At 68.2% G+C, this 114,354-nt stretch carries 97 protein-coding genes, 1 tRNA gene, 2 pseudogenes and 1 riboswitch (2 of these 101 running past the window's edge); of the genes and pseudogenes, 56 read left to right on the forward strand and 44 right to left on the reverse strand.

Going from position 1 to position 114,354, the window contains the following annotated elements; all coding sequences use genetic code 11:
- The 10 genes in view from EJO66_RS06245 to EJO66_RS06290 are tightly spaced (at most 45 nt apart) and all read right to left on the reverse strand, a layout consistent with a single transcriptional unit that may run on beyond the window.
- Positions 1–189: the 5' end (the start) of a hypothetical protein gene (locus EJO66_RS06245; protein WP_124958154.1), read on the reverse strand. 1,134 nt of this gene lie to the left of the window's left edge; only the first 189 of its 1,323 coding nucleotides appear in the window; it begins with the start codon at positions 187–189; the stop codon falls past the left edge of the window.
- 45 nt (positions 190–234) lie between these two features.
- On the reverse strand, positions 235–1,215 hold the full coding sequence (locus tag EJO66_RS06250) for a GDP-L-fucose synthase family protein (RefSeq protein WP_124958153.1): 981 nt from the start codon (positions 1,213–1,215) through the stop codon (positions 235–237).
- A gap of 35 nt (positions 1,216–1,250) precedes the next feature.
- Complete coding sequence (locus tag EJO66_RS06255) at positions 1,251–1,913, reverse strand: sugar transferase (RefSeq protein WP_124958152.1); 663 nt, start codon at positions 1,911–1,913, stop codon at positions 1,251–1,253.
- The gene (locus EJO66_RS06260) at positions 1,910–4,207 is read right to left on the reverse strand and encodes a polysaccharide biosynthesis tyrosine autokinase (RefSeq protein WP_125964769.1); all 2,298 of its coding nucleotides are present in this window, start codon (positions 4,205–4,207) and stop codon (positions 1,910–1,912) included. Before EJO66_RS06260 ends, EJO66_RS06255 begins: the two co-directional genes overlap by 4 nt.
- A gap of 44 nt (positions 4,208–4,251) precedes the next feature.
- Positions 4,252–5,433: a polysaccharide biosynthesis/export family protein gene (locus tag EJO66_RS06265; protein WP_124958150.1), complete on the reverse strand. Its 1,182-nt coding sequence runs from the start codon at positions 5,431–5,433 to the stop codon at positions 4,252–4,254.
- A 31-nt stretch (positions 5,434–5,464) separates the two neighbouring features.
- Positions 5,465–6,352 (reverse strand): alpha/beta hydrolase family protein, encoded by an 888-nt coding sequence (locus tag EJO66_RS06270; protein WP_125964770.1) that lies wholly within the window; start codon positions 6,350–6,352, stop codon positions 5,465–5,467.
- A 43-nt stretch (positions 6,353–6,395) separates the two neighbouring features.
- On the reverse strand, positions 6,396–7,214 hold the full coding sequence (locus EJO66_RS06275) for a serine aminopeptidase domain-containing protein (RefSeq protein ID WP_124958148.1): 819 nt from the start codon (positions 7,212–7,214) through the stop codon (positions 6,396–6,398).
- Positions 7,211–7,972 (reverse strand): 4'-phosphopantetheinyl transferase family protein, encoded by a 762-nt coding sequence (locus tag EJO66_RS06280; protein WP_124958147.1) that lies wholly within the window; start codon positions 7,970–7,972, stop codon positions 7,211–7,213. Before EJO66_RS06280 ends, EJO66_RS06275 begins: the two co-directional genes overlap by 4 nt.
- Before the next feature lie 6 nt (positions 7,973–7,978).
- The gene (locus EJO66_RS06285) at positions 7,979–12,985 is read right to left on the reverse strand and encodes a non-ribosomal peptide synthetase (protein WP_124958146.1); all 5,007 of its coding nucleotides are present in this window, start codon (positions 12,983–12,985) and stop codon (positions 7,979–7,981) included.
- Entirely contained in the window at positions 12,982–20,328 is a 7,347-nt protein-coding gene (locus EJO66_RS06290) for a polyketide synthase (RefSeq protein WP_124958145.1), read from the reverse strand. The genes EJO66_RS06285 and EJO66_RS06290 overlap by 4 nt, the downstream gene beginning before the upstream one ends.
- Positions 20,329–21,189: 861 nt before the next feature.
- On the opposite strand from EJO66_RS06290, the gene EJO66_RS06295 reads away from it, so the two are divergent.
- Both EJO66_RS06295 and EJO66_RS06300 read left to right on the forward strand, forming a co-directional pair.
- Entirely contained in the window at positions 21,190–21,963 is a 774-nt protein-coding gene (locus EJO66_RS06295; RefSeq protein WP_124958144.1) for a TIGR04325 family methyltransferase, read from the forward strand.
- A 223-nt stretch (positions 21,964–22,186) separates the two neighbouring features.
- Positions 22,187–22,444: a hypothetical protein gene (locus EJO66_RS06300; RefSeq protein WP_124958143.1), complete on the forward strand. Its 258-nt coding sequence runs from the start codon at positions 22,187–22,189 to the stop codon at positions 22,442–22,444.
- A gap of 34 nt (positions 22,445–22,478) precedes the next feature.
- Here EJO66_RS06300 and EJO66_RS06305 read toward each other — a convergent pair.
- Positions 22,479–22,552, reverse strand: a tRNA-Gly gene (locus tag EJO66_RS06305).
- Positions 22,553–22,670: 118 nt separating this feature from the next.
- On the opposite strand from EJO66_RS06305, the gene EJO66_RS06310 reads away from it, so the two are divergent.
- Positions 22,671–23,138 (forward strand): hypothetical protein, encoded by a 468-nt coding sequence (locus tag EJO66_RS06310; protein ID WP_124958142.1) that lies wholly within the window; start codon positions 22,671–22,673, stop codon positions 23,136–23,138.
- A gap of 68 nt (positions 23,139–23,206) precedes the next feature.
- Here EJO66_RS06310 and EJO66_RS06315 read toward each other — a convergent pair whose 3' ends face one another.
- Positions 23,207–24,028: a ferritin-like domain-containing protein gene (locus EJO66_RS06315; protein WP_124958141.1), complete on the reverse strand. Its 822-nt coding sequence runs from the start codon at positions 24,026–24,028 to the stop codon at positions 23,207–23,209.
- Between the two features lie 231 nt (positions 24,029–24,259).
- Here EJO66_RS06315 and alaS point away from each other — a divergent pair, with 231 nt between their 5' ends.
- The 20 genes from alaS to EJO66_RS06415 all read left to right on the forward strand — a co-directional run bounded on the left by alaS (position 24,260) and on the right by EJO66_RS06415 (position 44,424).
- Entirely contained in the window at positions 24,260–26,884 is a 2,625-nt protein-coding gene (alaS, locus tag EJO66_RS06320) for an alanine--tRNA ligase (RefSeq protein ID WP_124958140.1), read from the forward strand.
- On the forward strand, positions 26,884–27,915 hold the full coding sequence (locus EJO66_RS06325; RefSeq protein ID WP_124958139.1) for a 2-dehydropantoate 2-reductase: 1,032 nt from the start codon (positions 26,884–26,886) through the stop codon (positions 27,913–27,915). The genes alaS and EJO66_RS06325 overlap by 1 nt, the downstream gene beginning before the upstream one ends.
- A gap of 57 nt (positions 27,916–27,972) precedes the next feature.
- Positions 27,973–29,229 (forward strand): D-amino acid dehydrogenase, encoded by a 1,257-nt coding sequence (locus tag EJO66_RS06330; RefSeq protein WP_124958138.1) that lies wholly within the window; start codon positions 27,973–27,975, stop codon positions 29,227–29,229.
- Positions 29,230–29,414: 185 nt separating this feature from the next.
- Positions 29,415–30,398 (forward strand): Bug family tripartite tricarboxylate transporter substrate binding protein, encoded by a 984-nt coding sequence (locus EJO66_RS06335; protein ID WP_124958137.1) that lies wholly within the window; start codon positions 29,415–29,417, stop codon positions 30,396–30,398.
- A 6-nt stretch (positions 30,399–30,404) separates the two neighbouring features.
- Complete coding sequence (locus EJO66_RS06340) at positions 30,405–31,220, forward strand: SDR family oxidoreductase (protein ID WP_124958136.1); 816 nt, start codon at positions 30,405–30,407, stop codon at positions 31,218–31,220.
- A 32-nt stretch (positions 31,221–31,252) separates the two neighbouring features.
- The gene (locus tag EJO66_RS06345; RefSeq protein ID WP_012748269.1) at positions 31,253–31,801 is read left to right on the forward strand and encodes a cupin domain-containing protein; all 549 of its coding nucleotides are present in this window, start codon (positions 31,253–31,255) and stop codon (positions 31,799–31,801) included.
- A gap of 14 nt (positions 31,802–31,815) precedes the next feature.
- Positions 31,816–32,691, forward strand: coding sequence for an alpha/beta fold hydrolase (locus EJO66_RS06350; RefSeq protein WP_125964771.1), 876 nt, complete (start codon positions 31,816–31,818; stop codon positions 32,689–32,691).
- A gap of 44 nt (positions 32,692–32,735) precedes the next feature.
- Positions 32,736–33,572, forward strand: a complete 837-nt coding sequence (locus EJO66_RS06355) for an IclR family transcriptional regulator (protein ID WP_124958134.1) — start codon at positions 32,736–32,738, stop codon at positions 33,570–33,572.
- Between the two features lie 8 nt (positions 33,573–33,580).
- Positions 33,581–34,417, forward strand: coding sequence for an SDR family oxidoreductase (locus EJO66_RS06360; RefSeq protein WP_125964772.1), 837 nt, complete (start codon positions 33,581–33,583; stop codon positions 34,415–34,417).
- Entirely contained in the window at positions 34,410–36,122 is a 1,713-nt protein-coding gene (locus EJO66_RS06365; RefSeq protein ID WP_125964773.1) for a thiamine pyrophosphate-binding protein, read from the forward strand. The genes EJO66_RS06360 and EJO66_RS06365 overlap by 8 nt, the downstream gene beginning before the upstream one ends.
- Before the next feature lie 5 nt (positions 36,123–36,127).
- Positions 36,128–36,922 (forward strand): aspartate dehydrogenase, encoded by a 795-nt coding sequence (locus EJO66_RS06370; RefSeq protein ID WP_399281404.1) that lies wholly within the window; start codon positions 36,128–36,130, stop codon positions 36,920–36,922.
- 10 nt (positions 36,923–36,932) lie between these two features.
- Positions 36,933–38,411, forward strand: a complete 1,479-nt coding sequence (locus tag EJO66_RS06375) for an aldehyde dehydrogenase (protein WP_124958131.1) — start codon at positions 36,933–36,935, stop codon at positions 38,409–38,411.
- The gene (locus EJO66_RS06380; RefSeq protein WP_125964774.1) at positions 38,408–39,379 is read left to right on the forward strand and encodes a VOC family protein; all 972 of its coding nucleotides are present in this window, start codon (positions 38,408–38,410) and stop codon (positions 39,377–39,379) included. The genes EJO66_RS06375 and EJO66_RS06380 overlap by 4 nt, the downstream gene beginning before the upstream one ends.
- A gap of 17 nt (positions 39,380–39,396) precedes the next feature.
- Positions 39,397–40,389, forward strand: coding sequence for a Bug family tripartite tricarboxylate transporter substrate binding protein (locus EJO66_RS06385; RefSeq protein ID WP_125964775.1), 993 nt, complete (start codon positions 39,397–39,399; stop codon positions 40,387–40,389).
- 71 nt (positions 40,390–40,460) lie between these two features.
- Positions 40,461–40,682: a recombinase-like helix-turn-helix domain-containing protein gene (locus EJO66_RS06390; RefSeq protein WP_012748259.1), complete on the forward strand. Its 222-nt coding sequence runs from the start codon at positions 40,461–40,463 to the stop codon at positions 40,680–40,682.
- Positions 40,683–40,695: 13 nt separating this feature from the next.
- Positions 40,696–41,745, forward strand: a complete 1,050-nt coding sequence (locus EJO66_RS06395; protein WP_124958128.1) for an aromatic ring-hydroxylating oxygenase subunit alpha — start codon at positions 40,696–40,698, stop codon at positions 41,743–41,745.
- Between the two features lie 18 nt (positions 41,746–41,763).
- On the forward strand, positions 41,764–42,732 hold the full coding sequence (locus EJO66_RS06400) for a PDR/VanB family oxidoreductase (RefSeq protein WP_125964776.1): 969 nt from the start codon (positions 41,764–41,766) through the stop codon (positions 42,730–42,732).
- Positions 42,733–42,771: 39 nt separating this feature from the next.
- Positions 42,772–43,878: a porin gene (locus tag EJO66_RS06405; RefSeq protein ID WP_124958126.1), complete on the forward strand. Its 1,107-nt coding sequence runs from the start codon at positions 42,772–42,774 to the stop codon at positions 43,876–43,878.
- 108 nt (positions 43,879–43,986) lie between these two features.
- Positions 43,987–44,184: a hypothetical protein gene (locus EJO66_RS06410; RefSeq protein ID WP_125964777.1), complete on the forward strand. Its 198-nt coding sequence runs from the start codon at positions 43,987–43,989 to the stop codon at positions 44,182–44,184.
- Between the two features lie 12 nt (positions 44,185–44,196).
- On the forward strand, positions 44,197–44,424 hold the full coding sequence (locus EJO66_RS06415; protein WP_240648519.1) for a hypothetical protein: 228 nt from the start codon (positions 44,197–44,199) through the stop codon (positions 44,422–44,424).
- Positions 44,425–44,567: 143 nt separating this feature from the next.
- On the opposite strand, the gene EJO66_RS06420 is transcribed toward EJO66_RS06415, so the two are convergent.
- The gene (locus EJO66_RS06420; protein WP_124958124.1) at positions 44,568–45,323 is read right to left on the reverse strand and encodes a transporter substrate-binding domain-containing protein; all 756 of its coding nucleotides are present in this window, start codon (positions 45,321–45,323) and stop codon (positions 44,568–44,570) included.
- Between the two features lie 70 nt (positions 45,324–45,393).
- Complete coding sequence (locus EJO66_RS06425) at positions 45,394–46,212, reverse strand: substrate-binding domain-containing protein (RefSeq protein ID WP_125964778.1); 819 nt, start codon at positions 46,210–46,212, stop codon at positions 45,394–45,396.
- Between the two features lie 137 nt (positions 46,213–46,349).
- Between EJO66_RS06425 and EJO66_RS06430 the strand changes: the two genes are divergently transcribed.
- Both EJO66_RS06430 and EJO66_RS06435 read left to right on the forward strand, forming a co-directional pair.
- Complete coding sequence (locus EJO66_RS06430) at positions 46,350–47,123, forward strand: helix-turn-helix transcriptional regulator (RefSeq protein ID WP_125964779.1); 774 nt, start codon at positions 46,350–46,352, stop codon at positions 47,121–47,123.
- Positions 47,124–47,161: 38 nt separating this feature from the next.
- The gene (locus EJO66_RS06435; protein ID WP_125964780.1) at positions 47,162–48,073 is read left to right on the forward strand and encodes a DMT family transporter; all 912 of its coding nucleotides are present in this window, start codon (positions 47,162–47,164) and stop codon (positions 48,071–48,073) included.
- On the opposite strand, the gene EJO66_RS06440 is transcribed toward EJO66_RS06435, so the two are convergent.
- Positions 48,059–48,343 (reverse strand): DUF1488 family protein, encoded by a 285-nt coding sequence (locus EJO66_RS06440; RefSeq protein WP_021007795.1) that lies wholly within the window; start codon positions 48,341–48,343, stop codon positions 48,059–48,061. The two genes, EJO66_RS06435 and EJO66_RS06440, sit on opposite strands and share 15 nt — an antisense overlap.
- Positions 48,344–48,675: 332 nt before the next feature.
- Between EJO66_RS06440 and EJO66_RS06445 the strand changes: the two genes are divergently transcribed.
- Complete coding sequence (locus EJO66_RS06445) at positions 48,676–49,110, forward strand: hypothetical protein (protein ID WP_125964781.1); 435 nt, start codon at positions 48,676–48,678, stop codon at positions 49,108–49,110.
- Between the two features lie 38 nt (positions 49,111–49,148).
- On the opposite strand, the gene EJO66_RS06450 is transcribed toward EJO66_RS06445, so the two are convergent.
- Together EJO66_RS06450 and EJO66_RS06455 are read right to left on the reverse strand one after the other, a co-directional pair.
- Complete coding sequence (locus EJO66_RS06450) at positions 49,149–50,057, reverse strand: response regulator transcription factor (RefSeq protein ID WP_124958118.1); 909 nt, start codon at positions 50,055–50,057, stop codon at positions 49,149–49,151.
- Complete coding sequence (locus EJO66_RS06455; protein ID WP_240648520.1) at positions 50,035–53,421, reverse strand: hybrid sensor histidine kinase/response regulator; 3,387 nt, start codon at positions 53,419–53,421, stop codon at positions 50,035–50,037. The genes EJO66_RS06450 and EJO66_RS06455 overlap by 23 nt, the downstream gene beginning before the upstream one ends.
- 254 nt (positions 53,422–53,675) lie before the next feature.
- Between EJO66_RS06455 and urtA the strand changes: the two genes are divergently transcribed.
- From urtA to EJO66_RS06500, 9 genes are all read left to right on the forward strand, one after another.
- A complete protein-coding gene (gene urtA, locus EJO66_RS06460; protein WP_124958116.1) occupies positions 53,676–54,944 on the forward strand; it encodes an urea ABC transporter substrate-binding protein in 1,269 nt (422 codons plus the stop codon).
- Between the two features lie 143 nt (positions 54,945–55,087).
- Positions 55,088–56,002: an urea ABC transporter permease subunit UrtB gene (gene urtB / locus EJO66_RS06465; RefSeq protein ID WP_125964783.1), complete on the forward strand. Its 915-nt coding sequence runs from the start codon at positions 55,088–55,090 to the stop codon at positions 56,000–56,002.
- 34 nt (positions 56,003–56,036) lie between these two features.
- A complete protein-coding gene (urtC, locus tag EJO66_RS06470) occupies positions 56,037–57,230 on the forward strand; it encodes an urea ABC transporter permease subunit UrtC (protein WP_124958310.1) in 1,194 nt (397 codons plus the stop codon).
- A 22-nt stretch (positions 57,231–57,252) separates the two neighbouring features.
- A complete protein-coding gene (urtD, locus tag EJO66_RS06475; RefSeq protein ID WP_124958114.1) occupies positions 57,253–57,996 on the forward strand; it encodes an urea ABC transporter ATP-binding protein UrtD in 744 nt (247 codons plus the stop codon).
- 119 nt (positions 57,997–58,115) lie between these two features.
- A complete protein-coding gene (urtE, locus tag EJO66_RS06480) occupies positions 58,116–58,805 on the forward strand; it encodes an urea ABC transporter ATP-binding subunit UrtE (RefSeq protein ID WP_124958309.1) in 690 nt (229 codons plus the stop codon).
- Between the two features lie 40 nt (positions 58,806–58,845).
- Positions 58,846–60,078, forward strand: coding sequence for a formamidase (fmdA, locus tag EJO66_RS06485; RefSeq protein ID WP_124958113.1), 1,233 nt, complete (start codon positions 58,846–58,848; stop codon positions 60,076–60,078).
- An 11-nt stretch (positions 60,079–60,089) separates the two neighbouring features.
- The gene (locus tag EJO66_RS06490) at positions 60,090–60,437 is read left to right on the forward strand and encodes an FmdB family zinc ribbon protein (protein WP_124958112.1); all 348 of its coding nucleotides are present in this window, start codon (positions 60,090–60,092) and stop codon (positions 60,435–60,437) included.
- 148 nt (positions 60,438–60,585) lie between these two features.
- Positions 60,586–60,936, forward strand: a complete 351-nt coding sequence (locus EJO66_RS06495) for a hypothetical protein (RefSeq protein ID WP_021007782.1) — start codon at positions 60,586–60,588, stop codon at positions 60,934–60,936.
- A 182-nt stretch (positions 60,937–61,118) separates the two neighbouring features.
- Positions 61,119–62,039 carry a MurR/RpiR family transcriptional regulator gene (locus EJO66_RS06500; RefSeq protein ID WP_185738287.1) on the forward strand — a complete coding sequence of 307 codons (921 nt, stop codon included), beginning with the start codon at positions 61,119–61,121 and terminating at the stop codon, positions 62,037–62,039.
- Here the strand turns inward: EJO66_RS06500 and EJO66_RS06505 are convergent.
- Positions 61,976–62,857: an HAD-IIA family hydrolase gene (locus EJO66_RS06505; RefSeq protein WP_164547776.1), complete on the reverse strand. Its 882-nt coding sequence runs from the start codon at positions 62,855–62,857 to the stop codon at positions 61,976–61,978. The two genes, EJO66_RS06500 and EJO66_RS06505, sit on opposite strands and share 64 nt — an antisense overlap.
- 183 nt (positions 62,858–63,040) lie before the next feature.
- On the opposite strand from EJO66_RS06505, the gene EJO66_RS06510 reads away from it, so the two are divergent.
- The 6 genes from EJO66_RS06510 to EJO66_RS06535 all read left to right on the forward strand — a co-directional run bounded on the left by EJO66_RS06510 (position 63,041) and on the right by EJO66_RS06535 (position 70,153).
- A complete protein-coding gene (locus EJO66_RS06510; protein WP_124958110.1) occupies positions 63,041–63,976 on the forward strand; it encodes a phosphate/phosphite/phosphonate ABC transporter substrate-binding protein in 936 nt (311 codons plus the stop codon).
- An 8-nt stretch (positions 63,977–63,984) separates the two neighbouring features.
- Positions 63,985–64,806, forward strand: coding sequence for a phosphonate ABC transporter ATP-binding protein (gene phnC, locus EJO66_RS06515; protein WP_164547777.1), 822 nt, complete (start codon positions 63,985–63,987; stop codon positions 64,804–64,806).
- On the forward strand, positions 64,803–65,810 hold the full coding sequence (gene phnE, locus EJO66_RS06520) for a phosphonate ABC transporter, permease protein PhnE (protein WP_124958109.1): 1,008 nt from the start codon (positions 64,803–64,805) through the stop codon (positions 65,808–65,810). Before phnC ends, phnE begins: the two co-directional genes overlap by 4 nt.
- A gap of 133 nt (positions 65,811–65,943) precedes the next feature.
- Positions 65,944–66,147: a hypothetical protein gene (locus tag EJO66_RS06525; RefSeq protein ID WP_124958108.1), complete on the forward strand. Its 204-nt coding sequence runs from the start codon at positions 65,944–65,946 to the stop codon at positions 66,145–66,147.
- A 53-nt stretch (positions 66,148–66,200) separates the two neighbouring features.
- Entirely contained in the window at positions 66,201–68,450 is a 2,250-nt protein-coding gene (locus EJO66_RS06530; protein WP_124958107.1) for a phosphocholine-specific phospholipase C, read from the forward strand.
- 5 nt (positions 68,451–68,455) lie between these two features.
- On the forward strand, positions 68,456–70,153 hold the full coding sequence (locus EJO66_RS06535; protein WP_124958106.1) for a YadA family autotransporter adhesin: 1,698 nt from the start codon (positions 68,456–68,458) through the stop codon (positions 70,151–70,153).
- Between the two features lie 34 nt (positions 70,154–70,187).
- On the opposite strand, the gene EJO66_RS06540 is transcribed toward EJO66_RS06535, so the two are convergent.
- The 7 genes from EJO66_RS06540 to EJO66_RS06570 form a co-directional block, all read right to left on the reverse strand.
- Entirely contained in the window at positions 70,188–72,467 is a 2,280-nt protein-coding gene (locus tag EJO66_RS06540) for a glycoside hydrolase family 3 N-terminal domain-containing protein (RefSeq protein ID WP_124958105.1), read from the reverse strand.
- 161 nt (positions 72,468–72,628) lie between these two features.
- A complete protein-coding gene (tcuB, locus tag EJO66_RS06545) occupies positions 72,629–73,855 on the reverse strand; it encodes a tricarballylate utilization 4Fe-4S protein TcuB (protein WP_125964784.1) in 1,227 nt (408 codons plus the stop codon).
- On the reverse strand, positions 73,839–75,269 hold the full coding sequence (gene tcuA, locus EJO66_RS06550; protein WP_124958103.1) for an FAD-dependent tricarballylate dehydrogenase TcuA: 1,431 nt from the start codon (positions 75,267–75,269) through the stop codon (positions 73,839–73,841). Before tcuA ends, tcuB begins: the two co-directional genes overlap by 17 nt.
- Before the next feature lie 77 nt (positions 75,270–75,346).
- A complete protein-coding gene (locus tag EJO66_RS06555; protein ID WP_124958102.1) occupies positions 75,347–76,273 on the reverse strand; it encodes a LysR family transcriptional regulator in 927 nt (308 codons plus the stop codon).
- Between the two features lie 7 nt (positions 76,274–76,280).
- Positions 76,281–77,159: a bile acid:sodium symporter family protein gene (locus EJO66_RS06560; RefSeq protein ID WP_124958101.1), complete on the reverse strand. Its 879-nt coding sequence runs from the start codon at positions 77,157–77,159 to the stop codon at positions 76,281–76,283.
- Positions 77,160–77,256: 97 nt separating this feature from the next.
- Entirely contained in the window at positions 77,257–78,024 is a 768-nt protein-coding gene (locus EJO66_RS06565; protein WP_124958100.1) for a class II aldolase/adducin family protein, read from the reverse strand.
- Positions 78,025–78,047: 23 nt separating this feature from the next.
- Positions 78,048–78,638 carry an HD domain-containing protein gene (locus EJO66_RS06570; RefSeq protein ID WP_124958099.1) on the reverse strand — a complete coding sequence of 197 codons (591 nt, stop codon included), beginning with the start codon at positions 78,636–78,638 and terminating at the stop codon, positions 78,048–78,050.
- A gap of 100 nt (positions 78,639–78,738) precedes the next feature.
- On the opposite strand from EJO66_RS06570, the gene EJO66_RS06575 reads away from it, so the two are divergent.
- Positions 78,739–79,458, forward strand: coding sequence for a Crp/Fnr family transcriptional regulator (locus EJO66_RS06575; protein WP_124958098.1), 720 nt, complete (start codon positions 78,739–78,741; stop codon positions 79,456–79,458).
- A 4-nt stretch (positions 79,459–79,462) separates the two neighbouring features.
- Here EJO66_RS06575 and EJO66_RS06580 read toward each other — a convergent pair whose 3' ends face one another.
- From EJO66_RS06580 to EJO66_RS06600, 5 genes are all read right to left on the reverse strand, one after another.
- Positions 79,463–80,626, reverse strand: a complete 1,164-nt coding sequence (locus EJO66_RS06580; protein WP_124958097.1) for an ABC transporter substrate-binding protein — start codon at positions 80,624–80,626, stop codon at positions 79,463–79,465.
- Between the two features lie 104 nt (positions 80,627–80,730).
- Positions 80,731–81,483, reverse strand: coding sequence for a tRNA (guanosine(46)-N7)-methyltransferase TrmB (gene trmB / locus EJO66_RS06585; RefSeq protein WP_124958096.1), 753 nt, complete (start codon positions 81,481–81,483; stop codon positions 80,731–80,733).
- The gene (gluQRS, locus tag EJO66_RS06590; RefSeq protein ID WP_124958095.1) at positions 81,483–82,406 is read right to left on the reverse strand and encodes a tRNA glutamyl-Q(34) synthetase GluQRS; all 924 of its coding nucleotides are present in this window, start codon (positions 82,404–82,406) and stop codon (positions 81,483–81,485) included. Before gluQRS ends, trmB begins: the two co-directional genes overlap by 1 nt.
- 7 nt (positions 82,407–82,413) lie before the next feature.
- Positions 82,414–83,496, reverse strand: coding sequence for an NAD(P)/FAD-dependent oxidoreductase (locus EJO66_RS06595; RefSeq protein WP_124958094.1), 1,083 nt, complete (start codon positions 83,494–83,496; stop codon positions 82,414–82,416).
- A gap of 96 nt (positions 83,497–83,592) precedes the next feature.
- The gene (locus EJO66_RS06600) at positions 83,593–84,546 is read right to left on the reverse strand and encodes a LysR family transcriptional regulator (RefSeq protein WP_124958093.1); all 954 of its coding nucleotides are present in this window, start codon (positions 84,544–84,546) and stop codon (positions 83,593–83,595) included.
- 176 nt (positions 84,547–84,722) lie between these two features.
- On the opposite strand from EJO66_RS06600, the gene EJO66_RS06605 reads away from it, so the two are divergent.
- From EJO66_RS06605 to EJO66_RS06620, 4 genes are all read left to right on the forward strand, one after another.
- On the forward strand, positions 84,723–85,424 hold the full coding sequence (locus EJO66_RS06605; RefSeq protein ID WP_125964785.1) for a pirin family protein: 702 nt from the start codon (positions 84,723–84,725) through the stop codon (positions 85,422–85,424).
- A gap of 68 nt (positions 85,425–85,492) precedes the next feature.
- Positions 85,493–85,915 (forward strand): DoxX family protein, encoded by a 423-nt coding sequence (locus tag EJO66_RS06610; protein WP_124958091.1) that lies wholly within the window; start codon positions 85,493–85,495, stop codon positions 85,913–85,915.
- Between the two features lie 31 nt (positions 85,916–85,946).
- Positions 85,947–86,498 carry a flavodoxin family protein gene (locus tag EJO66_RS06615; protein ID WP_124958090.1) on the forward strand — a complete coding sequence of 184 codons (552 nt, stop codon included), beginning with the start codon at positions 85,947–85,949 and terminating at the stop codon, positions 86,496–86,498.
- A gap of 23 nt (positions 86,499–86,521) precedes the next feature.
- Positions 86,522–87,445 carry a pirin family protein gene (locus tag EJO66_RS06620; protein WP_124958089.1) on the forward strand — a complete coding sequence of 308 codons (924 nt, stop codon included), beginning with the start codon at positions 86,522–86,524 and terminating at the stop codon, positions 87,443–87,445.
- A gap of 31 nt (positions 87,446–87,476) precedes the next feature.
- On the opposite strand, the gene EJO66_RS06625 is transcribed toward EJO66_RS06620, so the two are convergent.
- Complete coding sequence (locus tag EJO66_RS06625) at positions 87,477–88,268, reverse strand: sulfurtransferase (RefSeq protein WP_124958088.1); 792 nt, start codon at positions 88,266–88,268, stop codon at positions 87,477–87,479.
- A 61-nt stretch (positions 88,269–88,329) separates the two neighbouring features.
- Between EJO66_RS06625 and dnaE the strand changes: the two genes are divergently transcribed.
- Complete coding sequence (gene dnaE / locus EJO66_RS06630; protein ID WP_124958087.1) at positions 88,330–91,848, forward strand: DNA polymerase III subunit alpha; 3,519 nt, start codon at positions 88,330–88,332, stop codon at positions 91,846–91,848.
- 45 nt (positions 91,849–91,893) lie between these two features.
- Here the strand turns inward: dnaE and EJO66_RS06635 are convergent, their stop codons facing one another.
- Genes EJO66_RS06635 through ribD form a run of 10 tightly spaced genes read right to left on the reverse strand, consistent with a single transcriptional unit; the run spans position 91,894 to position 99,665 of the window.
- The gene (locus EJO66_RS06635; RefSeq protein ID WP_124958086.1) at positions 91,894–92,820 is read right to left on the reverse strand and encodes an energy transducer TonB; all 927 of its coding nucleotides are present in this window, start codon (positions 92,818–92,820) and stop codon (positions 91,894–91,896) included.
- A 3-nt stretch (positions 92,821–92,823) separates the two neighbouring features.
- Positions 92,824–93,261, reverse strand: coding sequence for an ExbD/TolR family protein (locus tag EJO66_RS06640; RefSeq protein WP_124958085.1), 438 nt, complete (start codon positions 93,259–93,261; stop codon positions 92,824–92,826).
- A gap of 16 nt (positions 93,262–93,277) precedes the next feature.
- Positions 93,278–94,000, reverse strand: a complete 723-nt coding sequence (gene tolQ, locus EJO66_RS06645; RefSeq protein WP_012748214.1) for a protein TolQ — start codon at positions 93,998–94,000, stop codon at positions 93,278–93,280.
- Complete coding sequence (locus tag EJO66_RS06650) at positions 93,997–94,455, reverse strand: YbgC/FadM family acyl-CoA thioesterase (protein ID WP_124958084.1); 459 nt, start codon at positions 94,453–94,455, stop codon at positions 93,997–93,999. The genes tolQ and EJO66_RS06650 overlap by 4 nt, the downstream gene beginning before the upstream one ends.
- The gene (locus EJO66_RS06655; RefSeq protein WP_124958083.1) at positions 94,452–95,648 is read right to left on the reverse strand and encodes a pyridoxal phosphate-dependent aminotransferase; all 1,197 of its coding nucleotides are present in this window, start codon (positions 95,646–95,648) and stop codon (positions 94,452–94,454) included. The genes EJO66_RS06650 and EJO66_RS06655 overlap by 4 nt, the downstream gene beginning before the upstream one ends.
- Positions 95,645–96,193 carry a transcription antitermination factor NusB gene (nusB, locus tag EJO66_RS06660; RefSeq protein WP_124958082.1) on the reverse strand — a complete coding sequence of 183 codons (549 nt, stop codon included), beginning with the start codon at positions 96,191–96,193 and terminating at the stop codon, positions 95,645–95,647. The genes EJO66_RS06655 and nusB overlap by 4 nt, the downstream gene beginning before the upstream one ends.
- Positions 96,190–96,660: a 6,7-dimethyl-8-ribityllumazine synthase gene (gene ribH, locus EJO66_RS06665; RefSeq protein ID WP_125964786.1), complete on the reverse strand. Its 471-nt coding sequence runs from the start codon at positions 96,658–96,660 to the stop codon at positions 96,190–96,192. The genes nusB and ribH overlap by 4 nt, the downstream gene beginning before the upstream one ends.
- A gap of 5 nt (positions 96,661–96,665) precedes the next feature.
- Entirely contained in the window at positions 96,666–97,820 is a 1,155-nt protein-coding gene (gene ribBA, locus EJO66_RS06670) for a bifunctional 3,4-dihydroxy-2-butanone-4-phosphate synthase/GTP cyclohydrolase II (RefSeq protein WP_124958080.1), read from the reverse strand.
- Positions 97,817–98,482 carry a riboflavin synthase gene (locus EJO66_RS06675; RefSeq protein WP_124958079.1) on the reverse strand — a complete coding sequence of 222 codons (666 nt, stop codon included), beginning with the start codon at positions 98,480–98,482 and terminating at the stop codon, positions 97,817–97,819. Before EJO66_RS06675 ends, ribBA begins: the two co-directional genes overlap by 4 nt.
- 55 nt (positions 98,483–98,537) lie before the next feature.
- Positions 98,538–99,665 carry a bifunctional diaminohydroxyphosphoribosylaminopyrimidine deaminase/5-amino-6-(5-phosphoribosylamino)uracil reductase RibD gene (ribD, locus tag EJO66_RS06680; protein ID WP_124958078.1) on the reverse strand — a complete coding sequence of 376 codons (1,128 nt, stop codon included), beginning with the start codon at positions 99,663–99,665 and terminating at the stop codon, positions 98,538–98,540.
- Between ribD and EJO66_RS06685 the strand changes: the two genes are divergently transcribed.
- The 7 genes and pseudogenes from EJO66_RS06685 to EJO66_RS06715 form a co-directional block, all read left to right on the forward strand.
- Entirely contained in the window at positions 99,659–100,372 is a 714-nt protein-coding gene (locus tag EJO66_RS06685) for a GspH/FimT family pseudopilin (protein ID WP_240648521.1), read from the forward strand. The genes ribD and EJO66_RS06685 overlap by 7 nt on opposite strands.
- A gap of 15 nt (positions 100,373–100,387) precedes the next feature.
- Positions 100,388–100,927, forward strand: a complete 540-nt coding sequence (pilV, locus tag EJO66_RS06690; protein WP_240648522.1) for a type IV pilus modification protein PilV — start codon at positions 100,388–100,390, stop codon at positions 100,925–100,927.
- Positions 100,924–101,727, forward strand: coding sequence for a PilW family protein (locus tag EJO66_RS06695; protein ID WP_124958077.1), 804 nt, complete (start codon positions 100,924–100,926; stop codon positions 101,725–101,727). The genes pilV and EJO66_RS06695 overlap by 4 nt, the downstream gene beginning before the upstream one ends.
- Positions 101,724–102,488 (forward strand): pilus assembly PilX family protein, encoded by a 765-nt coding sequence (locus tag EJO66_RS06700; RefSeq protein WP_223262229.1) that lies wholly within the window; start codon positions 101,724–101,726, stop codon positions 102,486–102,488. Before EJO66_RS06695 ends, EJO66_RS06700 begins: the two co-directional genes overlap by 4 nt.
- Positions 102,489–102,508: 20 nt before the next feature.
- Positions 102,509–105,880, forward strand: coding sequence for a pilus assembly protein (locus EJO66_RS06705; protein ID WP_223262228.1), 3,372 nt, complete (start codon positions 102,509–102,511; stop codon positions 105,878–105,880).
- A gap of 23 nt (positions 105,881–105,903) precedes the next feature.
- A pseudogene (locus EJO66_RS06710) lies at positions 105,904–106,122 on the forward strand (type IV pilin protein); the annotation flags it as partial.
- Positions 106,123–106,275: 153 nt separating this feature from the next.
- Positions 106,276–106,512 (forward strand): annotated as a pseudogene (locus tag EJO66_RS06715) (type IV pilin protein); the annotation flags it as partial.
- A 12-nt stretch (positions 106,513–106,524) separates the two neighbouring features.
- Here the strand turns inward: EJO66_RS06715 and nrdR are convergent.
- The 3 genes from nrdR to EJO66_RS06730 form a co-directional block, all read right to left on the reverse strand.
- Positions 106,525–106,968, reverse strand: a complete 444-nt coding sequence (nrdR, locus tag EJO66_RS06720; RefSeq protein ID WP_012748200.1) for a transcriptional regulator NrdR — start codon at positions 106,966–106,968, stop codon at positions 106,525–106,527.
- Between the two features lie 19 nt (positions 106,969–106,987).
- A complete protein-coding gene (gene glyA / locus EJO66_RS06725) occupies positions 106,988–108,232 on the reverse strand; it encodes a serine hydroxymethyltransferase (RefSeq protein WP_124958076.1) in 1,245 nt (414 codons plus the stop codon).
- A gap of 41 nt (positions 108,233–108,273) precedes the next feature.
- Positions 108,274–108,400: riboswitch (ZMP/ZTP riboswitch) on the reverse strand.
- A gap of 17 nt (positions 108,401–108,417) precedes the next feature.
- On the reverse strand, positions 108,418–109,275 hold the full coding sequence (locus EJO66_RS06730; RefSeq protein ID WP_125964787.1) for a lytic transglycosylase domain-containing protein: 858 nt from the start codon (positions 109,273–109,275) through the stop codon (positions 108,418–108,420).
- Positions 109,276–109,852: 577 nt separating this feature from the next.
- Here EJO66_RS06730 and EJO66_RS06735 point away from each other — a divergent pair.
- Both EJO66_RS06735 and EJO66_RS06740 read left to right on the forward strand, forming a co-directional pair.
- Positions 109,853–113,674 (forward strand): DUF748 domain-containing protein, encoded by a 3,822-nt coding sequence (locus EJO66_RS06735; RefSeq protein ID WP_124958074.1) that lies wholly within the window; start codon positions 109,853–109,855, stop codon positions 113,672–113,674.
- A gap of 129 nt (positions 113,675–113,803) precedes the next feature.
- Positions 113,804–114,354, forward strand: the 5' portion of a protein-coding gene (locus EJO66_RS06740) for a DUF349 domain-containing protein (RefSeq protein WP_240648529.1). Its footprint extends 2,401 nt past the window's final position; 551 of the gene's 2,952 nt are visible here — the first part of the coding sequence; its start codon is at positions 113,804–113,806; its stop codon lies beyond the right edge, outside the window.

Here is a 114,354-nt window from a genome sequence, read left to right on the forward strand (position 1 = left end):
CGGCGCCAGCGAGAAGTAGGTCAGGATCGTGGCGTAGTGGATCAGCAGGAAGACGCTGGCCCCCGGCGCGCGGAGCATCGACAGCTGGACCAGCGACAGCGCGCACACCACCGCATAGCCCCAGGCCGGCTCGAGCGAGCCGCACAGGAAGGCGATGGCGATGCCCGACCAGAAGGAAAGCGCTCTCATGGGAGGCCTTGTGCTTGTTGTTGCGTGCGGGGAGCCGGCGCGGGCTCAGGCGTGCGCCAGTTCCTGGGCGGCGGGCTGCAGCGACATCTGGTAGTCCGCATAGGTGCGGCGCAGGCCCTCGGCCAGCGAGACCGTGGGATGCCACCCGATGGCGGCCGCGCACGACACGTCGAGCAGCTTGCGGGGCGCGCCGTCCGGCCGCGAGGGATCGAAGCGGATGCGGCCGCGGTAGCCCACGACCTCGCCGACCAGTCGCGCCAACTCGGCGATCGACTGGTCCTCGCCCATGCCCAGGTTGATGTGGGCGCACATCGGCGTGGTGTGCTGCTCGTAGCCCGCGCGGCTCAGGCCCATCACGGTGGTGCAGCCTTCGGCCATGTCGTCGACGTAGAGGAACTCGCGCTTGGCCTGGCCCGTGCCCCAGATCAGCACCTCGGGCGCATTGGTGGTCTTGGCAAGATGGAAGCGGCGGATCAGCGCCGGCACCACGTGGCTGTTCTCGGCGTGGTAGTTGTCCCCGGGGCCGTACAGGTTGCACGGCATCACGCTGCGGTAGTCGATGCCGTGCGAGGCGCCGTACTGGCGGTTGTAGCTCTCGCACAGCTTGATGCCGGCGATCTTGGCGATGGCGTAGGGCTCGTTGGTCGGCTCGAGCTGGCCGCCCAGCAGCGCGTCCTCGCGGATAGGCTGCTCGGTCAGCCGCGGATAGATGCAGCTGGAGCCGAGGAACAGCAGGCGCTTGACGTTCGCAAGGAAGGCCTGGTGCGTGACATTGGCGGCAATCAGCAGGTTCTGGTAGATGAACTCCGCCGGATAGGTCATGTTGGCGTGGATGCCGCCGACCTTCGCTGCCGCCAGGTACACCTGGTCGACGCGCTCGGTGGCGAAGAAACGGCGAACGGCCTCCTGGTCGAGCAGATCGAGTTCCTCGTGGCTGCGCGTGACGACCTCGTGCCCGAGGCTGCCCAGACGCTTCACGAGAGACTGCCCCACCATGCCGCGATGACCAGCAACATAGATACGCATATGTTCTTTCGGTTAAAGGTTGAGGGTCGTTGTGCCTAGCGCGAGCCGCGTGCTCCGGCCACCACGAGAAAGGTCTTCAGCAGGATCGCGATGTCCTGGCGGATCGAAAGGGTGGCGACGTAGTCCGCATCCATCGCCGCGCGGCGCCGGTAGCTGATCTCGTTGCGCCCGCTCACCTGCCACAGCCCGGTGATGCCGGGCCGCACGGCGCAGTAGCTGCTCCAATAGACGCCGTACAGCTCCTTCTGGGCAAACATGCAGGGCCTCGGGCCGACCACGCTCATGTCGCCCTTGAGCACGTTCCAGAACTGGGGCAGCTCGTCCAGGCTGTACTTGCGCAACACCGCGCCGAAGCGCGTGATGCGCGGATCGCGGTCGAGCTTCTGGTACATCTCCCATTGCCGCCGGGCCGCCTCGTTGCCGCGCAGGTAGCGTTCCAGCACGGCATCGGCATCGGGCACCATGGTGCGGAACTTGTAGAAGCTGAAGACGCGCCCGTCCCGGCCGTAGCGCGGCTGCTTGTAGATGCCCGGCTTGCCGGAAGTCATCAGCACCCCAAGCCAGACCAGCGCGAACGCCCATCCGAGCAGAAGGAAGAAGCCGCCTGCCAGCAGCACGTCCACGACCCGCTTGGTGCCCATCAGCAGCCGTGAATTGCCAGGCGAATGGACGGCGGCATTCGATGGCAGCGTGTTCATGATGCGGCGCCCGCACGGGCAGGTTGCGGAAGCTCGGCAACCGCGCTCGGGTATTCGTGCACCCGCGGCTGATAGCCGCCATAGCGGTAGGCCAGGTTGCCGTAGTAGCGCCGGCTGGTGTCCATCGCGTTCAGCACGACGCCCTGGAACTGCGCGCCGGCATGCCGCAGCTGGTTCGCGCTTTCCGACAGGTCGCCCAGCTCGTTGTCGCCGGCGCGTGCCACCATCAGCAGCGTGCCCATGCAGGGCGCCATCTCGGCCGTCTCCGAGGCGAGCAGCATCGGCGGCGTGTCCACGATCACCACGTCGTAGCGTTCCGAGGCCTTTTCGAGAACCTCGGCAAAGGCGTCGCTCGTCAGGAGCGCGCTCGGGTCCGTGGGCAGCGACCCGGTGGTCATCACGTCCAGGTGCCCGAGCACGCCCGTGTGGACGGCGTTCTGGAATTCGATGGAGCCGTGGATCAGTTCCGACAGGCCGCCGCGGCGCTTCAGCCCGAACATGGCCGCCACGCTGCTGCGCCGCAGATCGGCGTCGATCAGCAGCACGCGGCGGCCGGTCGAGGCCAGCACGGCCGCGAGATTGGCCGACACGAAGGTCTTGCCCGCGCCCGGCGTGGCGCTGGAGATCATGACCCGGTTGTTTGCTGCCTTGGGCATGGCGAACTTCAGCGCGGTGCGCAGCCGCCGCAATCCCTCCAGCGCCGGGTCGTCCGGATGCTGCGCCGCCAGCAGGTGCACGCCGGGCCTGCCGTGGCGAATGGCGCGGTCGAGCAGCGGCTGGTGCGCGCTGAGCGCCACGGTGCTGTAGACGTCCATGCCCGTGTGGGTCTCGATCTCGGCCGGGCTGGCGATGGTCTTGCGCCACGACCTGCGCAGGAACGCCGAGCCCGCCCCGAACGAAAGGCCTGCGATCAGCGCAATGCCCATGACGATCACCGGCTTGGGCCGGATCGGCTTTTCCGGAAGCAGCGCCTGGTCGAGCACGCGCACGTTGCCGATGCGCCCCTCCTTGGCGAGCCGCATCTGCAGCGAGCTGTTGAGCAGCGATACGTACAGGTCGGTGTTGACCTTGATGTCCCGCTGCATGCGCAGCGAGTTCTGCTGCAGCATGGGCATGCGGCGGATGCGCTGCTCCACGCCACCGAGGGCTCTCCTGAGCGAGGCGATCTGTGCGTCGATGGTCATCACGCTCGGGTCCCTGGACGTGAAGCGCTCGGAGAGTTCGATGCGCTTTTGCGTGGCATCGAACAGCTTCGTCTGCAGCTCCAGGTTCTGCGACAGCGCATTGCGCGCCTCGTCGTCCAGGCTGATGGTTCCGTTCTGGTTGCGGTACTGGTTGTAGATTTCCTCGGACTGCTCCAGCTGCAGCTTGAGCTTGGGCAGCTCGGAGCCCAGGAAGTTGAGGGCGCGCTGTGCCTGCGCCGTCTTCTGGTCGATGTTCACGCGCACGTAGAGCCGCGCGGCTTCATTGAGCAGGTTGGACAGCTGCGTCCGGTTGCCGTCGCGCCAGCTCACTTCCACGACCGACGACTGCTTGCCCTTCTCGATCACGCGCAGCTCGCGCTGCAGCTCGAGCAGCACGAGCTGCTTGGACTCGCGCACCAGCTCGAAGGCCGCGCCGGGCCGGCCCGCGATCGAGCCCACCAGCAGATGGATCGGGCCGAGCGGGGTCTGCGCATCCAGCGGCACGCCGACGGAGCCAGCCATCGGCTTGTCCAGCTTGGGGTGGGTCAGCGTGTAGCTGCCGTTGGCGCCCGCGGTCAGCAGGAAGCGCTTGCCTTCGAGATCCGCCGGCACGTCCATTTGCGCGACCACGATCTGTTCGTTGCCGCTCACGTAGCCCGACAGGCCCGCGAAGCCCGGCTCGGAGAGCGTCTTGGCGCGCCGCGCCAGCCAGGCGCCGACGATCGGCACGTACAGCGGCTGCGCCTCGATGTAGAGCTTGGTGTTCTCGATCGCCTGGTCGAGCACCAGGCGCGACTTGAGGATCTCGGCCTCGCCCGCGGTCGGCGTCTTGGCGTTGAGCGCGTTGCTCGCGGAGTCGCCGACCAGCGTGCCGCCCGAGCGGTCCGGGTCCTCGACCTGGATCAGCACGTTGGCCTCGTACACGCGCGGACCGAGCATGGCGTAGGCCGCGCCCAGCAGCAGCGCGACGGCGGTGATGCCCGCGATCTTCCATCGGCTGTCCAGCAGCAGGTCGACATGCTCCCTGAGCCTGGAAGGAGGAGGGGTGTCGGAAGCCGCGGCATCCGGGGCCGAGGGAGCAGGAAGTGCAGGTTGCCAGTGCGCATTCATGAGGATCACCTTTGTGTGTTGCCTGGGCGGGTGGAGGCGCGGCTTCAGCGGCGGCTGGTGGTGCCGCCGAGGTTCACGACCTGCGCGGCGGGAAGGATCAGGCTGATCACCCGGTTCCAGCGCGCCAGCGGCACGGGGTCGACGTAGACCACATCGCGCGGCTGAAGCTCGAAGCGGTCGGCAAGGGCCAGCGCCACCGGGTTCTTCGCGTCGAGGTGGAACACCTCGGGCACGTCGCCGCTCGAATTGCGCACCACGTAGATCTGGTCGGTCGAGGCGGTCTGCAGCGCCGGTCCGCCCGCATCGCCCAGCGCCTCGTTCAGGCTCAGCCGGCCGTCGCGCATCGGCAGTGCGGTGGGGCGCTGGATCTCGCCCATCACGTAGATGCGGCTGTCGTCGCGGCTGCCCACGTTCACGATGTCGCCGTTCTGCAGCGGGATGCGGGTGGGGTCCAGCCCCAGGCGCCGAAGCAGCGGCAGGTCGATCACCATCGTGCGTTCCGCGCGCGTGAGGGACACGCGGGAACGGTCGCCGGCCGGGGTGATGCTGCCGGCGCGGTTGATGGCCTCGGCCAGCGTCATCGGCACGTCGGTGAAGATCTGCAGGCCGGGCGTGCGGACCTCGCCTTCCACATAGACGCGCCGGCTGCGGAACGACTGGATCCTGACGCTCACGAGCGGATCCTTGACGAAGGGCTTGATCTTGCCCGAGATCATTTCGGCGGCGGACCTCTCCGTCATGCCTTCGATCTTGGTGCGGCCGATGTAGGGAAAGCTGATCTCGCCATCGCCATCGACGATGAAGCCGGGCGCGACGCTCACTCCCGTCGGATCCGACTGCTGCGAGATGACCGCGCCCGCATTGGGCATCAGCTCGGGATGGCGATAGACCACGATGCCGATCACGTCGCCCGGGGCGATCGTGTAGGCCGGCGCCTTGCCGAACAGCTGCCGCACATCGGCCGGCAGCGCGGCGGGGTTGCGCGTTGCCATCGTGCGGATCAGTTCGGGCGTGATGGAGACGATCTTCGGTTGGCCCCGCGCGTCGCCGCCGCTCGAGCGGTAGGCGCCCCAGTTGCCGCTGTCGGGCGGACCGAACCCCGGAACCCCGCAGCCGGCCAGGCACAGCGGCAGCAGCAGCAGCGCCGCCGATCGGATGCGTGTCCGGGCGCGGGCGGGAACGGCGCGGGCGATGCGCAAGGAACTGGCCGGATCGAGGTGTGCCATGGGGTGTGTCCTTTCTTCCTGGGGAATCGGTTCACTGCGGGACGTAGGCGCCGTGCTCGGGGCGCTCCACGACGGGTGCGAGCGGGCTCGGGCTGGTGCTGGGGCTGCGGCGTTCCGGGCCGGCGCCGATGGCGCAGGCGGCCACCCAGCCGCCGACGGAGCGCAGGAACAGCTGCTGTCCCCGCACCGTGCACAGCGTGTGGTCGGCATCGCGCATGAATTCGTACTGCACGGCCTGCGCGAACGGCTCGCTGCGGAACGGGCCGAGCTGGTCGCGGTCGTGGTCGCAGACATGCAGCGAGCCCGAATAGAGCAGCTGCACCGCCACCTTGCGTTCGACCAGGCGCCGCATGGTGGCGCCGAACCAGACCGCGTTGACCTCGGGCGGCTTGCGTTCCGCGAAGAAGCCGGGCAGCGGCTTGGTCGAATGGCTGGGCAGCAGGTGGCGCTGCAGCCAGCGCTTGGCCTTGCCCGCGAACGACGGATGCGCAGGCGCTGCCAGCGCCCGCCGCAGCGTGCGTTCCCAGCGCGAGCGCCGGTCCGGAAAGGCGAAGCCGTCGAACAGCGAGAGCGCCACCACGCGCGTGTCCGTCGCGGCCGTGGTCATGGCGTGCTCCACGCCCGAGCACATGCCCACGATCGCGAACTTGCGGATGCCCAGCATGCTCTCGAGAAGATCCATGCCGGCGCGCAGGTCGCGCACCGCGCGGGCCTGCAGGTCGGACGATGCATCGGACGCGTCGCTGTCCCCCAGGCCGCCGAGGTCGAAGCGCAGGCTGGCCACGCCGCGCGCGGCCAGCACATGCGCCAGCTTCACGTTGATGCGGCGCGGCCCGACCCGGTGGTTGGCGCCCATGTTGAGCATCAGGCAGGCGACGTCGGCCGGCGCCCGGTACATGGGAATGGTGATCATGCCCATCAGTGCGTCTCCCGGTCCGAACCGGACGGGGCATTGCGTCATGTCATTCATGGAGGGCACCCTGCAAGCGGTTGAGCGCGTCGGCGGGAACCATGGCGCTGTTGGGATAGGGATCGGCAGTCCAGTCGAGCCGGTGCTGGAAATAGGCGAGCCGCACCGGCATGTGGCGCGACTGCTGCTCGGCCGCCCATTGCGCGGTGTGCTGGTCGTCGGGCGAGGTCAGCACCAGCGTGTCGTGCAGGGCGGTGAGCGGCAGCGATTCGGGCGCCAGCGCGCCGAGCTGCGTGCGCAGCGCGGGCGACAGCAGGGTGCCCAGCGCTTCCTCGGGCAGCGCATCGGGGTCGTGCGCCAGGTTGCGGCGCCAGGCCAGGTCCGGAATGCAGAAGGTCGTGTCGATGGCCACCACATGCTGCTCGCGCAAGAGGCGCGCATAGCGCCGGCCGTCGATCACCGGCTCCCACAGCACGAGCCGCGCCGGGTCGCAGCGTCCGTTGCGCGCCGCCAGCACGGCCAGGGTGGCGCCGAGCCGCGCACCGACCCAGACGATGCGGCTTCCCGGGGCCCTGCGGCGCAGTTCCTCGTGGGCCGAGCACAGGTCGCGGCGCCAGCCGTCGAGCTCCCCTTCGCTTTCATCGCCGGGCGAGTCGCCCGCGCCGTGGAAGTCGAAGCGCAGCGTGGCAACGCCCGAGCGCGCGAGGCGCTCGGCCAGCACCTTGAAGAAGCGGTGGGTCCGCAGGCCCTCCTGGCCGAAGGGCGGGCACACCAGCACCGCGGTACTGCCGGGCCGCCCGTCGCCGGCGGCATGGAATACGCCGAAGATCTGGCGCGATGCCGGTCCGAACATGAAGGGGTGCGCGTTCATTGCGGCACCCTTGGCGCTGCGCGCCTTTCCGCCGAGCGGGAGCGGGCGCAGGTCTGCGCCGCGAAACCCGGCACGCTGGCGCGAACGTGCGTCTGCCGCCATTCGGCAATGGCTCCCACGCTGTCCACGCGCAGCGGCGCGGGCTGCAGCACGAGCCACAGGATCCGGCCGGCCACAGGCACTTCCACGCTCCGGCAGTCCGGCTCCAGCCCGACCTCGAAGCGCTCCGTCGGCACGATCAGCCCGAGGCCGATGGCCTTGAGGCAGGCTTCCTTGCGCGTCCAGCAGGTCAGGAAGGCATGCTCGCGCTCGGCGGCGGGCAGCGCCAGCAGCGCTTCGTTCTCGCTGTCCGTGAAATGCTGCGCGGCAAGCGCGAGTGCATCGGGCACCGGCCGCAGCAGTTCGACGTCGGCCCCCAGCGGGCCGCGTTCGCCGATGGCGAGCAGTCCCAGCCCCAGGCTGTGGCTCAGCGAGAACCGCACCCGCGGCCAGCCCGACAGCGAAGGCTTGCCAAACGCGCTGCGGGTGAAGCGCAGCGCCTCGGGGCTCTCGCCGGTGTGCGCAGCCAGCGCGCAGCGCAGCGCGACATGCGCCGCCACGAAGCGCTGCCGGTCGGCCGCGAACCGGAACTGTGCGGCGCGCTCATGCTCCTCGTCGCTGAGGAGCCGCTCCGCCTCGGGGCCGGGGCCGACGTCCAGTTCGAGATACTGGCAGACCGGCGCATCGACGGAAGTCAGGGAAAAAGCTGCGGAGCCCATGACGTATCACTCCTTGCGCAGCCAGTTGCCGAAGGTGCGGCTCAGCAGGCCGTCGCTGCGCGCCGCGCCCTTCAGGTTGCCGAGCGGCAGCTTTCCGAGATCCGAGAGCTCGGCGTCCTCTGCGGCCTGGTGGGCGGAGGAGGCGATCTGCCCGAGGTTCTCGAACAGGTAGCGGCGCGAATGCACGTGGTAGCCCAGCGTCTTCTCGGCCTGCTGGATCGCACGCAGCACGAGCAGCGAATCTCCGCCCAGGTCGAAGAAGTTGTCGCTCGAGCGGATGTCGTTGACATCGATGCCGATCACCGAGGCCCAGATCTGCGCGAGCTGCGCGTGCTCGGGGTTCAGGATGGTGTCTTCCTGCGCCTTGCCCGCACCGGCCGGCGCATCCACCGGCGCCGCAACCCTGAGCGGATCGACGGCGGCGAGCCGGCGCAGGTAGACGGCGCTCGCGGAGCCTTCTTCGCTCGCGAGCTCGGCCAGCGAGGCCTCGGGACGATCGGCCACTTTCTGCAGCAGTTCGAGATAGCGGTCGCGCAAGTGCGCTCCGGTCTCGCGCAGGTAGATGTCCGCGTTGTAGATCAGCGCGCCTTCCAGCCCGTGCGGCTTGTCCATCAGCCACACGCCGATGTCGTCGGTGGCGCCGCGCTGCATCAGGTGCAGCTGCCGGGTCTGCAGGCTGCCGAGCCGGCGCGCACGGTCGCGCGCGTCCTGGAACGAGAACATCGACTGGTAGGGCCCGACCGCCCGGACGCGTGCGCCCAGCGCGGGCTCCGCCATCAGGCGCTCGAACGGCACCTGCTGGTAGTTCATGAGCGAGAGCAGCTCGCGCTTCACGTAGCGCATGAACTCCGAGAGCGGCTGTTCCAGGCCGACCTGCAGCGACACCGGCAGCACGTTGTTGAAGAAGCCCATCACGTCCTCGGTCTCGGGCTGCTGCCGGCCCCGCACCGGGTTGGCGATGACGATGGTCTCGGACCCGATGATGCTGCCCATGGCAAACGCATACACGCCGAAGGTCAGCATGCTGAGCGTCACGTCCATGTCGCGCGCCACCTTGCGCAGCTGCTGCGTGGTGGCAAGGTCGACGCGGATCCAGTGGGCGCCGCCCTGGCCGCTCTTGCCCGCGCGCCGCGGCATGTCGGTGTTGGGCAGGCGCGGCATCGGCGCGCTCGCGAAGCGCTTGAGCCAGAAGTCGAGCTGGTCCTGGAACGACGGCTCCTTCATCCAGTTGGCCAGCCACTCGGCATAGTCGCCCTGCGTGGTGGCGATGGGCGCCAGCGCGTGCGGCCGGCCGCGCTCCGCCGCGTCGTAGATGGCGGATAGTTCGCGCTGGAGCAGGTCGAAGGACCAGCCGTCCCAGATCAGGTGGTGGGGCACGAAGACGAACACATGCTCGTGCAGGTCGAGCTGGAACACGGCGGCATGCAGCATCGGCGCGCGGTGGATGTCGATCGGCCGGTCGGCGAGCTCCTGCATGCGTTCGGCCAGCTCGGCCTCGCGCTGGTCGGCCGGCAGGTCGCGCAGGTCGATGAAGGGCAGCGAGAAATCCACCGACTCCGCGATCAGCTGGGCCGGCTGGCCCGTGTGCGGATCGGTGCCCATGCGGGTGCGCATGGCGGGCTGGCGGCGGATGATTTCCCTGAATGCGGCCTCGAAGCGCTCCGCATCGAAGACGCCGGTCAGGCGCTGGGCCGCGGGCGCGTTGTAGACCGAGCGGCCCGGGTGCAGGTCTTCCATGAAGCGGATGCGCTCCTGCGCGGGCGTGAGCGGCGCCGTCTTGCGATCGATGCGGCAGGGCAGCGGTGCCTGCGCGCCTGCGCCCGCGTTCTGCAGGCCCTCGACCACGGCGGCCAGCTTCTCGGCCGTGGGCGCCTCGAACAGCGAGCGCAGCGGCAGCGTGATCTGGAACTCGCGGCTCAGGAGCGTGGTCAGGCGCGAGGCCAGCAGCGAATGGCCGCCCATGGTGAAGAAGTCGTCGCGCATGTCCAGGCCCGGCAGGCTCAGCACCTTTTCCATGGTGGCGAGCACCTTGCGTTCGCATTCGGTGCGCGGGCCGGCGCCGCGCCGCGCCTCGTCGCGCGACACCGCCTGCGGCGCGGGCAGCGAGATGCGGTCGACCTTGCCGTTGGGCAGCGTGGGCAGCGCGTTCAGCGCCACCACGTGCTGCGGCAGCATGAAGGCCGGCAGGTGCTCGCGCAGGTGGGCCATCAGCGCGTTGAGCTCGAAGTCGACGCCGGGCGTCAGCGCAAGGTAGGCCACCAGCCGGACATCGCCGGGGCTGTCTTCGCGCGCCACCACCACGCAGCGCGACACGCCGGCCACCTCGCAGCAGCGCGCCTCGATCTCGCCGGGTTCGATGCGGTAGCCCCGCACCTTGAGCTGGAAGTCGAGCCGGCCCAGGTGTTCGATGAGCCCGTCGTTGCGCCAGCGGCCGCGGTCGCCGGTGCGGTACACGGTTTTTGCGCTGCCGAAGATGCGCGCGGCAACGAAGCGCTCGGCCGTGAGTTCGGGGCGGTCGATGTAGCCGAGCGCCAGGCCTTCGCCCGCGATGCAGATCTCGCCCGGCACGCCGATCGGGCAGGGCTGCAGGTCGCCATCGAGGATCCAGATCTCGGTGTTGTCGACCGGGTGCCCGATCGACACGCCGCGCGATGCGACGACGTCGGGGCGCACGAGCCAGGCCGTGGAATACACCGTGGTCTCCGTCGGCCCGTATCCGTTCCAGAGCTCGTCCAGGCGCTCGCACAGCGCGAGCGCCAGGCTGGGCCGCAGCGGCTCGCCGCCGATCCAGCCGCGAAAGCCCGGGGCGCCCGGCCACTGGGCGTCGAGCAGCATCTGCCACATGCCCGGCGTGGCCTGCAGGAAGGTGATCCGTTCTTCCTGGAGCAGCCGGCACAGGCGGATGCCGTCCATGGCCAGTTCGCGCTGCACCATCACGATCTCGGTCCCGGTCGACAGCGGCAGCAGCAGGTCCGGCACCGCCATGTCGAAGGAGAGCGTCGTCACCGCGGCGATCCGGTCGCTTGCGGTCATGCCCGATTTGCGCTGCATCCATTGCAGCAGGTTGGCCACCGACCGGTGCCGCGCGCACACGCCCTTGGGCAGGCCGGTCGAGCCCGAGGTGTAGATCACATAGGCGCCGTCGTCGGGGCCGGCGTCGTCCGCGCCGGGTGGCAAGGGTTCGCCGCTGTCCTGCTGCCAGGCGGTGTCGCGGTCGATCTCGAACACCTGTGCGCCCGCTTCGCCGCGCCAGTTGCGCGGGGCGGCCGCAATGTCCGACGAGGTCAGCAGCAGGCAGAGCCCGGCGTCCCTGGCGTAGTGTTCGAGCCGCGCCTGCGGAAACGCCGGGTCGAGCGGCACGTAGGCGGCGCCGGCCTTGAGCACGGCCAGGAGCCCGGTGATCATCTCGATGCTGCGCTCCAGGCACAGCCCCACGCGCTCGCCGCGGCGAACGCCGCGCGCGCGCAGTGCCCGCGCCAGCCGGTTGGAATGCGCATCGAGCTCGGCATAGCTGCAGACCCGCGCACCGTCGCGCACCGCGGGGCGCTCGGGCTGCATCGGCACGCGCGCCCGGAAGCGGGCCAGCGCATGCGGCGCGCCATCCAGCTCGGTGGCCGGCGGCTGCAGTGCGACCAGGGCCTGCGCGGCCTCGGCTGACAGCACCTCGAGCCGGCCGATCGGCTCGCCGGGGTTGCGCGCGGCCGAGCGCAGCACGCACTCGTAGATGTCCAGCCAGCGCTGCACGCTGGCCTCGTCGAACAGGTCGGTGTTGTACTGCGCCTCGATCTGCAGGCCGCCGTCGAGCGGGCGGAGGTTCAGGAAGAGTTCGAAGTTCTCGTACTGGCGCGCGATCGTGTCCTGCGCGACCTCGAGGCCCGGGAAGGCCTGCGCGCTGCTCGCAACGTCGGGGTCGACGTTGAACGCCACGCTCACCAGCGGCAGCCGGCTCGGGTCGCGCTGCAGCGACAGCTTGCCCAGCAGCGCGCCGTAGGTCAGTGCCTGGTGCTCGAAGGCGTCGAGCACGGCGGTGCTGCATTCGCTCATCAGGGCGTCGAAGCGCAGCTGCCCATGCGCGGCAATGCGCAGCGGCAGCAGGTTCACGCAGTGGCCGACCAGGCCGGGCATGTCGCGCGCGACCTGGCCCGATGCCGGAATGCCCACCACGATGTCGTCCTGCCCCGTGATGCGGTGCAGCGTGGCGACGAAGCCGCTGAACAGGCCTGCGAACAGGCTGGCGCCGGTCTTCGCGCTGACGGAGCGCAGGGCGCTCACGAGCCGGCGGTCGAGCAGGCGTTCGGTGCGCAGCGAATGGAAGGTGCGCGTGGCCGGGCGTGGATGGTCCACCGGCAGCTCGAGCACGGGCAGGGTGCCGCCGGCGAAGCGTTCCAGCCAGTAGTCCACATGCGGCTGCATGTCGGGATGCGCGGCTTCGGCGGCTTCCTGCGCGGCAAAGTCCGCATAAGTGGGCGCGGCCTTCAGCGGCTGCCCGCTGGCGGTCTGCTCGGCATAGAAATGGCCGAGCTGCTCGGTGATGACCATCCAGGACCAGCCGTCGCACACCACGTGGTGGGCCGACATGACGAGTTCATGCTCGGCCTCGCCCAGCCTGCAGAGCACCGCCCGGAACAGCGGGCCATGCTCCAGCGCGAAGGGCGTGCACACCGCGTCGTCGTGCACGGCCTTCAGCGCCTGCTCGCGGGCTTCGGGCAGGAGGCCGCTGAGGTCCTGCTGCTCCAGCAGGCCTTCGCCGGGCCGGCCGACCAGCATGCAGCTGCCGTCCGGCGCGATGGTGGCGCGCAGTGCCTGGTGGCGCTCGACCAGCCGGGCCACGGCACGTGCCATGGCGCCGGTGTCCAGCGGACCGCGCAGGCGCAGCAGCACCGATTCGTTGTAGGCCAGCGAGGCGTCGGTGCTCATCGTCGCGCCGAGCCAGATCTCGCGCTGCGATTCGGTTGTCGGAATGACGCATTCGATGAGACCGCCGGTGGCGGCGGGGCGGAGAACGGCGTTCATGCTGCGGCCTTTCCATTGATGAGAGGGGTGGGGCTGGAGGCGTCGGGCACGTACCAGAAGGGCTGGCCGTCGACGTCGCGGGCGAGGACGGAGCCGTCTTCCTCGCAGCGCTTGCGGTAGTCGAAACCCGTGACCACCGTCGCGCGGCGCGGCAGGAAGCCCGATTCCTGCATCTCGGCCACCGACTCCTTGAAGACGCGCTGGATGGTGGCGATGTCCTCGGCGCTGTGCGCACTGGTGAGGAAGCAGGGGAAGTTGTCCAGGATGTGCACGCCGCGGCTGCGCATCATGGCGAACAGCAGGTCCTGCAGCGGATGCTCCTCGAGCCAGCTCACGCGCCAGAGCGAGGCGAACTGGCGGATCGCGATCGGCGCACCCACCTCCACGCACCAGGCGGTCAGTTCGTCGGCCATGGCGGCGGTGCTGCCCGTGAGGCCGGCCTGCAGCGACGGACCGGCTTCCTTCAGGTGCGTGAGCGAGGCCTTGGCGGCGGCCAGCGCGAGCGGGTGCCGCACGAAGGTGCCGGCGAAGTAGGTCACGCCGACGCCCGGGATCGAGTCGTCGCCGTACTGCCAGGCGCCGCCGTCGAGCGCGTCCATGAAGGCGCGCTTGCCGGCGATCACGCCCACCGGAAAGCCGCCGCCGATCACCTTGCCGTAGGTGGCGAGGTCGGCGCGCACGCCGAACAGTTCCTGCGCGCCGCCAAGGCCGACGCGAAAGCCCGTGATGACCTCGTCGAAGATGAAGCAGGTGCCGCTCTTCTCGGTGATGGCGCGCACTTCCTGCAGGAACTCGCGCGGCTGGAAGTCGGGCCGGCGGCTTTGCACCGGCTCGGCCAGCACGGCGGCCAGGTCGTCGGCGTTGTCGCGGATGAAGGCCAGCGCCTCCGCGGTGCCGTAGTCCAGCACGCGGATGTCGCCGAACATGCCGCTCATCACGCCCGGCGCGGCCGACAGGCCCTTGCCGCCCTTGCCGGCGCGCACCAGCACCTCGTCGAAGGTGCCGTGGTAGGAGCCGGTGAACACCACCACGGTGCTGCGCCCGGTGACCGTGCGCGCGATGCGCAGCGCGGCCATCACGGCTTCGGAGCCGGTGTTGCACAGCGCCGCGCGGTCGCAGCCCGTGAGCTCGCAGATGAGGGCGGTGACGTCGGCCGCCAGCGGATGCTGCGGCCCGATCTCGTAGCCCGCGTCGAGCTGCTTGCGCACCGCTTCCTGCACGAAGTCGGGCTGCCAGCCGAACATGTTCATACCGAAGCCGTTGAGCGCATCGACGTACTCGTTGCCGTCCAGGTCCCAGAGCTTCGAGCCCTTGGAGCGCTCGATGACGATCTGGTAGGTGATCTCCTTGGTCAGCGGCCGGAAGCCGTTGACCACGCGCGGGTCGGCCATGTGCGGGCGGTTGGCCTGGGTGAACTGCTTGCTCTTTTGCGTGCGCTCCACGTAGCGCCGCGTGAAGGCGGCCAGCCGGGCCTTCTGCCGGCCGCTCGGTTCGGCGGTGCGCTGGGTATGGATGCGCGCGATGGCGCCGAAGGCCTTGGTGACGTCGTAGCGCTGCGGCTCCCTGGCGGGGGCGGGTTCGTCGGCGGGGGGCTGCGCCGCCACGGCCACGATGCCTGCGGCGGTGGGCATGGCTGGCATGGCAGGCGCAGAGGGCAGCGCGTCCATGCCCGCGCCCGACAGCAGCGCGAGCTGGCGCCGCATCAGTTCCATCTGCTGCGCGACCAGCTGCACGATCGGTCCGCTGCCGATCTCGGTGCCCGCGGCCGGTGCGTTCACTGCCGGCAGGAACGCTGCCGGCGGCTGCACGGCCGCCGCCTGCACCGGCGCCGCCACGGGCAGCGGGACCGCAGCCGTGGATGCGGGTGCAGATGCGGCCGCAACCACGGGCTCGGGCGGCAGGCTCTCGCGCAGGAACGCGGAAAGGGTGTCGAAGCTGCGGTAGTTCTCCATGAGCTGTCGAAAGCTCAGGTTCACCTTGAAGCGCTTCTTGATCTGCGTGGCGACCTGCGTCAGCGTGAGCGAATCCAGGCCCAGCTCGCCGAAGGCGGCGTGTCCCTCGGCCTGCATCATGTCCATGCCGGAGATGTCCTCGAACAGGGATCGCAGCCGCGCGTCCATGGATTCGGTGGGCGCAGGAAAGGCAGGGGACGCGGGAGATGGAAGTGGCGGGGGCACTGCAGCTGTCACGGTCGACTCCAGGAAGGTGGGTGGAACGAAGAGCGCGGGCGTGGGTGGGGCAACGGGCAGCAGGGCCGGCGGCGAAACCGGCAAGGGGATGGCCGGGCTCGCCGCGGCCGCTGCGATGTCGACCCAGAAACGCTTGCGTTCGAAGGGGTAGGTGGGCAGGCGCACGCGCTGTGCGCCGGTGCGAACGGAAAGGCGCGACAGCTCCACGTCCGCGCCGCATGTCCAGAGGCGGGCCAGTGCCAGGCGCAGCGTGCGGGCCTCGTCGGCCGGCTCGCCGTGCAGCAGCGGCATCACTTCGGCCGCGCCGTGCTGGCGCACCAGCGTGGCCAGCGTGTTGCGGGGGCCCACCTCGATGAAGAGCGGGCGCACCGCCTGCGCCATGGCGCTGCGCACGGCGGGCGAGAACTGGACGGTGCTGCGCAGGTGGCGTGCCCAGTAGGCGGGGCTGGTGGCCTCGGCATCCTCGATCAGGCGGCCCGTGAGCGTCGAGAAGATCGGCACCGTCGGCGGGTGCAGCGCCACTTCGCCGACCAGCGCCTCGAAGGGCGCGACGGCGGCATCCATCATGGAGGAATGGAAGGCGTGCGAGGTCTGCAGCTGGCGGCTCGCAATGTCTTCTTCCTGCAGCGAGGCGCGCAGCGATTCGATCGCGTCGAACGGGCCGGCCACCACGCAGGCGGTGGGTCCGTTGTCCGCGGCCAGCGAGAGCAGCGGGCCGAGCCGGGCCGAGAGTTCGGCCGCGCCCAGGCGTACCGACAGCATCGCGCCCGCGGGCTGCGCCTGCATGAGCGCGCCGCGGCGGGCCACCAGCCGGGCCGCGTCTTCCAGCCGCATCACGCCGGCGATCACCGCGGCAACGAACTCGCCCACGCTGTGGCCGATGAGCGCATGCGGCCGCACGCCCAGCGAGAGCAGCCGGCGCGCCAGCGCGTACTCGATGGCGAAGATGGCGGGCTGCGTGACGGCGGTGGGCAGCAGCGCCTGCGGGTCGTCGCCGAACATGCGCTCGCGCAGGTCGAAGTCAACCGCGCTGCCGAAGGCCTTCAGGCAGGTGTCGAAGGCGGCCGCGAACACCGGATCGTTGGCGTGCAGGATCTTGCCCATGCCGGTGTACTGCGCACCCTGGCCCGGGAACATCAGCACCGGCTGCGGCGCGCGCGCATCGACGCGGCCGCTGGCGCGCCACGGGCTGTCGCCCGCGCGCAGTGCGGCCACGGCCTGCGCCGCATCGCCGGCCACCACCGCGCGGCGGAAGGCATGCGCCTTGCGGCCCACGCTCAGCGTATACGCGACGTCGGCCAGCGGCACGCCGGGCGTGGCGTCGAGGTGCGCGGCCAGCTGCTCCGTGGCCGCGGCCAGCGCGGCTTCCGAGCGGGCCGAGATCGGCAGCACCTGCGGCCCCGCGGCGCTGGCCGTGGCGGGGCGCGCGGGTGCTTCCTCGAGGATGACGTGCGCGTTGGTGCCGCCCACGCCGAAGGCGCTCACGCCGGCGCGCCGCGGCTGGCCGGTGCGCGGCCAGGCCTGCAGGCTGCCGCTCACGTAGAAGGGCGTGCGCGCGAAGTCGATCGCCGGGTTCGGCGCGCTGAAGTGCGCGGTCGGCGGAATCGCCTCGTGGTGCAGCGAGAGCGCCGCCTTGATGAGGCCGGCGGCTCCCGCGGCGGTCACCATGTGGCCCACGTTGCTCTTGAGCGAGCCGAGCGTGCAGTAGCCGAGCGCGCCGGTGTGCTCGGCATAGGCGCAGGTCAGCGCCTCGACCTCGACCGGGTCGCCCATCGGCGTGGCGGTGCCGTGGGCCTCGACGTAGGAGATGCTGCGCGCGTCCACGTTGGCCGCCGCCAGCGCCGCGCGGATCACCGCGGCCTGGCCGTCCACGCTGGGCGCGGTGAAGCTGGCCTTGGTGCCGCCGTCGTTGTTGACGCAGGCGCTGCGCAGCACCGCGTAGATGGTGTCGCCGTCGGCCTGCGCATCGGCCAGGCGCTTGAGCAGCACCACTGCGGCGCCGTCGCTGAAGACCGTGCCCTGCGCCTGTGCGTCGAAGCTGCGCGTGTGCCCGTCGGGCGAGAGCATCGAGCCTTCCTGGTACAGGTAGCCGCTGCGCGGCGGGCAGGTGACGGAGGCGCCACCGGCCAGCGCCATGTAGCACTGGCCGGTGCGCAGCGCATGGAAGGCATGGGCCACGGCCACCAGCGAGGTCGAGCAGGCGGTATGGATGCTCACCGCCGGCCCCGTCAGGTTGAGCCGGTTGGCCACGCGCGTGGTGATGTAGTCCTTCTCGTTGGCCAGCATCACCTGGAACTCGCCCACCGCTTCGACGAGGTCGGGCCGGGTGGCGACATGGCGCTGGAAGTAGCTGGCGTTGTACATGCCGGCATACACGCCGACCGGGCCGGGCGCGGCATCAGGCACGTAGCCCGCGCGCTCCAGGCATTCCCAGCAGATCTCCAGGAACACGCGCTGCTGCGGGTCCATCAGCGCGGCGTCCTTCGGGCCGATGCCGAAGAAGGCGGCGTCGAAGTTCTCGATGCCCTCGATCACGCCGCGAGCCCGCACGTAGGCCGGGTCCTTGCGCAGCGCTTCGCTCACGCCGGCATCGAGCGTGTCGTCGTCGAAGAAGCTGATGGTGTCGCGGCCGGCAACGAGGTTCTCCCAGAACTGCTCGACATCGGCCGCGCCCGGAAAGCGGCCCGCGGTGGCGATCAGCGCAATGGCTTCCGACATGTGGGCGTCGGGCTCGGCGAGCGGCTGCTGCTCCCGCGCCGTGCGCGGCGCGGCGGCGGGCGCGGGCGCCGCGTCGGCAGCGGTCTCCAGCTCGGCCGCGATGGCGCTCGGCGTCGGATGGCGGAAGAACAGATTGGTCGACAGCGGCTGCGCGCTGTCCTGCTGCAGTTCGGCCAGCACCTGCAGCACGCGCAGCGAGTCGCCGCCCAGGTCGAAGAAGTTGTCGTTGCGCCCCACCTTCTCGATGTGCAGCGCGCGGGCGAAGGCTTCGCACACGCGCTGCTCGGCGGCGCCGCGCGCTTCCTCGAAGGGCTGCGCGAGATCGGGCCGCTCGGCCGCCGGTTCGGGCAGCGCGCGGCGGTCGAGCTTGCCGTTGGGCGTGACCGGCAGCTGCGCGAGCCAGACCTGCGCGGAGGGCAGCAGCGCCGCGGGCAGGCGCGCGGCCAGGTGCGCGCGCAGCGCATCCCACGAGAGCCTGTGCGAGCGCGCGACGAGGTAGGCCACCAGGCGCAGCTGCCCATCGGCGTCGGGCCGCGCATCGACGGCGCAGGCCTGGATCGCGGGGTGCGAGAGGATGGCCGTCTCGACCTCGCCGGTCTCGATGCGGTGGCCGTGGATCTTGACCTGGCCGTCGCGCCGTCCGATGAACTCGAGCGTGCCGTCGGGCAGCCAGCGCGCCAGGTCGCCGGTGCGGTAGAGGCGCTCGCCGGGCGCGCCGAACGGATCGGGCACGAAGCGTTCTTCGGTCAACCGGGGCTGCCGCAGGTAGCCGCGCGCGAGCCCATGCCCGCCGATGCACAGCTCGCCCACCAGGCCGCTCGGCAGCAGGTCCATCGAGGGGCTCAGCACGCGCAGCACGGTGTCCTTGATGGGCCGCCCGATCGGTACCGAGCGCAGCTCGGCGGACAGCGCGGCTGGAATGCGGTGGGTGGCCGCGAAGGTGGTGCATTCGGTCGGCCCGTAGCCGTTGCTGAGCGCAAGCGCCGGAAGCGCGGCCAGTGCGCGCCGCACGTGCGGCACCGAGAGCGCTTCGCCGCCGGTGATGAGATGCCGCAGGCCCGAAAGGTGCGCCGGGTCGTCGTCGATCACCGCGTTGAACAGCGCCGCCGTGAGCCAGGCGGTGTGCACCTGGTGGCGCGCGATGGTGCGGGCCAGGCCGGTGCCCGTAGGCACGCGCTCGCCATGCACCACGCAGCAGCCGCCGTTGAGCAGCGGTCCCCAGATCTCGAAGGTGGCGGCATCGAAGGCCAGCGGCGCGGCATGCAGTACGCCGCGGCCCGGCGCCAGATCCGCATAGTCGACGCCGACGGCCAGGCGCAGGATCGCGCGGTGGCAGATCTCGATGCCCTTGGGCGTGCCCGTGGAGCCCGAGGTGTACATCACGTACGCCACCGATTCGCCGTCGATGGCGGGAGCGCTCCAGGGCGCGGGTTCGGTGTCCTCGGCTTCGTCGAGCAGCAGCAGCGCACGGGAAGCGGGCACCAGGTGGCGCAGCGCCGAGGTGCTGACCACCCGTTGCGCGTCCGCCTGCTCGAGCATGAAGGCGATGCGCTCGGGCGGGAAATCCGTCGGCACCGGCACATAGGCCGCGCCCGCCTTGAGGATGCCCAGTTGCGCCACCACGGCCTCGATCGACCTGTCGAGCACCATCCCCACGTTGTCGCCCGCACGCACGCCCAGGTGCTGCAGGCGGTGCGCAAGCTGGCCGGACTGGCGCTCGAGTTCGCCGTAGCTCATCTGCGCATCGCCCTGCGCGAGCGCGATGGCGTCGGGCGTGGCCGCGGCTTGGCGGGCGAACATCCCCACCACGGTGAGGCTCCGGTCAAGGGAAGCGGGCGCCGTGTTCCATTCGGCGAGCTGGTGCTCGCGGTCGGCGAGGGGCAGGGTGCGGATCTCGCCGAGGGGGCAATCGGGCCGGTCGAGCAGATCGGCGGCGGTGTCGGCAATGGCCGTGAGCAGCTGCTGCACCGATGCCGCGTCCAGCAGGCTTGCTGCCGCACTGGCGTGAAGGCGCGGCGCGTCCGATGCGGTGGTGCTCAGCCAGAGAAGGAGAGGGGCCAGGGCGCTGTCGGCCCCGGGGTCGCCGCGCAGCCAGAGAACTTTCGGCGATGGCTCCGGAGAGTCTGCGGCTGCTGCCTGGCGCCGTTCCTGGTCGAGCGAGGCCAGCCAGGTGTGGGCCGATTGGGCCGGATCCGGCTGCTGTTCGCCGAGCCAGCGCGCCTGGAGCAGCAGCCACGCGGCCGCGAAGGGGGTGTCGGGCAGCTGGCCGGTGGCGCCGAGCCATTGCGTCCAGCGCTGCGTGCCCTGCTCCCCGAGTGCCACCGAGCCCTGGGCCCGTTCGTCCGGGCGATCCGAATCGGGGCGCGAAACGAACAGATCACCCAACGAAAGTCGGGGGGGCGCGGATTGCGCCGGATCGGCTAATTGAATTTTCATAGAGAAAATAAAAAAAGTGATGCATGCAATGGGTGTGCGTTCAGAAATTGGCAATTAAGCCAATTAAATAGTTAGTACGTTAGTTTGTATTTCGGGGCAATCCTAGAGGCTTTGTCGGGCACGGTGTTGATCAAAGTTTGTCGGGTTACATTTCTGAATCGTTCGTTACATGTTCGTACTACCTCATATCGCTCGAATAGGGTAGCCAGCGGTCATTAGCACCGGCTTTCCTTGATTCGCCCGATCTGCGGGAGGGGCGTTTGCCAGGAAGGCATTGACCCAGGGAACTCACTGTAGGAATTGCGCTGCGGTCGCGCATGAGCAATGCGCCCCCTCCGAAGGGAGACAAGCGCCCCCGATGGCACCGCTTGCGACCATGACAAAGCGCCTGCCGAAAACATGGCAAACCGCTGCTGCGCAAGCCGAATACATCTGCAAAATGGGGAGACGGGGTAGAGGCGAGACAGGGGAGTGCCGGCTGCCCGGCATTCCCTGCGCTGGATACCGCAGCGCGTCGGCCAGAGGCAGATTTGGCGGGCTGCGAAGCGCAATGGATGTAATCGCTACTCGCGCAGGGCAAGGTAGCTATTAATTGCCTTGGCTTTGGGTGAATATGAAGATATTCACGGGGAGGACGCCGGAATTGTGTAACTCCGGGGTGGCCGGCCGACTCGTTGATTGACGGGATTCGGGCCGGGGATTTTGTGAATTTAATAAATCAATCGAATTTGTGGCATTCTGATGGCAATTCGAAGCCTGAAGGTCCGCGGCAAATCCGAAAAGCGCCGGTTCTTGCCGAAAGTTCATCCGCGCGGCACCCGGATCTTGGGGTTCGCATTCAGCCAAAGAGGAAACCAGCTCATGCTTCCCAACCTGCTGCCCTTGCGTCATCGCGTCGAAGCCTATCGGCGCAAGTTCCTGGTCAACGAAACCGAGAACCTCTTCATGGGCTCGTTCGAGAGCTTTGCCGCCGCCGAGGCCGGCGCGCCGGAGTCGAAGGCCGTTGGCTACAGCAACGCCAAGGCGGCAGGCGAGCTCTACACCCACCAGATCTACTTCTACGACTACCCCGGCCTTTTCTGGCTCGGGAGATCGTTCGACGAGGGCATGCGGCGCGTGTTCGACCTCGGCGGCCATGTGGGCATCAAGTACTACGCATTCCGCCGCGTCCTGCCTTACCCCGACGGCCTGCGCTGGACGGTCTGCGACGTGCCCGGGGTGGTGCAATCAGGGAAGGAACTGGCCGTGCAGCGCGACGCCACCGCGCAGCTGGACTTCACCACCGACTACCAGGACGCGAGCGGCTGCGACGTGCTCTATGCCTCGGGCAGCCTGCAGTATTTGCCGCAGCGCATCGCCGAGATTCTTGCAACGCTCGCCGTGAAGCCGAAGCGCATCGTGCTGAACACGACGGCCGTGCACCCCGAACGCACCATCTACACGATCAACAGTATTGGCATCGCGTTCTGCCCCTACCGCATCCAGCATGTCGAGGAACTGTGGGCCGAGCTCAGGGACGCCGGCTACAAGCGCCGCGATGCCTGGCGCAACGAAGGCAAGCCCATCGAGGTGCCGTTCGTCGAGGGCGGCGACAAGCCCTACTACGCGGGCTGCTGCTTCGATCTGGCGGGATAGTGGGTACCTAGGTACCATCTGGCACTCGGCCCCGTGGTTGCGCCAGCCTCGGGCGGCCCGAATTCCCAGCCCTTCGTCAGGAGGGTTTTCCTGTTTCAAGTTGGCGTCTTTGCTACATCGTGGCTGGCTTGCGTCCGACAAGCCGACGCGGCAGGGAAATACTTTTTTCGAATCTCACGCCAAGGAACATTTGCGGCAACAACTACGTGATCGAGGGATCCGCATGCCCCTGACTTTCCTGATGAGCCTTCAACACGCCTCGCTGCCCAAGAGAGTGGTGATTCCCGAAGACGTTCGGCACGTGTCGATCCTCAAGGCAACGGGTCTGATCGAAGCAGAAATAGCCCCGGCGCTGGACGGCTCCGGCAAATACAAGAACGCACGCAACGCCACCGTGACGCGCATCACCAAGGAGGGTATGGCCGAGATCAACAGGATGCGGACGGAGGAGAGCCGGTCGAAGCTTGCGCGGCGGCTGTGAGCGGCGTGCAGGCCGCGCAGGGGTGCGGGGCTTGTGGAGCGGGTGAAGGGAATCGAACCCTCGTATGAAGCTTGGGAAGCTGCCGTTCTACCATTGAACTACACCCGCAGCAGGCGCGGATTCTACCGTCAGTCCGGATGCCCGAACCGGACGCCAATGCAGCGGCCGCACGCGGCAACGGCCGCCGAAAGCTAGCTTCGAAAAACCGAAGGCTCATCCTGCCCCCTTGCCGCTGCAAGGCACTTGCCGCTTCGCGGGAGCGCTGCTCCAGTTCCTTCCACAGCCGCAGGTACGCGACGGTGGCGGGCACAAGCTCCGGCGCAACGGGGACGAGGGTGGTGCCCATATCGATCTCGTCCGCATGCGCGGACTGTTCCTCGGCCCAGACCGGCTCGGGCAGCACGTCCCCGGCATGGGCCTCTTCGCCGATGCCGGCGGCAAACCAGCGGTAGGTGTTCCTGCGTTTGCCGACGCGGCCCGTGGTTCGCACGAACAGGTAGCCTGCTGTCGCGTTTCCCGATTCATCGACCGGTATGCCGGCTGCCCGAAGCGCCTCGACCCTCTCGTCGACGCTCAAGTAGAAGGACAACTGCAACGTGACTGTTGCGTTGTGAATGACCTGATGGACCATTTCTCCGCTCACATTGGTGGATTGGCAAAGGGCGAAGCTTCCCTTTCCCGGCCCCGCAAGTGAAGACATGAAGGAGTTCAAAAGTGTGAATTTCTCCGCGAATTGCAAAAAAGTTTGCAATCCCGAACCCGTCAGCGCAGGAAGAGGTGCTCCATGAACTGCCTGATGGGGTACTGCACCACGGCCTGCACGCCGGCCGGCAGTTCCAGCGGCCGCATCAGCATCTTGAGCGTGGCGCCCGGGCTCAGGTGGGTGCGCACGGTGCTGTTCATGCGTGCGCTCAGCTGCTGGATGTAGGCGGTGTCGGCGGCCCGCTCGGGGGTGCGGGCGCGCACCACGTGGCGGATGGCGCAGTCGGCGTCCTCGCTCTTGAGTTCCAGCGTGCGCCGGCCGATGGTGCCCAGCACGCGGAAGCGGCCCAGCCCTTCCTCTTGCCGGTAGCGGCGAAAAAAGCGGTAGAAGTGCTTGTAGTGGCTGACCTCGTCGGCCGCGATGCGGCTCGCCAGGTCGCGCAGCACCGGTTCGGCCGTGCTGCGCGCCAGCGCCCGGTAGTAGCTGGCGGTGCCGGTCTCGATGACACAGCGCGCGGTCAGCTCGAGCCCGCGCGTCGGCGCGAGCAGCTCCACCTTGCAGTAGGTGGCGTATTCCTCCAGGAAGCCGCGGTAGGCGCCTTCCCAGTCGAATTCGGGCCAGACGTGGGACACGTAGGCGCGCAACGCCCTGCCATGCTGCAGTTCCTCGGCTTCCCATCGGTCGGTGAGCCAGGCGGTGACCTCGTCGTCGCCGCGGAAGAAGTCGACCAGGTTCTGGGTGTACAGGTCGGAGCCGCTTTCGATGAATGAGGCGCAGGCCACGAGGTAGAAGAGATTTTCGTCCCGGCGGACCTCCGCCCGCGCGATGCGGGAGAAATCCAGGTCCTCGATCTTCCAGTGTGCCGCCTCTTGGCCTGCCATGCATGCTCCTTGATTCACGTTGAAATGAATGGGACGAAGCCGGGCGCATTTGGTTCTGCGCGCTAATTCCCATATTAGCTTTGGCACCGCTCCCGCCGGGCGCGCGGCCCGGTAGCCAAACCTATAATCGATTGTTCAAGCAAATCAAGCAGTCAGGTCGGTTCGCCGCAGTGGTTTCGACGAGAGGGTCGCCATCGCCAGGCCGCCCTCGACAGAAGACGAAATCCAAAGATGAGCCAGCCCACAATCACGGTCGCGGACATCCGCAAGACCTTTCTCGATTTCTTCGCTTCCAAGGGCCACACGGTGGTGGCCTCCAGCTCGCTGGTGCCGGGCAACGACCCCACGCTCATGTTCACCAACTCGGGCATGGTGCAGTTCAAGGACGTGTTCCTGGGCGAAGACAAGCGCCCCTACGTGCGCGCCGCCTCGGTCCAGGCCTGCCTGCGCGCCGGCGGCAAGCACAACGACCTGGAGAACGTGGGCTACACCGCGCGCCACCACACCTTCTTCGAGATGCTGGGCAACTGGAGCTTCGGCGACTACTTCAAGCGCGAATCGCTCACCTGGGCCTTCGAACTGCTGACCCAGGTCTACAAGCTGCCGGCAGAAAAGCTCTGGGCCACGGTCTACATCGAGGACGACGAGGCCTACGACATCTGGACCAAGGAGATCGGCCTGCCGCCCGAGCGCGTGGTGCGCATCGGCGACAACAAGGGCGGGCGCTACATGTCCGACAACTTCTGGATGATGGCCGACACGGGCCCCTGCGGCCCGTGCTCCGAGATCTTCTACGACCACGGCCCCGAGATCCCCGGCGGCCCGCCCGGCAGCCCCGACGAAGACGGCGACCGCTACATCGAGATCTGGAACAACGTGTTCATGCAGTTCGACATGCAGCCCGACGGCTCGGTCAGGAAGCTGCCCGCGCCCTGCGTCGATACCGGCATGGGCCTGGAGCGCCTGGCCGCGATCCTGCAGCACGTGCACAGCAACTACGAGATCGACATCTTCGATGCGCTCATCCAGGCCGCCGCGCGCGAAACCGGCGAGAAGGACCTGGGCAACAACTCGCTCAAGGTGATTGCCGACCACATCCGCGCCACCTCGTTCCTGGTGGCCGACGGTGTCATTCCGTCGAACGAAGGCCGCGGCTACGTGCAGCGCCGCATCGTGCGCCGCGCCATTCGCCACGGCTACAAGCTGGGCCAGAAGAAGCCCTTCTTCCACAAGCTGGTGCCCGACCTCGTGAAGCTCATGGGCGAGGCCTACCCCAAGCTGGTGGCCGACGAGAAGCGCATCACCGAAACGCTCAAGGCCGAGGAAGAACGCTTCTTCGAGACGCTGGCCAACGGCATGGAAATCCTCGACGCGGCCCTGGCCGGCGACGCGAAGACGCTGCCGGGCGAAGTCGCCTTCAAGCTGCACGATACCTACGGCTTCCCGCTGGACCTGTCGGCCGACGTGTGCCGCGAGCGCGGCGTGAGCGTCGACGAGGCCGGCTTCAATGCCGCCATGGAAAAGCAGAAGGCGGCAGGCCGCGCCGCCGGCAAGTTCAAGATGGACCGCAACGTCGAATACGGCGGCGCGGGCAACGTCTTCACGGGCTACGAACACCTCGAGGAAACGGCCAAGGTCGTGGCGCTGTACTTCGAAGGCGCGGCCGTGCAGCAACTGAAGGAAGGCCAGCCCGGCATCGTGGTGCTCGACACCACGCCCTTCTATTCGGAGAGCGGCGGGCAGGTCGGCGACCAGGGCGTGCTGGTGGCCGAGGGCGTGCAGTTCGGCGTGGACGACACGCAGAAGATCAAGGCCGACGTGTTCGGCCACCACGGCACGCAGACGCAGGGCACGCTCAAGGTGGGCGACACGGTCAAGGCCGCGGTCGACACCGCGCGCCGCGCCGCCACCATGCGCAACCACTCGGTCACGCACCTGATGCACAAGGCCCTGCGCGAAGTGCTGGGCACGCACGTGCAGCAGAAGGGCTCGCTGGTCGATGCCGACAAGACGCGCTTCGACTTCGCGCACAACGCGGCCGTCACGCACGACCAGATCCTGGAGATCGAGAAGCGCGTGAACGCCGAGATCCTGGCCAACACCGAGACGCATGCGCGCGTGATGGACATGGAGTCGGCCCAGAAGACCGGCGCCATGATGCTGTTCGGCGAGAAGTACGGCGAGAGCGTGCGCGTGCTCGACATCGGCTCCAGCCGCGAGCTCTGCGGCGGCACCCACGTGGGCCGCACGGGCGACATCGGCCTGTTCAAGATCGTGAACGAAGGCGGCGTGGCCGCCGGCGTGCGCCGCATCGAAGCCGTCACGGGCGCCAATGCGCTCGGCTACCTGCAGGAGCTCGAAGCCACGGTGCAGAGCGTGGCCGCCACGCTCAAGTCGCCGGCGGGCGAGCTGCAGGGCCGGCTCACGCAGGTGCTGGAGCAGGTGAGGGCGCTGGAGCGCGAGGTGGGTTCGCTCAAGGGCAAGCTCGCATCGTCCAAGGGCGACGAGCTCCTGGCGCAGGCGGTCGACGTCAACGGGATCAAGGTGCTGGCGGCCAAGCTCGATGGCGCCGACGCCAAGACGCTGCGCGAGACCATGGACAAGCTCAAGGACAAGCTCAAGACGGCCGTGGTCGTGCTGGCCGCGGTCGACGGCGCCAAGGTGCAGGTGGCTGCGGGCGTCACGAGCGACACGGTCGGCAAGGTCAAGGCCGGCGAACTGGTCAACTTTGTCGCGCAGCAGGTGGGCGGCAAGGGCGGCGGCAAGGCCGACATGGCCATGGCCGGCGGCACCGATGCCGCAGGCCTGCCGGCGGCGCTCCAATCGGTGCAAGCCTGGGTGGCGGAACGCACCTGATGGCCCGAGCCGAGGTGCCCGACCGGCCTCCCGGCGAAGTGCTGGTGATGGGGGCGGGCACCATCGGCTGCTTCGTGGGCGGCAGCCTGGCGGCGGCCGGTGTGCCGGTGACTTTCGTCGGCCGCCCGCGCGTGCTGCAGGGCCTTGCGGAGCACGGCCTGGCGCTCAGCGACCTGGAAGGCGGCATGCATCGCCTGCCGGCCGCGAGCCTTCGGCTGAGCGAACAGGTGCCCGTCGGCGCGATGCCAGCCCTGGTGCTGCTGTGCGTGAAGAGCGGTGCCACAGCCGCCGCCGCCGCCGAGCTCGCCTTTGCGCTGCCCGCGGGCACGCTGGTCCTCTCGCTGCAGAACGGCATTTCAAATTGCGCCGCGGCGTCGCGCGTGGGGCCCACGCTCCAGGTGCTGCCGGGCATGGTGCCCTACAACGTGGCCGAGATTGGGCCCGGTGCCTTCCACCGCGGAACGGCCGGCCGGCTGGCGGCGCAGGACGATGCGGCGCTGCGGCCCTGGCTGCCGGTCTTCGCGCGGGCCGGCGTGCCGCTCGACCTTTTCCCTGACCTGCTGCCCGTGCAATGGGGCAAGCTGCTGCTCAACCTCAACAACCCGGTCAATGCGCTCTCGGGGCTGCCGCTGCGCGACGAGCTGCTGCAGCGCGGCTACCGGCGCTGCTTTGCGGCGCTGATCGACGAGGCGCTCGGCGTGCTGGGCAGTGCCGGCATCGCGCCCGCGCAGGTGGCCGCGGTGCCGGCGCAGCGGCTGTCGGCCGTGCTGCGGCTGCCCGACTGGCTGTTTCGCCTCGTCGCGGCGCGCATGCTGCGCATCGATGCCAAGGCCCGCTCGAGCATGGCCGACGACCTGGCGCTCGGGCGGCGCACCGAGATCGATGCGCTCAGCGGCGAAGTCGTGCGGCTCGCGCAGGACCAGGACCTGGAGGCGCCGCGCAACGCAAGGATGTTCGCGCTGCTCGAGGAGTGGCCCGCGCAGCCCCGGCGCTGGACGGCACGGCAATTGCAAGACGCGCTGGGCCTGTAGCGCGGACGCTGTACCCTCTCGGGCCATGGGGCGTGTGGCTTTCAAGGGGGTGTTCTCATGCAGGTTCTGATCCTCGGCAGCGGTGTCATCGGCACCTCGGTGGCGTACTACCTGGCGCGTGCCGGCCACGACGTGACGGTGCTCGAGCGCCAGCCCGCGCCCGCGCTCGAAACGAGCTTCGGCAACGCGGGCGAGGTGTCGCCGGGATATTCCGCGCCCTGGGCCGGGCCCGGCGTGCCGATCAAGGCCATCAAGTGGATGCTCATGCAGCACAGCCCGCTGGTGATCAAGCCCATGCTCGATCCGGCCATGTGGCGCTGGGGCCTGTCGATGCTGTGCAATTGCACCCAGGCGCGCTATGAACTCAACAAGGGCCGCATGGTCCGGCTTGCCGAATACAGCCGCGACTGCCTGAAGGCGCTGCGCGCCGACACCGGCATACGCTACGACGAGCGTGCGCTCGGCACCCTGCAGCTTTTCCGGACCCAGAAGCAGCTCGACGGCATCGCCAAGGACGTGGAAGTGCTCGAGGCCTCCGGCGTGCCCTACCAGGTGCTCGACCGCGAAGGCTGCGTGCAGTACGAGCCGGCGCTCGCGGCCGTCAGGAACAAGTTCGTCGGCGGGCTGCGCCTGCCGGGCGACGAGACCGGCGACTGCTTCAAGTTCACGCAGGCGCTGGCCGTGCTGGCCGAGGCGGCCGGCGCGAAGTTCCGCTTCGGCGTGGCCATCCAGGCCATCGAGCACGATGCCGGCGGCGTCACGGCCGTGAGCACCGATGCCGGCCGCTTCACGGCAGACCGCTACGTGGTGGCGCTCGGCAGCTACTCGCCGGCCATGGTCAGGCCGCTGGGCATCGACCTGCCGGTGTACCCGGTCAAGGGCTTCTCGATCACCGTGCCCATCTCCGACGCCAGCGGCGCGCCCGAATCCACCGTGATGGACGAGACCTTCAAGGTGGCCGTCACGCGCCTTGGCGAGCGCATCCGCGTGGGCGGCACCGCGCAGCTCTCGGGCTTCGACCTGCGGCTCGATGCAAAGCGGCGCGACACGCTCGAGCATGTCGTGACCGATCTCTTTCCGAAGGGCGGCGACGTGCGCGACGCCTCCTTCTGGACCGGCCTGCGCCCCATGACGCCCGACGGCACCCCGGTGATCGGCGCCACGCGCATTCCCAACCTGCTGCTGAGCACCGGCCACGGCACGCTCGGCTGGACCATGGCGGCCGGCACCGGCCGCGTGATGGCCGACCTGATCGATGGCCGAAGCCCCGCCATCGACATGGAAGGGCTGACGGTGGCGCGCTACGGCGCGTGAGCCGAGCAGCCGGACAACCTGCCTGAGAACCACCGCCGCCCGTACGGCGGCCTGCGGCTGCGCGCGCCGAATCTAAGGGTTTGTACTTAGATTGACGAAGCCATTCGTACTCGGTATTCTTCGTTTCGTTCCATTAATAAATCATTGTTTCATTAGTGAAACAAACAGATCCACCCACGAACGCCATGCCATCCACACGCCGACAAGCCATTGCAGCCGCCGTCGCACTGGGCGCCGCCTGCGCCACCGGGCTCGCCCGGGCCGACAGCTATCCGAGCAAGCCGATCACGCTGGTCGTCGCCTATCCGGCCGGCGGCGACACCGACGCGCTGGCGCGGCTCTTCGCCGAGAAGCTGTCGGCGCGCGTGGGCCAGCCCGTGGTGGTCGACAACCGCCCCGGCGCCAGCGGCATCATCGGCAGCGCCTATGTCTCGAAGGCGCAGCCCGACGGCTACACGCTGCTGCTTTCCCCCAGCACCTTCTCGATCGCGCAACTGGTGCTCAAGACGGGCGGCAGCTCGAGCTACGACGTGCTGAACGGCTTCACGCCGATCGTGCAGACCGGCAGCCAGCCGCTCTTCCTGGTGGCGAGCGGCGCCAGCAGCATGGCGAGCGCGAAGGACCTGGTGGCCGCGGCCAAGGGCGGCAAGCCGCTGACCTATGCGAGCCCGGGCAGCGGCTCGCCGATGCACATCCTGGGCGAGATGTTCAACCGCGCCGCGGGCGTGAGCCTCGCGCACGTGCCCTACAAGGGCGTGGCGCCAGCGGTCAACGACGTGCTGGGCGGCCACGTGCCCGCCACCTTCATCACGCTGGGCCCGGTGGCGCCGCACCTGGCCAACGGCAAGATGCTGCCGCTCGCGGTGGCCTCGCGCGAGCGCTCGGCCCTTGCACCGAAGGTGCCGACGCTGCAGGAGCTCGGCTACAAGGACGTGGAGGTGACGGCCTGGAACGGCCTCTGGGGCCCGCGCAACCTGCCGCTCGAAACCGTGAAGACGCTCAACGCGCACTTCAACGAGATCCTCAAGATGCCGGACGTCGTCTCGCGCATGGCCGTTCTCGGCACCACGCCGGTGGGCGGCGGTGCCGACGTGCTCGGCAAGACCAACGCCGCGGACTTCGAGCGCTTTGGCAAGGTCATCAAGGACATCGGCATCCAGGCCGACTGAAAAAGCATGACCGAACTCAAGGCCCTTCCCGATCCCTCGAGCCTGCAGGCCCTGCTGGCCGAACTGCCCGCCAACCTGCTGGCGGGCCGCCGCATCCTCGTGACCGGCGGTGCGCGCGGGCTGGGGCTTGCGTTTGCGCAGTGCATCGCCGCAGCCGGCGCGCAGGTGGTGCTGGCCGACATCCTCGGCGAGCTGGCCGGGAGCGAAGCCAAGGCGCTGCGCGATGCCGGCCACCAGGCGCATGCGCTTGAAGTCGACCTGTCGCAGCCGGCCTCGATCGAAGCCTGCGCGGCCGAGGCGCTTCGCCTGCTCGGCGGGCTCGACGGCCTCGTCAACAACGCCGCCATCACCAACTCGGGCGGACGCGATGCGCACCAGCTCGACGTCGACACCTGGGACCGCGTGATGAACGTCAACGTGCGCGGCACCTGGCTCATGGGCCGGGCCTGCCGGCCCGCGCTCGCGGCCAGCGGGCGCGGCGCGGTGGTCAACCTCGCGTCCGACACGGCGCTGTGGGGCGCGCCCAACCTGCTGGCCTATGCGTCGAGCAAAGGCGCCGTCATTTCCATGACGCGCTCGCTGGCGCGCGAGTGGGGCGGCGACAACATCACCGTCAACGCCGTGGCGCCCGGCCTCACGCTGGTGGAAGCCACCGAGTACGTGCCGATGGCGCGCCACCAGAAGTACCTCGAAGGCCGCGCCATTCCGCGCGAGCAGCAGGCCGCCGACGTCTGCGGCGCCACGCTGTACCTGCTTTCCGGCCTTGCACGCTTCGTGACGGGCCAGCTGCTGGCCGTCAACGGCGGCTTTGCGATGCACTGAATCAATTTTTTCCGACGAATGGAGTGAACACGATGAGCGATTTGTCCGAACAGCAGAAGATCACCGATACCGCAGGCAGCACGCTGGCACAGCCCGAGGGCAGCAGCCTCGCCGAGTGGATGAACAGCCGCATCGCGCGCTACGAGACCCGCAAGTACGACTGGGATGCGCTCAAGTTCCAGGCCGACCTCGACCCCAAGTTCCGCCGCGCGCAGATGCGCTACGTGGGCACCGGCGGCACCGGCGTTGCGAAGGACGTCAACACCGTGCCGGCCGAGCACTTCACCTTCTCCACCATGGTGATCCCGGCCGGGCATGAAGGCCCGCCGCACCTTCACACCGACGTGGAAGAAGTGTTCTTCCTGATCCGCGGCAAGCTCAAGGTGGTGATCGAAAAAGACGGCGAGCGCTTTGAAACCATCATGACCGACCGCGACCTGATCTCGGTGCCGCCCGGCGTGTACCGCGAAGAAATCAACATCGGCGACGAAGACGCGCTGATGTGCGTGATGCTCGGCGCGAAGAAGCCCGTGACGCCGACCTATCCGGCCGATCACCCGCTCGCGAAGATCAAGCGCTGAAGAAGAAGCAAGCCATGAACGACGCCATCGCCACCAACGCGCAAACTGCCTTGCCCGCTTCCGAGCTGGCGCTGCTGGAGGCCCGCTTTCCGGCGCGCGCCGTGCCGGTGAGCGGCGGCGCCGTGGTGTCGGTGCGCGAGCGCGGCGCGGGCCCGGCCATCGTCTGCCTGCACGGCATCGGCTCGGGTGCGGCCTCGTGGCTCAGCCTTGCCTTGCAGCTCGCGCCGCAGGCCCGCGTGATCGCGTGGGATGCGCCGGGTTATGGCGCATCGACGCCGCTCGCACCCGCGGCGCCTTCCGCGGCCGACCATGTGCAGCGGCTTCGCGGCCTGCTCGATGCGCTCGACATCCAGTCCTGCGTGCTGGTCGGCCATTCGCTCGGTGCGATCACGGCGGGCTGCGCCGCGCGCAAGGATTCGGCGCTGGCTTCGCGCATCCGGCGCCTCGTGCTCATCAGCCCCGCGGCCGGCTATGGTGCCCCGCAGCGCGAGGAAGCCCGCCGCAAGGTGCGCGCCGAGCGGCTTGCCACGCTCGACGAACTCGGCGTCGCCGGCATGGCCGCGAAGCGCGCGGGCCGGCTCGTGTCCGCCGGCGCCAGCGAACTCGCGCGCCAGTGGGTGCAATGGAACATGGCGCGGCTGAACGACGGCGGCTACCGCCAGGCCGTCGAGCTGCTGTGCAACGCCGACCTGCTGGCCGACCTGCCGCCCGCCATGCCGGTGCGCGTGGCCTGCGGCGCGCTCGATGCCGTCACCACGCCCGAGGCCTGCGCCGAAGTCGCGCGCCGGTGCGGCGTGCCGCTCGAATCGATTGCCGATGCCGGCCACGCGAGCTACGTGGAGCAGCCGCAGGCCGTTGCTGCGCTGCTGCGCGAAGTGCTGGCCGCCTGATAGAAGACACACGACAAGACAACCAACGGGAAGAACGAACAACCATGGCCACCAACGACAACGAGACAATGGAAGAGGGCGGTGAGCGCTACAACGTGCCGGCGCTCGAACGCGGCCTGCGCGTGCTGTGCGAGTTCAGCCGCGAGAGCCGCACGCTCTCCGCGCCCGAGCTGGCGCGCCGCCTCGACCTGCCGCGCTCGACCGTGTTCCGGCTTCTCACCACGCTGGAGAACATGGGTTTTCTCGAGCGCGCCGAAGGCGGGCGCGACTACCGCCTGGGCCTGGCCGTGCTGCGCCTGGGCTTCGAATACCTGGCTTCGCTGGAGCTCACGCAGCTGGGCGCACCGCTGCTCAACCGCCTGTGCGACGAGCTGCGCACGCCCTGCAACCTGGTGGTGCGCGACGGCCGCTCCATCGTCTATGTGGCCAAGGTGGCGCCGCCCACGCCGTTCGCGAGCTCGGTCACCGTGGGCACGCGCCTGCCGGCCCATGCCACGGTGCTGGGCCGCGTGCTGCTCGAAGACCTCACGCTGCCGCAATTGCGCGCGCTCTATCCGGAAGACAGGCTCGAGACCTTCTCGCCCAGCACACCCAAGACCGTGAGCGAGCTGTTCGACATGGTGCAGGCCGACCGCTCGCGCGGCTATGTGCTGGGTGAAGGCTTCTTCGAATCGAACATCTCCAGCATCGCGGCGCCGGTGCGCGACCACAGCGGCCACATCGTGGCGGCGCTGGGCGCCACCATCACCTCGGGCCACATCGAGGAGAACCGCATGGACGAGATGGTGCAGCGCGTGCGCGCCACCGCCGAAGAAATTTCGGGCCTCTTGAACTACTCGCCCGCCCGTGCGCAAAAGGTGGTGCCGCTTCGCAGCGCATGAACCGCGCCATGACACAGCCATCTTCTTCTTCCTTCTTTGCCGCCGACGCGCTGGCGGGCCGCGTGGCCGTGGTCACGGGCGGTTCCTCGGGCATCGGGCTGGCCACGGTCGAGCTGCTGCTCGAATGCGGCGCCGCGGTGGCGCTGTGCGGCCGCAATGCCGGGCGACTCGACAGCGCGGTTGCGGGCCTGCGCGAGAAGCACCCCGGCGCGCGGCTCTTCGCGCAGCCCTGCGACGTGCTCGACGGCCCCTCGGTGCGCGCCTTTGCGGCCGCCAGCGAGGCCGCGCTCGGCCCGGCCTCGATGCTGGTCAACAACGCGGGGCAGGGGCGGGTTTCCACCTTCGCCGATACCGACGATGCGGCCTGGACCGAAGAGCTCAACCTGAAATTCTTCTCGGTCATCAACCCGACGCGCGCCTTCCTGCCGCAGCTCGCGGCGCAGCGCATGGTGCACGGCGACGCCGCCATCGTCTGCGCCAACTCGCTGCTCGCGCGCCAGCCCGAGCCGCACATGGTCGCCACCTCGGCCGCGCGCGCCGGCCTGCTGAACCTCGTGCGCTCGATGGCCACCGAGTTCGCGCCGCAGGGCGTGCGCGTGAACGGCATCCTGATCGGCCTGGTCGAGTCAGGCCAGTGGCGCCGCCGCTTCGAGGCGCGCGAAGACCAGTCGCAGGACTGGGCTGCATGGAGCGGCCAGCTTGCGCAGAACAAGCACATCCCGCTGGGCCGCCTGGGGCTTCCGACCGAAGCCGCGCGCGCCATTCTTTTTCTTGCTTCACCGCTCGCGTCGTACACGACGGGCAGCCACATCGATATTTCCGGAGGCCTTTCGCGCCATGCATGAATCCAACAACAACACGGTCACGGTCGGCGCAGTCGTCGCGGCCTTTCTCGAACAGTGCGGCGTCAAGGCGGCCTTCGGCGTGATCTCGATCCACAACATGCCGATCCTCGATGCCTTCGCGCAGCGCGGCGCGATCCGCTTCGTGCCCGCGCGCGGCGAGGCCGGGGCCGGCAATATGGCCGACGCCTATGCGCGTTCGACGGCGAGCCTGGGCGTATGCCTCACGAGCACCGGCCCTGCAGCCGGCAACATCGCGGGCAGCATGGTCGAGGCGCTGACGGCCGGCGCGCCGCTCCTGCACATCACCGGGCAGATCGAGACGCCGTACCTTGACAAGGGCATGTCGTACATCCACGAAGCGCCCGACCAGCTCACCATGCTCAAGGCGGTGTCGAAGGCTGCCCTGCGCGTGCGCAGCGTGGAGACCGTGCTCGGCACGCTCAAGCGCGCGGTGCAGCTCGCATTGACGGCGCCGACCGGCCCGGTGAGCGTGGAGATCCCGATCGACATCCAGTCCGCGCTCACGACCATGCCGGCCGACCTGTCGCCGCTGCCGATCGAGCGGCCCGTGCCTTCGGCGGCCTCGCTCGACGCGCTGGCCGCTCGCCTTGCGGCCGCCAGGCGCCCGATGCTGTGGGTCGGCGGCGGCGCGCGCCATGCGGGCGCTGCGATCCGGCGGCTGCAGAAGCTCGGCTTCGGCGTGGTCACCACCACGCAGGGCCGTGGCACGGTGCCCGAAGACGATGCGGGTTCGCTCGGCTCGTACAACATCCACAAGCCGGTCGAGGCGCTCTACCAGCGCTGCGACGCGATGCTGGTCATCGGCTCGCGGCTGCGCGGCAACGAAACGCTCAAGTACGAACTGAAGCTGCCGCGTCCGCTGCTGCGCATCGATGCCGACGCCGCCGCCGAAGGCCGCGGCTACGCCACCGACCTGTTCGTCTGTGGCGATTCCGCGCTGGCGCTCGAAGGCCTGGCCGACCGCCTCGAAACCGCGAAGTACAGCGCCGACCCGGCGCTGCTTGCCGAGCTGCGCGCCGCGCACACGCAGGCCGTGGCCTCGCTGACCGACGGCCTCGGCCCCTACGCCGCGCTCGTGAAGGAGCTGCAGGCTGCAGCCGGCCGCAGCTTCAACTGGGTGCGCGACGTGACCGTGTCGAACAGCACCTGGGGCAACCGCGAGCTGCGCATCTTCGAGCCCAGCGCGGGCGTGCATGCCACGGGCGGCGGCATCGGCCAGGGCATGCCGATGGCCATCGGCGCGGCCATTGGCGCGGCCGAGACGGGCTCCGGCCGCAAGACCTTCTGCCTGGCCGGCGACGGCGGCTTCATCCTGAACCTCGGCGAGCTTGCCACCGCAGTGCAGGAGCAGGCCGACATGGTCATCGTGCTCATGAACGACAAGGGCTACGGCGTCATCAAGAACATCCAGGACGCGCAGTATGGCGGCCGGCGCTGCTATGCCGACCTGCACACCCCCGACTACGCGATGCTGTGCGCATCGCTCGCCCTGCCGCACGCCCGCGTGCAGCGCATGGACGAGCTCAAGGCGAAGCTCGGCGAGGCGCTGGCGAAGAAGGGGCCGTTCCTGCTCGAGATCGACATGCTGTCGATCGGCGAATTCAAGAGCACCTTCGCCGGCCCGCCGACCAACACCGTGACCCAGATACCGGCGCTTGGCAAGGCCGCCGCGTCGGTGGCGTGAGGGGCATGACCATGCTGCGCGTTGCACTCATCGGCTGTGGTGCCATCGGCACCTCGGTGCTCGAATTGCTCAAGGGCGATACCACGCTGGCGGTGGTGGCCATCGTCGTGCCTGAAGAAGGCGTGGCTGCCGCGCAGAAGGTTGCGCCCGGCGTGCAGGTCTCGAGCAGCGTGCCGGCTTCGGGCATCGACCTCGTGGTCGAGACGGCCGGCCATGCGGCCATCGAGGAGCATGTGCTGCCGGCGCTCGCGCGCGGCATGCCGTGCATCGTCGCCTCGGTGGGCGCGCTGTCGGCTACGGGACTCGCCGAAAGCCTCGAAGCCGCTGCCACTGCCGGCCGCACCCAGGTGCAGCTGATCGCGGGCGCCATCGGTGCCATCGATGCGCTGGCCGCTGCGCGCATCGGCGGGCTCGACAGCGTGCGCTACACCGGCCGCAAGCCTCCGCAGGCCTGGAAGGGCACGCCGGCCGAGCAGGGCCGCGACCTCGACGCGCTGACGCGGCAGACCGTGATCTTCGAAGGCAGCGCACGCGAGGCAGCGCAGCTCTATCCCAAGAACGCCAACGTTGCGGCGACCGTGTCGCTCGCGGGGCTGGGGCTCGACAAGACGCTGGTGCGGCTCATTGCCGATCCGGCCATTGCCGACAACGTGCACACGGTCGAGGCCGAGGGCGCCTTCGGCAGCTTCGAGCTGACCATGCGCAACAAGCCGCTCGCGGCCAATCCCAAGACCTCCGCGCTCACCGTGTACAGCGCGGTGCGCGCGCTGCGCAACCGGGCCGCGGCGCTCGCCATCTGAGCCATTTCCCATGATTTCTTCCGAACTTCTTCCGATCTGCATCGCCGGCGAATGGCGCCTGGGCGGCGGCGACGTGTACGAGAGCCTCTATCCCGCCACGGGCGAGCCGATCGCGCGCCTCAGGGCCGCGAGCCTGGCCGACGTCGAGGAAGCCATCACGCGTGCCGACCATGCGTTTCGCACCAGCGGCTGGGCCCAGCGCCTGCCGCACGAGCGCGCCGCGGTGCTGCACCGCGTGGCGCAGCTGATCCGAGAAGAGAGCGAGTCGCTCGCGCAAAAGCAGCGCCTGGATAACGGCAAGCCGATCAACGAAACGCGCAACCTCGTGGCCAGCGCGGCCGGCACTTTCCAGTTCTTCGCGGCCGCGCTCGAAACGCTCGAAGAAACCATCACCCCCTCGCGCGGCGCCTTCGTCACGATGAGCGTGCACGAGCCCATGGGCGTGGTCGCAGCCATCACCCCGTGGAATTCGCCGATCGCGAGCGAAGCGCAGAAGCTCGCGCCCGCGCTGGCGGCCGGCAATGCGGTGGTCGTAAAGCCCGCCGAGGTCACGCCGCTGATGGCGCTGGAACTCGCGCGCATCTGCGAGCAGGCCGGCGTGCCCAAGGGCATCGTCAGCGTGCTGCCAGGCAAGGGCTCGGTCATCGGCGATGCGATCACCCAGCATCCGCTGGTCAAGCGCGTGTCGTTCACCGGCGGCACCACCACCGGAAAGCACATTGCGCACATCGCGGCCGACAAGATGATGCCGGTGTCGCTGGAGCTCGGCGGCAAGTCGCCGACCATGGTGCTCGACGATGCGGACCTCGACCATGCGGTGAGCGGCGTGCTCTACGGCATCTTCAGCTCGTCGGGCGAATCGTGCATCGCGGGCTCGCGCCTCTTCGTGGCGCGCAGCATCTACGACGAGTTCCTCACGCGGCTGGCCGAAGGCGCCAACGCCTTGCGCGTGGGCGACCCGGCCTCGGAGCGCACGCAGATGGGCCCGCTCATCACCGCCAGGCACCGCGAGGGCATCGAGCGCTATGTGGCGCTGGGCGTGTCCGAAGGCGGGCGCATCCGCACCGGCGGCGTGCGGCCCCATGGCGGCGAGTACGACAAGGGCTATTTCTACCGGCCGACCATCATCGAAGGCCTGGACAACAGCGCGCGCATCAGCCAGGAAGAAATCTTTGGCCCGGTATTGGTCGCGATGCCCTTCGACGACGAGGAGTCGCTGATCGCGCAGGCCAACGACAGCGTCTACGCGCTGGCCGCGGGCGTCTGGAGCCGCGACTTCAAGCGCGCCTGGAAGCTTGGCCGCGCGGTGCAGGCCGGCACGGTCTGGGTCAACACCTACAAGCAGTTCTCGGTCTCCACGCCCTTCGGCGGCTGGCGCGACAGCGGCCTGGGCCGCGAGAAGGGCCGCGAAGGCATCTTCCAGTACATGGAGCAAAAGAGCATGTACTGGGGCACCAACGAACAACCTCTGCCCTGGGCACTGACATGAGCGTACTTGGCATCGACCAGATCACCTACGGGGCAGACGACCTGCCCACCTGCCGCCGTTTCTTCGAGGACTGGGGCCTGGCGCTGAAGTCGGAGGCGGCCGACGAGCTCGTCTTCGAATGCCTCAACGGCTGCAAGGTGGTCGTCGCGGCGTTGGACAAGGCGAGCCTGCCGCCCGCGATGGAAGAGGGCCCGACACTGCGCGAAGTGGTGTGGGGCGTGGAAAGCGAAGCGGACCTCGACGGCTATGCCGCCGCCATCGCACGAGACCCGGCCTTCTTCGATGGCACCGTCGACGGCGCACGCCGCATCGGCTGCATCGATCCCAACGGCCTCGCCGTGCGCTTGCAGGTCAGCCGCAAGCATGCGGTCGAGGTCGACTGCGGCGCGATGAACACCTGGAACGCCAAGCCGCGCATCAACCAAGCAGCGCCGATCTACGAGCGTGCGACGCCCATCGAGGTCGGCCACGTGGTGTTCTTCGTGAGCGACGTGGCGGCCACCAGCGCGTTCTACGCGCAGCGCTTCGGCTTCGTCTCGTCCGACAGCTATCCGAACCGCGGCGCGTTCATGCGCTGCGCACCGGAGGGCGGCCACCACGACCTGTTCCTGCTGCAGATCCCTTCGGGCAAGCGGGGGCTCAACCACGTCGCCTTCACCGTGCGCGACATCCACGAGGTGTTCGGCGGCGGCCTGCATTTCTCGCGCCGCGGCTGGGAAACGCAACTGGGCCCGGGGCGGCATCCGGTGTCTTCCGCGTACTTCTGGTACTTCAGGAATCCGGCCGGCGGCCTGATCGAGTACTACGCGGACGAAGACCAGCTCACCGCCGACTGGCAGCCGCGCGAGTTCGAGCCGGCCCCTACGGTGTTCGCCGAATGGGCGGTCGACGGCGGGCTCGACGGCAACACCCGCCGCCAGAAGAACGCGGAAGGCCCGAAAGGCGCCTTCCTCACGGAGAAAAAGTGAATCCGACAACCACCACCATGCAACGACGCCTCTCCCTTTCCCTTGTGTTCGCCGCGCTGTCGGCCCTTGCCATCGCTTCGCCCGCGCGGGCCCAGGGCGATGCGCAGAAGCAGCTCTCGAGCGAGCGCTTCACCATCGTCTCGCCGTTCCCGCCCGGTGGCCCGGTCGACACGCTGGCGCGCGTGCTTTCCGAGGGGCTCGCCAAGCGCTACGGCAAGGCCGCGGTGGTCGAGAACCTGGTCGGCGCGGCCGGCAACATCGGTATCGACAAGGTCAAGCGCGCCAAGAGCGACGGGCACACGCTGCTCGTGGTGCCCGCAGGCAACCTCACGATCAACCCCACGCTGATGCCGAACTTCCCGTTCGACATCGAGAAGGACTTCGTGCCCGTCACCATGCTGGCCAAGGCGCCCAACGTGCTGGTGGCCTCGCCCTCGTCGGGCATCAAGAGCGCGAAGGATCTGGTGGCGCAGGCCAAGGCCAAGCCCGGCACGCTGTCGTATGCCTCGCCCGGCGTGGGCAGCGGCCTGCACCTGGCGGGCGAGCTGTTCAAGCAGCAGGCCGGCATCGACCTGCTGCACGTGCCCTACAAGGGCACGGCACCCGCGCTCAACGACGTGCTCGGCGGCGTGGTGCCGCTGATGTTCAGCAACCTGCCCGCGACCATGCCCTTCATCAAGAACGGCAAGCTGGTGGCGCTGGGCGTGACCGAGGCCGCGCGCAGCCCAGCCGCGCCCGACATTCCCACGCTGGCGGAGCAGGGCATCCAGGGCGTGGCCGTGACCTCGTGGTATGGCCTGCTGGCACCCAGGGGCACGCCGCCCGCGGTGGTCGAGCAGCTCGCGAAGGACGCGGCCGAAATGCTGGCCCAGCCCGACGTGCGCGATCGCCTCAAGGCGCAGGGCATGACCGATGCCGCCATGAAGCCGGCCGCCTTCGCCGCGCACATCCGCGACGAGACGGCCGTGTGGGCCAAGGTCATCAAGGCCCGCAACATCGTGGCCGAGTGAGCCGCGGACCCGCGCGCCTGCCGTCATTCTTTCCGCCCGATTCACATCCACCTCACCCCACGGAGGCAACCATGCAACAAGACCGCTACCTGCAACCGCACCAGGCACGCCAGCGCCCCGCGACCACCTATGAAGACCTGCTGGGCGACGTGATCGAGCGTGCCTTTGCCGACGGCATTCACGACCTGCCCGGCCTCGTGCAGCGCCTGAACGACAGCGGCTTGGCCACTCCCGGCGGGCAGCCGTGGACCGAGGCGCTGTACCGCAAGGAAATGGCCACGCTGGCCGCCTGAGGAGCATCACACCATGACCATCGCCATCACCCCCGTAGCCGCAGACCCGGTCGACCACCTGCTCGAGATCGGCCTGAAGGACCTCTGGTACCCGATCTGCCCCTCGCACTTCATCAAGGAGAACCCCGTCTCGCTGCGCCGCCTGGGCCGCAAGATCGCGCTGTGGCGCGACGGCGAAGGCGTGCTGCATGCGCTGGAGGACCGCTGCCCGCACCGCGGCGCGCCGTTGTCGCAGGGCGTGGTGCTGGGCGACCGGCTCTCGTGCCCCTACCACGGCGTGGAAGTGCGCCATGACGGCGTCGTCACGCGCGTGCCCGGCAGCCCGGGCTGCAAGCTCGAAGGCTCGCAGGCCACGCGGCACTTCCATGTGCAGGAGCGCGCAGGCGCCGTCTTCCTCTACAACGGGAAGGAATCGGTCGATGTGCCGCCGCCGCTGGTGCTGCCCGAGCAGCTCACGGACGATGCCGAGTACTCGTCTTTCCTTTGCTACACCGAGTGGAAGGGCGACTACCGCTACGTGCTCGACAACGTGATGGACCCGATGCACGGCACCTACCTGCACAAGCAGTCGCATTCGATGGCCGAGGGCGATTCGACCGCCAAGTTCGGCATCCGCCAGACCGACACCGGCTTCGTCTTCGAGAAGGAAGGCCAGCGCAACGTCAACTTCGACTGGACCGAATGGGCCGACACCGGCATCCACTGGATGCGGCTGGAAATTCCATACCCGAAGACCGGTGGCCCCGGCGGCAACTTCATCATCATCGGCGCCTTCTCGCCGATCGTGAAGGGCATGACGGCCACTTTCTTCTGGCGCGTGCGCAAGCTGCCGCCAGGCTGGGAGCGCGACACCTGGCGCTTCCTGTACAAGAACCGCCTCGAGGCGCGTCATTGGCACGTGCTGGAGCAGGACCGCGTGATGCTCGAGGAAATGGAGCCCGACGCCAACCAGCACGAGAACCTGTACCAGCACGACCTGGGCATCGTCCGCCTGCGCCGCCACATGCGCAACCTGGCGCAAGCCCAGCTCGCGGAAGCTGGCGCGGCCACCGCCACGGCCTGATCCATAGAAAGCTCCGCCATGTCTTCCCCCACGCTGAACGCCCTGGTGCACACGCTGCGCTACGAGGCCGACGGCATCGTCAGCGTCGAGTTCCGGCCGGCTTCGCCCGAGACGGAGTTTCCCGCCTTCGAGGCCGGCTCCCACATCGACCTGCACCTGCCCAACGGGCTGGTGCGCAGCTACTCGCTGTGCAACCCGGCGAGCGACCGCCAGCGCTACGTGGTCGGCGTGCTCAATGACCGCAAGAGCCGCGGCGGCTCGCGCTACGTGCACCAGCAACTGCGCGTGGGCATGACGCTGCCGATCTCGGCGCCGCGCAACAACTTCAAGCTCGAAGAGGGCGCGGACCATTCGGTGCTGGTGGCCGGCGGCATCGGCGTGACGCCCATCTGGTGCATGCTGCAGCGGCTGGCGGCCCTGGGCAAGCCGGTGGAACTGGTCTACTGCGCGCGCACGCGCAAGGAGGCCGCCTTCTGCGATGCGATCGAGGCGCTGGCGCGCGAGAACGCGGTGCCGCTCACCTGGCACTTCGACGACGAGAAGGGCGCGCCGCCCGACTTGGCCGCGCTGCTGGCCGGCAAGGGCGCCGCGAGCCACTACTACTGCTGTGGTCCCACGCCGATGCTCGATGCCTTCGAGAAGAGCTGCGAGAAGCTGGGCTATGCCAATGCCCACATCGAGCGCTTTGCCGCGCTGCATGTGGAGGCGCCGAGCGCCACGCAGGGCTGCGTGGTCGAGTGCGCGAAAAGCGGCAGATGCGTCGAGGTGCCGCCCGGCAAGTCGATTCTCGACAGCCTGATCGATGCAGGCCTGAACCCCGACCACAGCTGCAAGGAGGGCGTCTGCGGCGCCTGCGAAACCGCAGTGCTCGAAGGCGAGATCGACCACCACGACGGCATCCTCACCAAGATCGAACGCGCGTCCAACAAGACCATGATGATCTGCGTCTCTCGCTGCAAGGGCGAGCGGCTGGTGCTCGACATCTGAGATTCCCCCACCAAGCAAGAAAGCGTAGAGAGACATCCCATGAAAAAGTACGTGTTCGCGCTGGCTTCGGCCGGCGCGGCTGGCGCAGCGCTGGCCCAATCTTCCGTCACCCTGTTCGGCGTGGTCGACGCGGCCGTCACCCACACGCGCGGCAGCGGCGACGGATCGGCCCGCAAGACGCAGCTGACCAGCAGCGGCAACATGTTCAGCCGCATCGGCTTTCGCGGAACCGAGGACCTGGGCGGCGGCCTCTCGGCGGGCTTCTGGCTCGAGGCCGGCCTGCAGAACGACAGCGGCTCGGGCTTTCCCTCGAACACGAACAACCAGGCCAGCGGCAACGGCACGCCGGGCGTGCTGAGCTTCAACCGCCGCTCGACGCTGAGCCTGGCGGGCCCGTTCGGCGAAGTGCGCCTGGGCCGCGACTACGTACCGGCCTTCTGGAACACGGCGATCTTCGATCCGTTCGGAACCGGCGGCGGTATCGGGGCCAACCAGATCTATTTCTCGGGCCTTGGCGGCCTGCCTGCGCCCACCGGCACGCGCGCGTCGAACAGCATCGGCTACTTCCTGCCGGGCAACCTGGGCGGCTTCTACGGACAGGCCATGTACGCGATGGGCGAGAACGACTCGACGTCGGTGCTGCCGGGTTCGCTGCGCCCGAACCGCCGCGACGGCAGCCACGTTGGCTTTCGCTTCGGCTACCTGCAGGGCGGCTTCAACATTGCGCTGGCCACCGGCAAGACGCGCTACGCGAGCGGCGATCTTCGCGTGACCAACCTCGGTGCTTCCTACACCTTCGGCCCCTCGCTGATGAGCCTGAAGCTCACGGGCGAGCTCTACACCGAGTCGAAGGGAAGCACCGACGGCAAGGGCGCGCTGATCGGCTTCCAGCTGCCGGTCGGCCCCGGCGAGATCAAGGGCTCGTATGCGCGCCACCGGCTCGAGCCCGCCGGTGCCGCACTGAAGCCGACCACGTCGAAGTTCGCGATCGGCTATGTGCACAACCTCTCGAAGCGCACCGCGCTGTACGCCACCTTCGCGCGCATCGGCAACCGCAACGGCGCAGCACAGGCGCTTGCGGGCGCCATCACCATGCCGAACCGCGCCTCCAGCGGCACGGAGTTCGGCATGCGCCACATCTTCTAGGGCCCGTTCGCGCACATGGTGTGGCTGCAGCGTCACACCGGATGCGCTCCGCTTTCCCGTTGGGTGCACGTGCTTCGTTGACGCTGTCATCTTCGATCAGCCAAAGATGTGCGCACTTCCAAGGAGGGGGAGCGCACGCGAAGCCATACAGAAAAGCTGCAGGAGAACCTGCCGACGACGCTGCTGGCGAAGACCGAGGCAAGCCAGCAGAAGATGCTGGCGCAGGAGGCCGGCGGCAAGGAAGACTATCCGCACGCGCTGCGCTACCAGGGCAGCCTGAAGCGGCGCGGGAACCAGAAGCGCTGAGGCCGCACGATCATGAAGAACACACTCAACTGTGTTGCGGCCGGCCTGTCGTCGCTGCTGTTGCTGGCCGGCTGCGGCCGGCGCGCCGAGCCGGAGGCGCAGCTGGTCGGCGTCTATGCCGTGAAGAAGAACGGCGCGCTGCGGGAGCTGGTCAAGGTCGAGCGCCAGGGCGGCCGCTACATCATGCGCGACAAGGTACGCACTCCCGAGTGGAGCGAGCCGAAGCTGCAGAAGCTGTGACGCGGTGCTTGCGTTTGCATTGAAGGGGGAGGGTGCGGATGCGGGTTCATTCGGGTCGCGATCGCGCCGACGGGGACATTCGCGAAGGGGAGTACCCGGTGGCCTGTGCACGCGCCCCGAACAAGAACGACAGCACCAAGAAACTACGGACCAGTAGAACCCGGTGCCACGATCGCACCTTCGATGCGATGGCGCTCAAGTGCATCGGCGACAAAGCCACTCGCCTTCATCTCCTCGACAAAGGCAGACAGCAGCGCCTGCGCCTCGACACCGCGGCTCGCGGGCGTGCCCATGGCCTGCTGGATCACCATGAAGCGGCCGGGCAGCACGCGCACACCCGGCTCGCGCCGCGCCTCGGCTTCAAGCAGCTGGCGAATGCCGGCGGCCACCTCGACCGCGCCTGAACGCAGTGCCGCCAATGCAGCGGCCGCGCCCTGGAGGCGGACGATCTCGGCCTGCTCGATCTCGCGCGTGAGGAACAGGTCGTAGGCGCTGCCCGCGCCGACCGAGATGCGATGACCCGCGCGGTCGACCTGCGCGTTGTCGGTGAGCTCCGATGACTCGCGCACGAGGTAGCTGCCCTCGATCAGCACGTAGGGCGCGGTGAACAGCAGCCCTTCGCTGCGCGCCGGGTCGATCGCGAAGAAACCGATGTCGGCCTTCTCGTTCCTTACCGCGTCGACCGAGGCCGCTGCCTTCTCGAACACCACAAGCTCGATGCCCACGCCAAGCCTGCGCGCGAACTCGCGCGCGAGATCGACCGACACGCCCACCGGTTCGCCGGTGGCCGCATCCTTGTTCGCGAGGATCGGGTTGCCGAGGTTGATCGATGCGCGCAGCATGCCGCCGGGCGCGAAGGCGGAGACAAGAGCGGGGGCAACGGGTTGGGGCTGGTTCATGGCGTCCATCGTCCGGGAAAGATGATGGGCACCAGTTTACTGAGCCCCGAACCGCCGCATCACTGCCGCCTCAGCGCGCCGTCAGCGGCTCCAGCCCGGTCTTCGCGATGGTCGGTGCCGCCTCGGGGGAGTTGAGATAGCGGATCAGCTGGCGCGCCGCATCGGGCTGCTTGGACGCCGTGACAATTCCGGCAGAGAACACCGTCACGCGCTGCACTTCCGCGGGCAGCGGCCCGATGTAGTCGATGCCCGCGATCGGCAGCAGTTCGCTCACCTGCTGCAGCCCGAGCGCCGCGTCGCCGCGCGCCACCACGGTGCCCACGCGCTCGCTGAGGATGCGCTTGCTCTTGGGCTTGACCTGGTCCTCGATGCCGAGCTTCTTGAGCAGTTCGGTCTCGTAGTAGGTGCCGCTGGCGCTGGCCGAATAGGCGATGGAAGGCGCCGCCAGCAGCGTGCGCTTGAGCGCGTCGACTGTCGAGATGTCGGGCTTGGGCGCGCCCTTGCGCACCGCAAAGCCGATCGAGGAGCGCACCAGGTCGACCTGGCTGCCGGGCACCACCTTGCCTTGCGCCACCAGCGCATCGAGCGCGGGGCGCGCCAGGATCACCACGTCGGCCGGCTCGTTGCGCGACAACCGGCTCGGAATGGAATCTTCGGCATTGCCCATGGAAGCGCCATACGCGGTCTTGACCGTGCGGCCGCTGCTGCGTTCGAAGCCCGGGCGCAGCTCGTTGTACGCGGCCGTGAAGCCGCCCGAGGTCATCACGTGGATGTCGCCGGCCGCGGGCGGCCGGCTGCCGAAGCTGCCGCATGCGGCAAGAACGGATGCCGCGGCCAGCAGGCTGGCGCGGCGGGTCAGGCGGTTGAGCGAGAAGGTGTGGGTCTTCATGGTGTCTCCTGATGAATCTCCCTCGATCGTAGGCAGCGAGGCTGTCAATCGGCCTTCAGCGCCTTCGGGGTAAACACCAGGGTCTGTGGCCCGGCTGGCAGAATCCGGGGCGAGCGGCGCTGCTGCTTTTCACACCCATGACCTACCTTCGCAGCGTGCTTTTCGAAAGCGGCGCCATCAGCTGCCAGCTGGCCACGCTGGAGGCGGCCGAGCCCGGCTGGAGTCCGCCCTATCGCGTGCAGGGGCCCCGCCTGCTGCTGCCGCTGACCCAGCGCTTCGAATGCCGGCTGGGCGCGGACGCCTTCGTCTGCGATCCCGCGGCCGCGCTGTGGCTGTCGCCTGACGGGCCCTACCAGCTGAAGCACCCGATGGCGGGCCAGCGCAGCGTGGTGCTCACGCTCGCCGAAGACCTGGCGCCGGCGGGCAGGGTGTACCTGCCGCTGGGCAGCCAGCTGCTGCTGCGCCGATGCCTGCAGGCCCATGCGATGCAGTCTATCGATGCGCTCGAGGTGCAGGAGCACCTGGCCGGCCTGGTCCAGAGCGTGCGGCCGGCCGATCGGCCGGCGCCGCCGAAGGTGCACCGCGCGGTCGAGCGCGCCCGCGACTACATCGCCGCGGCGCCGGAGCGCAGCAACACGCTCGACGAGATCGCCAAGGCGGTCCACTGCTCGGCATTCCACCTGGCGCGCCGCTTTCGCATGCACACGGGAACGAGCCTGCATGGCCTGCGCAACCAGTTGCGCATGACGCTCGCGCTCGATCGACTGCGCGAAGGCGAGAGAAGCATCAGCGCGCTTGCGGCCGACCTGGGCTTTGCAAGCCATGCGCACTTCACGGTGGCCTTCCGCCGCGCTTTCGGCATGGCGCCGAGCCAGATGCGCACGAATCTGGAAGCGCGCCGCCTGCATTGACCGAACACTGCGGGCTTCGCATTCAACGGAGCCGGCAGATGACGGTCAATGTGCGCCTTTCAGCCGGCCTGGCCGCCGGTGTGGCTTCGGCGCTGATCGCGGGCATCTGGCAGGTGGCCACGCGCCATTCGACCACCACCACGATCGCTCCGGCCGACCTGGCCATCCTGCGCTACGGCATACCGGCGATCGTGCTCATGCCTGTGTGGCTGCGCGTGGGCCTGCTGCCTCGCGGGGTGCCGCTCAGGTGGCTGACCGGGATGGTGCTTGGCGCCGGGTTGCCGTTCGGACTGGTGGCGATGACCGGAACAAGGTTCGCACCGTCGGCGCACATGGGTGTCTTCATGGCGGGCGCATGCCCGCTCTTTGCCGCGGGCCTTGCCTGGATGTTCTGGCGCGAACGCCCGGACCGCGCGCGTGCATCGGGGCTGGTGTTCCTTGCGGCGGGCATCGGCATCCTGGGGGCCGGCAGTTTTCGCGGCGTCGATGCGGGCGCCTGGCGCGGCGATCTGCTCTTTCTTCTCGCGGCCGCGCTGTGGGCCGGCTTCACGCTGTCGTTCAGGCGCGCGGGACTTGGCGCATGGCAGGGCGCGGCCATTGTGAGTGCGTGGTCGGCGATCCTGCTCGTGCCGTGGCTGCTGTGGCGGGGCGGAACGGGCTTGCTCGATGCGCCGCTGCGCGATGTGCTGTGGCAGGCGCTGATGCAGGGCGCCGTCGCTGGCTTGCTGGGGCTGTGGATCTTTGGCGCGGCCGTCGCGCGTCTTGGTGGGTCGCAGGCGGCCGCATTCGGAGGACTGGCACCCGTTTTCTCCGCTGTGGGCGGATGGTGGTGGCTGGCCGAGCCCGTCACGGGCGTCGACCAGTTCGCCATTGCCAGTGCCGTGATCGGTGTGACGCTGGCCAGCGGTGCCTGCACGCGCGGTGCGCGCGCGGAATCAACCGCGGGGTAGATCGAACTCGCGCAGCATCACCGGCTCGATCGAGCCCTGCGCCACCCGGCGGCGCACGGCCGCTTCGAGCTGATCCGCGTACTGCGCGTAGATTTCCATCGGGTCGTCGCCCTGCGCGCCGGGGCGGAAGCGGTAGCGCAGGATGTCCCTGCTGATGCTCGCACCCATGGGTTGGCCATCGATGAGCACCCAGAAGCGGACCGTGCCCGAGGCCTCGTGGAAGAAGGGAGGATCGACGGGGGCCGTCCCGGAAAGAGGCTGTTCAGACATGAATGTGTTCCGGTACGAGGAGCCTCAGGATACGCTTCATCGAGTACCCCTTCTGCCGGGCGCCCGGACTGCCTCGCCCGGCGCGCCTCCTGTTGTGCGCCACCATCACGGTGACCTCGTCCGCGGCGGAAGGCACGGCATTCACCGTCCATCTGCCTCGCGGCGGGAAGCAGGCGACCCAGCCCGGCGGGTGAGGCCGACAGGCGCCGCGCAGCTATCGATTGCATAGCGCCGGCGACCGGGCCGGCCAGCCATGAAGACTTTGGACTACAGGCCGGCTTTCCGGCCGCGGCTAGCTTGGCCTTTGTCGAAACATCAACAAGGAGATCTCGATGAAGCTGACACGACGTATTGCACCCACCTTGGTGGCGGTTCTCATGGGCGCCTGCGTGGCCCCGCTCGCATTGGCTGCGGGCGGCGGCTCCGGAGGTGGCGGCGGGGGCGGGGGCGGCGGAGGTGGCGGCAGCAGTGCCGGTGTAGGCGCGGGCGCCAACGGCAATGGCGCGGGCGCGGCCAGCGGCTCCAATTCCTCGGCCAATGCAGCAACGCCGGCGACACCCGCCACGCCCGCAACACCGGCCACGGCCACCTCGCCTGCGACGCCAGCCACGCCTGCAACGCCGGCCACGCCGTCGCCGCAGTCTTCTTCGTCCTCGACCTCGTCCTCGATGTCTGCCGCGCCCGCGACGCCGGCCGTGCCCGGCTCCAAGGCCGGCGGCACCACGACGACGCCTGCGGTGCCTGCAACGCCGGCAACGAAGAGATAAGGAACGAAGTCAGGGCAGCTGCCCGCTGGGTGGCTCGATCAGGCCAGTTGGCCGCTGGCCAGTGCCGCTGCGGCAGCGCGCGTCTCGACACCCAGCTTCTCGAAGATGTGCTCGAGGTGCTTGTTGACCGTGCGCGGGCTGGTGCCCAGGATCTCGCCGATGTCGCGGTTGGTCTTGCCCTTGGCAAGCCACGAGAGCACCTCGGTTTCGCGCGGCGTGAGCGCCGCTTCGGCCAGCCGCGCCGATGGCGTGCCCGCGGCCCCTTCGCGCGGTGTTGCGAACAGAAGCATGGTTTCGCCGAGCGCCGCGGCGCCGAGGTTGCGCACCGAAATGCGTGCGCCCCCGGCCGTGGACACCGCAATGGCCGCGCCGGGCGCAAGCGCGGGTTCGAGCGAGGCGGGCAGCAACCCGGCGGCCGGTGGCGCATCGAGCGCGTGAAGCCACAGCGCGGCTTGCGGCGAGCGCCATGCGATGCGCCCGCGCGCGTCGACGAAAACCACGCCCATGCCGGCCACGTCGACCGCGTCGCGCGCCATGCGCGTGATGCGTGCGTTGCGCGTGTGCGTGTGCAGCCGCGCCAGCACCTCCTGTGCGCGGATCGGCTTCACCACGTAGTCGACGCCGCCGCACTCGAAGCCTTCGACCACGTGCGCGGTTTCCGAAAGGCCGGTCATGAACAGCACCGGAATGTGCGCGAGCGCCGCATTGGCCTTGATGCGCCGGCAGGTCTCGAAGCCCGACAGGCCGGGCATCAGGCCGTCGAGCAGGATGGCGTCTGGCACCACCAGCTCGAGGCGCTGCAGCGCTGCCTCGCCGTCGGCCGCGACCAGCACGGTGTAGCCGCTGGACTCGAGCGTGTCGCACAGCATGCCGAGGCTGCTGGGGGCGTCGTCCACCACCAGCACCACGGGGCGTTCGGTTTCATCAGGGGGCGAGAGTGTCTGCATCTTGTTCTGCGAGTGCCTTGCGGAGCTTGTCGAGTTCGAATCGGGTGACCATGCCGCGCAGCCAGGTGCAGGTGGCCGCAGCCGGCGGGGACGCGGCGGCGAGGCGGTCGAGCACCTGGTGCAGGCCGCGCATGTGGCCCATCTGCACCAGCCGCATCAGTTCGGCGCGGTCGTCTTCGGAGAGCGCGAGCTGCACCGGCCGCGGCGCTGTGTCGACGGCGGGCGGCATCGCGTCGTTCGACGCCAGCCATTCGAGGCCGAGGTGGCGCTCCAGCGTGGCGATCAGCTGCGACTCGATGACCGGCTTGCCCACGAAGGCCTGGCAGCCCGCGGCGCGCAGCAGCTCGCCCTGGTTCTCGAACATGTTGGCCGAGACGATGATGATGGGCAGGCGGTCGAAGCCCGAGGCACGCACCAGCGCCGCGGTCTGCCAGCCGTCCATGTCGTCCATGGTGAGGTCCAGCAGGATGGCGGAGGGCAGGTTCTCGCGCAGGCTGTCGAGGCATTCGGTGCCGCTCGCGGCCTCGCGCACCTCGAAGCCCAGCGGCACGAGCATGCCGGCCAGCATCTGGCGCTGCACCGGCTGGTCGTCGACCACCAGCAGCGTGCGGCGCGCGCCGATGTAGCCTGACACCGGCCGGCGTGTCTCGGCTTGCGGGCCGGGGTCGGCCACTTCGCGCAGGTACACCCGCACGCTGAAGGTGCTGCCGGCGGGCGAGGTGGCAGCCAGCGCCAGTTCGCCGCCCATCAATGACGTGAGCAGGCCAGTGATGGTGAGGCCCAGGCCCGTGCCGGGCTCGCCGCGCCGGCGCCCGGCGGCCCCGCGCTCGAAAGGAAGAAAGATGCGCTGGTGGTCCTGCGGCGCCACGCCGATGCCGGTGTCGACCACGTCGAAGCGCAGCACCTCGCGCCGCGCATCCACATGCAGCGTGACCGTCCCGCTGTCGGTGAAGCGCACCGCGTTGGCCAGCAGGTTGATGAGGATCTGGCGCAGCCGCTTGGCATCGGCATGCACCCAGGGCGGCAGCCGCCCGCTGTGGGTGTAGACGAACGCAAGGCCCTTGTTCTCGGCCTGCGGCCGCACCATGTGCACCACCTCGTCCAGGAAGGCCGGCAGCGCGAGCGCAGCGGGCTCCAGCTGCAGCCGCCCGGCTTCGATGCGCGCCAGGTCGAGCAGCCCGTCGATCAGCCCGAGCATGTGCTCGCCGCTGCGCTGGATGGTCTGCACTGCTTCGCGCGGCGGCGCCACGGCCTCGCCCTTGAGCAGGATCTGCGAATAGCCCAGGATGCTGTTGAGCGGCGTGCGCAGCTCATGCGTCATGCCGGCCACGTAGCGGGTCTTGGCCTGGTTGGCGGCTTCGGCGGCTTCCTTTGCGGTCTGCAGCGCGGCGTCGGTGCGCTGGTGCGCCTCGATCTCGACGGTGAGCAGGTGGTTGTGGCGGTTCGATTCCTCCTGCGCCATCTGCCGGCTCTCGCTGCCCAGCACGATCCACCAGGCGGCCACGGCCGCCACCAGCGACAGCAGCGCAAACACCTTGAGGAAGGCGCTGCGCAGGGCAGGGTCCACCGCATCCGCGCCCACGATGGCCTCCTGCGCATACACCACGCCCATCACGGTGGCCAGCAGCGCCACCAGCGAAGTGGCCACCATCAGGTAGTGCGCCACGCGAAAGTTGAGCCGGCCCGACAGCGCGGGCGGCAGCAGCGCCTGGAGCCAGCCGCTCATCTGCTCGGCCGCGCGCGAATCGGTCTTGCAGCGGTCGTGGCAGCGCGATTCGAGCGTGCAGCACAGCGAGCAGATCGGCGCGCTGTAGGCCGGGCAGTGCGCCATGTCCTCGGACTCGAAGCTGTTGTCGCACACCGAGCATTTCACGATCTGCCCCGGCGTCCAGCGCCGGATGTCGCTGCGCGCCAGGTAGTAGCGCCCGCGCGTGCGCCAGGCCAGGAGCGGCGAAACCACCAGCGCGGTGATCAGCGCGATGAAGGGCGAGAAGGCGCGCGCCCACTGGCCCAGCACGCCGGAGTACGCCAGCATGGCGAGCGCGGCCGCCACCAGCATCGCACCCAGCCCGACCGGATTGATGTCGTACAGGTGTGCGCGCTTGAACTCGATGGTGCGCGGGCTCCAGCCCAGCGGCTTGTTGATGACCAGGTCGGCCACCAGCGCGCCGACCCAGGCGATGGCGATGTTGCTGTAGAAGCCCAGCACGTGCTCGAGCGCCGCGAACACGCCCAGCGTCATCAGCAGGATCGCGATGACCACGTTGAACACCAGCCACACCACGCGCCCCGGGTGGCTGTGCGTGAGCCGCGCGAAAAAGTTCGACCACGCCAGCGAGCCCGCATAGGCGTTGGTGAGGTTGATCTTCATCTGCGAGACCACCACGAACAGCGTGGTGATCGCCAGCACCCAGGCCGGATCGCGCAGCACGTAGGAAAAGCCCGTGAGATACATCAGCGTGGGCTCGATCGCGTGCCTCGCCGGAATTTCGTGCTGGAGCGCCAGAAAGGCCAGGAAGGCGCCACCCATCATCTTGAGCATGCCCGGCACGATCCAGCCCGGGCCCGCCACCAGCACCGCGGCCCACCAGCGGCCGCGGTTGGCGGCCGTCTTCTCGGGCAGGAAACGCAGGTAGTCGACCTGCTCGCCGATCTGCACCACCAGTGAGAAGGCCACCGTCGCGGCGGCGCCGAACATCAGCGGGTCGAAGCTGCTGCTGTCGGAACTGCGGCCCACCAGGCCGGTGAAGTCGGCATACAGCTCGGGCTTCTTCACCAGCACCGCGATGAACGGGCAGACGAACAGCACGATCCAGATCGGCTGCGTCCACAGCTGCAGGCCCGAGATCAGCGTGATGCCGCGCATCACCAGCGGCACGATCACGACCGACGACAGCAGGTAGAGCAGCGGCAGCGGCCAGTCCAGGTACAGCTGCAGCGCCAGCGCGAGGATGGCCGCCTCCAGCGCGAAGAAGATGAAGGTGAAGCTCGCGTAGATCAGCGAGGTGAGGGTGGAGCCCAGGTAGCCGAAGCCCGCGCCGCGCGTGAGCAGGTCCATGTCCACGCCATGCCGGGCCGCGTAGTAGGAGATCGGCAGGCCGGTGAGAAAGGTGATGAGCCCCACCACCAGGATGGCCCACAGCGCGTTCGAGAAGCCGTAGCTCAGCGCAATGGCGCCGCCGATGGCCTCCAGCGCCAGGAACGAGGTGGCGCCGAAGGCCGCATTGGCGACGCGGAACTCCGACCACTTTCGAAAGCTGCGCGGCGTGTAGCGCAGCGCGTAGTCCTCCAGCGTTTCGTTCGCGACCCACGCGTTGTAGTCGCGGCGGATGCGGAAGATCTTCTGGCCGGTGACGGGTTGCATGGTGGGGGCTTGCGGCAAGGGCGAGGGCGGCGGCATGGAAGGCAGCAGAGCAAGAAGCGCTCCCTGCGTGCTTTCCGCCCTTGTGCGCGGCTCGCAAGTCTGCAGGTCCGGGCGCTTGCGGCCGCTACGTTGAATGACGTATTCGCGCCGGCGCAAGTGATTTCTAAAGTACCAGCCATGGTGCTCGGGGCACCGTCCGATGCACTGCGATGGTGCGCGGCTCACCCTTCCAACAACCTGCCTGGAGTTTCCCGATGTCGCGTGATTCAGAAGATCTTTCCCTCGATGCCCTGGCATTGCGCCGCCGCCGCTTGCTGCAGGGCGCCGCCGCGCTGCCCGTGATGGGCCTCCCCGGCCTGAGCTTCGGCCAGTCGCAGTTCCCCACGGCCAAGGTCAACACCACCAAGCTCGCGGTCACCGACACCGAAGTGACCGTGGGCCAGCTGCACTCGTCCTCCGGCACCATGGCCATCTCGGAGACCGGCTCGATCCAGGCCGAGCAGCTCGCCATCGACCAGATCAACGCGATGGGCGGCATCCTCGGGCGCAAGATCAAGGTGATCAAGGAAGACGGCGCCTCCGACTGGCCCACCTTTGCCGAGAAGTCGAAGAAGCTGTTGGTCAACGACCATTGCGCCGCAGTGTTCGGCTGCTGGACCAGCGCCTCGCGCAAGGCCGTGCTGCCGGTGTTCGAGAAGGAGAACGGCTTGCTGTACTACCCGACCTTCTACGAAGGCCTGGAGCAGAGCAAGAACGTGATCTACACGGGCCAGGAAGCCACGCAGCAGATCATCTGGGGGCTGGACTGGGGCGCCAAGGAGAAGAAGGCCAAGACCTTCTTCCTGGTGGGCTCCGACTACATCTGGCCGCGCACCTCGATGAAGATCGCGCGCAAGCACATCGAGAACTTCCAGAAGGGCTCGGTCAAGGGCGAGGAGTACTACCCGCTGGGCCACACCAACTTCAACTCGCTGATCAACAAGATCAAGGTGGCCAAGCCCGACTGCATCTTCGCGGCGGTGGTGGGCGGCTCGAACGTGGCCTTCTACAAGCAGCTCAAGGCCGCGGGCATCACGGGCGACAAGCAGTTCCTGCTGACGCTGGCCGTCACGGAAGACGAAATGACCGGCGTGGGCGGCGAGAACTTCGCGGGCTTCTACTCGTCGATGAAGTACTTCCAGTCGCTCGACAACGAGAACAACAAGAAGTTCGTGGCCGCCTTCAAGGCCAAGTACGGCAAGGACGCGGTGATCGGCGACGTCACGCAGGCGGGGTACCTGGGCCCGTGGCTCTGGAAGGCGGCGGTGGAGAAGGCCGGCAGCTTTGACGTCGACAAGGTGGTGGCCGGCTCGCCGGGCATCGAGCTGAAGACGGCGCCCGAAGGCTACGTGAAGCTGGACGCGAACCACCACCTGTGGAGCAAGGCGCGCATCGGGCAGGGGCAGCTGGACGGGACGTTCAAGGTGGTGGCGGAGTCGGCGGAGCTCATCAAGCCGGATCCGTTTCCCAAAGGCTATCAATAAACCCCTGATGACTTTCTCCCTCCCCCTTTGGGGGAGGGCAGGGGTGGGGGCAGGCGGCGTTGCCACTGGGCACGCTCTACCTGCCCCCATCCCAACCTTCCCCCGGAGGGGGAAGGAGCCAACAGCCACTACAGGAATCCTCCATGACTCTGTCGGACATGATGAACATCGGCCTGATGCAGGGCTTCGCGGGACTGAGCCTGTTCGCGGTGCTGCTGCTCATGGGCCTGGGCCTCGCGATCATCTTCGGCCAGATGGGCGTGATCAACATGGCGCATGGCGAGTTCATGACCATCGGCGCCTATTCGATCTACCTGGCTGCGCGCGTCACCGAAAGCCTGGCGCCCGCGTTCATGCCGTATTACTTTCCGATCGCGATCGGCCTCGCCTTCGTGTTCGCCTTCATCGTCGGCTGGATCGTGGAGTGGGTGCTGATCCGCCACCTCTACAAACGCCCGCTCGACACGCTGCTGGCCACCTGGGGCGTGAGCCTGGGCCTGCAGCAGATCTTCCGCACCTTCATCGGCCCGAAGGAAGTGAGCCCCACGCTGCCCGAGTGGCTCATGGGCTCGTGGACGCCGCATGAAGGCCTGGACATTCCGATCAACGGCCTGTTCGTGCTCGCGCTCACCGCGCTGGTCACCGGCGGTGTGCTGGTCGCGCTGCACAAGAGCCGCTGGGGCCTGCGCGTGCGCGCCACCGTGGCCAACCGCACCATGGCCAACGCGACCGGCATCGACACCATGAAGACCGATCGACTGACTTTCGCCATCGGCTGCGGCATTGCCGGCATGGCGGGCGCGGCCTTCACCACCATCGGCTCGACCGGTCCGACCTCGGGCTCGCTCTACATCGTCGATGCCTTCCTGGTCGTCACCTTCGGCGGTGCCGCCAGTCTGCTGGGCACCGTGGTCTCGGCCTTCGGCATTGCGCAGACGCAGTCGATCTCGGAGTTCTTCATGACCGGCTCGATGGCCAAGGTGCTGACGCTGTCGCTGATCGTGCTGATCCTGATGATGCGGCCGCAGGGTCTGTTTGCAGTCAAGGTCCGTCGCTGATGAACCCGAATCCTTTCTGGAGGACGTTCCGATGATGAATTTCATCAAGGCCTCGATCCTGCGCTACCAGCTGGGCAGCCTCTTGCTGCTGGTGCTGCTGCTGGCGGTCGTGCTGCCGCTGTCGCTCGACATCTTCCGCCTGAACCTCGTGGGCAAGTACCTCACCTACGCCTTCGTGGCCGTCGGCCTGGTGATGGTGTGGGGCTACGGCGGCGTGCTGAGCCTGGGGCAGGGCGTGTTCTTCGGCATCGGCGGCTACGCGATGGCGATGTTCCTCAAGCTCGAGGCCTCCGACCCCGTCACGACCAAGATCCAGTCGACACCCGGCATTCCCGACTTCATGGACTGGAACCAGATCACCGAGCTGCCCGCGCTGTGGCTGCCGTTCAAGAGCCTGCCGCTGAGCCTGGCGCTGGTGGTGCTGGCGCCGATGGCGCTGGCCTGGCTGGTGAGCTTTGCGATGTTCAAGCGCCGCGTGGGCGGCGTGTACTTTGCGATCATCACCCAGGCGGTGGCGCTGATCTGCACCGTGCTCATCATCGGCCAGCAGGGCTACACGGGCGGCGTCAACGGCATGACCGACCTGAAGACGATGCTGGGCTGGGACACGCGCACCGACGGCGCCAAGTACATCCTCTACTACGTCTGCGTGGGCCTGCTGATCGCCAGCATCGTGCTGTGCCGCTGGATCCAGACCAGCAAGCTCGGCACGCTGCTGCTGGCCATGCGCGACAAGGAAGACCGCGTGCGCTTCTCGGGCTACGACGTGTCGAACTTCAAGGTCTTCATCTTCTGCCTGGCGGCCGGGCTCTCGGGCATCGGCGGGGCGATGTTCGCGCTGCAGGTGGGCTTCATGTCGCCGAGCTTCGTGGGCATCGTGCCGTCGATCGAGATGGTGATCTTCTGCGCCGTGGGCGGCCGCATGAGCCTGGTGGGCGCGGTGTACGGCGCGCTGCTGGTGAACGCGGGCAAGACGCTGTTCTCGGAGAGCTTTCCGGACCTGTGGCTGTTCCTGATGGCCGGGCTCTTCATCGGCGTGACCATGGCCTTTCCGATGGGGCTCGCAGGCCTGTGGGACGAAAAGATCAGGCCGTGGTGGAAGGAGCGGCGCAAGGCGCTGCGCGAGGCCGCGGTGCAGCCGCCGGCCTCCACGCAGCTGCCGCCGGCGGCACCGGCCGCGGCGCCCGAACCCCAACTGCCCGACGGTGTCGGCAGCCAGCGCGCCTGAAGAACACCGGAGCCACCATCTCATGAGCAACACCGACTTCGCCCTTGCGGTGGAAGACCTCAGCGTTTCGTTCGACGGCTTCAAGGCCATCGACGACCTCACGCTCTACATCGACAGGAACGAGCTGCGCGTGATCATCGGCCCGAACGGCGCGGGCAAGACCACGCTGCTGGACCTGATCTGCGGCAAGACGCGTGCGAGCGCCGGCAGCATCAAGTTCAAGAACACCGAGCTCACGAAGATGGCCGAGCACAAGCGCGTGCGGCTGGGCATCGGCCGCAAGTTCCAGACGCCGTCGATCTACGAGAACCTGAGCGTGTTCCAGAACCTGGAGGTGTCGTTCCCCAAGGGCCGCTCGGTGCTCGGCGCGCTGGCGTTCAAGTGCGACGACGAGGTCAAGGCCAAGGTGCAGGCGGTGGCCGAGGACATCGGCCTGGCCGACAGGCTGCGCACCGAGGCAGGTTTGCTGAGCCATGGCCAGAAGCAGTGGCTGGAGATCGGCATGCTGCTGATGCAGGAGCCTGAGCTGCTGATGCTCGACGAACCCATTGCCGGCATGAGCGCGCGCGAACGCGAGCTCACGGCCGACCTGCTCAAGCGCATCTGCCAGAACCGCGCGGTGATCGTCATCGAGCACGACATGGCCTTCGTGAAGCAGATCGCGCACAAGGTCACCGTGATGCACCAGGGAAAGATCCTGGCCGAGGGACCGATGGAGAAGGTGCAGGCGGATCCGAAGGTCATCGACGTTTATCTGGGGCACTAGATGAGTTGTTGTTCTATTCGTCGCGTTGTGGGTCATTCAGGGCGCGCTCCCGCCGACAGGGTACGCGGAGGGGAGTACCCAGAACGCACAACCCAGGAGCCAGTGACATGAGCGACATCATGCTGAAGGTAGAAGACCTCCACGTCGCCTACGGCCAGAGCGAGGCCCTGCACGGCATCTCTTTCGAAGGCCATGCCAACGAGACGGTCGCCATCATGGGCCGCAACGGCATGGGCAAGACCACGCTGTTCAAGAGCCTCATGGGCGTGCTGCCGCTGAAGAGCGGCCGCATCGAAGTGGCGGGCCAGGACGTGTCGCGCGACGAGAGCTTCCGGCGCGTGGCCAAGGGCATTGCCTATGTGCCGCAGGGGCGCATGATTTTCCCGACACTGACCGTGGAAGAGAACATCCAGACAGGCCTCGAGAACTCGAAGACAAAACGCATCCCCGAAGAAATCTACGCGCTGTTTCCCGTGCTGTGGGACATGAAGCGCCGCAAGGGCGGCAACCTCTCGGGCGGCCAGCAGCAACAGCTGGCCATTGCGCGCGCCCTCGTCACCGACCCCAAGGTGCTGCTGCTCGACGAGCCCACCGAAGGTATCCAGCCTTCGATCATCAAGGACATCGCCAAGGCCCTCAACGAGATCCGCAAGCTGCGCGGCATCACCATCGTCGTGTCCGAGCAGGTGCTGAGCTTTGCCATGGACGTGGCCGACCGGCTCTTCGTGATCGAAGGCGGGCGGCTCGTGCACGAGACCGCGCGCGACAAGACCGACGTCGACCACATCAAGGCCTATCTTTCGGTCTGACCTTTCCGTTCAACCACAACCCAACCAGGAGCCACTGCAAATGACGGACACGCTGATCAAGGTCGACCTGACCAAGCCGCCCACCGAGAACGAGATGATCCACAACCGCTGGCATCCGGACATTCCGATGGCCTGCTGGGTCAACCCGGGCGACGACTTCATCCTCGAGACCTTCGACTGGACCGGCGGCTTCATCAAGAACAACGACAGCGCCGACGACGTGCGCGACATCGACCTGAGCACCGTGCACTACCTCTCGGGCCCCGTGGGCGTGAAGGGCGCCGAGCCCGGCGACCTGCTGGTGGTGGACCTGCTCGACATCGGTGCCAAGCAGGACAGCCTTTGGGGCTTCAACGGCTTCTTCTCGAAGAAGAACGGCGGCGGCTTTCTGACCGACCACTTTCCCGAAGCGCAGAAATCCATCTGGGACTTCAAGGGCATGTTCACCAGCTCGCGCCACATTCCGGGCGTGAATTTCGCGGGCCTCATCCACCCCGGCCTGATCGGCTGCCTGCCCGACAAACCGATGCTCGACATGTGGAACGAGCGCGAAGGCAAGCTCATCGCCACCGATCCGGACCGCGTGCCGGGCCTTGCCAATCCGCCGTTCGCCGGTACCGCCCACATGGGCAAGATGACCGGCGAGGCGCGCGCCAAGGCGGCGGCCGAAGGCGCGCGCACCGTGCCTCCGCGCGAGCATGGCGGCAACTGCGACATCAAGGACCTGTCGCGCGGCTCGAAGGTGTTCTTCCCGGTGTACGTCGACGGCGCGGGCCTCAGCGTGGGCGACCTGCACTTCAGCCAGGGCGACGGCGAGATCACCTTCTGCGGCGCCATCGAGATGGCGGGCTGGGTGCACATGAAGGTCACGCTCATCAAGGGCGGCATGGCCAAGTACGGCATCAGGAACCCGATCTTCAAGCCGAGCGTCATCACGCCGCAGTACAACGACTACCTGATCTTCGAAGGCATTTCGGTCGACGAGGCCGGCAAGCAGTACTACCTGGACGTGAACGTGGCCTACCGCCAGGCCTGCCTGAATGCCATCGAGTACCTGAAGAAGTTCGGCTATTCGGGTGCCCAGGCCTATTCGATCCTGGGCACGGCACCCGTGCAGGGCCACATCAGCGGCGTGGTCGACGTGCCCAACTCCTGCGCCACGCTCTGGCTGCCCACGCAGATCTTCGACTTCGACATCAACCCGAACGCCGCGGGGCCGATGAAGATGATCGACGGCAGCGTCGACATGCCGCTGTCGCACGACCTGGTCTGACGGACGCGCCCATGCCCACCTACGACTACGCCTGCGGCCAGTGCGGCGGCTTCGAGGCGCTGCGGCCTTCGGGCCAGCGCGACGATCCCGCCGCATGCCCCGACTGCGGCTCGGCATCGCCGCGCGTGCTTTCGGCCGCACCGCGGCTCGCGCTGATGGCCTCGGGCACGCGCCGCGCGATGGAGACCAACGAGCGCGCCCGGCACGAGCCGGGCAGCTCGCGCGACTACGCGCGCTTCAAGCATCCGGCGGGCTGCGGCTGCTGCTCGGGCTCATCGTCGCGGCGCAGTGCGACAGTGACGGCGCCCAACGGTGCCAAGTCGGCGCCGGCCAGGCGGCCCTGGATGATTTCGCACTAATGCCGAGCCAATGATTTGCGGCGAGCAACGGGTCGGCGTCGGCCCGATTGTTTCAATCCCGTGAACGCCGCGATTCCGTTTGCGGCGGTTTTTTATGGGGCTTCAGGCTCACACTTCATTTCATCAACCAACCCATTAGGAGATTGAAATGAATGCCTCGAAAGTCCTCGCTGCTGCTGCCCTCTCGCTCCTGGCTGTCGCCGGTGCGCATGCAGAAACCTACGAAGGTGTGCTGACCGTGAACTCCGGCGTTTCGCGCGCTGAAGTCGCACCGCAAGCCGTTGCCGCCGCCCGTGCCGGCAATGAATACAGCGACGGTGCCGCCGCCGGCGCACAAGCCTTCACCTCGACCGCCGACCGCGCGACCGTTCAAGCCGAAGCCGTTGCCAAGGCGCATGACCCGCTGGCCAGCCTCGACCGCCGCGCGTTCTACCGCGACGAAGTGCCGCAAGCCTACAAGAAGCCCAGCGTGTCGTTCACGCGCCAAGCTGGCCTCTGAGTCGGCGCTTTTTCGATCCGTCGATCGATGCTGTGAAGAACAGCGGGCCCTCGGGCCCGTTTTCCCGGTCGCATCTGCTGCGCGAGGTCGCTCGACGATCCTGGGGTGCGTGGCAAAAGCGATGGCCGCACCAGGCCGCAGGCACGCAAAGCCGCCACCGTTGGCAGGTAAGCTCGCGTTCCATGAAGCGAAACAGTACCCCCCGGCCCCCCAACACCAAGGCCACCGGCACGCCACTCTTCGAGACGCCGAACGGGCAGGTCTCGGCCGTGCTGGCGCGCATCGAGACGTTGTGGTCCTCCCTCGGCCCGGTCGGCCAGCGCATCGCCGACTTCATCGTGAAGAACCCGCGCGAGGTGGTCCACATGTCGGTGAGCGAGGTGGCCGAGCGCACCGGCTCGAGCGAGGGCAGCATCGTCGGCCTCTGCAAGAACCTCGGCGCCACCGGCTTCCAGCAGATCAAGATCGCGCTCGCGCAGGAGATCGTGCGGCCGGTGCAGTTCATCCATGAAGACCTCGATCCGCAGGACAAGGCGGATGCGGTCATCCGCAAGATCTTCCAGAGCAACGTGCAGACCCTGCACGACACGCAGGCCACGCTCGACGCGAAGGCGATGGAGCGCGCGGTCAAGCTGTTCCGCAAGGCCGAGCGCATCGAGATCTATGGCATCGGCAGCTCCGCCACGATCGCCGAAGACGCCCACTACCGCATGCTGCGCATCGGCCTGAACGCCAAGGTGGTGGTCGATTCGCACGTGCAGGCCATCAGCGCCTCGCTCACCGACTCGAAGGTGGCGGTGCTCACCATCTCGCACTCGGGCAGCACGCACGAGACAGTCACGGCCACGCGGCTCGCGAAGGAGGCGGGCGCCTCCACAGTGTGCATCACCAACTTCGGCAAGTCGCCGATCCAGGCCTTTGCCGACGTGGTGCTCTTCACCATGGCGCGCGAGACCAGCTTTCGCACCGAGGCGATGACGAGCCGCCTCGCGCAGCTGGCGATCATCGACGTGCTGATCGCCTGCCTCGCGCTCTCGGACTACGACACCTCGGTGCGCACGCTGCGCCAGACCTTCGACGTGCTCTCGCTCAAGCGGTACTGAGGCGTTTCTTCACGCGCGGCGGCTGAAGGCCGGAACAGTCCGGCCACGGTGGGTGCGACCGCACCCGGTGCCTGGCCCACGAGCAGGCATGCCATGCCGAGCCTCGCGGCGCCTTCGGCATCGGTGAGCGGGTTGTCGCCGACGACCACCGTGCTCCCGGGCTCTGCGCCCAGGCGGCGCAGGCCTTCCTCGAACAACAGCGGCGCGGGCTTGCCGATCACGCGCCAGGGTTGCCGGCCGCTCGCGGCGATCACGGCGGCGAGCAGCGCGCCGGTCTCGGGCACCACGCGGCCTTGCGGGCCGGGGTGCGTGGCGTCGGCATTCGTCGCGATCAGCCTGGCGCCGCGCAGCAATTCGTTCGCGGCGATGGCGAGCCGCGCATGGCTGAAGTGCATGTCGAGCGCGAGCAGCACGAAGTCGGCGTCCTCCTGCACGAGATCGCAGCCTTCGGCATGCGCAAACCGCTGGAGCGCGGGACTCCCGATCAGCAGCACGCGGGCGCCGGGGTGCTGCTGTGCCAGTTGCCGCACCGCCAGTTCGCCGGCCAGCACGATACGTTCTGGCGGCACGCGCAGGCCCAGCCGACGAAGCCGCTTCGCCAGGCCCTGCGCCGTGTGCGTGGAATTGTTGGAAACGATGGCGTAGCGGTCTTGAAACTGCGCGAGCAGAGCGGCTGCGCCGTCGATTGCTTCCTGCTGGCGCACCAGCGTGCCGTCGAGGTCGACCAGCAGGTGGCGGACCTGCGCGGGCCATTCGCCGTTAGCTGCGGTGCCGTTGCTGCTGCCATTGCCTGTCGCTGTCTTGGATTTCGTGCTCATGGATCTCCGGTATCGGCCGACCGCATCTCGGCCATGGCGCCGGATTGTATTGAACATTATTCAATTAATTTGTTATTTTGTACTGAGTTAATTTCATTTTCCTGTCATCTTCGGTTTCTAAGCTCACCGGCATCCGAGCGATGGACCCGCTCGCCACCCAGATCCGAAACGAAGGAACCGATCATGAAGAAGCTCCTGGCCGTCGCGGCCGCCGCACTCTCGCTGTCCGCAGCGCTTTCCCCCACGGTCCATGCGCAATCGGTGGCCGACGGCTCGCGCGAGCACCCGCTGCGCGTGCTGCTGATTCCCGCCGACGGCGGCACCGAGTCGGGCACCAAGGCCGACTACGCGCCGGTCTTCAACGCCATCACGCGCACCACGGGCCTGAACTTCGACCTGAAGGTCGGCCAGTCGTACGGTGCCGTGGTCGAGGGCATGTGCAACCAGCTCGCCGACATCGCCTTCTTCGGCCCGGTGTCGTATGTGCAGGCCCACAAGCGCGGCTGCGCGCAACTGCTGGCCGTGGGCGTGGAAAAGGGCGCCTCGGTGTACTACGCCGGCATGTTCGCCAAGGCCAATGCACCCATCGCGGGCATCAAGGACGTCAAGGGCAAGCGCGTGGCCTTCGGCGACGTCAACTCGGCATCGAGCTTCACCTTCCAGGTCGCGATGCTGCTGGACGCCGGCATGGACCCGGCGAAGGATCTCGGTGCCATCCGCATGACCGGCAGCCACGCGAGCAGCCTGGCCGCGCTGGTGCAGGACCAGGTCGACGTGGCATCGCTCTCGTTCGACTCCTACGAGAAGGCGGTGAAGCAGGGCGCGGTCGATCCGAAGGCCATGAAGGTCATCGCCAGGAGCATGGCCATTCCGTACCCGCCGCTCGCGCTCAACTCGAAGCTGCCCGAGCCGCTCAAGGCCAGGCTGAAGGACGCCTTCCAGACGGTGAACAAGGCCCCTGGCGTCACGCCCGACATGATCCGCGGCTACGGCGGCAGCAAGATCGACGGCTACGACACCAAGTTCTCCGAGGACGAGTTCAACGTCGCGGCCGAGAAGCTCGGCCTGCTCACCGACGAGCTCAAGGGCCGCATCCTCGCCAAGGCCGCGGAGCGTTGAGCACCGCCATGCTGAACTTCGATTCGGTCGCCATGCGCTATGCCGATGGCACGCGCGCGCTCGACGGCGTTTCGCTGCAGGTGCCGGCCGGCCAGTTCTGCGTGGTGCTGGGCTCCTCGGGCGCGGGCAAGTCGACGCTGTTGCGCATGGCCAACGGGCTGGTCAAGCCCACGCATGGCACGGTGCAGGTCGAAGGCGTGCAGATCGCGGCCGCATCGCTCGCCCGCATCCGCCCGCGCATCGGCATGATCCACCAGCAGTTCAATCTCGTGCTGCGCTCCACCGTGGCCGCCAATGTGCTGGGCGGCGCGCTGCCCGCGCTGCCGACATGGCGTGCGCTCCTGGGCCTGTTCTCCGATGCGCAGCGCAGCAAGGCCTGCGCGCTGATCGAATCGGTGGGCCTTCAGGAACAACATCTGCTGCGCCGCGTGAGCGAGCTCTCCGGCGGGCAGCAGCAGCGCGTAGGCATCGCGCGCGCCTTCATGCTCGATCCGCCGCTGGTGCTGGCCGACGAGCCGGTGGCGAGCCTCGATCCGCAGACCAGCCACGACGTGCTGTCGCTGCTGCGAGGGCAGGCGCGCGAGCGCGGCACCACGGTGCTGTGCAGCCTGCACCAGATCGAGCTGGCCTGCGAGTTCGCCGACCGCATCGTGGCGCTGCGCCAGGGCGCGGTGGTGTTCGACGGTGCACCGGAGGCCTTCGACCCGAATGCCTTCGATGCGATCTACGGCCGCGCCCCGGCCGCCGCGCAGCAGCCGCACGGACCGGGCAAGGAACCCGAAGCCGTGCTGCCATTGCACGCCGGCGGCGTGCTGGAGCTTGCGCAATGAGCAGCCTGACCCGTCCCTCGTCGGCCTGGGAACTGCCGCAGCCCTTCGGCACCCGCAGCCTCGTCGTGCTGTTCCTCGTGGTCGTCGTCGGTTTCTTCGCCGGCCAGCGCGTGGAGATGGGCCGCATGCTGTCGCTCACCGGCGAGGGCGTGCTCGCGGCCGTCGGCCTGCGCGACCAGTCGCAGGTGCTGTCGGGCCTGGGCGCCATCGCGCGTTCGCTCTTCCCGCCGCAGATCTCGGAGCGCACCGAGGTTTCGCGCATCGAGGGCTTCGACCGGAACCGGCTGCCCTGGTTCTCGCACGTCGAGACCGAGGAGTCGCGACAGCCCAGGCTCAACCCGCAGACGCTGCAGATGGAAGAGGTGGTGGACCGGCGCGAGGTGCTGGTGGAGCCCTTCGGGTACCTCTGGCACGTGGCGGTGAAGATGCTCGAGACCTTCGAGATCGCCATCTGGGCCACGCTGCTGGCCATCGTGCTGAGTGCACCGCTGGCCTGGTGCAGCGCGAAGAACTACACGCCCAACCGCGCCGTCTACACGCTGGCGCGCGGCGTGGTGGGCATGTTCCGCGCGGTGCCCGAGCTCGTGAGCGCGCTGTTCCTGGTGCTGGCCTACGGCTTCGGCCCCATTGCCGGCGTGCTGGCGCTCGCGCTGCATTCGGCGGGCTTTCTCGGCAAGTTCTACGCGGAAGACATCGAGACCGCCGACGACAGGCCGCAGGAGGCGCTGCGCGCCATTGGCGCGAACAAGCTCAAGGTGATGCGCTTCGCGGTGCTGCCGCAGGTGATGCCGCAGTTCATCGCCTACACGCTCTACATCCTCGACCGCAACGTGCGCATGGCCACCGTGGTGGGGCTGGTGGGCGCGGGCGGCATCGGCCAGGAGCTCAAGGGCCGCTACGACATGTACAACTACGCGCACGTCGGAACGATCCTGATCGCGATCTTCCTGACGGTCCTCGTGCTCGACAGGGTCGCAGCCCGGCTGCGCAGCCGCTATGCCTGAGCGCTAGCCCTACCCGTACCCCGACTCTTTTCCGATCCGGTGCGAGCCCTTCGCGGGCCCGCAGGGGAGCGGCTTCGCCTTCGCTTTTCGATTTCGCCTTTCTCACGCTCTCCGATTCAAAAGGACACACCTCATGAAAACAGCTTCTTCCCGGTACGGCCTCGCTGCGGCGGGCTTCGTCTTGTGCCTTGGCCTCGCCGCCTGCGGTGGTGGTGGTGGTGGTGGTGGCCTGCCCATCGTTCCTCCGGGCCAGACGCCGCCCACCGGCGGCGGCCCGCAGCAGCCCGGCGGCGACCAGCCCCAGCAACCTTCGCCCGCCCTCAAGTGCGCGCCCTGACACCGCCATCAACACCCGATCCGCTCTTCATTCCCCGCGTTGAAAGACCACCCATGAACACCACCAACCGTCGCGATTTCTTCCGCAAGTCGGCGGGCGCCATCGGCGCCGCATCGGCGATGACGATGCTTCCGCCCGTGATCCGCAAGGCGCTCGCCGTCGAGGCTGCGGTCGACACCGGCACCATCCAGGACGTCAAGCACATCGTGATCCTGATGCAGGAGAACCGCAGCTTCGACCACTACTTCGGCACCCTGCGTGGCGTACGCGGCTTCGGCGACCGCTTTCCGATTCCGCTGGCCAGCGGCAAGTCGGTGTATTTCCAGCCCAACCCCAGCGGCGGCCCGGAGATCCAGCCCTTCCGCCGCGATTCCAGGACGAGCAGGGCGCTGATCGGGTCCGGCACGCCGCACAACTTCCCTGACCAGCAAGCGGCATGGAACCAGGGAAAGATGGATCGCTGGATCCAGTTCAAGAACCAGGCGACGATGGGCTACTACCTGCGCGAGGACATTCCGTTCCAGTTCGCGCTGGCCGATGCCTTCACGATCTGCGACGGCTACCACTGTTCGATCCTCACCGGCACCGATCCGAACCGCATCATTTTCTGGTCGGGTTCCAACTTCAATCCGGAGCTGCGCAAGAAGGGCATCAACAGCACGGACACCGATTCCGAACCCGTCAACTCGCGTTGCTGGCCCAGCCCGTCGAGCTGGGTCGCGGGTCGGGGGCAGGAGGCCGACGGCACCGGTCAGAAGGACCCCGCCACCGGGGCCTACAACTACAAGTACGTCAACAACGCCTTCAAATGGAACACGTTGCCCGATGTCCTGCAGAAGGCGGGCATCAGCTGGCACATCTACCAGAACATGAACAACAACTGGACGGGTGCCATGCACGGCTGCCTGGCCTTCGAGAGTTTCCGCACCGCGCAGCCGGGTTCGCCGATCTATGAACACGGCCTGACGGGCGGCCCCGCGACGGCCGACGGCGCTGTCAACTTCCTCGCCCAGCTCAAGCAGGACGTGATGAACGGCACCCTGCCGCAGGTTTCGTGGGTGCTGCCCACGCAGGCCCTGGCGGAGCATCCCGGCAGCAGCGAAGGCGTGAGCGGCGCCGCCGACTTCATCTCGGATGTGCTGGGCGCGCTGACGTCCAACCCCGCGGTCTGGAGCAAGACGGCGCTCTTCGTGACCTTCGACGAGAACGACGGCTTCTTCGACCACCTGGCGATGCCGGCGGTGCCGTCGTACGACGCCGATGGCAACCTGATGGGCAAGTCCACCGTGCCGCTGGATGGCGAGTATTTCGACGCCTCCGTAGGCAGCTACCTGAACGCCGCCGACACCACCAGCGGCAAGATTCGCCCGTGGGGCCTGAGTTCGCGCGTACCGACGTACGTGGTGTCGCCGTGGAGCAAGGGCGGCTGGGTCAATTCGCAGGTGTTCGACCACACCTCGGTGGGCCGGTTCCTGGAGAAGCGCTTCGGCATCACGGTGGATGCCATCAGCCCGTGGCATCGCGCGGTCTGCGGCGACTTCACCTCCTGCTTCGACTTCGTCAACCCGAACGATCCGCTCGTTCCCATGCTGCCCGACACGAGCAACTATCCCGCGATCAATGCGGCGCAGAGGCTTCTGCCCACAGCCCCCGTGACCACCGCGCCCGCCACGCCGCAGCCGCTGTACCAGGAGACCGGCACGCGTCCCTCGCGCGCGCTGCCCTACGAGCTGCACACCAGCGCGCGCATCGAGCCGCGTGGCCTGGTGTCGCTGATCTTCGGCAACACCGGCGAGCAGGGCGCGGTGTTCCACGTCTACGACAGGCTGCACCTGGACCGCATCCCGCGCCGCTACACCGTGGAGGCCGGCAAGCAGCTCGCCGACTACTGGAACGCCGGCGCCACCGACAGCGGCAAGTACGACCTGTGGGTCTACAGCACCAATGGCTACGTGCGCAGCTTCCAGGGCGATGCGCTGGCGACCGACACCGCGGCCTTCAAGCCCGAGGTGCAGGTCTGCTACGACCCGGCCGCGGGCCAGGTCTACGTGAAGGTGCACAACGCCGGCACGGGCAGCGGCGTGGTCGCGGTCACGGCCAACGCCTACCGCAGCGACGGTCCCTGGTCGCTCGACGTGGCTGCGGGAGCCACGGGCATGCTGCACTGGAGCCTGGAAGACAGCGGCCACTGGTACGACTTCACCGTGACCGCCGACAACTTCGAGCGCCGCTTCGCGGGCCGCGTCGAGACCGGCAAGCCGAGCGTGAGCGATCCGGCGATGGCGCTGCACCTGAAGGCCTGAGCACCATGAAGCACAGGAACACGCGCATGGCGCTGCTCGGGCTGGCCGTGGCAATCGGCTCGGCCGCGGGCATGGCGTCGGCCCAGCCGGTCGCCTGGGACCCGGTCAAGGGCAATCTCGGCATCGGCGACAACGCCGGCACGACCGGCGTCACGGGCAGCAACAACCAGGCGATCGGCAAGAACGCCGGCAACAACGTCTCGACCCAGTGGAACCTGGGCATCGGCGAGGCTGCAGGCACCAACGTGAGCGGCGGCAACGCCAACACGGCCATCGGCTTCAACGCGGGCCAGAACGTGACGGGAGGATGGAACCAGGCCTTCGGCCGCAGCGCGGGCCAGAACGTGACCGGCAACTACAACAACGCCACCGGCTTCTGGGCCGGCACCGGCGTGACCGGCTCGTACAACAGTGCCTATGGCGCAAACGCGGGCCGCACCGTGACGGGCAGCAACAACCAGGCTTTCGGACAGGGCGCAGGCAACAACGTCGGTACCAACTGGAACCTCGCGATCGGCGAGGGAGCGGGCTCCAACGTATCGGGCAAGAACGCCAACCAGGCCATCGGCTACTACGCGGGTACCAACGTGGCCGGCGGCTGGAACCAGTCGATGGGCCGCAGCGCGGGCCAGAACGTGACCGGCGACTACAACAACGCGGTCGGCTTCTGGGCCGGCACCGACGTGGCGGGCACCGGCAACGAGGCCTACGGCAGCAATGCCGGGCGCAACGTGGTCGGCAACGGCAATCAGGCCTACGGCGGCGACGCGGGCCGGAACGTGAACGGCAGCAACAACCTCTCCACGGGGCAGGGTGCGGGTGCCGGGGTGGCCGGCTCGGGCAACCAGGCCTCGGGCCTGATGGCTGGTGCGCAGGTTGAGGGCAACAACAACGTGGCGATGGGACAGGCCGCGGGCGGTGGGGTGCAGGGCAGCCAGAACGTGGCGCTCGGCGCGGCCTCGGGCCAGGGCGTGGTGGGCAGCAACAACATTGCGCAGGGCAGCGGTGCGGGCCGGAACGTCTCCGGCAGCGGCAACATCGCGATCGGCGCAGAGGCCGGTGTGTACGTGAGTGCGAGCCATGCCATCTCGCTCGGCACGTCCGCGCGCGCCAGCGCCGACAATGCCGTGGCCATCGGCAGCAGCGCGACGGCCTCGCATGCGAACAGCGTGGCGCTGGGCTCGGGCAGCGTGACCACGCGCGGCGCGCAGTCGAACTACGTGGCCGTGGGCATGGCGGGCCTGCAGTCGTCGGCCGGCGAAGTGGCGCTGGGCAACCGCCAGCTCACCGGCGTGGCGCCCGGCAGCGCGCCGACCGACGCGACCAACGTGGGCCAGGTGCAGGGCATGGTGCAGACGGGCGTTGCGTCGGCCAACGCGTACACCGATACCGTCGCGGCGCAGGGCCTGCCGTTCGGCAAGGCCTACACCGACCTGACAGCCGTGCGCCTGCAGAACCAGATGGACGAGAACGCGCGGCGCGCCTACGCAGGCATCGCCGGTGTCGCCGCGATGGAGGCCGCACCGGTCGTGCCCGGCAAGACCAGCTACGCCGTGGGCCTGGGCAACTTCCGCAGCGAGAGCGCGATGGGCGGCTCGATCCGCCGCACGTCGGAGGACGGCCGCTACAGCGTCACGCTCGGCGTGGGCGCGACAAGTTCGGGCGTGGTGAGCCGGGTGGCGTTCACGGGCGTGTTCGATTGACGCGGCATGGCGTGCTGCCTCGCCTGCGCGCGCCTCACTCCCGCGTGAGCGCGAAGCTCTTCCTGATGCCGCCCGCGGCCGAAGGCGCGACCCACAGGTCGAACTCTCCGGGCTCCACCGTCGGCTTCATGTCGCGGCCGATGAACTGCAGGTCGTCCGGTCGCAGCGTGAACTCGACCACCTTCGACGCACCGGGCCCGATGCGCACCTTGCGGAAGTTCTTGAGCTCGCGCACCGGCCGCGTCACGCTCGCGGCGCGTTCGGCGGCATACAGCTGCACCACTTCCTCGGCCTCGCGCCGGCCGGTGTTGGTGACGGTGGCGCGCACGCGCAGCGTGCCGCCGAGCGGCAGCCGGTCCTGGCTCAGCTCCATGCTGTCGTAGCGCACCGGCGCATAGCCGATGCCGTGGCCGAAGGGATAGAGCGCCTGGTTCGTGGTGTCCACGTAGCGGGTCTTGAAAGCCATGGCCTGGTCGTTGTCGGGCAGCGGCCGGCCGGTGCGCTTCTGGCCGTAGTAGAAGGGCACCTGGCCGGACGCCTGCGGAAAGCTCACCGGCAGCCGGCCCGAGGGATTGAAGTCGCCGAACACCACGTCGGCGATAGCGGTGCCGGTCTGCACGCCGAGAAACCAGGTGACGAGGATGGCGTCGGCATTGCGCACCGCGCCCCTGAGCGCCATCGCGCGGCCGTTGCTCAGCAGCACCACCACCGGCTTGCCGGTGGCGGCCACGGCCTCGGCCAGGTCCTGCTGGGCCTGCGGGATGCCGATGTCGGTGCGCGAGCGCGCTTCGCCCGACATGCGCTCGCTCTCGCCGATGGCGAGCACCACCACGTCGGCATCGCGCGCGGCGGCCACGGCGGCCTCGATGCCGCCGGCCAGCGGCGCATCGATGCCCGAGCCGCGCACCACCGCCAGCGCGCCGGGGTCGGCCAGCGCGGCGCGCAGGCCTTCGTCGATGCCGACGGGCGCCGACTGGCCCGGGAACAGGCTCCACGCGCCGAGCAGGTCCTGCGTGCCCGAGGCGAAGGGCCCGATCAGCGCGATCTTGCGGCCCGACTTGGGCAGCGGCAGCACTGCGCGCTCGTTCTTCAGCATCACGATGGAGCGGCGCGCATCCTCGCGCGCCAGCGCGATGTGCGCGGGGTTGTCGGCCCGCGGCTGCGCCGGTGCGGCGTCGAGGCCGCGCAGCGGCTGGTCGAAGAGGCCCAGCTTCTGCTTGACCCACAGCACGCGGCGCACCGCATCATCGAGCCGCGCCATCGGCACTTCGCCCGAGGCCACGAGCTCGGGCAAGTGGCGCATGTACAGGCCGCTCTGCATGCTGACATCGGTGCCGGCCAGGAAGGACTGCTTCGCCGCTTCGCGGCCATTGGCCGCGTAGCCGTGCGCGATCAGTTCCTCGTCGGCCGTGTAGTCGGACACCACGAAGCCCTTGAACTTCCATTCGTCGCGCAGCACGCCCGTCAGGAGCGCCGGGTTGGCAATCGACGGAATGCCCGAGATCTCGTTGAAGGCGCTCATGACCGAGAGCGCGCCCGCGTCCAGCGCGGCGCGGAACGGCGGCAGGTAGACCTGGCGCAGCGTGCGCTCGGAGATGTCGGTGGCGGCGTAGTCGAGCCCGCCCTCGGCGGCGCCGTAGGCCGCGAAATGCTTGGGCGTGGCCAGCAGCGAATCGGCGCGCGAGAGGTCGCTCCCCTGGAAGCCGCGCACGCGCGCCGCCGCGAACTGGTTGGCCAGGTACACGTCTTCGCCCGCACCCTCGATGCCGCGGCCCCATCGCGCGTCGCGCGCAATGTCCACCATCGGCGCGAAGGTCCAGCGGAAGCCGTCGGCGCTGGCCTCCACCGCGGCCGCGCGCGCGGTGCGCTCGGCCAGTTCGGGCTCCCAGCTCGCGGCCTCGGCCAGCGGCATGGGGAAGATGGTGCGAAAGCCGTGGATCACGTCGGCGCCGTAGAGCAGCGGAATGCCCAGGCGCGATTCGCGCACGGCCACCTCCTGCAGCACCCGCTTGCGTTCCAGCCCTTCGTTGTTGAACAGGCCCGTGAGGCGGCCGGCGCGCACGTCGTCGATCTCCTGCTGCGCATTGCGCTGGCCGGCCTGCGGGTTGCCGGGAATGTTGGTGTTGGCGGGGCCGTAGAGGCTGAGCTGGCCGACCTTCTCCTCGACCGTCATGCGGGCGATGAGCGATTCGATGCGGGCATCCGCGCCCGCGGCGCCCTCGGCGGTGGCCGGGGCTGCGTGGGAGACGGGGGAGGAGAGAACAGAGGCCAGGCCCAGCAGGGCCGCCGCCATGGCGGGGATTCGAACGTGCATGGCACGCCATTCTCACGCCAAAGCGATGCCGCACGGAACGGTCGGGCTTTAACGCTGTTACACCCTGTTCAGCAGCGGCTGTCCCCGGGGCCAGCGCCGCAGGTTGTCCAGGAGGATGGTCATCGCGTGCTCCCTTTCTTCGATGGGAGGATTCGGTTCATTCAGTCGGCGCCCAGCTGCAGGCGGCTGGGCAGACGTTTTTCGATCGCGAACTTGAGCAGCGCCGCCGAGCGGAAGACGCCGTGCGCGAACTTGCCGTAGGGCAGCGTGAGGAACAGCGCCATCACCACGCCCAGGTGCACCGCGAGCAGCAGCGCCATGAAGGCGGTGTCGCGCCAGGCGAGCAGGGCCAGGCCGGTCACGCTGGTGAGCAGCAGCAGCGCGATGAAGCCGCGGTCCATCGGCCGCTGGGCCACGTCGCCATGCGCCGCGTTGCGCCGCAGGTTCATCCACAGCAGCCCGACGGGGCCGATCACCAGGCCGATGCCGCCCGCGGTGCCCAGCAGCACCGGCAGGCTCGTGAGCGCATAGGGCGCGTGCAGGCCCAGCAGGTAGTGGTAGAGCGTTGCCACGCAGGTGGAGGCGAAGCACAGCAAGAAGCCGTAGAAGGTGAAGTGATGAAAGCGCCGGCGCCAGAGCGTGAAGCGGTCGTCTTCGTTGTTGCAGCCCTCGCCGTGGCCGCCGCCCAGGTACTTGAGGCGCAGTACATCGCGCGCGGCCTCGGCGCCCGCCGCGGCGCGCACGCCGGCCACTTCGCCCGGCGCGTTCTCCTGCGCCGGCGACACCTCGCGCCAGAAGCGCCGCACGCCCATCGCCAGTGCGAACAGCACGAAGGCGAACACCGCGCCGAACACCAGCGCGAGAAAGTTGTGCGGAAAGATCGCGTAGAAATTACCCGCGAGCGGCTCGTGCAGCAGCGCGCCCGTCATCGCCACGGCCAGCACCAGGGACAGCGCGAGCCCGCCCGCCAGCGCCAGCGCAACGGTGAGGCCGGCCTTCCTGTACAGCGCGCCCATCGCGGGCGGCCAGGCGTAGTCGTGGTAGGTCTGCAGGCGCACCTGCGCCATCGCCTGCGGCACATTCACTGCGAACTCGTGCGGCGGCGCATATTGGCAGGCATGCAGGCAGGAGCCGCAGTTGTGGCACAGGTTGACCAGGTAGTGCGTGTCGGCCTTGCCGAACTCGAGCCGCCGCGTCATTGCGGGGAACACGGCACAGAAGCCTTCGCAATACCGGCAGGCGTTGCAGATCTGCAGGATGCGCGCGACTTCGGCTTCGCTGGCGGCCAGCGGCAGGGCCGGGCGGATGGGAATCACGCGCGCCGAGGCGCCGCCGATGCCGTCGGCATCCGCACGGGCGCGTGCGACCAGGTCAGTGAGCTGCTGCAAGGGCGGTCTCCGGAGAATTCTTCTTCGAAAGGGCCAGGGCTGCATTCGCCGCCTGCGTGCCCGCGATGCGGCCGAAGGCCGTGCCGATGCTCATGCCCACGCCGGCCGTGTAGCCCTTGCCCAGCACATTGCCGGCCATCATTTCGCCGGCCACGAACAGGTTGGGGCTCGCCCGGCCGCCGAAGCGCACGGCCGCGGTCTCGTCCACCTTCAGGCCCAGGTAGGTGAAGGTGATGCCCGGCCGCACGGGGTAGGCGTAGAAGGGCGCGGTGTCGATCGGGCGCGCCCAGTGCGTCTTGGCGGGCGCGATGCCTTCGGTGCGGCAGTCGTCGAGGGCCGTGTGGTCGAAGCGGCCGACGCGGCAGGCGGCGTTGTAGTCCTGCACGGTGCGCACGAAGGCGGCTTCGTCCAGGCCGATCTTCTGCGCCAACTCGCCGAGCGTGTTCGCCTGCGTGCCGGTGAACACCGGCGGCATGAAGCGCCCCACGGCCTTCTGGTCGATGACCGACCATGCGATCTGCCCCGGCTGCTGCGCCACGAGCCGGCCCCAGATCGCATAGCGCTTGGGCCAGAAGTCTTCGCCCTCGTCGTAGAAGCGCCGGGCCTCGCGGTTGACCACCACGCCCAGCGACACGCAGTCGATGCGGGTGCAGATGCCGCCGTCGTAGAGCGGCGCGCGCGCATCGATCGCCACCATGTGGCCCTGCGACGGATCGCCGATGCTGTCGGCGCCCGCGTCGATCATGTACTTCAGCAGCACGCCCTGGTTGAAGCGCGTGCCGCGCACGAGGAAGTTGTCGGCCGGCCATTCGCCGCGCTCGTTCCGGCCCCAGGCTTCGCGCAGCCATTCGCGGTTCGATTCGAAGCCGCCGGCGGCCAGCACGCAGCTCCTGGCTTCGATGCGCTCGCCGGCCTCGGTGCGCACGGCCACGAAGCGCTCGCCGTCGAGTTCCACCGAGGCCACGGGCGTGTCGTAGCGGATCTGCACGCCCAGTCTTTCGGCGCTGCGGAAATAGGCATTCACCAGCGCCTTGCCGCCGCCCATGAAGAAGGCGTTGGTGCGCGCCACGTGCAGCGCACCCGACAGCGGCGGCTGGAAGTGCACGCCGTGGCGGTGCATCCAGTCGCGGCAGTTCGACGAGGCGCGGATCACCAGGCGCGCGAGGCGTTCGTCGGTCAGGCCGCCTGTCACTTTCAGCAGGTCTTGCCAATACTCCTCTTCAGGATAGGCATCGACCAGCACGTCCTGCGGTGCGTCGTGCATGCAGCGCAGGTTGCGGGTGTGCTGCGAATTGCCGCCGCGCCATTCCCTCGGCGAGGCTTCCAGCAGCAGCACCGAAGCGCCGGCCTCGCGCGCCATCAGCGCGGCGCACAGCGCGGCATTGCCGCCGCCGACAACCAGTACGTCGATCACTCGTGGGTCTCCTTTGAATCCAGGAGACTGTAGGGAGCGCGCCCTTCACGCGAAAGCCCGAACGAGGCAACAGGTGTTCAGTTTTCGAGAAGACTTGCCCCAGTCCAGCGGCCCTCGCGCACCAGGGCGCGCGCCGTGTCGGCAACCACCACGCGCGCGGCCAGCGCGGCCGGCGAAAGCTCGTCGTCGGACAGGCTCACGAGCAGGTTGCGGCGGCCCACGTGCGCATCGCTGATCTGCGTGAGCTCCAGGTCGTCGCGGTCGTGCCGGGCCGTCGCGGCGCCGGGCTGCACGGTGGCACCGTAGCCCGCGCGCACCGCATCCATCAGCAGCGCGAGGCCGTCGACCTCGGCAACGATGCGCGGCTGGATGCGGGCACGGGCAAAGGCCGCCATCAGCGTGGCGCGCAGGCCGTGGCTGCCGCTCGGCAGGATCAGCGGCACCTCGGCGAGCTGCGACAGGCGGACCCGGGTGCCCGTGGGGCGTCCGTCCAGCGTCGGCGATGCGATCACGAACAGCTTCTCGGCCAGCAGCGGCGCGACGCTCCAGCGCCGCGGCGTGTCGGTCTGGAACAGCACCGCCAGGTCGAGCTGCCGCGCATGCAGCATCGTCGTGAGATGGCCCGACAGCGCCTCGACCATGTGCAGCCGCACCTCGGGGTAGCGCTCCTGCATGGCGCGCATCAGCGGCACGCCGAGCACGGTGGCCGTGGTGGGCGCAAGGCCCACGCTCACATGGCCCGACAGGCGTGCCTGCTGCGCCGCGCGCACCGCGTCGTCGGCATGCCGCAGCGCGAGCTGCGCCTGCTGCAAGAAGGCCAGGCCGGCGTCGGTGGGCACCACGCCGGTCGAGCTGCGCTGCAGCAGCCGCGTGGAGAGCTCGCCTTCGAGCCGGCTGATCTGCTGGCTCAGCGCCGAGGTGACCACGCCCAGCTCGATGGCCGCGCGGCCCATGCTGCGGAGTTCGCAGACCTTGACGAAGTAGCGCAGTTGCCGGAGTTCCATGCACGCATCATCGCGCAGGAACGGCCACCGGCTGGCGCTGGCGCAGAAGCAGCCAGCCGAACAGCGGCGCGGTGATGTACATCACCACCGAATAGATGGCCGCCGGCAGCGCGAGCGGAAAGCTGCCGAGCACGCTCACCGCGATGAAGATGGCCAGCGTGGAATTGTGGATGCCGATCTCGTAGCTGATGGCCGTAGCCAGCGGCTTGTCCAGGCCCGCGGCGCGGCTCAGGTAGTAGCCCGCGAGCAGGCTCAGCAGGTTGAACAGCAGCACCGGCAGTCCGATCTCGGAGAAGGTCGCCGTGATGGTCTTCCATTCGTTCGCAATGGCCAGCACCGTCACCACCGCAAGTACTGCGGCGCTGAAGATCTTGGTCGGCTTTTCCATGCGCGCGGCAAAGCCGGGCCTGCGCGAGGCCACGAACATGCCGATGGCCACCGGTACCAGCACGATCGCGATCACCTCCACCAGCTTGCGCGTCTGCAGCGGCACCACCTGGCCGCCTTGCGCGAAATGCCCGATGGCCCAGTTCGCGATGAGCGGCAGCGTGACGATCGACAGCAGCGTGTTCACGGCCGTGAGCGAGATGTTCATGGCCACGTTGCCGCCGAACAGGTGCGAGAACAGGTTGGCCGAGATGCCGCCCGGCGAGGCCGCAAGCAGCATGAGGCCGACCGCGAACACCGGCGAAAGCCCGAAGCCCACGATGATCGCGTAGCACGCGAGCGGCAGTCCGACGACCTGCAGCACGAGCGCGATGGTGACCGCCTTGGGGTGCTTGAAGAGCCGCCGGAAGTCGTCCAGCGAAAGCGACAGCCCGAGTCCGAACATCACCAGCGCCAGTGCGCCGAACAGGAAGCGGGTCACGATGAGCGTAGCGTCCATGGCTTGCTGTCTCCTCTTTCTGGTTCTTCTGAAAAAATGGCTGCCGGCACCCGTCGCGCAGGCGCTGGCAGCCGTGGAAATCGGGATCGGTGCTTGCTTATTGCTTGTAGCTGTCGTCGATGCGGTCGAGCTTGCGGATCAGCGAAGGCCAGACGAACTGCCCGCCCAGGCCGCCGGTCTGCACCTTCATCGCCTGGCCCACGCCCTCGACGATCTTGGGGTTCACCTGCGTGAGCTCGCTGCCGCCCGATTGCGCGGCGATCTGGATCTGGCAGGTGTTCTCGAAGGTGTACATCGAAAGGAAGGCGTCGGCAATGGTCTTGCCGCAAGTCAGCAGGCCATGGTTGCGCAGCATCAGGAAATTGGCGTTGCCCATGTCGGCCTGCAGGCGCGGCTTCTCGTCGTCGCGGAAGGCCACGCCTTCGTAGTCGTGGTAGGCGAGCGAGGCCAGCACGAAGGTCGACTGCTGGCTGATGGGCAGCACGCCGTTCTTCTGCGCGCTCACCGCGATGCCGGCCCTGGTGTGGGTGTGCAGCACGCACTGGATGTCTTCGCGCGCCGCATGCACCGCGCTGTGGATCACGAAGCCGGCCGGGTTCACGGGATAGGGCGACTCGATGATCTTGTTGCACTGCTGGTCGACCTTGACCAGGCTCGACGCGGTGATCTCGTCGAACATCAGGCCGTAGGGATTGATCAGGAAGTGGTGCTCGGGCCCGGGGATGCGCGCGCTGATGTGCGTGAAGACGAGGTCGCTCCAGCCGTAGAGCGCCACCAGGCGATAGCAGGCGGCAAGGTCGACGCGCAGCTGCCACTCCTCGGCGGAGACGAGCTTCTGGATTTCGGACTGGGTGTTTGCGTTCATGGTGGGTTGGTTCCTTGTGGGGGTCAGGCCGCGGCCGGTTCCTTCATGGCCGCCTTGTAGATGCTCTGCTTCGGCTGCGCCATCAGGCGCTGCAGCATGGGTTCGAATTCGCCGATGGGCAGCGTCTCGGCGCGGGGATCGAAGGCCGGGTTGTCGTAGAGCGCGCAGAACTCGGCCGTGCGCTCGTAGTGCGGATGGTCCTTGAAGCCGTCGCGCATGTCGCGGTCCAGGCCGATGTGATGGAAGAAGTAGTGGCCCTGGAAGATGCCGTGGTGCTGCACCATCCAGTGGTTGGCCTCGCTCACGAAGGGCTTGAGGATGGCCGCGGCAATGTCCGGATGGTTGAAGCTGCCGAGCGTGTCGCCGATGTCGTGCAGGAGCGCGCACACCACGTATTCCTCGTCGCGGCCGTCGCGCAGCGCGCGCGTGGCGGTCTGCAGCGAATGGGTGTAGCGGTCGACCGGAAAGCCGCCGTAGTCGCCTTCGAGGATCTGCAGGTGCCTGATCACGCGCGCGGGCAGGCCGCCCGCGAACTGCCTGAACTCGCCGCCGATCAGTTGCCAGTCTTCGCGCGTGCTCTCCTGCATGCTCCTGAAACCTGCCCGTTCGCTCATCGTGTTGTCTCCGTGTTCCTGGGGGAGCGGCCACTGTAGACCCGGGCTTGACGTTCAACTGTCAAGAATTTGACAATGCAAGGCTCTGGTAAACCCCCGCATGCCGCCTTCCAAACCGCGTCTTTCCCCTGCGCACCGCGCCGCGATGGAGCGCAACCCATGGTTCACCAGCATGCCGCGCGCGCAGCGCGAAGCACTGCTGGGCGCGGGCGAACTCATTCACGTGCGCCGCGGCGCGATGGTGTTCCGCCAGGGCGATCCGATCCATGCGGCGGGCGGCGGCTTCTATGGCCTCCTGGCCGGCACGATCAAGATCTCGTCGCTGCGGCAGGACGGGCGCGAGGCCATTCTTGCGGTGCTCGAACCCGGCAACTGGTTCGGCGAGATCACGCTGATCGACGGCTCGCCGCGCACGCACGACGCCACCGCGCTGGAGGCGCTCGACCTGCTGGTGGTGCCGCCCGCGGCCTTTGCCCAGCAGATGCGCGACGTGGTCTTTGCCAATGCGATGGCCGCCATGCTGGCCGCGCGCGTGCGCATGCTCTACGGCCTGACCGAAGACGCCACGCTGCGCAGCCTGCGCGCGCGCGTGGCGCACCGGCTGCTGGTGCTGGCGCGCGGCGACGCCACGCAGTCGGTGCTGCTGCGCCGCACGCTGATGCTGCCGCAGGAGGCGCTGGCAATGATGCTCGGCGTCACGCGCCAGACGCTCTCGAAGGAGCTCAATGCGCTGGCGGGCGAGGGCGTGCTCGCGCTGGGCTACGGGCGCATCGAGCTCAGGTCGCTCGACGCGCTGCAGGCGCTGGTGAGCACCGGGTAGCGCCTCAGCGCAGCACGCGCCCGTCGGCCGAGATGCTGATCAGGTCGATGGTGCGCGAGGCATCGCGCAGGCCCGGGCGCAGGTTGACGCGGAAGCCGCCCACGTCGTAGTCGGTCATGGCGGTCATCACGCGCTGCAGGCTCGCGGTGGTGAAGCCGCGGCCCGCGCGGCGCACCGCTTCGCCCGCCACCTTGACCGCAATGAAGCCTTCGAGGCCTTCGTACGAGGGCGTCTGGTCGGAGTTGTCGACCGCGGCGCGGTACTCCTTGACGATCGGGATGGCCGAGGGCCGCGGCGACGGCACCACCTGCGAGATCACGATGCCGCCGATGTCCTTGCCCAGTTCGGCATAGAGCGGGTCGATGCCCACGATCGAGAAGGCCATGAAGCTGCCGCTGTAGCCGCTCTTGCGCAGCTTGCGGATCGCGTTGGCCGTGGTGCCCGAGAGCGACACCAGCACGATGGCCTGCGGCGTCTGCTGCAGCACCGTCTTGAGCGCCGCGTCGAGCTTGTCGGCGCCGCCGGCCGGCACCATCGCCGAGGCCACCAGCGCGGGCAGCTTCAGCTCGGTGATGGCCTGCTGGACGGCGGCCAGGCCGGCGCGGCCCATGGCGTCGTCGTCGCCCACCAGCGCGATGCGCGTCTGGCCCACGGTGGCGCACTGGCGCACGATCTTCAGCGCCTCGTCGATCATGCCGGGGCGCACGTGGAACACGTGGGGATGGCTGGCCTCGCGCAGCGCGTCGGCGGCGGCAAAGGGCGCGAACAGCAGGCTGCCCTGCTGCGCGGCCACGTTGGCGCCGGCGTCGCTGCTGGCGGTGCCCACGAAGCCGAACAGCATGTCGGCCTTGTCGGTGCCGAGCAGGGTGCGCGCGTTGGCGGCGGCCCGGCCCGCGTCGTAGCCGTCGTCGAGCTGCAGCAGCTTGAGCTGCAGGCCGCTCGCGGCATTGCGCTCGTTGAAATCGGCCACCGCGAGCCGGCTGCCGGCCGCGAAGGCCAGCCCGATCTCGCCGGCCGCGCCCGTCAGCGGCACCGACTGGCCCAGCAGGACCACCCGCGCGCCCGCCGCCCGGCTCGATGATTGCGAAAGCGCCGGCAGATGAACGCCGCCGCCCAGCAGCAGCGCTGCGCCAGCCTTGCCCAGCCATTCCCTGCGAGAACTGTCCATGGCTCACCTTTTTTAACAGTAGTAAAAAAGTGTAGCAAGTTCGATGCCCATGGGAAAGGCCGCGGCGAGAGAGGCCGCGCCGCCGGCGTGCCGCAGGAGCGGCTTCAGGCCCGCCGGAACACCAGGTCCCAGACGCCGTGGCCCAGCTTGATGCCGCGGTTCTCGAACTTGGTGAGCGGCCGGTATTCCGGCTTGGGCGCGTAGCCTTCGGCCGTGTTGCGCAGCAACGGTTCGGCGGACAGCACCTCGAGCATCTGCTCGGCGTAGGGCTGCCAGTCGGTGGCGCAATGGATGTAGCCGCCCGGCTGCAGGTGCTCGGCGAGCTTTTTCACGAACTCGGGCTGGATCAGGCGGCGCTTGTTGTGGCGCTTCTTGTGCCAGGGGTCGGGAAAGAACACATGCACGCCCGCCAGCGAGCCGGGCTGCAGCATGTGGTCGAGCACATCGACCGCATCGTGCGCGCAGATGCGGATGTTGGTGATCGACTGCTCGCCGATGCGCTTGAGCAGTGCGCCCACGCCGGGCTCGTGCACTTCGCAGCACAGGAAGTTGGTCTCGGGCAGCACGGTGGCGATGTGCGCGGTGGCCTCGCCCATGCCAAAGCCGATCTCGAGCACGGTCGGCGCGGCGCGGCCGCCGAAGGCCGCCACGAGGTCGAGCGGCTCGGGCTTGTAGGGGATGAGGAACAGCGGCCCCAGCTCGGCAAAGGCGCGCGCCTGGCCGTCGGTGGTGCGGCCCGCGCGCTTCACGAAGCTCTTGAGGCGGCGGTGCAGCGGATGCGGCTTGTTGCTGTTGTCGTCGGCCGCGTCGTCGTTGCTGGGCGGGGAATCGTGGGGCACGGTGTCGGGAAAGGTCATTACGGCCGCGAATTGTAGAGATCGCGCCATTCGGGCACCCAGCCGGCCAAGGCCGGCGCGCAGGAAGCGGCCGCGCTGGCGCGCAGCCCGAGCACGCGCGCGGCCGCGTCGAGGGCCGCCAGGGCGGCCTCGGGCGTGGCGGTGTCGATGGCGGTGGCGCCGTTCTGCTTGGAGAGCTTGTCTCCGTCGGCGCCGCGCACCAGCGGCGTGTGCAGGTAGCTGGGCGTGGGCAGGCCGAGCGCGCGCTGCAGCAGGATCTGGCGCGCGGTGTTGTCGGCCAGGTCTTCGCCGCGCACGACGTCGGTCACGCCCTGTTCCGCGTCGTCGACCACCACCGCGAGCTGGTAGGCCCACGGGCCATCGGCGCGGCGCAGCACGAAGTCGCCGACCTCGCGGCCGACATCCTGGCATTGGCGGCCGAGGCGGCGGTCGGTCCAGCAGAGTTCGCCGGAGGCCAGTGCCGGCTGGGCGGATTCGAACTTCTCGGTGGCAAAGCGCCAGGCGCGTGCGGGCTTGCCGTGCAGCCCGCCCCGGCAGGTGCCGGGGTAGACCCGCTCGCCATGGCGCGTGTGCGGCCGGCCGAGCCGTGCGAGGGCCTCGTCGATGTCCTTGCGCGAGCAGCCGCAGGGGTAGGCAAGGCCGAGGGCCTGCAGCCTTGCCAGCGCGGCTTCATAGCGCGCGGTGCGCTGCGTCTGCCACACCGGTGCTTCGTCGGGCAGCAGGCCGCAGTCGGCCAGCTGCTGGAGGATGTGCTCGCCCATGCCGGGCAGGCAGCGTTCGGTGTCGGCGTCCTCGATGCGGACCAGCCAGCGCGCCTTGGGGCCGCGCGCGCGCACGTCGAGCCAGCTTGCGAGCGCAGCCACCAGCGAGCCGGCATGCAGCGGGCCGGTGGGCGAGGGCGCGAAACGGCCGGTCTCCCGCATCCGCGGATCAGATCACTGCGAGCGCCAGCGAAAGGCCCGAGAGGAACGCGTCCTCGACCCGATGGCCGATGCACCAGTCGCCGGCCACGCCGATGCGTGCCTTGGCGTCCCACAGGTGGCTCTTGCCCACTGGAACCTGGGTCTGGGCTTCGGGCCAGCAGCGCGCCCGGGCGTGCGTGGGCGCGGCATGGATGCCGGTGATCTCGGCGAAGGCGCGCAGCAGCTTGGCCTCGACGCGCGCGGCGTCGTCGCGCAGGTGCTCCTGCGACCAGGCGGCGCTGGCCTGCAGCGTCCAGCGCTCGACGCGTTCGCGGCCGGGCTTGGACGACTCGCGCGCGAGCCATGCCACGCGGTGGTGGGTGCTGCGCGCCGCGTTCCATTGCGGGCCGAGGTGCGACATGTTGGCCTGGTTGGCCTGCGGGAAGGCGATCATCAGGGTCCAGCAGGGCGCGATGCGCACCGGCTCGATCTTCTGGCTGATGGCGGCCGAGAGCTTGCCGTCGCCCAGCAGCGCGCGCGTGCGCGAGGGCGGCACGGCCAGCAGCACGGCGTCGAAGCCCGAGTACACGTGCTGCGAATCGTCTTCACCGGCGGTGCGCAGCTGCCAGCGCTTGGCGTCGAGCGCATCGGGTTCGATCTGCGTGACCTGCGTGTCGGCCACGAGGCTGTCGCCCAGCGGCGCGGCCCAGTGGGCCACCAGGGCGTCCATGCCCGGCTGCGCCACCCAGTGCGATTCGCGCCCGGGCAATGCGGCCTCTGCCACGCGGCCGTGCGCATCGAGCACGCGCACGAGGTTGGCGCTCCAGGGGCGGCAGAGGCTGGGCGTGGCTTCCAGCGCCAGCGCAAAGCGCGGATCGCGCACGGTGAAGTACTGCGCGCCGCTGTCGAAGCGACCGAAGGCGGTGTCGACGCTCGCCATGCGCCCGCCGGGTGCGGCCTCGCGTTCGAACACCGTCACCTTGTGGCCGGCCTGCACCAGCGTCCGGGCGCAGGCCACGCCGGCAATGCCGGCGCCGACGACGGCGTAGTGGCGGGGAGCGGCGGGGGTTCGGTGGCGGTCGGCCGCCTTTGCAGTTGCGCGAGTGGTCATGAGGGACTCTTTTCTTGTGTACGGAGACGGATGGATGTGTCCGGACTCTACAACGGTCTGCAAAGGGGCCGCCGCGCGGTCGCAAGGCGATGGCTTTCAACGCCCCCGATGCCGCTCCAGCAGCGCCCGCCGCGTGGCCTCGTGCTCGAACTGCGCGAGCCACCATTCGAGCGCGCGGCCCGGTCCGCCCGCGCTGCGCACGCGCCAGGCGCAGTGCATGGTGGCCAGCGGCGGCTGGCGTTCGGTCTTGCGCTCGACCAGGTGGCCGGCCTCGATGTAGGGCCGCGCCATCGGCTCGGGCAGGAAGCCGCCGCCCAGTCCGTGCAGCTGCGCGTTCAGCTTGGCCTGCATGCTCGGCACCGTGAGCACGTCCTGTCCGCCGACCAGGTTGACCGTCATGCTCGGCCCGCTGCGCACCGAGTCGGCCGCTGCCACCGCGCGATGCTGGCGCAGCACCGCATCGGTCAATGGCTCGGGCAGGCGCGCGAGCGGATGGTGCGGCGCCACCGCATAGACAAAACACAGCTCGCCGATCGGCCGGCTGCGGATGCCGGTGGCGGTGAAGGCCAGGCTCGCCGCGTCGAGCACCGCGCCGATGGCCAGGTCGGCCTCGCCGCTGGTCAGCGCCTCGATGGTGCCGAGCAGGGTCTCGTCGCGCAGCTTGAGCCGCGTGGGCGGATCGAGCGCGAAGAAGGCGGTGGCCAGGTCGAGCAGCGGGTCGCGCGCGATCACGCTGTCGACCGCGATGGTGAGCATCGGCTCCCAGCCGGTGGCCACGCGCTTGACGCGGTTGGCCACCGCGTCGATCTCGCCCAGCAGCCGCGCCGCCTCGCGCAGCAGTTCGGCGCCGGCCTCGGTGATGCGGGCCTGGCGTGCACTGCGGTCGAACAGCAGCACGTCGAGCGCGTCCTCGATCTGGCGCACGCGGTAGCTGAGCGCGCTGGGCACGAGGTTGAGCGCGCGCGCCGCGCCGGCAAAGCTGCCGGTGGCGGCCACGGTCTGCAGCATGGCGAGCGCGTCGGGGGTCAGTACGTCTCTGGCGCTGGGCATGGCGGTTCCTTCGATCGAGTGATCGATTGATCAAAAAATTTGAATGATGCCATCAAAATCAGGCGCTTTTATCGATGGGGTGCGGACCTAAAGTTCTTCACATCCGCTGCGCATCCGGCGCGGCATACGAAGAAGGCCCGAGCATCCCCACGGGACAGGGCCGAAGGAGTTTGACGATGTTGCAAGTCCGTAAATCACAGGAACGCGGTTATGCCGACCATGGCTGGCTGCGCTCGTTCCACAGCTTTTCCTTTGCTGGCTACTACGACCCGGCCCACATGGGTTTCGGCAACCTGCGGGTGATCAACGAAGACCGCGTGGCCGCGGGCGCCGGCTTCGGCACTCATGGCCACAAGGACATGGAGATCATCAGCTACGTGCTCTCGGGCGAACTGGCGCACAAGGACAGCATGGGCAACGTGGAATCCATTCCGCCGGGCGACGTGCAGCGCATGAGCGCGGGCCGCGGCGTGATGCACAGCGAGTTCAACCACAAGGCCGACGAGACCACGCATTTCCTGCAGATCTGGATCGAGCCGAACGTGCGCGGCATTGCGCCGGGCTACGAGCAGAAGAAGTTCAGCGACGCCGAAAAGCGCGGCAAGCTGCGCCTGGTGGCCTCGCCCGACGGTAGCGACGGCTCGGTGACGGTGCATGCCGATGCGCGCCTGTTCGCAGGCCTGCTCGACGGCGACGAGAAGGCCAGCCTGGCGCTGGACCCCCAGCGCAAGAGCTACGTGCACCTGGTGCGCGGCGAGCTCGAGGTCAATGGCCAGAAGCTCGCGGGCGGCGACGCCGCGATGCTCGAAGGCGAATCGCAGCTCACGCTCGGCGCCGGCAAGGATGCCGAAGTGCTGGTGTTCGACCTGGCGGCATGATCCCTGGCCGGGCGCATGCCGCCCGGCTTTTTTTACTTGAATTTCAACAACCCGAGGAGTTTTCAACCATGGCAACCACAACCACCACCACCCCCAATGCAGCCCAGGACACGCTGGCGCTGGTCGGCCGCATCCTGATCGCGTACCTGTTCATCCCGGCCGGCATCGGCAAGCTCATGGGCTTTGCGGGCACCGTGGGCTACATCAACTCGGTGGGCCTGCCGCTGCCGGAAGTGGGCGCCGCGATCGCCATCCTGGTCGAACTCGTCCTCGGCATCGCGCTGCTGGTGGGCTTCAAGACCCGCTGGACCGCCATTGCGATGGCGATCTTCACCGTGGCCGCCGCGCTGTTCTTCCACAAGTACTGGGCCGTGCCCGATGCGATGAAGATGATGCAGCAGATCAACTTCAACAAGAACATCGCGATCGCCGGCGGCCTGCTCGCCTTCGCCGCCTTCGGCCCCGGCCGCTTCAGCATCGACAAGCGCTGATTCCATAACCCGAACAAAGGAGTTCCTGAGCATGGCAAACATCGTCGTCGTCTTCCATTCCGGCTACGGCCACACCCAGCGCGTGGCGCAAGCCGTGGCCGATGGCGCGGACGCGCAGCTGCTCGCCATCGATGCCGATGGCAACCTGCCCGAAGGCGGCTGGGAGACGCTGGCCGCGGCCGACGCGATCATCTTCGGCTCGCCGACCTACATGGGCGGCGTGAGCTGGCAGTTCAAGAAATTCGCCGATGCCTCGTCCAAGGTCTGGTTCACGCAAGGCTGGAAGGACAAGCTCTTCGCGGGCTTCACCAACAGCGCCACCATGAACGGCGACAAGGTCGCGACCATCGCCTACCTGTGGACGCTTGCGATGCAGCACAGCGGCCTCTGGGTCAGCATGGGCATCCTGCCGACCAACAACAAGGCGGCCACGCGCGATTCGATGAACTACGTGGGCGGCTACGGCGGCCTGCTGACGCAGTCGCCTTCGGATGCGAGCCCGGCCGAGATGTTCAAGGGCGACTTCGACACTGCAAGGGCATTCGGCGAGCGTATTGCCGCAGTGGCAAGATCACGCGGATAAACCCAGCCACCAAGGAGCCCCCGATGACCGATACCGCCGCACAGACCCAATTGCTTCAACCACACGACAAGGACCTGGGCGGCGGCTTCAAGGTGCGGCGCCTGCTGCCCGCGGCGCAGCGCCGCTCGGTGGGCCCGTTCGTGTTCTTCGACCACTTCGGCCCGGCCACCGAGCAGCCCGGCACCCAGCACGATGTGCGGCCGCATCCGCACATCGGCCTGTCCACGGTCACCTATCTTTTCGAGGGCGCGATGATGCATCGCGACAGCTTGGGCAGCGTGCAGGAGATCCTGCCCGGCGCCATCAACTGGATGACCGCGGGGCGCGGCATCGTGCACTCCGAGCGCAAGCCCGAACGACTCAAGGCCGACACCTACGTGAACCACGGGCTGCAGCTCTGGGCTGCCTTGCCGCAGGCGCATGAAGAAACCGAGCCGAGCTTCGAGCACACGCCGGCCAGTGCGATTCCCGAAGTGGTGGAGCAGGGCGTGGCGGTGCGCGTGCTGGTGGGCGAGGCCTTCGGCCAGCGCTCGCCAGTCAAGGCACTGTCGCAGACGATCTACCTCGACATCGCATTGCCAGCGGGCGGCCGCTTCGAGCTGCCCGCGCTGGCACCCGAACTGGCGGTCTATGCCGTCGATGCCGATGCGAGCGTCAATGGCGAATCGATCCCCGCGCACACGATGGCGGTTCTGCCCGACGGCCAGGGCGCGGTGCTGGCTTGCGACACCGCCGCGCGCCTGATGGTGATCGGCGGCGAGCCGCTCGACGGCCCGCGCTACATCACCTGGAATTTCGTCTCGAGCCGGCGCGAACGGATCCTCGAAGCGGGCTCCGACTGGGCTGCGCAGCGCATGGGGCATGTGCCCGGCGAGACCGAATTCATTCCGCTGCCCGGCAAGCCCTTTGGTGTGCGTGAGCCCGACGTGGGCACGACGCCGGTCTGACTCCCAGAGCGCGTGGCCGGCAACCCGCCGGCTATTTCTTCAGGCCGCTACTCAGGTCGATGTCTTCCGACGCACGCGCGCTGGCATCGGCCGCACGCGCGCTCAGGTCGGGCGCCAGCGCGCGCCGGCCGTCGAACACGAAGCAGTCGCCGTGGTAGTGCGCGCCGCCGACCTCTTCGAAATATTTCAGGATGCCGCCTTCGAGCTGCAGCACGTTCTCGATGCCTTCTTCGCGCATCAGGATCGCGGCCTTCTCGCAGCGGATGCCGCCGGTGCAGAAGCTCACCACCGTCTTGCCCGCGAAATCGGCGCGGTGCGCCTTGAGCGCGGGCGGGAATTCGGTGAACTTGGTGATGCGCCAGTCGATTGCGCCGTCGAAGCTGCCTTCGTCGACCTCGAAGTCGTTGCGCGTGTCGAGCAGCGCGATTTCCCGGCCTCCGTCGTCGTGGCCCTGGTCGAGCCAGCGCTTGAGCGTGGGCGCGTCCACGCCCGGCGCACGGCCTGCTGCCGGCTGGATGGCCGGGTGGTCCATGCGGATGATCTCGCGCTTGAGCTTCACCAGCATGCGGCGGAAGGGCTGCGCGGCCGACCAGCTTTCCTTGGTTTCGAGGTCGGCGAAGCGCGCATCGGCGCGCAGGCTGGCAACGAAGCTGCGCACGGCATCGGGCAGCCCCGCCAGGAACAGGTTGATGCCTTCCGGCGCCAGCAGGATGGTGCCCATGAGGCCCAGGGCCTGGGCGCGCTCGCGCAGGTCTTCGCGCAGCACGGGGCTGTCGTCGATGGCCACGAACTTGTAGGCCGCAATATTCAAAATCTCTTGCACGGGCCGAGATTGTAGGGATTGCCAACCCACATCGTGGAGTGCCGGTTTCTACAATGGGCGGATGTTTGTTCACCTGCGCCTGCACACCGAGTTTTCCGTCGTCGACGGCACCAACCGCATCGACGAAGTCGTCAAGGCCGCCGCTGCCGACAAGCAGCCCGCGCTGGCCATCACCGACCTGAACAACCTGTTCGGGGCGGTCAAGTTCTACAAGCAGGGGCGAGGCAAGGGCGTCAAGCCGGTCATCGGTGCCGAAATCTTCATCGAAGGCCTGGGCAAGGAGCCCGGCGTGCTCACCCGCATCGTGCTGCTGGTGCAGAACATGGAGGGCTACCTCCACCTGTCCGAGCTGCTGGCGCGCGCCTGGACGCAGAACGTGGGCCGTGGCCAGTCGCAGGCGGCCTGCAAGCTCGAATGGCTCCAGGAACTGCAGGGCGGGCTGATCGCGCTGTCGGGCGCGCAGGCCGGCCCGCTGGGCGCGCCGCTGCTGCAGGGGCAGGAAGAGCGCGCCGCCGAGCTGGCGCTGCAGCTGGCGGGCATGTTCCCGCATCGCTTCTACATCGAGCTGCAGCGTGCGGGCCGCCCTGACGATGAGCCGCACGTGATTGCCGCCGTGAAGCTCGCGGCCCGGCTGCGCCTGCCGGTGGTCGCGACGCACCCGGTGCAGTTTGCCGAGCGACAGGACTACGAGGCGCACGAGGCGCGCGTCTGCATCTCGGAAGGCGAAATCCTGGGCAACCCGCGCCGCGTGCGCAAGTTCACCGAAGAGCAGTACTTCAAGTCGAGCGCCGAAATGCAGGCGCTCTTTGCCGACGTGCCGAGCGCGCTGGCCAACACAGTCGAGATCGCCAAGCGCTGCAACCTGACGCTGGTGCTCGGCAAGCCGCAGCTGCCCGACTTTCCGACGCCCTTCATCGGCGAAGGCGTGCGCATGCCGATCGACGAGTTCTTCCGCCAGGAGTCCTTTGTGGGCCTGGAAGAACGCCTGGCGCACCTCTACCCCGATCCGGCCCGGCGCGATGCCGAGAGGCCGCGCTATGTGGAGCGCCTCGAGTTCGAGATCAACACGATCCTGAACATGGGCTTCCCCGGCTACTTCCTGATCGTGGGCGACTTCATCAAGTGGGCCAAGAACAATGGCTGCCCGGTGGGCCCGGGCCGGGGCTCGGGCGCGGGCTCGCTGGTTGCCTACGCGCTGAAGATCACCGACCTCGATCCGCTCGAATACAAGCTGCTGTTCGAACGCTTCCTGAACCCTGAGCGCGTCTCGATGCCCGACTTCGACATCGACTTCTGCCAGGGCAACCGCGACCGCGTGATCGACTATGTGAAGGACAAGTACGGCCGCGATGCCGTGAGCCAGATCGCCACCTTCGGAACGATGGCCGCGCGCGCCGCCATCCGCGACGTGGGGCGCGTGCTCGACATGAGCTACATGTTCTGCGATGGCATCAGCAAGCTCATTCCCAACAAGCCGGGCCAGCCCGTCACCATTCAATATCCGCCGGACCCCAAGGTGGAAGGCGACAAGAACAACTACGCCATCGAGATGGAGCCGCAGCTCGCGGCGCGCATCGAGAAGGAAGAAGAAGTGCGCATGCTGGTCGAGCTCGCGCAGAAGCTCGAGGGCATGACGCGCAACATCGGCATGCACGCGGGCGGCGTGCTGATCGCGCCCGGCAAGCTCACCGACTTCTGCCCGCTCTACCAGCAGCCCGGCAGCGACTCGGCCGTGAGCCAGTACGACAAGGACGACGTGGAGGCCATCGGCCTCGTGAAGTTCGACTTCCTGGGCCTGGCCACGCTCACCATTCTTGAGATCGCGAAAGAATTCATCGTCAAGCGCCACAAGGGCCAGGAGAACTTCGCGTACGAGAACATCAGGCTCGACGACCGCGAGACCTACAAGCTGTTCTCCGAGGGCAAGACGGAGGCGGTGTTCCAGTTTGAAAGCCGCGGCATGCAGGGCATGCTGAAGGATGCGCGGCCGACGCGGCTGGAGGACCTGATCGCGCTCAACGCGCTGTACCGTCCGGGCCCGATGGACCTGATCCCGAGCTTCGTGGCGCGCAAGCACGGCCGCGAAGAGGTGGAGTACCCGCACCCGGCCGTGGCCGAGATGCTCTCCGAGACCTACGGGATCATGGTCTACCAGGAGCAGGTGATGCAGACCGCGCAGATCCTGGGCGGCTACTCGCTCGGCGGCGCCGACCTGCTGCGCCGCGCCATGGGCAAGAAAAAGCTCGAGGAGATGGCCGAGCACCGCGAGAAATTCCGCGCGGGCGCGCTCAAGACGCACGGCATTCCCCAGGACAAGGCCGACGAGATCTTCGACCTGATGGAGAAGTTCGCGGGCTACGGCTTCAACAAGTCGCACGCCGCCGCGTACTCGCTGCTGGCGTACCACACGGGCTGGCTCAAGGTCCACTACACGGCCGAATTCTTCTGCGCCAACATGACCGTGGAAATGGACGACACCGACAAGCTCAAGGTGCTGTTCGAAGACGCGCAGAAGAATTTCGGCATCACCTTCGAGCCGCCGGACGTGAACCGCGGCAACTACCGCTTCGAGCCTGTCACCGACAAGGTGATTCGCTATGGCCTGGGTGCCGTCAAGGGCACCGGCCAGCTCGCGGTCGAGGCCGTGGTGCGCGCACGGGAAGAGGGCGGTCCGTTCAAGAGCCTGTTCGATTTCTGCGTGCGCATCGACCGCCAGCGCATCAACAAGCGCACGGTCGAAGCGCTCATCAAGGCCGGTGCCTTCGACGCGATCCAGCAGAACCGCGCCTCGCTCATCGCCTCGGTCGACCGCGCCTTCGAGTTCGCGGCCGCCACCGAGGCCAATGCGGCGCAGGTCGACATCTTCGGCGACAGCGAGCACGGCTCGGCGACGCAGGAGCCCGAGCTGGTGGACGCCACGCCCTGGGGCGTGAAGGAGCGGCTCACCTTCGAGAAGACGGCCGTCGGCTTCTATCTTTCGGGCCACCTGTTCGACGAGGTGGCGCACGAGGTGCGGCGCTTCTGCAAGCGCGAGATCGGCGACCTCATGGACACGCGCGAACAGCAGGTGATCGCGGGCATCGTGAGCGATTTCCGCGTGATCAACGGCCAGCGCGGCCGGCTGGCGATCTTCAAGCTCGACGACAAGTCCGATGCCATCGACGCCACCGCGGACGAGGCGCTGATCAATGCGAACCGCAACACCTTGAAGGACGACGAGCTGGTGATCGTGAGCGGCCGGCTGCAGCCGGGCCGCGGCGGCTTCGAGGCCCGTTTCCAGGTGCAGCAGGTGTGGGACCTGGCCACCGCGCGCTGCCGCTTCGGGAAATTCCTGCGGGTGGCCGTCAATGGCAAGGCGCCCGACATCGCGCGCCTGGTGAAGGACTTTCCTCCGCGCACCGAGCAGAGCGAGCATGGCGACCTCGTGCAGGGGCTGCCGGTGCGCCTGTCGATGGCGCGCGGCGGCGCGCAGGTCGAACTGCAGCTCGGCGAGCGCGCCAGGTTCTTCCCGACCGACGCCGCACTCGCGAGCTGGACGGCGCAGGCGGAGGCCGGCAAGGCCTCGGTCGTCTACGAGTGAGCCTCGCCTTCGGAGGCATGGCTCCCGAAGGCGGCGCCGCCGCCGCTAGCGCTTAGGTTTGAGCACCACGATCAGCGATGGGTAAATGCGTCCATCGGTGTCGCGCGGCAGTTTGTCGGTCTTGTGCAGGCCGCGTTCGGCGGCTTCGTCCCAATTGGGCAATCCACTCGACTTGGTCAACTTGACGCCGACGATGGTGCCATCCGGCGCGAGATTCACTAGGAACTCGGCAGGGGGGTTGCCGTTCACAGTATCAGCATCGGGGAAGGTGATGTTTGGCCGCACCGCCGCGGCGATGCGCGCTTCATAGCCGCTCGACGGCCCTGACGAGCGCATCGCCGTGCCCTTGGAATCATCGCTGCCGCTCGCGCCCGCGAGGCCCTGCATGCGCTTGAGCGTTGCCGCGCGGTCGGCCGCGGCCTGCTTGGCTGCGGCTTCCTGCTGCTTCTTCGCTTCGGCCTGCTTGGCCTCGGCTTCCTGCTGCTTCTTCTGCTGCTCGGCGAGCTTTTGCTGCTGCGCCTTCTTGCGTTCGGCTTCGTCTTCGGCGCGCTGCCTGGCCTCGAGCTCTTTCTTGCGCTGCTGTTGCTGGCGCTCGAGCTCGCGCTCCTTCTGTTCCTTTTCTTCCTTGAGCTTTTTCTCGCGCTCGAGCGCGATGTCCGGCGCACGCGGCGGCGGCGCGGGCTCGGGTGCCTTCACCTGAGGCGGGGGCGGCGGCGGAGGAGGAGCAGGCGGCGGAGGCGCGGGAGCGGGCGTGGGTGCCTGCGGCGCCGACAGGCGCGGCGCGGCCTGCTGCACCGTGGAAGACCACAGCTCCGCATCGACGGCGCCTTCGTCGGCATCGCTGCGCCAGCGCACTCCCCACGTCAGCGCGGCAATCAGCAGCGCGTGCGCAATCAGCGCGAGCAGCACCGCGCGCGGCGTGCCGCGCTGCGGCGGTGGTGCGAACTCGGGGCGATCCAGGGCGAGCGACATGCCTTATTTGCCGCCCGTGGTGGTGACGGACAGGCCCACGCGCTCGATGCCGCTGCGCTTGAGCTGGTTCATCGCCTTCACGACGGTTTCGTACTTCACGGACTTGTCGGCGCTGATGACCACGGGGCGCTGGTCGTCGCCGCCCTGGGCGGTCTTGGCCGCGGAGCCGATCTGGGTCATGGGAACGGACGTGCCGCCGCTGCCGGCGGACGGGTCTTTCTTGATCTGCGCTTCGTCGTCGCTCTTGATGACGATCTCGATCGGCTTGTCGGGCTGCTTGTTGGCGCGGTCGACCGAGGGCAGGTTGATCACGCTCGGCGTGATGAGCGGCGCGGTGACCATGAAGATGATCAACAGCACCAGCATCACGTCGATGAACGGGACCATATTGATCTCGTTGATCGTGCGGCGGCCTCGGCCCCGGGATGAAACTGCGGGCATGGGCTGTAACCTCCGCTCAGCGGTTGGCCGGAGCCGCCGAAGTTGCCGACGCCACCGCGGCCGGGTTGGCCGAGAGGTTGCGCTGCAGGATGTTGGAGAACTCCTCGATGTAGGTTTCGAGGGCAATCGCGATCTTGTCGATCTCGCGTGCGAAGCGGTTGTAGCCCACCACCGCCGGAATGGCGGCGAACAGGCCGATGGCGGTGGCCACCAGCGCTTCGGCAATGCCGGGCGCCACGGTGGCCAGCGTCACCTGCGCGAGCGCGGCCAGGCCGGTGAAGGCATGCATGATCCCCCAGACCGTGCCGAACAGGCCGACATACGGCGACACCGAGCCCACGGTGGCGAGGAACGACAGGTTCTGCTCGGCCGCGTCGAGTTCGCGCTGGAAGCTCGCGCGCATGGCGCGGCGGGCGCCGTCCAGCAGCGTGGGCGCGTCGCTCACGTGGCGCTCGCGCAGCTTCTGGTACTCGCGCATGCCCGAGGCGAAGATGCGCTCCATGGGCCCCGCGAACTTGGCGTTCTGCGCGGCCGAGGCGAACAGTTCGTTCAGGCTGGTGCCCGACCAGAACTCGCGCTCGAAGTCGTCGTTGAGCGCGCGCATGCGGCGCAGCGCGAAGTACTTGCGGATGATCGCGGCCCAGCTGGCGATCGAGACGATCACGAGCAGCAGCACGACCAGTTGCACCACGAAGCTCGCATGGAGCAGGAGATTGATGATGGAGAGGTCTTGGTTCATGGCTTGAAAGGTTGAGTCATGGAGCCGCCGCAGCGCTCGAGGGTTCCCGCAACTTGGACTGGTATCCGAGCAGGACGCAATGTGGAGGCATCCACCCAGCCGATGCGGATCGTGCCTTCGCACAGCAGAACGGGCGCCGCGGCCCCCATTCGTTCCTGCTCTGTTTTTGATAGCACGCGTTGACCGATTATCAACGACGCCGTGCCCAGTTGTCGGAGATCGGCTGTAACCAGCAGTTCGTCGTCGAGCCGGGAGGGGCGATGGTATTTGAGCTGCGTTTCGCTCACCACGAACTGGCCGCCGGTTTCCTCGCGCAGCTTTCGCTGTTCCACGCCCAGCGAGCGCAGCCATTCGGTGCGGCCGCGCTCCATGAACTTGAGGTAGTTGGCGTAGAACACGATGCCGCCGGCGTCGGTGTCTTCCCAGTAGACGCGGATCGGAAACGCGTAGCTCATCGGGCGGGGTTCGCGATCATGGCGCGCAGGCGCTCGACCGATTCCTGCAGGTGCGCCATCGAGCTGGCGGTGGAGAAGCGCACGAACCTGCTTGTCTCGGCCGTGCCGAAGTCGCGGCCCGGCGTCACGGCCACGTGGGCGCGCTTCATGGTTTCGAAGGCGAAGTCCCAGCTGCCCGAGATGCCCAGTTTCTCGGCGACCGCGGTGCAATCGGCCCAGGCGTAGAAGGCACCGTCGGGCACCACCGGCACGTTCAGGCCCAGCGCATTCAGCTGCGGAATGAACCAGTCGCGGCGCGCCTTGAACTCGGCGCGGCGGCGCTCGTATTCGGCAATGCTCTCGGCCTCGAAGCAGGCCAGCGCGGCGTACTGCGACACGGTGCTCGCACAGATGAAGAGGTTTTGCGCGAGCCGCTCGACCACCGGCACCAGCGCCTCGGGCACCACCAGCCAGCCCAGGCGCCAGCCGGTCATGTTGAAGTACTTGCTGAAGCTGTTGATGCTGATGACGTTGTCGTCGATGGCCAATGCCGTCTGCCCGAAGGCATCGTCGTACGAGAGGCCCAGGTAGATCTCGTCGATCAGCGTGATGCCGCCGCGCTGCGACACCACCTCGTGGATGCGGCGCAGTTCATCGGGCGCGATCGAGGTGCCGGTCGGGTTGGAGGGCGAGGCGAGCAGCACGCCGCGCGTCTTGTCGGTCCAGGCGGCCTCGACCTTGGCGGCCGAGAGCTGGAAGCGCTCTTCGGCGGTGGTCGGCACCAGCACGGCCTTGCCGTCCGCGGCGCTCACGAAGTGGCGGTTGCAGGGATAGCTGGGGTCGGGCAGCAGGATCTCGTCGCCGGACTCGATCAGCGCCAGGCACGCCAGCTGCAGCGCAGCCGAAGCCCCCGCGGTCACCACGATGCGGCGGGCCGGCACGTCGACACCGAAGCGCTGTGCGTACCAGCCGCTGATGCGCTCGCGCAGCAGGTCCAGGCCGGTGGCCTGGGTGTACTGCGTGGCACCGGCGCGCACGGCACGCGCGGCGGCTTCCTGCACCAGCGGCGGGGCGGTGAAGTCGGGCTCGCCGATGTTCAGGAAGATCATCGGCCGGTCGGTGTGGGCCACCTCGCGTGCGAGCACGCCGGCGGCCTTGGCCACCTCCATCACATAGAAGGGTTCGATGCGCTGTGCGCGCGCCGAAATTCTCACGTCCTGGCCTTGCCCGAGGCGCGGTCGGCCTCGACTTCGGCGGCGCGCAATTGCGGCGCCAGGCCATTGAGCACGGCGTTCACGTACTTGTGGCCGTCGGTGCCGCCGAATTCCTTGGCAAGCTCGATGCACTCGTTGAGCACCACGCGCCATGGCACGTCCAGGCAGTGCTGGAACTCGTACACGCCGATCCACATCACGGCGTGCTCGATCGGCGAGATCTCCTCGAACTTGCGGTCCAGCAGCGGACGGATCAATGCGTCGAGCTGCTCGGCGCCTTCGATCGAGCCGTGCAGCAGCGCGTCGTAGTGCGCGGCGTCGGCCTTGTGGAAGCCCGCGAGGTCGCGCGTGAAGTGGTCGATCTCGGTCGGGTCGTTGCGGCCCACCAGGTGCTGGTAGAGCGCCTGCAGCGCGAACTCGCGCGCGCGGCTGCGGTTCGACTTGGCCGAGGCCTTGCGCGCGCCGGTGCTGGTGAGGCCGGTACGCACTTGCCGCGCCGGGCGCGGCTTGGCGCCGGCTGCCTTGTTGTTGTTGTCTTCGGTCATGTGAGGGAGGCCAGCAGCCGCGCCATCTCGACAGCCACCTGGGCCGCATCGCGGCCCTTGTCGGTCTGTCGGGCGACGGCTTGCGCTAGGTTTTCGGTCGTGAGGATCGCGTTGGCGATGGGAAGGCGATGGTCGAGCGCCACGCGGCTCACGCTCGCGCCCGATTCGTTGGCCACCAGTTCGAAGTGGTAGGTCTCGCCGCGGATGATGCAGCCCAGCGCCACCAGTGCGTGGTAGCCACCGCGCACGGCCATGGCCTGCAGCGCGACCGGCACTTCGAGCGCGCCGGGAACCTGCACATGATGGATGTCCTCCGCGGCCACGCCCAGCCTCTCGAGTTCGGCGAGGCAGGCGGCGGCGAGCGCATCGGTGATGTCGGCGTTGAAGCGCGCCTGCACGATGCCGATGCGCAGGCCTTTTCCGTCGAGCGGCGTGTTGTGGTCAGCGCCCTTGTTTGCACCTTGCATGGTGGTCAGTCTTTCGTGAGGTAGCCGGCAATTTCGAGGCCGTAGCCCGCGGCCATGCTCGGCATGCGGCGGGGCGTGCCGAGCAGGTTCATCTTGTGCACGCCGCATTCGCGCAGGATCTGCGCGCCGATGCCGTAGCTGCGCAGGTCCATGCGGCCGCGCTCGGGTGCCTGCGCAGGGCGTGCGGTGCCGTCGAATTGCGCAAGCAGCTCGCCGGCCGTTTCGCCGCAATTGAGCAGCACGGCCACGCCCTTGCCCTCGTTCGCGATGTGCGCGAGGCTGGCGTCCAGGCTCCACGAGTGCAGCGAACGGTTGATTTCGAGCGCATCGAGCACCGACAGCGGCTCGTGCACGCGCACCGACACCGTGTCTTCCGGCGCCCACTGGCCGCGCACCAGCGCCAGGTGCACGCCGCGGCTCGGCTTGTCGGTGAAGGCGTGGGCGGTGAAGCTGCCCCAGGCGGTCTGGATCTCGCGGCAGCCGACCTTCTCGACCAGCGATTCGGTGCGGCTCCTGTGCTCGATGAGCGCGGCAATGGTGCCGATCTTGAGGCCGTGTTCGGCCGCGAAGATCTGCAGGTCGGGCAGGCGCGCCATGGTGCCGTCCTCGTTCATCACCTCGCAGATCACCGAGGCGGGCGAGCAGCCGGCCATCGCGGCCAGGTCGCAGCCGGCTTCGGTATGGCCGGCGCGCATCAGCACCCCGCCGTCCACCGCCTGCAGCGGAAAGATGTGGCCGGGCTGCACCAGGTCGCTGGCCACGGCGTTGCGCGCCACGGCCGCCTGCACGGTGCGCGCGCGGTCGGCCGCCGAGATGCCGGTGGTCACGCCTTCGGCCGCCTCGATGGACACGGTGAAGGCCGTCGAATGCTTGGCGCCGTTGCGCGACACCATCGGCGGCAGCTGCAGCCGCTCGCACATCTCGCGCGAGAGCGTGAGGCAGATCAGCCCGCGCGCATGGCGCGCCATGAAATTGATGGCCTCGGGCGTGATGTGGTCGGCCGCAATGACGATGTCGCCTTCGTTCTCGCGGTCTTCCTCGTCCACCAGGATCACCATGCGGCCGGCAGCGAGCTCGGCCACGATCTCCTCGACCGAGGAAATCGGCGCGGGCGCCCGCGTGCCGCGGGGAGCGCCGATGGGCGTGACGGAAGCGTTCATTCGGCTGTGTCCTTGGAATACGTGGAAGGAGTCGGCACCAGGACGCCGGCCTGGAGCATGCGCTCCACGTAGCGCGCCACGGTGTCGATTTCGAGATTGACCTTGGAGCCGGCCTGCAGGCTGCCGAGGGAGGTGTTGTCGACGGTGTGCGGGATCAGGTTGATGCTGATTTCCGCGCCGTCTTCGATGTCGCTCACGCTGTTGACCGTGAGGCTCACGCCGTTGATCGTGATCGAGCCCTTGTAGGCCAGGAAGCGCGCGAGCGCGGGCGGCGCCACCACGCGCAGCTCCCAGCTTTCGCCGACCGGCGCGAAGTGGCTGACCGTGCCGATGCCGTCCACGTGGCCGGAGACGATGTGGCCGCCCAGCCGGTCGCTGGCGCGCAGCGCCTTCTCGAGGTTGATGCGGGCGCCTTCCGCGGTCAGTCCCGCAGTCTTGTCGAGCGATTCGGCCGAGATGTCGATGGTGAACTGCTGCCGGGCGGGGTCGAGCGTGGTCACGGTCATGCACGCGCCGTTGAGCGCAATGCTGTCGCCGAGCCCGACGTCGTCGAGGTAGCCGTCGGGCACCGCAATGCCGAGTCTTTTGCCGTAGGAGGAGGAGGGGCCGAGGTCGTGGATGGCGGCGATGCGCCCCACGCCGGTGATGATTCCGGTGAACATCCACGCATTTTCGCAGACATCCTGGGTCCGCCCGGCGGGCGCCTGCATTCGCCCGCTAGAAAGCGTCCCTTCCGGCGACCCGGGCCACGATCCGCAGGTCCGGCCCGATCTGCTCGATGGTCCTGAATTCCAGCGGCAGCGCGCCGGCCAGGTCGGCCAGCGGCCCGCCGGCGTGGATGCCGGAGGCCATGTCGAGCCCGTCGCCGATGAGCTTGGGCGCCAGGTACACCAGCAGCTCGTCGACCAGTCCCTCGCGCAGCAGCGAGCCGTTGAGCTTGTGGCCGGACTCGACGTGGAGCTCGTTGACCTCGCGGCGGGCCAGATCCCGCAGCATCGCGGCCAGGTCGACCTTGCCCTGTGCATTGGGCAGGTAGGCGATGGTGGCGCCGCGCGCTTCCAGCGCGGCGGCCTTGGCGCCGTCCTGCGCCGCGGCGTAGATCCAGACGGGGCGGCCGGCCATGAAGATCCGCGCGCCGGGCGGCGTCTGCAATTGGCTGTCGACCACCACCACGTGCGGCTGGCGGCTGGTTTGCACCAACCGCACGTCGAGCCGGGGATCGTCCTCCAGTACCGTGCCCACGCCGGTCAGCACCGCGCTGGCCCGCGCCCGCCATGCATGGCCGTCGGCACGCGCCGGTTCCGAGGTGATCCATTGGCTCACGCCGTTGCGCAGGCCGGTCTTGCCGTCGAGCGAGGCGGCGGCCTTGAGTCGCACCCAGGGCGACTTGCGGACCATGCGGCTGAAAAAGCCGATGTTGAGTTCGCGCGCTTCCTCCGCGCCCGGCCCCACCTCGACCGCCACGCCTGCGGCGCGCAATCGCTCGAAGCCCTGGCCGGCGACCAGCGGGTTGGGGTCCGCCATCGACGCCACCACCCGGCCGATGCCCGCCGCCGCCAGCGCATCGCAGCAGGGGCCGGTGCGGCCATGGTGCGCGCAGGGCTCGAGCGTGACGAAGGCGGTGGCGCCGGCAACCGAATGGCCGCGCGCCGCGGCATCGCGCAGCGCCATGACCTCGGCGTGCGGGCCGCCGACCTGCTGGGTGTGCCCTTGGCCGATCACCGTGCCGTTCGCGTCCACCAGCACGCAGCCGACGCGCGGATTGGGGTCGGTCTCAGGCCCGGCCTGGCGCGCGAGGTCCAGGGCCTGGGCCATGAAATTCACAATTTCATTTGCATTTGTCATTTTTTATTAAATCAAATCTATTTGGAAATCAATTTAAAACAATTGAGGCCAATGATCCATTGATCCGTTTATTTCGACCGTTCGTCGTTTGGCGGATCGTCAATAAGAATTCGCCAAATAGAATTTTTGAAAAATTGCAATCAGGGAGAAAACGTCCGCCGCTCCAGCCACTTTGGCGAGGCGGCGGACGGTACAACATGAAAAACGGATTCTGCGCGTCCGTGAGGACGCATTTCTACCGAGGCGGACGGCCACACGGCTTCACGCTGGTCGAAATGATGGTCGTCATCGTACTGATGGCCATCCTGCTGGCACTGGCGCTGCCCAGCTTCAACAGCCTGATCGAGAAGTACCGCGTCGAGGGCATGGTTTCAGCCTTGATGGCGAGCGTGAGCCATGCGCGCGCAGAAGCGGCTCGGCGCGGGCAGGCCGTGACCATCCGGCAGCGCGCGGAGTGCAGCGGCGCAGACTGGAGCTGCGGCTGGGAAACAGTGGTCGGCAGCGGCGACGGGCTCGAAATCCTCCAGCGGCAAGACCCCGACACGCGCGTTGCGATCGAGAAGAGCGCGGTCGGGTCCATGGCCTTCGATCCCATGGGTCATTTTTCGAGCGTCGCCCGGATCAGCTTCCATCCGGTGGGAAGCGCCAGTTCGTCCAACGATGTCGTTGTGTGCCTGTCGCTCGGCTGGCGCGTTCGGCGGTGCTGACGGGAGGAGCGGAACGTGCCGAGCAATTCGATTCGCGCGCCGCGCGGCCAGGCGGGCTTCTCGATGATCGAGGCCCTGGTGGCCATTCTCGTGCTCTCGTTCGGCCTGCTCGCGCTGGCGGGCTTCCAGCTGCGCGTGCTTTCCGACAGCGTAGGTGCGAGCAATCAGAACATCGCCGCGCAGCTGGCTGGAGACATGGCCGATCGCATCCGTGCGAACCCCGTGACCGGCGCCGCATCGGCCAGTCCCTATGTGGCCGACTGGGCGGCGGCGGACGCCACCGAACCCACCCCCTCGTGCGCAGGGTCCAAAGCCAGTTGCACCGCGGCTCAACTGGCCGCCCACGACCTGTGGGCCTGGAAGCACAGGGTGGCGAGCGCGTTGCCGGGCGACGTAGCCGACGTGCAGAGCAGGAAGGCGGTCGGCGGCTTGCTGTTCGTGCACATCGCCTGGGACGAGCCCGCTGCAGTCAACCCGATCGCATCCGATTCGGCCTGGAACTGCCTGGCCGGCAAGGCCTGCCAGGAAGCCATCGTTGCGGTGCCCCAGCTATGAGCAACAAGACATTTGCTCGCCGCCTGCGGCAGGCCGGCTTCACGCTGGTCGAAATCCTCGTTGCACTGATCATCGGCATGCTGGTGGTGCTGGCCGCGATGGCCAGCATGCTCGGCACGCGCAGCACCGCCATGACGGGCGACGATGTCAATGCGCTGCACCAGTCGTCGGCGCTGGCGTTCAGGCTGCTGGGCCAGCAGATCCGGCAGGCCGGCTACTTCCCGATCGATGCCACCGGGCCGCTGTACTACTTCGACGTCAATGCGAACACCAAGCTCGCGAACGAGCCGGCTTTCTTCGCGATCCAGGGGCAGGAGGCAGCTGCCGGTTCGGTGAACGACACGCTGAAAGTCGGCTTTGCGCCGAACCCGGATTACTTCCACGACTGCCTCGGCCAGGCGGCCAAGAACTCGGCGGGCGCAGAGTACACCCCCGGCAATCCCGCGGACCCCGCGAACGTGCGTTTGATCACCAGCGAGTTCTACGTGGTCAACGGCGCCTTGCGGTGCAAGGGCAGCGGTCATACCACGCCGCAGCCGATCATCGACGGCGTCGAGCGCTTCGATGTCATGTACGGCATCGGCGATGCCGGAACCGAACGCGTGGTGCGCTACGTGACGGCCACGAACGTAGCGAGCTTCGACCAGGTTCGCACGGTGCGCGTGTGCCTGCAGCTTGCCGGCACTTCCAGGAGCAACCCCGGCGGCAGCTACGTCGATTGCGATGGTTCGTCGCGGACCAGCAGCGACGGCAAATTGCGCCGCGTCTATACGGCGGTGTTCGCACTGCGCAACCTATGACCACCCCCAGTCTTCGCGCACTTCGTGTCGCTTCGCCATCCCCCTTGCAGGGGGTAACACCAGCGGCCCGGCAAAGCCGGTTCCGCGGTGTTTCTGGCAAATACCTGGCGCAGCAGCGGGGGGTCTCGCTGTTCATCGTGCTCATCATGCTGCTGCTCTCGGCGTTGCTAGCAGTGGGTGGCGCGCGGACGGCCCAACTGCTCGAATCGATGGCGGGCAACCAGCGCGACTACCAGCGCGCCTTCGAGGCCGCCGAAGCCGCGCTGCTGGATGCCGAGCGCGACATCCGGCAACTGGCCTTCAACGCCACGACCCAGACTTACGTGGCGTGCTCCGCGCTCGTGGACTCGCCCTGCCGCAAGGCCGCGGACACCCGCGTGTTTCCCGATCGGGATACCGGCTGGGTCACCGCCTACGTGGGGAAGGGCGCCAACAGCTGCGAGCGTGGCATCTGCTACTTCGCCGGGACCGACTCCGTGGGCGCCGCTTCAGGCAGCGAGGCCTACCGGTTCTGGACCCGTTCCGCCTACGTGGACCAGTACGCCGCCTACGGTCAATTCACGGGCGCGCCGACCGCTGGCAATCCGGCCTTGGCCAGCGCGAGGTACTGGATCGAGGTGATTGACCGCGCGCGCAGCGGCGAGCCACTGTACCGGATCACCGCGCTTTCCACCGGCGCACGCACGGCCAGCACGGGTGGCGGCACGCGGGTCCTGTTGCAGATGTCCTTCGACCCGGCCGCGGTCAGGAAAGTGAATTGAGCATGGCGGGAAGAATAGATATGAACATCCACAGGTTTTCGAGGAACGCCGTGCTGTGCGGCCTGGTGCTGGCGCAGACCGCCGGGCACGCCGCGCCATATCCGCTGACCCAGGCGCCGCGCAACACGGCGGTCAAGGAGCCGGCGCCGAACGTGATCGTGTCGGTCGACAACTCGGGCAGCATGGCGTGGTCGTCGCGGGCGTCGGATGGAAGCTGGGCGCCGCCGGCTGGAATTCCCACGCGGCTGGAAGCGCTGAAGACCGCGCTCAGGGACAACTTCTCGGCGGCCAACATCCCCAACGACCGGATCCGCCTTTCCTGGCAGGCGATGAACAACAACAAGGGCGGCAAGAACGACAACTGCGTCGGCTTTTTCGGCGGCAGCGCAGTTGGGACCTATCAGGCCGGCCGCTGCCTTCTCAACGGCCAAGCCAACGCGAACCTGATGCGTTCGCTGGACGACACGCACCGCGCCAATTTCATGAGCTGGGTCGATGCCCTGGACGCGGAAGGTGGAACGCCCCTGCACGCGATGATGACCCGTGCTGGCGAATACATGAAGACCACCGGTAAGTACAGCCCGTACTCGGATGACCCGGGTGTGGAGGGCGCCACCCAATCGAGCTGCCGCAAGTCCTTCCACATCTTCATGACCGACGGCGACTACAACCTGTTCGGCTTCAATCCGGACCCCGCGGCACTCGGCATGCCGGCCATCGGCAATGCGGATGGAGCGAGTCGCGCCTTGCCTGATGCCGTGGCCTACGTGCCGCGCGCGCCCTACAAGGACGATGCAGGTGCGGTCAACAACAGCTGGGAGAAAGACGCCTCTGGATGGTGGCCGACGGCGGAATACCGGCCCACACTGGCCGACATGGCCTTTCATTACTGGGCCAGCGACCTGCAACCCACCGTGTCGAACAACGTCAAGAAGGTCGTTGCCGAGCCCGGCGACGTGACCGTAGGAACGGCAACGGTTCCCGAGTACTGGAACCCCAGGAACGATCCCGCCACCTGGCAACACCCGAACACCTACACCATCGGCTTTGGCGCTGCCTCGTCGTGGACGGGCGCGCCGGCCGTTTCGGCGGACGCGTCGCAGCCGACCTACAGCGGGGACTATGCGCGCTTGGTCGATGGCTCGATCACCTGGAAGGATCCGCTGGCGAGCACCTTGGCGGCGCCGGGGAGGTGGCATTCCGCAAGCGGCGCCTATGGCTATTACCACGAGCTCACCGCCAACGCCTCCGCCGTGCGCATGGACCTCTGGCACGCTGCGCTCAACAGCCGCGGCACCTTCACGCCGGCCGCGAATGCGCAGGCGCTCGGCGATGCCTTCCGATCCATCCTTTCGCAGATTCTGTTCAACACCAGCACCCCGCTGACCTCGATCTCGGCCAGCGGCTCCAGGGTTTCGACTGCCACCTCGGCCTACCAGGCCGGCTACGACACGGCCGACTGGTCGGGCAAGCTGACGGCCACGCCGTTCGGCAGCAATGGCAAGCTGGCCGCCGCGCCCGCGTGGTCGGCGCGCGAACTGCTCGATGCGCGCATGGCCGTGGCCGGTGCGCACGACCGCGATCGCAAGGTGCTGAGCTTCTCGGGTACCACCGCGGCAACGGCCACCAGCGCTGCGGCCACCGGTGCCGGCGTGCCGTTCCGATGGGCCAGCCTGAGCGAGGCGCAGAAGGCGGCGCTCAAGGGCAGCACCGGCATCGACGCGGCAAGCACCGCGCTCGGCCAGGGCGTGCTCGACTTCCTGCGCGGCGACCGCAGCAACGAGGGCGCCGGCCTCGGCCTGCGCAAGCGCGGCCATGTGCTGGGCGACATCGTGGGCTCCAGCGTCTGGTACGTGGGGAAGCCCAGCAGCGGCTTCACCCATGAGGGCTACGCCGCATTCGCCTCGACCATCGACCGCACGCCGATGGTCTATGTCGGTGCCAACGACGGCATGCTGCATGCCTTCAACGCGGGCACCGGCCAGGAGGCGTTCGCCTACGTGCCCGAAGGCGTCTATGGCACGGCGGCGGCGCCCCGCCTCAAGAAGCTCAGCGAGAGCACCTACTCGCACAGGTACTACGTCGACGGCAGCCCGTTCGTGGCCGACATCTACATGGGTTCGGCCGCCGACGCCAAGGCCACCGACACCGAGAAGGCGAAGCTGTGGAAGTCCTTCCTCGTGGGGACGCTGGGGGCGGGCGGCAAGGGCTACTTCGTGCTTGACGTCACCAAGCCCGAGAACATCGGCGAGACCAACGCCGCCGGCGTGGCCCTGATCGACACCACCGAGGTCGCCGACGACGACCTCGGCCACCAGTTCCAGCAACCCGTGCTCGATTCCTTTTCCAAGCGCGCGCTGCAGGTGGCGCCGCTCAACAACGGCCGCAGGGCTGTGATCCTGGGCAACGGCTACAACAGCACGAACGAGAAGGCGATGCTGTGGATCCAGTACCTCGACGGCGACAAATCCGTGCTGAAGATCCCGGCGCCGGCCACGCAGTCGGCCGGCACCGGCAACGGGCTCTCGGCGCCGCAGGTGGTGGACCGCAACGGCGACGGCAAGGTCGACTACGTCTATGCCGGCGACCTGCTCGGCAACCTCTGGAAGTTCGACCTGAGCAGCGGCAAGAGCAGCGGCTGGAAGGCCACCCTGGGCTCCGGCGCAACCGCGTCGAGCCTGGACAACGTGCCGCTGTTCGCCGCAGGCGCCATGCAGCCGATCACGGCCGCGCCGCTGGTCGTCGACCATCCGCGCGGCGGCTACATGGTGATGTTCGGCACCGGCCGGCTGTTTGCCGCCGGCGACGAAAGCAGCAGCGCCAAGCAGTATCTGTACGGCATCTGGGACCGCGCCAACGGCAGCACGGGCACAGCGGCGCTGGCCGACCTGGTGGCGCAGACCATCGGGACCGGCACGGTGAAGGAGGGCGAGGTGGAATTCCGCACCGCGTCGCGCCACGGCGTGAGCTACAGCGGCTCGGGCGGCAAGCGCGGCTGGTACCTCGAACTGGGAGCCGCCGGCGAACGCATCGTCTATCCGGGCGATGCGCTGAGCGGCAGCGCGGGCCTGTTCTCGTCCACCATTCCCGGCTCGGCGAGCAATTCGCTCGACTGCGCGGCGGGCACCAGCGACGACGGCTGGTCGATGGTGATCGACTTCTTCAGCGGCGTGGTCCCCGACGGCATCGCCTACAACGGGTCCACCAGCGCGCTGGGCAGCTACCTCGGCTTCCGGAACCATTCAGGCCGGGACGACATCGTCTTTCGGCCGCAGAACGCCGCGGAAAAAGGCAAGCACGTGATCTGCAATGCGGCCGGCGGCTGCAACGAGACCGAGCTGCCGCAAGCCGTGCGCCGCTTCGGCTGGCGCAACCTGATCTCGTCGAATTGATGACCGCGCAGCGCACCCGAGCCATGAACAAATATCCCGACGCGCAGACCCGCAAAGGCCAGATGCGTTCGCGCGGCTTCACGCTGGTCGAACTCATGATCGTGACGGCGGTGATCGCCATCCTGGCCGCGATCGCCTATCCGAGCTACATGCGCTACGTGCTGCGGGCCAAGCGGGCCGATGCCAAGCAGCAGCTGCTGCAGGCGGCGCAATGGACCGAGCGCTACCTGACGGCCAACGGCCGAGGCTGTGTGAAAACGCGCTGTGCTGCTGGTCATCTCGGAAGTTGACCTCTCAGATCGAGCCAGGATCGACGATCGAAGGGAAAGGAAGAGTTTCAGTACCCCCGAAAACACGCTGGTCACGAGTTTTCACACAGCCTCGGCCAGTATCCGCCGTCAACCGTTGCGCTGCCGGCGGGGCTGAACCAGGCGCCATCCTCCGGCACCGCAAACTACACCATCAGCTATGCCGCAAGAACGGCAACCACCTACACGCTGAGGGCCGTGCCGCAGGGCGCATCGGCCGCCGACGAGTGTGGAACACTCACGGTGAACCAGCAGGGCGTCAAGCTGGCAGCCGACCAGACCAGCGTGTTGAACGCGCGGGTGCAGGCCTGCTGGAACCGCTGAGCGCGGGGCTCTTCAGATGTCGCGCAGCAGCTGCCGGAACTCGTCCACGTCTTCGAAGCTGCGGTACACCGAGGCAAAGCGCACGTAGGCCACCTTGTCGAGCTTCTTGAGCTCGCGCATCACGAGTTCGCCCACCTTGGTCGAGTCGATTTCGCGCAGGCCGCTGGCCAGGAGCTTCTGCTCGATGCGCAGCAGGGCGTTGTCGATCTGCTCGATGCTGACCGGCCGCTTGCGCAGCGCGAGCATCATCGAGGCGCGAACCTTGCCCGATTCGAAGTCGGCGCGGCTGCCGTCCTTCTTGACGACCACCGGAAAGTTGACGTCGGGCCGCTCATAGGTGGTGAAGCGCTTGTCGCAGGCGCTGCACTGGCGGCGCCTGCGCACGAAGTCGGCGTCTTCCGAAACGCGGGTCTCGACGACCTGCGTTTCGAGATGACCGCAAAAAGGGCATTTCATGCGGCCACTTCTTGCCGGATCAGCGGTAGACCGGGAACCGGCTCGTCAGTGCGTGCACCTTGGCGCGGACCGCATCGATGTTGGCGGCGTCGCGCGGGTTCTCGAGCACGTCGGCGATCAGGTTCGCGGTGATGCGCGCCTCTTCGTCCTTGAAGCCGCGCGTGGTCATGGCGGGGGTGCCGATGCGCACGCCGCTGGTGACCATCGGCTTTTCGGGGTCGTTGGGGATCGCGTTCTTGTTGATCGTCATGTGGGCGCTGCCCAGCACGGCCTCGGCTTCCTTGCCGGTGATTCCCTTGGCGCGCAAATCGACCAGCATCACGTGGCTTTCGGTGCGTCCGCTCACGATGCGCAGGCCGCGCTCGGTGAGGGTGTCGGCCACGATCTGGGCGTTCTTGACCACCTGCTGCTGGTAGGCCTTGAACTCGGGCGTCATGGCTTCCTTGAACGCAACGGCCTTGGCGGCGATCACGTGCATCAGCGGGCCGCCCTGCAGGCCCGGGAAGATCGCGCTGTTGATGGCTTTTTCGTGCTGCGACTTCATCAGGATGATGCCGCCGCGCGGGCCGCGCAGGCTCTTGTGGGTGGTGGAGGTAACCACGTCGGCGTGCGGCACCGGGTTGGGGTACACGCCCGCGGCCACGAGGCCGGCGTAGTGGGCGATGTCGACCATGAAGATCGCGCCCACGTCCTTGGCCACCTTGGCGAAGCGCTCGAAGTCGATGCGCAGCGAATAGGCCGAGGCGCCCGCGATGATCAGCTTGGGCATGTGCTCGTGCGCCTTGCGCTCCATCGCGTCGTAGTCGATGGCTTCGTTGGCATCGAGGCCGTAGCTCACCACGTTGAACCACTTGCCGCTCATGTTGAGGGGCATGCCGTGGGTCAGGTGGCCGCCTTCGGCCAGGCTCATGCCCATGATGGTGTCGCCGGGCTTCAGGAAGGCCAGCATCACGGCTTCGTTGGCCGAGGCGCCGCAATGCGGCTGCACGTTGGCGGCGTCGGCGCCGAAGATCTGCTTGATGCGGTCGATGGCCAGCTGTTCGGCCACGTCGACGTGCTCGCAGCCGCCGTAATAGCGCTTGCCCGGGTAGCCTTCGGCGTATTTGTTGGTGAGCTGCGAGCCCTGCGCGGCCATGACGGCCGGCGAGGCGTAGTTTTCGCTCGCGATCAGCTCGATGTGGTGTTCCTGGCGCGCGTTTTCGGCCTGGATGGCAGCCCAGATTTCGGGATCGGTCTGTTCGACCAGGATATTGCGGTTGTACATGGCAGTCCTTTGAAGACGAGGTCCTTGTTCTTCAACCAAACAAGGGCTGCCCAGGCGAACGGCTGAACGCCTGTATGGATGCCAGGCGGCACGCTTCCCAGTGGTATTCCACGTCAGCGCGGGGCACCGTGCAAGGTGCTGCGCCTATCGCCAGTCGCGTACGGGGTGGAGTGTAGCGCAGGGGCTCAGGAAACTTCCGACAGCAGGGCCACTTTCTGCGGGTCCGCTGCCGGCTCGGCCGCCTGTTGCGGCTTGCTGGGCGGTACGGCAACCGGAATCGGCTGGACCTGCGCCCGCACGACCGGCGCCGCCATCGTCGGCGGATTGCGGCCGTTGGCCACCTGCACCAGCCGTTCGTGCTCGGCCAGGACCTTGCCGGCATAGCCGCCGTCGTCGTCGAGGTTGGCCGCGCCCACGTAGTAGCGCAGGCCGCCCTCGAGCGAACCGGCGCGGGCGATGCATTCCTGCAGCACCTTCACGCCCACGCGCATGTTGGTCACGGGGTCGAAGGCGGTGAGCGTGCCGCCCGCACTTTCGTACTTGTCGCCGTGCACGCGCGTCATGACCTGCATCAGGCCCTGGGCGCCCACGTGGCTCTGGGCGAAGGGATTGAAGCTCGATTCGACGGCCATGATGGCCAGGATCAGCGTCGGGTCGAGCTTGGTGCGCTTGCCCAGCTGGTACGCCTCTGCAACCAGCACGCTCAGCGGTTCGGCCGCCACGCGGTACTTCTTGCTGAGCCAGTAAGCCACGGCGGCCTGCTGCTTGGGCAGGTCGCCCGGGCTCGCAGCCGTGGTGCGCACGATGGCGGTCGGCTCCAGGTCGGTGGCTTCAGGCGCGGGCTTGCGCGACTGCAGCCAGCCCATGAGCTGTTCCTCGCCGGTCTTGCGCAGGTCGGGCCGCGCCACGAGCGCGAGCGCCGCGAACACGATGGCCAGGCCAACCAGTGCAAACCCGTTGTGGGTGATTTCAAAAAAGCCGTCTGCCACATCGGACACAAAGGTCCTCAGCCCGCGGGCTGTGGCATCAAACGCCTTGTTCATCGCTCTTCCTTTCTGTGCGGCACCTGTTCGCAGCGCCGCGGGGGCGATGGATGAAGGCAGCGGCGCTTGGATTGGTACGAATCAGGCTCCGCGCATGGAGGTGTAGGGGTAGGAGCGCGGTGGCCTGATCAAGCCGGGGGAACTCGGCAGCGGATTCAGGTGGCCCCTGCTGGGTCTGGGGCAGCCAGGGGCAGGCGGGATTCTAGCGCGGCTAAATACCCGGTCAAGTATAAGAGGCTATTCCCTTATGCCATTACATATTTAAACAAAATCTAAGGGAAAACCCTTGGAGGACGGCATTGCAATGCAGGGGTGGGGCGCCTAATCTGAACACGCCTGAGTTCTCAGGCGGTTTTCCGAAATCCTACGGCCCGAGGTGCAAGTCAAGGGTTGGAACGATGGAGGATCCATGGCGGCAATCTCTTGCTGCCAGCACGGCAGGAACCATTGACTTCCGGTCGCGCGAAACGATGGCATGGGTTTTGTGCCCGCCATCAAGCCCGGTAATGAGACATATCGTCGAATTGCCGGGCTTTCTTGTTTCTGGCTCCGCGCTTCTTTGCGGCACACTCCCGCGATGGATGTAGCTTCGCTCAAACAAAATAAATGGGTGCGACGTGGGATCGTCGCGTTGCTGGTTCTGCTGGCTCTCTGGGTCATCGCATGGCTGGTGGTGCCGCCGATTGCCAAGAGCCAGCTCCAGAAGATCGCGAGCGAGAAGCTGGGCCGGCAGGTCACCGTCGGCAAGATCGATTTCAAGCCCTGGACCCTCGAGCTCGCGCTGCACGACCTGCGCATTGCCACGGCCGACGGCAGCCGGCCCCAGGTGGCGGTCAAGCGCATCTATGCCGATGCAGAACTGCAGTCGATCCTGCGGCTGGCGCCGGTGATCGATGCGGTGACGGTCGAGGCGCCGGCCATCCTGCTCACGCACCTTGCCGACGGCAAATACGACATCGACGACATCCTGGCAAAGCTTGCGGCCGGCCCGCCGCCCGATCCCAAGGCCGAGCCGGCGCGCTTTGCGATCTACAACATCTCGATCAGGGACGGCGCGGTCGATTTCGACGACCAGACCGTCAAGCGCAGGCACGAGTTGCGCGGCTTCGTGCTCAACGTGCCGTTCCTGAGCAACCTGGCCTCCAAGCGCGACATCAACACCGAGCCCAAGCTGGCTTTCACGCTCAACGGCAGCAAGTTCGATTCGGCCGCCCTCACCACGCCGTTCGCGGAAAGCCGCAAGACCGACGCCCATGTGCAGTTCAAGGGGCTCGACCTGGCGCCGTACCTGGGCTACATCCCGGGTGGCCTGCCGGTGCAGCTGCAGGCGGGCAGCCTGGATGCCGACCTGAAGATCGACTTCGAGCAGGCCGCCACCGCCGGCCTCAAGATCACCGGCACCGTCGAGGCGCACAAGGCGAAGCTCGGCGATGCCAGGGGGCGCGACCTGCTGGGCTTCGATTCGCTCAAGCTGGCGCTGGCCGACGTGCGGCCGCTGGAAGCGGTGTTTCACCTGAGCGAGGTGGCACTGGCCAATCCGCAGCTTGCGGTCGCGCGCGATGCCAAGGGCCAGCTCAACCTGCTGGCCACCGATCCGGCCACCGGAGCGGCAGAGAAGGTGGCGCAAGCCCCCGCCGCCGCAGCAAGCGCTCCGGACGGCAAGGCCCCTGAAAAGCCGAAGCTGAAGGTCCGGGTCGACAAGGTGGCCCTGAGCGGCGGGCGTATCGGATGGCGCGATGAGACCGTTCAGCCGGCCGCGGCCATCGAGACGACCGCGCTCGGCCTCGAGCTGACCGAACTCACCTGGCCCATGGAGAAGCCGGCCCGGTTCAGCGGCAGCACCGGCATTGGCGGCGCAACGCTCAAGTTCCAGGGCAACGCCACCGACAAGGCGGCCGAGGTGCAGACCGAGGTCGACGCGCTGCCGCTGTCGCTGGCCGCCCCCTACCTGGCGCACAGCCTGGAGCCCACGCTTGACGGCAAGCTGAGCGGCAAGATCGACATCGCCTGGACCCAGCCCGACCTTCGCTTCAAGGCGCGGCGCCTGGCCGTCGACGGCCTGGCGCTTACCCAGGCGAAGACTGCGCTGGCAAGCGTCGGCCGCTTCGAGCTGATCGATGCCGAGGTCGACATGACCAAGCACACGCTCGACGTGGCCTCGTTCACCGCCACGAACCCGAAGGTGCGGGTCGAGCGCGACAGCGAAAAGCGCTGGATGTTCGAGCGCTGGCTCAAGACGCCGGCCGGCGGCGGCACGGCACAGGCCAAGGCGGCCGCACCCAAGCCCGCCGGCACGGGCCCCGAGGCGGCACCGCCCGGCGCCAACACCAAGCCCTGGGCATTGACCATCGGCACCCTGGCGGTCGACAACGGCACGCTGTCCTATGCCGACAAGGCCAGCGCCACGCCGGTGGCCGTAGAGATCACGGCGTTCAGCCTGAAGGCGCAGAAGGTCGCGCCCGAAACCGCCATGGTCTCGCCCTTGCAGGTTTCGGGGCGCATCGGCTCCCGCCGCTCGGAGCCGGGGCGCTTCGACTACAAGGGCAACGTGGTGCTCAAGCCGCTCTCGGCCGAGGGCCGGCTCGAAGTGGCCTCGTTCCCGGCCCATGCCTTCAAGGCCTATTACGCCGACGCGCTCAACGTCGACATCCGCCGTGCCTTCGCCAGCTACAAGGGGACCGTGCGCTACGCGAGCGCGCCGGCCGGCATGACGATCAAGCTGGCCGGGGACACGGCGCTGGACGACTTCCGCGCCAACAGCATCTCGCTGACCCAGTCGCCGGGCTTCGACCGCAACACCAACCAGCTGCTGAGCTGGAAGACACTGAGCCTGCGCGGCCTGCAGGTGAGCATGGCGCCCAATGCGGCGCCGGCGGTGGACGTGCGGGAAACCACGCTGACCGATTTCTTCGCCCGGGTGATCGTCGACCCGACCGGCCGCCTCAACCTGGTGAACCTCACCAAGAAGGGCGAGGCGGACGCCAACGCCGCCGCCGCGGCCAGCGCGGAGGTCAAGTCCCGCCGCAGCCTCGGCGGAACCACCACCACGACGCGCGGCGGGCCGCAGCAGCCTGCGGGCGGCGGTGGTGCGCCGGTGTCGGCCGAGGCCATGGTCGGCGGCAGCCCCGAGCCTGCAAAGCCGGCCGCGGCGCCCGTCGCAACCGCGCAGGCCGAGGCCGATTCAGGGCCCAGGCCGGTCATCAACTTCGGCCCGATGAGCCTGGTCAACGGCCGAGTCGATTTCACCGACCTGTTCGTGAAGCCCAACTATTCGGCCGACCTGAGCGAACTGACCGGCAAGCTCAGCTCGTTCTCGTCGAACCCGCCCAAGGGCGAAAGCGGCCGCCCCGCGCTGGCCGACCTGGAACTGCGCGGCAAGGCGCAACAGACCGCCGCGCTGGAGATCACCGGAAAGCTCAACCCGCTGGCCAAGCCGCTGGAGCTCGACATCACCGCCAAGATGCGCGATCTCGACCTGGCGCCGCTGTCGCCGTACTCGGTGCGCTACGCCGGCCACGGCATCGAGCGCGGCAAGATGAGCATGGACGTCAACTACAAGATCGCGCCCGATGGCCAGCTCACGGCCTCCAACAAGCTGGTGCTCAACCAATTGCAGTTCGGCGACGAAGTGCAGGGCGCGCCCAACAGCCTGCCGGTGCGGCTCGCGGTGGCCCTGCTGGCCGACCGCAACGGCGTGATCGATGTGGACCTGCCGCTCAGGGGCTCGCTCAACGATCCGCAGTTCAGCATCGGCCCGCTGATCTTCAAGGCGGTGGTCAACCTGATCGTCAAGGCCGTGACCTCGCCGTTCAGCCTGCTGACGGGCGGACTCGGCGGTGGCAGCGGCGAGTCGAGCACCATCACCTTCGAGCCCGGAAGCTCCGTGCTCGGTGCCACTGCCAAGGAAAGCCTGGACAAGGTCGTCAAGGCGCTGACGGAGCGTCCGAGCCTGCAGATGACGGTGGTCGGCACGGCCAGCCTCGAAAAGGAGCGCGATGCCTACCAGCGCCAGCGCCTGCGCCAGCTCGCCCAGGCCGAGAAGCGGCGCGTGGCGGTGCGCGCCGGCCAGGCGGGCACCGACGTGCCGCCCGTGACCGATGCCGAATATCCCGAGCTGCTGGCCGCCGTGTACAAGCGCGCGGACATCACCAAGCCGCGCAACATGGTCGGCCTCGCCAAGGACCTGCCGGTGAAGGAAATGGAAAACCTGCTGCTCGCGAGTATTCCGGTCGATGAGGAGTCGATCCGCCAGCTGGCCGTGGAGCGCGGCGCCGTGGTGCGCGACTATCTCCTGGCCCAGAAGCTGCCGAGCGAACGCCTGTTCCTCGGCGCCGTGAAGACCAAGGCGAGCGGTGACGACTGGAAGCCCGGCGCCGAGCTCGACCTGGCCATGAAGTGACAGACGCTCACTTGGTTTTCCGCCCCGCCTCGCCACATAAGTAGTCATCCCGAGCCCGCTTCCGGCAGCCATTTGGCTGCGGTTGCGGCATGGAATTCAACCGCCCGCCACAACTGGGTGAAAATGTCGATGTGCGCCGGCCTTTGCCGGCGCCTTCGCTTTCTCTCTTCAGACAACGATTTCGCGCAAGTGACCTCTACTTCTTCCAAGCCACACGACCTCCAGGCCCTCGACACGCTCACCGGCGGCGCCTTCACCGCGCCAACTTCGGGCGAGCGCGCCGCGCGCATCCGCGACTGGCTCGCGGGCAACCCCGCGCCCGAGCAGATGCAGGAAGTCTTCAAGGAGCTGAGCGGCCGCGACAAGGGCGCGGCGCGCCTGCTGCGCGAAAAGCTCGACGAACTCAAGCGCGCCAAGGGCCAGGAGGCCATTGCCGCCGAATGGGCGCAAAAGGCCGAGGCGCTGCTGGCCCAGTCCAAGCTCAACATCGCCGATGCGCTCGCCTGGCAGCGCGACGCCGCCAAGGCCGGCGCGCCCCTGTCGCGCGAGCCGCTGGCGGGTTTCAAGGTGCAATTGGCCGACCGCGTGAAGGGCATCGAAGACCTGCAGCATCGTGCCCAGGTGCACCGCGAGGCCGCCGTGCTGCTGGCCCAGCGCTTCGAAGTGCTGTCGACCAAGGG

Source organism: Variovorax beijingensis, assembly GCF_003951285.1.
Lineage (GTDB): Bacteria > Pseudomonadota > Gammaproteobacteria > Burkholderiales > Burkholderiaceae_C > Variovorax > Variovorax beijingensis.

Coding starts and splice junctions, on each gene's coding strand:
- glyA (WP_124958076.1), bottom strand. CDS start 108,232: ATGTACAACCGCAATATCCTGGTCGAACAGACCGATCCCGAAATCTGG.
- nrdR (WP_012748200.1), bottom strand. CDS start 106,968: ATGAAATGCCCTTTTTGCGGTCATCTCGAAACGCAGGTCGTCGAGACC.
- EJO66_RS06575 (WP_124958098.1), top strand. CDS start 78,739: ATGCCGCCTTCCAAACCGCGTCTTTCCCCTGCGCACCGCGCCGCGATG.
- EJO66_RS06335 (WP_124958137.1), top strand. CDS start 29,415: ATGCCATCCACACGCCGACAAGCCATTGCAGCCGCCGTCGCACTGGGC.
- nusB (WP_124958082.1), bottom strand. CDS start 96,193: ATGACCGAAGACAACAACAACAAGGCAGCCGGCGCCAAGCCGCGCCCG.
- EJO66_RS06565 (WP_124958100.1), bottom strand. CDS start 78,024: ATGAACGCAAACACCCAGTCCGAAATCCAGAAGCTCGTCTCCGCCGAG.
- EJO66_RS06580 (WP_124958097.1), bottom strand. CDS start 80,626: ATGGACAGTTCTCGCAGGGAATGGCTGGGCAAGGCTGGCGCAGCGCTG.
- ribH (WP_125964786.1), bottom strand. CDS start 96,660: ATGCAAGGTGCAAACAAGGGCGCTGACCACAACACGCCGCTCGACGGA.
- EJO66_RS06360 (WP_125964772.1), top strand. CDS start 33,581: ATGACACAGCCATCTTCTTCTTCCTTCTTTGCCGCCGACGCGCTGGCG.
- EJO66_RS06370 (WP_399281404.1), top strand. CDS start 36,128: ATGACCATGCTGCGCGTTGCACTCATCGGCTGTGGTGCCATCGGCACC.
- EJO66_RS06425 (WP_125964778.1), bottom strand. CDS start 46,212: ATGAAGACCCACACCTTCTCGCTCAACCGCCTGACCCGCCGCGCCAGC.
- EJO66_RS06435 (WP_125964780.1), top strand. CDS start 47,162: ATGACGGTCAATGTGCGCCTTTCAGCCGGCCTGGCCGCCGGTGTGGCT.
- EJO66_RS06315 (WP_124958141.1), bottom strand. CDS start 24,028: ATGGCAGGCCAAGAGGCGGCACACTGGAAGATCGAGGACCTGGATTTC.
- trmB (WP_124958096.1), bottom strand. CDS start 81,483: ATGACCTTTCCCGACACCGTGCCCCACGATTCCCCGCCCAGCAACGAC.
- EJO66_RS06250 (WP_124958153.1), bottom strand. CDS start 1,215: ATGCGTATCTATGTTGCTGGTCATCGCGGCATGGTGGGGCAGTCTCTC.
- EJO66_RS06675 (WP_124958079.1), bottom strand. CDS start 98,482: ATGTTCACCGGAATCATCACCGGCGTGGGGCGCATCGCCGCCATCCAC.
- EJO66_RS06255 (WP_124958152.1), bottom strand. CDS start 1,913: ATGAACACGCTGCCATCGAATGCCGCCGTCCATTCGCCTGGCAATTCA.
- EJO66_RS06635 (WP_124958086.1), bottom strand. CDS start 92,820: ATGTCGCTCGCCCTGGATCGCCCCGAGTTCGCACCACCGCCGCAGCGC.
- EJO66_RS06620 (WP_124958089.1), top strand. CDS start 86,522: ATGACCGATACCGCCGCACAGACCCAATTGCTTCAACCACACGACAAG.
- EJO66_RS06355 (WP_124958134.1), top strand. CDS start 32,736: ATGGCCACCAACGACAACGAGACAATGGAAGAGGGCGGTGAGCGCTAC.
- urtB (WP_125964783.1), top strand. CDS start 55,088: ATGACTCTGTCGGACATGATGAACATCGGCCTGATGCAGGGCTTCGCG.
- EJO66_RS06285 (WP_124958146.1), bottom strand. CDS start 12,985: ATGAACGCCGTTCTCCGCCCCGCCGCCACCGGCGGTCTCATCGAATGC.
- EJO66_RS06595 (WP_124958094.1), bottom strand. CDS start 83,496: ATGACCACTCGCGCAACTGCAAAGGCGGCCGACCGCCACCGAACCCCC.
- EJO66_RS06400 (WP_125964776.1), top strand. CDS start 41,764: ATGTCTTCCCCCACGCTGAACGCCCTGGTGCACACGCTGCGCTACGAG.
- EJO66_RS06365 (WP_125964773.1), top strand. CDS start 34,410: ATGCATGAATCCAACAACAACACGGTCACGGTCGGCGCAGTCGTCGCG.
- EJO66_RS06525 (WP_124958108.1), top strand. CDS start 65,944: ATGAAAACAGCTTCTTCCCGGTACGGCCTCGCTGCGGCGGGCTTCGTC.
- EJO66_RS06440 (WP_021007795.1), bottom strand. CDS start 48,343: ATGTCTGAACAGCCTCTTTCCGGGACGGCCCCCGTCGATCCTCCCTTC.
- tolQ (WP_012748214.1), bottom strand. CDS start 94,000: ATGAACCAAGACCTCTCCATCATCAATCTCCTGCTCCATGCGAGCTTC.
- EJO66_RS06615 (WP_124958090.1), top strand. CDS start 85,947: ATGGCAAACATCGTCGTCGTCTTCCATTCCGGCTACGGCCACACCCAG.
- EJO66_RS06390 (WP_012748259.1), top strand. CDS start 40,461: ATGCAACAAGACCGCTACCTGCAACCGCACCAGGCACGCCAGCGCCCC.
- EJO66_RS06610 (WP_124958091.1), top strand. CDS start 85,493: ATGGCAACCACAACCACCACCACCCCCAATGCAGCCCAGGACACGCTG.
- fmdA (WP_124958113.1), top strand. CDS start 58,846: ATGACGGACACGCTGATCAAGGTCGACCTGACCAAGCCGCCCACCGAG.
- EJO66_RS06330 (WP_124958138.1), top strand. CDS start 27,973: ATGCAGGTTCTGATCCTCGGCAGCGGTGTCATCGGCACCTCGGTGGCG.
- EJO66_RS06490 (WP_124958112.1), top strand. CDS start 60,090: ATGCCCACCTACGACTACGCCTGCGGCCAGTGCGGCGGCTTCGAGGCG.
- ribD (WP_124958078.1), bottom strand. CDS start 99,665: ATGACAAATGCAAATGAAATTGTGAATTTCATGGCCCAGGCCCTGGAC.
- EJO66_RS06270 (WP_125964770.1), bottom strand. CDS start 6,352: ATGGGCATGATCACCATTCCCATGTACCGGGCGCCGGCCGACGTCGCC.
- EJO66_RS06430 (WP_125964779.1), top strand. CDS start 46,350: ATGACCTACCTTCGCAGCGTGCTTTTCGAAAGCGGCGCCATCAGCTGC.
- EJO66_RS06375 (WP_124958131.1), top strand. CDS start 36,933: ATGATTTCTTCCGAACTTCTTCCGATCTGCATCGCCGGCGAATGGCGC.
- EJO66_RS06495 (WP_021007782.1), top strand. CDS start 60,586: ATGAATGCCTCGAAAGTCCTCGCTGCTGCTGCCCTCTCGCTCCTGGCT.
- EJO66_RS06600 (WP_124958093.1), bottom strand. CDS start 84,546: ATGCCCAGCGCCAGAGACGTACTGACCCCCGACGCGCTCGCCATGCTG.
- EJO66_RS06350 (WP_125964771.1), top strand. CDS start 31,816: ATGAACGACGCCATCGCCACCAACGCGCAAACTGCCTTGCCCGCTTCC.
- EJO66_RS06455 (WP_240648520.1), bottom strand. CDS start 53,421: ATGCAACCCGTCACCGGCCAGAAGATCTTCCGCATCCGCCGCGACTAC.
- EJO66_RS06735 (WP_124958074.1), top strand. CDS start 109,853: ATGGATGTAGCTTCGCTCAAACAAAATAAATGGGTGCGACGTGGGATC.
- urtD (WP_124958114.1), top strand. CDS start 57,253: ATGAGCAACACCGACTTCGCCCTTGCGGTGGAAGACCTCAGCGTTTCG.
- EJO66_RS06345 (WP_012748269.1), top strand. CDS start 31,253: ATGAGCGATTTGTCCGAACAGCAGAAGATCACCGATACCGCAGGCAGC.
- EJO66_RS06275 (WP_124958148.1), bottom strand. CDS start 7,214: ATGAACGCGCACCCCTTCATGTTCGGACCGGCATCGCGCCAGATCTTC.
- EJO66_RS06530 (WP_124958107.1), top strand. CDS start 66,201: ATGAACACCACCAACCGTCGCGATTTCTTCCGCAAGTCGGCGGGCGCC.
- EJO66_RS06500 (WP_185738287.1), top strand. CDS start 61,119: ATGAAGCGAAACAGTACCCCCCGGCCCCCCAACACCAAGGCCACCGGC.
- EJO66_RS06325 (WP_124958139.1), top strand. CDS start 26,884: ATGGCCCGAGCCGAGGTGCCCGACCGGCCTCCCGGCGAAGTGCTGGTG.
- dnaE (WP_124958087.1), top strand. CDS start 88,330: ATGTTTGTTCACCTGCGCCTGCACACCGAGTTTTCCGTCGTCGACGGC.
- EJO66_RS06730 (WP_125964787.1), bottom strand. CDS start 109,275: ATGAACAAGGCGTTTGATGCCACAGCCCGCGGGCTGAGGACCTTTGTG.
- EJO66_RS06420 (WP_124958124.1), bottom strand. CDS start 45,323: ATGAACCAGCCCCAACCCGTTGCCCCCGCTCTTGTCTCCGCCTTCGCG.
- urtA (WP_124958116.1), top strand. CDS start 53,676: ATGTCGCGTGATTCAGAAGATCTTTCCCTCGATGCCCTGGCATTGCGC.
- EJO66_RS06505 (WP_164547776.1), bottom strand. CDS start 62,857: ATGAGCACGAAATCCAAGACAGCGACAGGCAATGGCAGCAGCAACGGC.
- EJO66_RS06540 (WP_124958105.1), bottom strand. CDS start 72,467: ATGCACGTTCGAATCCCCGCCATGGCGGCGGCCCTGCTGGGCCTGGCC.
- urtE (WP_124958309.1), top strand. CDS start 58,116: ATGCTGAAGGTAGAAGACCTCCACGTCGCCTACGGCCAGAGCGAGGCC.
- EJO66_RS06380 (WP_125964774.1), top strand. CDS start 38,408: ATGAGCGTACTTGGCATCGACCAGATCACCTACGGGGCAGACGACCTG.
- EJO66_RS06560 (WP_124958101.1), bottom strand. CDS start 77,159: ATGGACGCTACGCTCATCGTGACCCGCTTCCTGTTCGGCGCACTGGCG.
- EJO66_RS06415 (WP_240648519.1), top strand. CDS start 44,197: ATGAAGAACACACTCAACTGTGTTGCGGCCGGCCTGTCGTCGCTGCTG.
- EJO66_RS06650 (WP_124958084.1), bottom strand. CDS start 94,455: ATGAGCTACGCGTTTCCGATCCGCGTCTACTGGGAAGACACCGACGCC.
- EJO66_RS06280 (WP_124958147.1), bottom strand. CDS start 7,972: ATGGGCTCCGCAGCTTTTTCCCTGACTTCCGTCGATGCGCCGGTCTGC.
- EJO66_RS06445 (WP_125964781.1), top strand. CDS start 48,676: ATGAAGCTGACACGACGTATTGCACCCACCTTGGTGGCGGTTCTCATG.
- EJO66_RS06300 (WP_124958143.1), top strand. CDS start 22,187: ATGCCCCTGACTTTCCTGATGAGCCTTCAACACGCCTCGCTGCCCAAG.
- phnC (WP_164547777.1), top strand. CDS start 63,985: ATGCTGAACTTCGATTCGGTCGCCATGCGCTATGCCGATGGCACGCGC.
- EJO66_RS06555 (WP_124958102.1), bottom strand. CDS start 76,273: ATGGAACTCCGGCAACTGCGCTACTTCGTCAAGGTCTGCGAACTCCGC.
- EJO66_RS06700 (WP_223262229.1), top strand. CDS start 101,724: ATGACCACCCCCAGTCTTCGCGCACTTCGTGTCGCTTCGCCATCCCCC.
- EJO66_RS06535 (WP_124958106.1), top strand. CDS start 68,456: ATGAAGCACAGGAACACGCGCATGGCGCTGCTCGGGCTGGCCGTGGCA.
- ribBA (WP_124958080.1), bottom strand. CDS start 97,820: ATGAACGCTTCCGTCACGCCCATCGGCGCTCCCCGCGGCACGCGGGCG.
- EJO66_RS06395 (WP_124958128.1), top strand. CDS start 40,696: ATGACCATCGCCATCACCCCCGTAGCCGCAGACCCGGTCGACCACCTG.
- EJO66_RS06695 (WP_124958077.1), top strand. CDS start 100,924: ATGAGCAACAAGACATTTGCTCGCCGCCTGCGGCAGGCCGGCTTCACG.
- EJO66_RS06570 (WP_124958099.1), bottom strand. CDS start 78,638: ATGAGCGAACGGGCAGGTTTCAGGAGCATGCAGGAGAGCACGCGCGAA.
- EJO66_RS06605 (WP_125964785.1), top strand. CDS start 84,723: ATGTTGCAAGTCCGTAAATCACAGGAACGCGGTTATGCCGACCATGGC.
- EJO66_RS06640 (WP_124958085.1), bottom strand. CDS start 93,261: ATGCCCGCAGTTTCATCCCGGGGCCGAGGCCGCCGCACGATCAACGAG.
- EJO66_RS06385 (WP_125964775.1), top strand. CDS start 39,397: ATGCAACGACGCCTCTCCCTTTCCCTTGTGTTCGCCGCGCTGTCGGCC.
- alaS (WP_124958140.1), top strand. CDS start 24,260: ATGAGCCAGCCCACAATCACGGTCGCGGACATCCGCAAGACCTTTCTC.
- EJO66_RS06510 (WP_124958110.1), top strand. CDS start 63,041: ATGAAGAAGCTCCTGGCCGTCGCGGCCGCCGCACTCTCGCTGTCCGCA.
- EJO66_RS06450 (WP_124958118.1), bottom strand. CDS start 50,057: ATGCAGACACTCTCGCCCCCTGATGAAACCGAACGCCCCGTGGTGCTG.
- phnE (WP_124958109.1), top strand. CDS start 64,803: ATGAGCAGCCTGACCCGTCCCTCGTCGGCCTGGGAACTGCCGCAGCCC.
- gluQRS (WP_124958095.1), bottom strand. CDS start 82,406: ATGCGGGAGACCGGCCGTTTCGCGCCCTCGCCCACCGGCCCGCTGCAT.
- urtC (WP_124958310.1), top strand. CDS start 56,037: ATGAATTTCATCAAGGCCTCGATCCTGCGCTACCAGCTGGGCAGCCTC.
- EJO66_RS06265 (WP_124958150.1), bottom strand. CDS start 5,433: ATGGCACACCTCGATCCGGCCAGTTCCTTGCGCATCGCCCGCGCCGTT.
- EJO66_RS06705 (WP_223262228.1), top strand. CDS start 102,509: ATGAACATCCACAGGTTTTCGAGGAACGCCGTGCTGTGCGGCCTGGTG.
- EJO66_RS06295 (WP_124958144.1), top strand. CDS start 21,190: ATGCTTCCCAACCTGCTGCCCTTGCGTCATCGCGTCGAAGCCTATCGG.
- EJO66_RS06340 (WP_124958136.1), top strand. CDS start 30,405: ATGACCGAACTCAAGGCCCTTCCCGATCCCTCGAGCCTGCAGGCCCTG.
- EJO66_RS06290 (WP_124958145.1), bottom strand. CDS start 20,328: ATGAAAATTCAATTAGCCGATCCGGCGCAATCCGCGCCCCCCCGACTT.
- EJO66_RS06260 (WP_125964769.1), bottom strand. CDS start 4,207: ATGAATGCGCACTGGCAACCTGCACTTCCTGCTCCCTCGGCCCCGGAT.
- EJO66_RS06405 (WP_124958126.1), top strand. CDS start 42,772: ATGAAAAAGTACGTGTTCGCGCTGGCTTCGGCCGGCGCGGCTGGCGCA.